The organism is Methanocellales archaeon, from assembly GCA_028715985.1.
Lineage (GTDB): Archaea > Halobacteriota > UBA148 > UBA148 > UBA148 > UBA148.
The window spans coordinates 170,440-280,952 of record JAQUQR010000001.1 but is presented as its reverse complement, the minus strand read 5'-3'; the positions used below and the strand labels follow the sequence as shown (position 1 = coordinate 280,952).

General features: G+C 42.6%; 134 protein-coding genes, 5 tRNA genes, 1 other RNA gene and 1 pseudogene (2 of these 141 only partly in view). 81 read left to right on the top strand and 60 right to left on the bottom strand.

Annotated features, from left to right (window positions below; translation table 11 throughout):
• On the top strand, positions 1 to 1,824 hold the 3' portion of the coding sequence (gyrB, locus tag PHI74_01720; GenBank protein MDD5484732.1) for a DNA topoisomerase (ATP-hydrolyzing) subunit B. The gene continues 78 nt to the left of window position 1, outside the view; the window shows 1,824 of its 1,902 coding nt (coding positions 79–1,902); its start codon lies off the left edge, out of view; its stop codon occupies positions 1,822 to 1,824.
• Entirely contained in the window at positions 1,817 to 4,201 is a 2,385-nt protein-coding gene (gyrA, locus tag PHI74_01715; protein ID MDD5484731.1) for a DNA gyrase subunit A, read from the top strand. Before gyrB ends, gyrA begins: the two co-directional genes overlap by 8 nt.
• Before the next feature lie 71 nt (positions 4,202 to 4,272).
• Here gyrA and PHI74_01710 read toward each other — a convergent pair whose 3' ends face one another.
• The gene (locus PHI74_01710) at positions 4,273 to 4,590 is read right to left on the bottom strand and encodes a hypothetical protein (GenBank protein ID MDD5484730.1); all 318 of its coding nucleotides are present in this window, start codon (positions 4,588 to 4,590) and stop codon (positions 4,273 to 4,275) included.
• A 2-nt stretch (positions 4,591 to 4,592) separates the two neighbouring features.
• Positions 4,593 to 4,775: a hypothetical protein gene (locus PHI74_01705; GenBank protein ID MDD5484729.1), complete on the bottom strand. Its 183-nt coding sequence runs from the start codon at positions 4,773 to 4,775 to the stop codon at positions 4,593 to 4,595.
• A 288-nt stretch (positions 4,776 to 5,063) separates the two neighbouring features.
• Here PHI74_01705 and PHI74_01700 point away from each other — a divergent pair, with 288 nt between their 5' ends.
• The 3 genes from PHI74_01700 to PHI74_01690 all read left to right on the top strand — a co-directional run bounded on the left by PHI74_01700 (position 5,064) and on the right by PHI74_01690 (position 6,705).
• The gene (locus PHI74_01700; GenBank protein MDD5484728.1) at positions 5,064 to 5,645 is read left to right on the top strand and encodes a winged helix-turn-helix transcriptional regulator; all 582 of its coding nucleotides are present in this window, start codon (positions 5,064 to 5,066) and stop codon (positions 5,643 to 5,645) included.
• Positions 5,646 to 5,657: 12 nt separating this feature from the next.
• The gene (locus PHI74_01695) at positions 5,658 to 6,050 is read left to right on the top strand and encodes a HEPN domain-containing protein (GenBank protein MDD5484727.1); all 393 of its coding nucleotides are present in this window, start codon (positions 5,658 to 5,660) and stop codon (positions 6,048 to 6,050) included.
• Between the two features lie 79 nt (positions 6,051 to 6,129).
• Positions 6,130 to 6,705 carry a M48 family metallopeptidase gene (locus PHI74_01690; GenBank protein MDD5484726.1) on the top strand — a complete coding sequence of 192 codons (576 nt, stop codon included), beginning with the start codon at positions 6,130 to 6,132 and terminating at the stop codon, positions 6,703 to 6,705.
• A 120-nt stretch (positions 6,706 to 6,825) separates the two neighbouring features.
• On the opposite strand, the gene PHI74_01685 is transcribed toward PHI74_01690, so the two are convergent.
• The 9 genes from PHI74_01685 to PHI74_01645 form a co-directional block, all read right to left on the bottom strand.
• Positions 6,826 to 7,131, bottom strand: coding sequence for a hypothetical protein (locus tag PHI74_01685; protein ID MDD5484725.1), 306 nt, complete (start codon positions 7,129 to 7,131; stop codon positions 6,826 to 6,828).
• 82 nt (positions 7,132 to 7,213) lie between these two features.
• The gene (locus tag PHI74_01680) at positions 7,214 to 8,098 is read right to left on the bottom strand and encodes a cation diffusion facilitator family transporter (protein MDD5484724.1); all 885 of its coding nucleotides are present in this window, start codon (positions 8,096 to 8,098) and stop codon (positions 7,214 to 7,216) included.
• Positions 8,099 to 8,560: 462 nt separating this feature from the next.
• Positions 8,561 to 8,815: a hypothetical protein gene (locus tag PHI74_01675; protein ID MDD5484723.1), complete on the bottom strand. Its 255-nt coding sequence runs from the start codon at positions 8,813 to 8,815 to the stop codon at positions 8,561 to 8,563.
• Between the two features lie 112 nt (positions 8,816 to 8,927).
• Positions 8,928 to 9,200, bottom strand: a complete 273-nt coding sequence (locus PHI74_01670) for a hypothetical protein (GenBank protein MDD5484722.1) — start codon at positions 9,198 to 9,200, stop codon at positions 8,928 to 8,930.
• 453 nt (positions 9,201 to 9,653) lie between these two features.
• The gene (locus tag PHI74_01665) at positions 9,654 to 11,018 is read right to left on the bottom strand and encodes a prephenate dehydrogenase (GenBank protein MDD5484721.1); all 1,365 of its coding nucleotides are present in this window, start codon (positions 11,016 to 11,018) and stop codon (positions 9,654 to 9,656) included.
• Positions 10,952 to 11,779, bottom strand: a complete 828-nt coding sequence (gene aroE, locus PHI74_01660) for a shikimate dehydrogenase (protein MDD5484720.1) — start codon at positions 11,777 to 11,779, stop codon at positions 10,952 to 10,954. The genes PHI74_01665 and aroE overlap by 67 nt, the downstream gene beginning before the upstream one ends.
• The gene (gene aroD / locus PHI74_01655; GenBank protein ID MDD5484719.1) at positions 11,780 to 12,463 is read right to left on the bottom strand and encodes a type I 3-dehydroquinate dehydratase; all 684 of its coding nucleotides are present in this window, start codon (positions 12,461 to 12,463) and stop codon (positions 11,780 to 11,782) included.
• 10 nt (positions 12,464 to 12,473) lie between these two features.
• Positions 12,474 to 13,613 (bottom strand): 3-dehydroquinate synthase II, encoded by a 1,140-nt coding sequence (locus PHI74_01650; GenBank protein ID MDD5484718.1) that lies wholly within the window; start codon positions 13,611 to 13,613, stop codon positions 12,474 to 12,476.
• Positions 13,610 to 14,407 carry a 2-amino-3,7-dideoxy-D-threo-hept-6-ulosonate synthase gene (locus PHI74_01645; protein ID MDD5484717.1) on the bottom strand — a complete coding sequence of 266 codons (798 nt, stop codon included), beginning with the start codon at positions 14,405 to 14,407 and terminating at the stop codon, positions 13,610 to 13,612. Before PHI74_01645 ends, PHI74_01650 begins: the two co-directional genes overlap by 4 nt.
• A gap of 295 nt (positions 14,408 to 14,702) precedes the next feature.
• On the opposite strand from PHI74_01645, the gene PHI74_01640 reads away from it, so the two are divergent.
• The 11 genes from PHI74_01640 (at position 14,703) to PHI74_01590 (ending at position 22,769) form a co-directional block, all read left to right on the top strand.
• Complete coding sequence (locus PHI74_01640; protein ID MDD5484716.1) at positions 14,703 to 15,374, top strand: methyltransferase domain-containing protein; 672 nt, start codon at positions 14,703 to 14,705, stop codon at positions 15,372 to 15,374.
• Positions 15,375 to 15,596: 222 nt separating this feature from the next.
• Positions 15,597 to 16,589, top strand: coding sequence for a DUF4870 domain-containing protein (locus PHI74_01635; GenBank protein MDD5484715.1), 993 nt, complete (start codon positions 15,597 to 15,599; stop codon positions 16,587 to 16,589).
• Positions 16,590 to 17,277: 688 nt separating this feature from the next.
• Positions 17,278 to 18,612, top strand: coding sequence for a DUF3892 domain-containing protein (locus tag PHI74_01630; protein ID MDD5484714.1), 1,335 nt, complete (start codon positions 17,278 to 17,280; stop codon positions 18,610 to 18,612).
• Positions 18,613 to 18,964: 352 nt separating this feature from the next.
• The gene (locus PHI74_01625; protein MDD5484713.1) at positions 18,965 to 19,528 is read left to right on the top strand and encodes a nucleotidyltransferase domain-containing protein; all 564 of its coding nucleotides are present in this window, start codon (positions 18,965 to 18,967) and stop codon (positions 19,526 to 19,528) included.
• Positions 19,525 to 19,941 (top strand): HEPN domain-containing protein, encoded by a 417-nt coding sequence (locus tag PHI74_01620; protein MDD5484712.1) that lies wholly within the window; start codon positions 19,525 to 19,527, stop codon positions 19,939 to 19,941. Before PHI74_01625 ends, PHI74_01620 begins: the two co-directional genes overlap by 4 nt.
• Positions 19,942 to 20,305: 364 nt before the next feature.
• Complete coding sequence (locus PHI74_01615) at positions 20,306 to 20,494, top strand: hypothetical protein (GenBank protein ID MDD5484711.1); 189 nt, start codon at positions 20,306 to 20,308, stop codon at positions 20,492 to 20,494.
• Between the two features lie 102 nt (positions 20,495 to 20,596).
• Positions 20,597 to 20,920: a hypothetical protein gene (locus PHI74_01610; GenBank protein ID MDD5484710.1), complete on the top strand. Its 324-nt coding sequence runs from the start codon at positions 20,597 to 20,599 to the stop codon at positions 20,918 to 20,920.
• Between the two features lie 6 nt (positions 20,921 to 20,926).
• On the top strand, positions 20,927 to 21,241 hold the full coding sequence (locus tag PHI74_01605) for a winged helix-turn-helix domain-containing protein (GenBank protein ID MDD5484709.1): 315 nt from the start codon (positions 20,927 to 20,929) through the stop codon (positions 21,239 to 21,241).
• Positions 21,242 to 21,250: 9 nt separating this feature from the next.
• Entirely contained in the window at positions 21,251 to 21,571 is a 321-nt protein-coding gene (locus tag PHI74_01600) for a hypothetical protein (GenBank protein ID MDD5484708.1), read from the top strand.
• Between the two features lie 9 nt (positions 21,572 to 21,580).
• Entirely contained in the window at positions 21,581 to 22,405 is an 825-nt protein-coding gene (locus PHI74_01595) for a hypothetical protein (protein MDD5484707.1), read from the top strand.
• A complete protein-coding gene (locus PHI74_01590; protein MDD5484706.1) occupies positions 22,398 to 22,769 on the top strand; it encodes a hypothetical protein in 372 nt (123 codons plus the stop codon). The genes PHI74_01595 and PHI74_01590 overlap by 8 nt, the downstream gene beginning before the upstream one ends.
• A 366-nt stretch (positions 22,770 to 23,135) precedes the next feature.
• On the opposite strand, the gene trpA is transcribed toward PHI74_01590, so the two are convergent.
• The 7 genes from trpA to PHI74_01555 are packed head-to-tail and all read right to left on the bottom strand — an operon-like array spanning position 23,136 to position 29,562.
• Positions 23,136 to 23,942, bottom strand: a complete 807-nt coding sequence (gene trpA, locus PHI74_01585) for a tryptophan synthase subunit alpha (protein MDD5484705.1) — start codon at positions 23,940 to 23,942, stop codon at positions 23,136 to 23,138.
• Entirely contained in the window at positions 23,939 to 25,129 is a 1,191-nt protein-coding gene (gene trpB, locus PHI74_01580) for a tryptophan synthase subunit beta (protein ID MDD5484704.1), read from the bottom strand. Before trpB ends, trpA begins: the two co-directional genes overlap by 4 nt.
• A complete protein-coding gene (locus PHI74_01575; protein MDD5484703.1) occupies positions 25,126 to 25,788 on the bottom strand; it encodes a phosphoribosylanthranilate isomerase in 663 nt (220 codons plus the stop codon). Before PHI74_01575 ends, trpB begins: the two co-directional genes overlap by 4 nt.
• Positions 25,782 to 26,555: an indole-3-glycerol phosphate synthase TrpC gene (trpC, locus tag PHI74_01570; protein MDD5484702.1), complete on the bottom strand. Its 774-nt coding sequence runs from the start codon at positions 26,553 to 26,555 to the stop codon at positions 25,782 to 25,784. The genes PHI74_01575 and trpC overlap by 7 nt, the downstream gene beginning before the upstream one ends.
• Entirely contained in the window at positions 26,552 to 27,601 is a 1,050-nt protein-coding gene (gene trpD / locus PHI74_01565) for an anthranilate phosphoribosyltransferase (protein MDD5484701.1), read from the bottom strand. The genes trpC and trpD overlap by 4 nt, the downstream gene beginning before the upstream one ends.
• A 6-nt stretch (positions 27,602 to 27,607) precedes the next feature.
• The gene (locus tag PHI74_01560) at positions 27,608 to 28,186 is read right to left on the bottom strand and encodes an aminodeoxychorismate/anthranilate synthase component II (protein ID MDD5484700.1); all 579 of its coding nucleotides are present in this window, start codon (positions 28,184 to 28,186) and stop codon (positions 27,608 to 27,610) included.
• Positions 28,183 to 29,562, bottom strand: coding sequence for an anthranilate synthase component I family protein (locus PHI74_01555; protein MDD5484699.1), 1,380 nt, complete (start codon positions 29,560 to 29,562; stop codon positions 28,183 to 28,185). The genes PHI74_01560 and PHI74_01555 overlap by 4 nt, the downstream gene beginning before the upstream one ends.
• A 118-nt stretch (positions 29,563 to 29,680) precedes the next feature.
• On the opposite strand from PHI74_01555, the gene pheA reads away from it, so the two are divergent.
• Positions 29,681 to 30,487: a prephenate dehydratase gene (pheA, locus tag PHI74_01550; protein MDD5484698.1), complete on the top strand. Its 807-nt coding sequence runs from the start codon at positions 29,681 to 29,683 to the stop codon at positions 30,485 to 30,487.
• A gap of 267 nt (positions 30,488 to 30,754) precedes the next feature.
• On the opposite strand, the gene yciH is transcribed toward pheA, so the two are convergent.
• Positions 30,755 to 31,063: a stress response translation initiation inhibitor YciH gene (gene yciH / locus PHI74_01545; protein MDD5484697.1), complete on the bottom strand. Its 309-nt coding sequence runs from the start codon at positions 31,061 to 31,063 to the stop codon at positions 30,755 to 30,757.
• 167 nt (positions 31,064 to 31,230) lie between these two features.
• Between yciH and PHI74_01540 the strand changes: the two genes are divergently transcribed.
• The 3 genes from PHI74_01540 (at position 31,231) to PHI74_01530 (ending at position 31,608) form a co-directional block, all read left to right on the top strand.
• Positions 31,231 to 31,304 (top strand) — tRNA-Val (locus tag PHI74_01540).
• Positions 31,305 to 31,330: 26 nt separating this feature from the next.
• Positions 31,331 to 31,431 (top strand) — tRNA-Gln (locus tag PHI74_01535).
• Positions 31,432 to 31,502: 71 nt separating this feature from the next.
• Positions 31,503 to 31,608 (top strand) — tRNA-Trp (locus PHI74_01530).
• 48 nt (positions 31,609 to 31,656) lie between these two features.
• On the opposite strand, the gene PHI74_01525 is transcribed toward PHI74_01530, so the two are convergent.
• Positions 31,657 to 33,507 carry a threonine--tRNA ligase gene (locus PHI74_01525; protein ID MDD5484696.1) on the bottom strand — a complete coding sequence of 617 codons (1,851 nt, stop codon included), beginning with the start codon at positions 33,505 to 33,507 and terminating at the stop codon, positions 31,657 to 31,659.
• Between the two features lie 444 nt (positions 33,508 to 33,951).
• On the opposite strand from PHI74_01525, the gene PHI74_01520 reads away from it, so the two are divergent.
• Positions 33,952 to 34,416 (top strand): hypothetical protein, encoded by a 465-nt coding sequence (locus tag PHI74_01520; GenBank protein MDD5484695.1) that lies wholly within the window; start codon positions 33,952 to 33,954, stop codon positions 34,414 to 34,416.
• Between the two features lie 190 nt (positions 34,417 to 34,606).
• On the opposite strand, the gene PHI74_01515 is transcribed toward PHI74_01520, so the two are convergent.
• From PHI74_01515 to PHI74_01490, 6 genes are all read right to left on the bottom strand, one after another.
• Positions 34,607 to 35,371, bottom strand: coding sequence for a TatD family hydrolase (locus PHI74_01515; GenBank protein MDD5484694.1), 765 nt, complete (start codon positions 35,369 to 35,371; stop codon positions 34,607 to 34,609).
• 38 nt (positions 35,372 to 35,409) lie between these two features.
• Positions 35,410 to 35,982, bottom strand: a complete 573-nt coding sequence (locus PHI74_01510; GenBank protein ID MDD5484693.1) for a hypothetical protein — start codon at positions 35,980 to 35,982, stop codon at positions 35,410 to 35,412.
• A gap of 528 nt (positions 35,983 to 36,510) precedes the next feature.
• Positions 36,511 to 37,728 (bottom strand): tRNA (N(6)-L-threonylcarbamoyladenosine(37)-C(2))-methylthiotransferase, encoded by a 1,218-nt coding sequence (locus PHI74_01505; GenBank protein ID MDD5484692.1) that lies wholly within the window; start codon positions 37,726 to 37,728, stop codon positions 36,511 to 36,513.
• A complete protein-coding gene (locus tag PHI74_01500) occupies positions 37,725 to 38,417 on the bottom strand; it encodes an RNA methyltransferase (GenBank protein ID MDD5484691.1) in 693 nt (230 codons plus the stop codon). The genes PHI74_01505 and PHI74_01500 overlap by 4 nt, the downstream gene beginning before the upstream one ends.
• Positions 38,407 to 38,874 (bottom strand): cyclic pyranopterin monophosphate synthase MoaC, encoded by a 468-nt coding sequence (gene moaC / locus PHI74_01495; GenBank protein ID MDD5484690.1) that lies wholly within the window; start codon positions 38,872 to 38,874, stop codon positions 38,407 to 38,409. Before moaC ends, PHI74_01500 begins: the two co-directional genes overlap by 11 nt.
• Positions 38,875 to 38,879: 5 nt before the next feature.
• Positions 38,880 to 40,322, bottom strand: a complete 1,443-nt coding sequence (locus PHI74_01490) for an NAD(P)H-hydrate dehydratase (protein MDD5484689.1) — start codon at positions 40,320 to 40,322, stop codon at positions 38,880 to 38,882.
• Positions 40,323 to 40,441: 119 nt separating this feature from the next.
• Between PHI74_01490 and PHI74_01485 the strand changes: the two genes are divergently transcribed.
• Together PHI74_01485 and PHI74_01480 are read left to right on the top strand one after the other, a co-directional pair.
• Entirely contained in the window at positions 40,442 to 40,783 is a 342-nt protein-coding gene (locus tag PHI74_01485) for a nascent polypeptide-associated complex protein (protein MDD5484688.1), read from the top strand.
• The gene (locus PHI74_01480) at positions 40,783 to 41,526 is read left to right on the top strand and encodes a methyltransferase domain-containing protein (GenBank protein MDD5484687.1); all 744 of its coding nucleotides are present in this window, start codon (positions 40,783 to 40,785) and stop codon (positions 41,524 to 41,526) included. Before PHI74_01485 ends, PHI74_01480 begins: the two co-directional genes overlap by 1 nt.
• Before the next feature lie 6 nt (positions 41,527 to 41,532).
• On the opposite strand, the gene PHI74_01475 is transcribed toward PHI74_01480, so the two are convergent.
• From PHI74_01475 to PHI74_01455, 5 genes are all read right to left on the bottom strand, one after another.
• Positions 41,533 to 42,315 (bottom strand): slipin family protein, encoded by a 783-nt coding sequence (locus PHI74_01475; protein ID MDD5484686.1) that lies wholly within the window; start codon positions 42,313 to 42,315, stop codon positions 41,533 to 41,535.
• A complete protein-coding gene (locus PHI74_01470) occupies positions 42,299 to 43,558 on the bottom strand; it encodes a nodulation protein NfeD (GenBank protein ID MDD5484685.1) in 1,260 nt (419 codons plus the stop codon). The genes PHI74_01475 and PHI74_01470 overlap by 17 nt, the downstream gene beginning before the upstream one ends.
• Positions 43,559 to 43,843: 285 nt before the next feature.
• Complete coding sequence (locus PHI74_01465; GenBank protein MDD5484684.1) at positions 43,844 to 44,191, bottom strand: DUF4389 domain-containing protein; 348 nt, start codon at positions 44,189 to 44,191, stop codon at positions 43,844 to 43,846.
• A 125-nt stretch (positions 44,192 to 44,316) separates the two neighbouring features.
• The gene (locus tag PHI74_01460; GenBank protein MDD5484683.1) at positions 44,317 to 45,198 is read right to left on the bottom strand and encodes a hypothetical protein; all 882 of its coding nucleotides are present in this window, start codon (positions 45,196 to 45,198) and stop codon (positions 44,317 to 44,319) included.
• Between the two features lie 197 nt (positions 45,199 to 45,395).
• Positions 45,396 to 46,505 (bottom strand): GTP-binding protein, encoded by a 1,110-nt coding sequence (locus PHI74_01455; GenBank protein MDD5484682.1) that lies wholly within the window; start codon positions 46,503 to 46,505, stop codon positions 45,396 to 45,398.
• Between the two features lie 145 nt (positions 46,506 to 46,650).
• Here PHI74_01455 and PHI74_01450 point away from each other — a divergent pair, with 145 nt between their 5' ends.
• Positions 46,651 to 47,097: an RDD family protein gene (locus PHI74_01450; protein ID MDD5484681.1), complete on the top strand. Its 447-nt coding sequence runs from the start codon at positions 46,651 to 46,653 to the stop codon at positions 47,095 to 47,097.
• A gap of 32 nt (positions 47,098 to 47,129) precedes the next feature.
• Positions 47,130 to 47,258 (top strand): hypothetical protein, encoded by a 129-nt coding sequence (locus PHI74_01445; protein ID MDD5484680.1) that lies wholly within the window; start codon positions 47,130 to 47,132, stop codon positions 47,256 to 47,258.
• A gap of 9 nt (positions 47,259 to 47,267) precedes the next feature.
• Here PHI74_01445 and PHI74_01440 read toward each other — a convergent pair whose 3' ends face one another.
• Together PHI74_01440 and PHI74_01435 are read right to left on the bottom strand one after the other, a co-directional pair.
• Positions 47,268 to 47,522 carry a type II toxin-antitoxin system RelE/ParE family toxin gene (locus tag PHI74_01440; GenBank protein ID MDD5484679.1) on the bottom strand — a complete coding sequence of 85 codons (255 nt, stop codon included), beginning with the start codon at positions 47,520 to 47,522 and terminating at the stop codon, positions 47,268 to 47,270.
• Complete coding sequence (locus PHI74_01435) at positions 47,519 to 47,737, bottom strand: hypothetical protein (GenBank protein MDD5484678.1); 219 nt, start codon at positions 47,735 to 47,737, stop codon at positions 47,519 to 47,521. Before PHI74_01435 ends, PHI74_01440 begins: the two co-directional genes overlap by 4 nt.
• 464 nt (positions 47,738 to 48,201) lie before the next feature.
• Between PHI74_01435 and PHI74_01430 the strand changes: the two genes are divergently transcribed.
• Entirely contained in the window at positions 48,202 to 48,786 is a 585-nt protein-coding gene (locus PHI74_01430; protein MDD5484677.1) for a hypothetical protein, read from the top strand.
• A gap of 307 nt (positions 48,787 to 49,093) precedes the next feature.
• On the opposite strand, the pseudogene PHI74_01425 reads toward PHI74_01430, so the two are convergent.
• Both PHI74_01425 and PHI74_01420 read right to left on the bottom strand, forming a co-directional pair.
• Positions 49,094 to 49,462, bottom strand: a pseudogene (locus PHI74_01425) (DDE-type integrase/transposase/recombinase).
• A 25-nt stretch (positions 49,463 to 49,487) separates the two neighbouring features.
• Positions 49,488 to 50,318 carry a transposase gene (locus PHI74_01420; GenBank protein MDD5484676.1) on the bottom strand — a complete coding sequence of 277 codons (831 nt, stop codon included), beginning with the start codon at positions 50,316 to 50,318 and terminating at the stop codon, positions 49,488 to 49,490.
• A 107-nt stretch (positions 50,319 to 50,425) separates the two neighbouring features.
• Between PHI74_01420 and PHI74_01415 the strand changes: the two genes are divergently transcribed.
• The 8 genes from PHI74_01415 (at position 50,426) to PHI74_01380 (ending at position 57,187) form a co-directional block, all read left to right on the top strand.
• The gene (locus PHI74_01415; protein MDD5484675.1) at positions 50,426 to 50,584 is read left to right on the top strand and encodes a hypothetical protein; all 159 of its coding nucleotides are present in this window, start codon (positions 50,426 to 50,428) and stop codon (positions 50,582 to 50,584) included.
• Positions 50,585 to 50,638: 54 nt separating this feature from the next.
• Positions 50,639 to 51,583, top strand: coding sequence for a hypothetical protein (locus PHI74_01410; protein MDD5484674.1), 945 nt, complete (start codon positions 50,639 to 50,641; stop codon positions 51,581 to 51,583).
• Positions 51,584 to 51,677: 94 nt separating this feature from the next.
• Entirely contained in the window at positions 51,678 to 51,959 is a 282-nt protein-coding gene (locus PHI74_01405; GenBank protein MDD5484673.1) for a hypothetical protein, read from the top strand.
• Positions 51,960 to 52,129: 170 nt separating this feature from the next.
• On the top strand, positions 52,130 to 52,567 hold the full coding sequence (locus PHI74_01400; GenBank protein MDD5484672.1) for a hypothetical protein: 438 nt from the start codon (positions 52,130 to 52,132) through the stop codon (positions 52,565 to 52,567).
• Positions 52,568 to 52,808: 241 nt separating this feature from the next.
• Positions 52,809 to 55,544 (top strand): N-6 DNA methylase, encoded by a 2,736-nt coding sequence (locus tag PHI74_01395; GenBank protein MDD5484671.1) that lies wholly within the window; start codon positions 52,809 to 52,811, stop codon positions 55,542 to 55,544.
• Between the two features lie 186 nt (positions 55,545 to 55,730).
• Positions 55,731 to 56,234, top strand: a complete 504-nt coding sequence (locus PHI74_01390) for an amino acid-binding protein (protein MDD5484670.1) — start codon at positions 55,731 to 55,733, stop codon at positions 56,232 to 56,234.
• A 25-nt stretch (positions 56,235 to 56,259) separates the two neighbouring features.
• Positions 56,260 to 56,805, top strand: a complete 546-nt coding sequence (locus PHI74_01385) for a hypothetical protein (protein MDD5484669.1) — start codon at positions 56,260 to 56,262, stop codon at positions 56,803 to 56,805.
• Complete coding sequence (locus tag PHI74_01380) at positions 56,795 to 57,187, top strand: FxsA family protein (protein ID MDD5484668.1); 393 nt, start codon at positions 56,795 to 56,797, stop codon at positions 57,185 to 57,187. The genes PHI74_01385 and PHI74_01380 overlap by 11 nt, the downstream gene beginning before the upstream one ends.
• Before the next feature lie 97 nt (positions 57,188 to 57,284).
• Here the strand turns inward: PHI74_01380 and PHI74_01375 are convergent, their stop codons facing one another.
• The gene (locus PHI74_01375; protein MDD5484667.1) at positions 57,285 to 58,532 is read right to left on the bottom strand and encodes an adenosylhomocysteinase; all 1,248 of its coding nucleotides are present in this window, start codon (positions 58,530 to 58,532) and stop codon (positions 57,285 to 57,287) included.
• 281 nt (positions 58,533 to 58,813) lie between these two features.
• On the opposite strand from PHI74_01375, the gene pyrB reads away from it, so the two are divergent.
• Genes pyrB through PHI74_01360 form a run of 3 tightly spaced genes read left to right on the top strand, consistent with a single transcriptional unit; the run spans position 58,814 to position 60,547 of the window.
• Entirely contained in the window at positions 58,814 to 59,734 is a 921-nt protein-coding gene (gene pyrB, locus PHI74_01370; protein ID MDD5484666.1) for an aspartate carbamoyltransferase, read from the top strand.
• Entirely contained in the window at positions 59,731 to 60,195 is a 465-nt protein-coding gene (gene pyrI, locus PHI74_01365; GenBank protein MDD5484665.1) for an aspartate carbamoyltransferase regulatory subunit, read from the top strand. Before pyrB ends, pyrI begins: the two co-directional genes overlap by 4 nt.
• 58 nt (positions 60,196 to 60,253) lie before the next feature.
• On the top strand, positions 60,254 to 60,547 hold the full coding sequence (locus PHI74_01360; GenBank protein ID MDD5484664.1) for a hypothetical protein: 294 nt from the start codon (positions 60,254 to 60,256) through the stop codon (positions 60,545 to 60,547).
• A 325-nt stretch (positions 60,548 to 60,872) separates the two neighbouring features.
• Here the strand turns inward: PHI74_01360 and PHI74_01355 are convergent, their stop codons facing one another.
• The 7 genes from PHI74_01355 to PHI74_01325 all read right to left on the bottom strand — a co-directional run bounded on the left by PHI74_01355 (position 60,873) and on the right by PHI74_01325 (position 67,024).
• Positions 60,873 to 61,496, bottom strand: a complete 624-nt coding sequence (locus tag PHI74_01355; GenBank protein MDD5484663.1) for an FxLYD domain-containing protein — start codon at positions 61,494 to 61,496, stop codon at positions 60,873 to 60,875.
• Between the two features lie 148 nt (positions 61,497 to 61,644).
• Positions 61,645 to 62,442, bottom strand: coding sequence for a 3-methyl-2-oxobutanoate hydroxymethyltransferase (panB, locus tag PHI74_01350; GenBank protein MDD5484662.1), 798 nt, complete (start codon positions 62,440 to 62,442; stop codon positions 61,645 to 61,647).
• Entirely contained in the window at positions 62,439 to 63,710 is a 1,272-nt protein-coding gene (locus PHI74_01345) for a hydroxymethylglutaryl-CoA reductase, degradative (GenBank protein MDD5484661.1), read from the bottom strand. Before PHI74_01345 ends, panB begins: the two co-directional genes overlap by 4 nt.
• A gap of 5 nt (positions 63,711 to 63,715) precedes the next feature.
• Complete coding sequence (locus tag PHI74_01340) at positions 63,716 to 64,108, bottom strand: Zn-ribbon domain-containing OB-fold protein (GenBank protein MDD5484660.1); 393 nt, start codon at positions 64,106 to 64,108, stop codon at positions 63,716 to 63,718.
• A gap of 4 nt (positions 64,109 to 64,112) precedes the next feature.
• Positions 64,113 to 65,282 (bottom strand): thiolase domain-containing protein, encoded by a 1,170-nt coding sequence (locus PHI74_01335; GenBank protein ID MDD5484659.1) that lies wholly within the window; start codon positions 65,280 to 65,282, stop codon positions 64,113 to 64,115.
• Positions 65,283 to 66,317 carry a hydroxymethylglutaryl-CoA synthase gene (locus PHI74_01330; protein MDD5484658.1) on the bottom strand — a complete coding sequence of 345 codons (1,035 nt, stop codon included), beginning with the start codon at positions 66,315 to 66,317 and terminating at the stop codon, positions 65,283 to 65,285. It abuts the gene before it with no gap.
• Entirely contained in the window at positions 66,314 to 67,024 is a 711-nt protein-coding gene (locus PHI74_01325) for a helix-turn-helix domain-containing protein (protein MDD5484657.1), read from the bottom strand. The genes PHI74_01330 and PHI74_01325 overlap by 4 nt, the downstream gene beginning before the upstream one ends.
• A gap of 328 nt (positions 67,025 to 67,352) precedes the next feature.
• Here PHI74_01325 and PHI74_01320 point away from each other — a divergent pair, with 328 nt between their 5' ends.
• Positions 67,353 to 68,096: a hypothetical protein gene (locus PHI74_01320; GenBank protein ID MDD5484656.1), complete on the top strand. Its 744-nt coding sequence runs from the start codon at positions 67,353 to 67,355 to the stop codon at positions 68,094 to 68,096.
• A 23-nt stretch (positions 68,097 to 68,119) separates the two neighbouring features.
• Here the strand turns inward: PHI74_01320 and PHI74_01315 are convergent.
• Positions 68,120 to 68,193 (bottom strand) — tRNA-Pro (locus tag PHI74_01315).
• Between the two features lie 7 nt (positions 68,194 to 68,200).
• Positions 68,201 to 68,446 (bottom strand): hypothetical protein, encoded by a 246-nt coding sequence (locus PHI74_01310; GenBank protein MDD5484655.1) that lies wholly within the window; start codon positions 68,444 to 68,446, stop codon positions 68,201 to 68,203.
• 115 nt (positions 68,447 to 68,561) lie between these two features.
• Here PHI74_01310 and ffs point away from each other — a divergent pair.
• Both ffs and PHI74_01300 read left to right on the top strand, forming a co-directional pair.
• An RNA gene (gene ffs / locus PHI74_01305) (signal recognition particle sRNA) lies at positions 68,562 to 68,878 on the top strand.
• A gap of 14 nt (positions 68,879 to 68,892) precedes the next feature.
• Positions 68,893 to 68,979, top strand: a tRNA-Ser gene (locus tag PHI74_01300).
• Positions 68,980 to 69,073: 94 nt separating this feature from the next.
• Here the strand turns inward: PHI74_01300 and dut are convergent.
• The 3 genes from dut to PHI74_01285 all read right to left on the bottom strand — a co-directional run bounded on the left by dut (position 69,074) and on the right by PHI74_01285 (position 70,573).
• Complete coding sequence (gene dut, locus PHI74_01295; protein ID MDD5484654.1) at positions 69,074 to 69,526, bottom strand: dUTP diphosphatase; 453 nt, start codon at positions 69,524 to 69,526, stop codon at positions 69,074 to 69,076.
• Between the two features lie 89 nt (positions 69,527 to 69,615).
• Positions 69,616 to 70,413 carry a hypothetical protein gene (locus tag PHI74_01290; protein MDD5484653.1) on the bottom strand — a complete coding sequence of 266 codons (798 nt, stop codon included), beginning with the start codon at positions 70,411 to 70,413 and terminating at the stop codon, positions 69,616 to 69,618.
• A gap of 37 nt (positions 70,414 to 70,450) precedes the next feature.
• Complete coding sequence (locus PHI74_01285; GenBank protein ID MDD5484652.1) at positions 70,451 to 70,573, bottom strand: hypothetical protein; 123 nt, start codon at positions 70,571 to 70,573, stop codon at positions 70,451 to 70,453.
• Between the two features lie 270 nt (positions 70,574 to 70,843).
• On the opposite strand from PHI74_01285, the gene PHI74_01280 reads away from it, so the two are divergent.
• From PHI74_01280 to PHI74_01270, 3 genes are all read left to right on the top strand, one after another.
• Positions 70,844 to 71,944: a uracil phosphoribosyltransferase gene (locus PHI74_01280; GenBank protein ID MDD5484651.1), complete on the top strand. Its 1,101-nt coding sequence runs from the start codon at positions 70,844 to 70,846 to the stop codon at positions 71,942 to 71,944.
• 8 nt (positions 71,945 to 71,952) lie between these two features.
• Entirely contained in the window at positions 71,953 to 72,675 is a 723-nt protein-coding gene (locus tag PHI74_01275; protein MDD5484650.1) for a DUF6293 family protein, read from the top strand.
• Positions 72,676 to 72,798: 123 nt separating this feature from the next.
• Entirely contained in the window at positions 72,799 to 73,902 is a 1,104-nt protein-coding gene (locus tag PHI74_01270; GenBank protein ID MDD5484649.1) for a hypothetical protein, read from the top strand.
• Positions 73,903 to 74,275: 373 nt separating this feature from the next.
• Here the strand turns inward: PHI74_01270 and PHI74_01265 are convergent, their stop codons facing one another.
• The 5 genes from PHI74_01265 to PHI74_01245 form a co-directional block, all read right to left on the bottom strand.
• Entirely contained in the window at positions 74,276 to 74,542 is a 267-nt protein-coding gene (locus PHI74_01265) for a zinc ribbon domain-containing protein (protein MDD5484648.1), read from the bottom strand.
• A 319-nt stretch (positions 74,543 to 74,861) separates the two neighbouring features.
• Positions 74,862 to 75,422: a M48 family metallopeptidase gene (locus PHI74_01260; GenBank protein MDD5484647.1), complete on the bottom strand. Its 561-nt coding sequence runs from the start codon at positions 75,420 to 75,422 to the stop codon at positions 74,862 to 74,864.
• A gap of 187 nt (positions 75,423 to 75,609) precedes the next feature.
• Positions 75,610 to 76,092, bottom strand: a complete 483-nt coding sequence (locus tag PHI74_01255) for a protease complex subunit PrcB family protein (protein ID MDD5484646.1) — start codon at positions 76,090 to 76,092, stop codon at positions 75,610 to 75,612.
• A gap of 8 nt (positions 76,093 to 76,100) precedes the next feature.
• Positions 76,101 to 76,619: an N-acetyltransferase gene (locus PHI74_01250; protein MDD5484645.1), complete on the bottom strand. Its 519-nt coding sequence runs from the start codon at positions 76,617 to 76,619 to the stop codon at positions 76,101 to 76,103.
• A 21-nt stretch (positions 76,620 to 76,640) separates the two neighbouring features.
• A complete protein-coding gene (locus tag PHI74_01245) occupies positions 76,641 to 76,817 on the bottom strand; it encodes a hypothetical protein (GenBank protein ID MDD5484644.1) in 177 nt (58 codons plus the stop codon).
• A 111-nt stretch (positions 76,818 to 76,928) separates the two neighbouring features.
• On the opposite strand from PHI74_01245, the gene PHI74_01240 reads away from it, so the two are divergent.
• Positions 76,929 to 79,049 carry an ATP-dependent DNA helicase gene (locus PHI74_01240; GenBank protein ID MDD5484643.1) on the top strand — a complete coding sequence of 707 codons (2,121 nt, stop codon included), beginning with the start codon at positions 76,929 to 76,931 and terminating at the stop codon, positions 79,047 to 79,049.
• A 34-nt stretch (positions 79,050 to 79,083) separates the two neighbouring features.
• Positions 79,084 to 79,587, top strand: a complete 504-nt coding sequence (gene cgi121 / locus PHI74_01235) for a KEOPS complex subunit Cgi121 (protein MDD5484642.1) — start codon at positions 79,084 to 79,086, stop codon at positions 79,585 to 79,587.
• Between the two features lie 132 nt (positions 79,588 to 79,719).
• On the opposite strand, the gene PHI74_01230 is transcribed toward cgi121, so the two are convergent.
• The 3 genes from PHI74_01230 to ilvD form a co-directional block, all read right to left on the bottom strand.
• Complete coding sequence (locus PHI74_01230; GenBank protein ID MDD5484641.1) at positions 79,720 to 81,546, bottom strand: cation:proton antiporter; 1,827 nt, start codon at positions 81,544 to 81,546, stop codon at positions 79,720 to 79,722.
• A gap of 77 nt (positions 81,547 to 81,623) precedes the next feature.
• The gene (locus tag PHI74_01225) at positions 81,624 to 82,211 is read right to left on the bottom strand and encodes a hypothetical protein (GenBank protein ID MDD5484640.1); all 588 of its coding nucleotides are present in this window, start codon (positions 82,209 to 82,211) and stop codon (positions 81,624 to 81,626) included.
• Positions 82,212 to 82,610: 399 nt separating this feature from the next.
• Positions 82,611 to 84,260 (bottom strand): dihydroxy-acid dehydratase, encoded by a 1,650-nt coding sequence (ilvD, locus tag PHI74_01220; GenBank protein MDD5484639.1) that lies wholly within the window; start codon positions 84,258 to 84,260, stop codon positions 82,611 to 82,613.
• Positions 84,261 to 84,311: 51 nt separating this feature from the next.
• Between ilvD and PHI74_01215 the strand changes: the two genes are divergently transcribed.
• From PHI74_01215 to PHI74_01200, 4 genes are all read left to right on the top strand, one after another.
• On the top strand, positions 84,312 to 84,506 hold the full coding sequence (locus tag PHI74_01215) for a hypothetical protein (GenBank protein MDD5484638.1): 195 nt from the start codon (positions 84,312 to 84,314) through the stop codon (positions 84,504 to 84,506).
• Complete coding sequence (locus PHI74_01210) at positions 84,503 to 84,898, top strand: hypothetical protein (protein MDD5484637.1); 396 nt, start codon at positions 84,503 to 84,505, stop codon at positions 84,896 to 84,898. The genes PHI74_01215 and PHI74_01210 overlap by 4 nt, the downstream gene beginning before the upstream one ends.
• A 133-nt stretch (positions 84,899 to 85,031) precedes the next feature.
• Positions 85,032 to 86,684: a thermosome subunit alpha gene (thsA, locus tag PHI74_01205; protein ID MDD5484636.1), complete on the top strand. Its 1,653-nt coding sequence runs from the start codon at positions 85,032 to 85,034 to the stop codon at positions 86,682 to 86,684.
• Between the two features lie 13 nt (positions 86,685 to 86,697).
• Positions 86,698 to 87,360 carry an endonuclease III gene (locus PHI74_01200; protein MDD5484635.1) on the top strand — a complete coding sequence of 221 codons (663 nt, stop codon included), beginning with the start codon at positions 86,698 to 86,700 and terminating at the stop codon, positions 87,358 to 87,360.
• 164 nt (positions 87,361 to 87,524) lie between these two features.
• Here the strand turns inward: PHI74_01200 and PHI74_01195 are convergent, their stop codons facing one another.
• Together PHI74_01195 and psmB are read right to left on the bottom strand one after the other, a co-directional pair.
• Positions 87,525 to 89,429 (bottom strand): beta-CASP ribonuclease aCPSF1, encoded by a 1,905-nt coding sequence (locus PHI74_01195; protein ID MDD5484634.1) that lies wholly within the window; start codon positions 89,427 to 89,429, stop codon positions 87,525 to 87,527.
• Positions 89,430 to 89,453: 24 nt separating this feature from the next.
• The gene (gene psmB / locus PHI74_01190; protein MDD5484633.1) at positions 89,454 to 90,083 is read right to left on the bottom strand and encodes an archaeal proteasome endopeptidase complex subunit beta; all 630 of its coding nucleotides are present in this window, start codon (positions 90,081 to 90,083) and stop codon (positions 89,454 to 89,456) included.
• A gap of 321 nt (positions 90,084 to 90,404) precedes the next feature.
• Between psmB and PHI74_01185 the strand changes: the two genes are divergently transcribed.
• The 3 genes from PHI74_01185 to PHI74_01175 all read left to right on the top strand — a co-directional run bounded on the left by PHI74_01185 (position 90,405) and on the right by PHI74_01175 (position 91,614).
• The gene (locus tag PHI74_01185) at positions 90,405 to 90,920 is read left to right on the top strand and encodes a Mut7-C RNAse domain-containing protein (protein ID MDD5484632.1); all 516 of its coding nucleotides are present in this window, start codon (positions 90,405 to 90,407) and stop codon (positions 90,918 to 90,920) included.
• Positions 90,921 to 91,062: 142 nt separating this feature from the next.
• A complete protein-coding gene (locus tag PHI74_01180; protein ID MDD5484631.1) occupies positions 91,063 to 91,485 on the top strand; it encodes an archease in 423 nt (140 codons plus the stop codon).
• Between the two features lie 6 nt (positions 91,486 to 91,491).
• A complete protein-coding gene (locus tag PHI74_01175) occupies positions 91,492 to 91,614 on the top strand; it encodes a hypothetical protein (GenBank protein ID MDD5484630.1) in 123 nt (40 codons plus the stop codon).
• Positions 91,615 to 91,749: 135 nt separating this feature from the next.
• On the opposite strand, the gene PHI74_01170 is transcribed toward PHI74_01175, so the two are convergent.
• The gene (locus PHI74_01170) at positions 91,750 to 92,001 is read right to left on the bottom strand and encodes a hypothetical protein (GenBank protein ID MDD5484629.1); all 252 of its coding nucleotides are present in this window, start codon (positions 91,999 to 92,001) and stop codon (positions 91,750 to 91,752) included.
• Between the two features lie 290 nt (positions 92,002 to 92,291).
• Between PHI74_01170 and PHI74_01165 the strand changes: the two genes are divergently transcribed.
• Positions 92,292 to 92,930, top strand: a complete 639-nt coding sequence (locus PHI74_01165; protein ID MDD5484628.1) for an MgtC/SapB family protein — start codon at positions 92,292 to 92,294, stop codon at positions 92,928 to 92,930.
• 159 nt (positions 92,931 to 93,089) lie between these two features.
• Complete coding sequence (gene corA / locus PHI74_01160; GenBank protein ID MDD5484627.1) at positions 93,090 to 94,031, top strand: magnesium/cobalt transporter CorA; 942 nt, start codon at positions 93,090 to 93,092, stop codon at positions 94,029 to 94,031.
• A 101-nt stretch (positions 94,032 to 94,132) separates the two neighbouring features.
• On the opposite strand, the gene PHI74_01155 is transcribed toward corA, so the two are convergent.
• Positions 94,133 to 95,578 carry an RtcB family protein gene (locus tag PHI74_01155; GenBank protein MDD5484626.1) on the bottom strand — a complete coding sequence of 482 codons (1,446 nt, stop codon included), beginning with the start codon at positions 95,576 to 95,578 and terminating at the stop codon, positions 94,133 to 94,135.
• Positions 95,579 to 95,654: 76 nt separating this feature from the next.
• Here PHI74_01155 and nrdD point away from each other — a divergent pair, with 76 nt between their 5' ends.
• The 27 genes from nrdD to secY form a co-directional block, all read left to right on the top strand.
• A complete protein-coding gene (gene nrdD, locus PHI74_01150; protein ID MDD5484625.1) occupies positions 95,655 to 97,445 on the top strand; it encodes an anaerobic ribonucleoside-triphosphate reductase in 1,791 nt (596 codons plus the stop codon).
• 137 nt (positions 97,446 to 97,582) lie between these two features.
• Positions 97,583 to 98,014 (top strand): hypothetical protein, encoded by a 432-nt coding sequence (locus PHI74_01145; protein MDD5484624.1) that lies wholly within the window; start codon positions 97,583 to 97,585, stop codon positions 98,012 to 98,014.
• 126 nt (positions 98,015 to 98,140) lie between these two features.
• Complete coding sequence (locus PHI74_01140; GenBank protein MDD5484623.1) at positions 98,141 to 98,965, top strand: putative RNA uridine N3 methyltransferase; 825 nt, start codon at positions 98,141 to 98,143, stop codon at positions 98,963 to 98,965.
• Position 98,966: 1 nt separating this feature from the next.
• The gene (locus PHI74_01135; protein MDD5484622.1) at positions 98,967 to 99,980 is read left to right on the top strand and encodes a 50S ribosomal protein L3; all 1,014 of its coding nucleotides are present in this window, start codon (positions 98,967 to 98,969) and stop codon (positions 99,978 to 99,980) included.
• A 4-nt stretch (positions 99,981 to 99,984) separates the two neighbouring features.
• Positions 99,985 to 100,740 (top strand): 50S ribosomal protein L4, encoded by a 756-nt coding sequence (gene rpl4p / locus PHI74_01130; GenBank protein MDD5484621.1) that lies wholly within the window; start codon positions 99,985 to 99,987, stop codon positions 100,738 to 100,740.
• On the top strand, positions 100,737 to 100,979 hold the full coding sequence (locus PHI74_01125) for a 50S ribosomal protein L23 (protein MDD5484620.1): 243 nt from the start codon (positions 100,737 to 100,739) through the stop codon (positions 100,977 to 100,979). Before rpl4p ends, PHI74_01125 begins: the two co-directional genes overlap by 4 nt.
• Positions 100,980 to 100,991: 12 nt before the next feature.
• On the top strand, positions 100,992 to 101,705 hold the full coding sequence (locus tag PHI74_01120; GenBank protein ID MDD5484619.1) for a 50S ribosomal protein L2: 714 nt from the start codon (positions 100,992 to 100,994) through the stop codon (positions 101,703 to 101,705).
• A gap of 15 nt (positions 101,706 to 101,720) precedes the next feature.
• Positions 101,721 to 102,131, top strand: a complete 411-nt coding sequence (locus PHI74_01115; protein ID MDD5484618.1) for a 30S ribosomal protein S19 — start codon at positions 101,721 to 101,723, stop codon at positions 102,129 to 102,131.
• A 4-nt stretch (positions 102,132 to 102,135) separates the two neighbouring features.
• Complete coding sequence (locus tag PHI74_01110; GenBank protein ID MDD5484617.1) at positions 102,136 to 102,597, top strand: 50S ribosomal protein L22; 462 nt, start codon at positions 102,136 to 102,138, stop codon at positions 102,595 to 102,597.
• The gene (locus PHI74_01105; protein ID MDD5484616.1) at positions 102,597 to 103,403 is read left to right on the top strand and encodes a 30S ribosomal protein S3; all 807 of its coding nucleotides are present in this window, start codon (positions 102,597 to 102,599) and stop codon (positions 103,401 to 103,403) included. The genes PHI74_01110 and PHI74_01105 overlap by 1 nt, the downstream gene beginning before the upstream one ends.
• Complete coding sequence (rpmC, locus tag PHI74_01100) at positions 103,403 to 103,606, top strand: 50S ribosomal protein L29 (GenBank protein ID MDD5484615.1); 204 nt, start codon at positions 103,403 to 103,405, stop codon at positions 103,604 to 103,606. The genes PHI74_01105 and rpmC overlap by 1 nt, the downstream gene beginning before the upstream one ends.
• Complete coding sequence (locus PHI74_01095; GenBank protein ID MDD5484614.1) at positions 103,607 to 103,882, top strand: ribonuclease P protein component 1; 276 nt, start codon at positions 103,607 to 103,609, stop codon at positions 103,880 to 103,882.
• Positions 103,876 to 104,196 (top strand): 30S ribosomal protein S17, encoded by a 321-nt coding sequence (locus tag PHI74_01090; GenBank protein ID MDD5484613.1) that lies wholly within the window; start codon positions 103,876 to 103,878, stop codon positions 104,194 to 104,196. The genes PHI74_01095 and PHI74_01090 overlap by 7 nt, the downstream gene beginning before the upstream one ends.
• A 1-nt stretch (position 104,197) precedes the next feature.
• Positions 104,198 to 104,596, top strand: coding sequence for a 50S ribosomal protein L14 (locus PHI74_01085; GenBank protein ID MDD5484612.1), 399 nt, complete (start codon positions 104,198 to 104,200; stop codon positions 104,594 to 104,596).
• Positions 104,597 to 104,615: 19 nt separating this feature from the next.
• A complete protein-coding gene (rplX, locus tag PHI74_01080) occupies positions 104,616 to 104,969 on the top strand; it encodes a 50S ribosomal protein L24 (protein MDD5484611.1) in 354 nt (117 codons plus the stop codon).
• 4 nt (positions 104,970 to 104,973) lie between these two features.
• Positions 104,974 to 105,669, top strand: a complete 696-nt coding sequence (locus tag PHI74_01075; protein ID MDD5484610.1) for a 30S ribosomal protein S4e — start codon at positions 104,974 to 104,976, stop codon at positions 105,667 to 105,669.
• Positions 105,666 to 106,169, top strand: a complete 504-nt coding sequence (locus tag PHI74_01070; protein MDD5484609.1) for a 50S ribosomal protein L5 — start codon at positions 105,666 to 105,668, stop codon at positions 106,167 to 106,169. The genes PHI74_01075 and PHI74_01070 overlap by 4 nt, the downstream gene beginning before the upstream one ends.
• Positions 106,166 to 106,306, top strand: coding sequence for a 30S ribosomal protein S14 (locus tag PHI74_01065; GenBank protein MDD5484608.1), 141 nt, complete (start codon positions 106,166 to 106,168; stop codon positions 106,304 to 106,306). Before PHI74_01070 ends, PHI74_01065 begins: the two co-directional genes overlap by 4 nt.
• A gap of 9 nt (positions 106,307 to 106,315) precedes the next feature.
• Complete coding sequence (locus PHI74_01060; GenBank protein ID MDD5484607.1) at positions 106,316 to 106,696, top strand: 30S ribosomal protein S8; 381 nt, start codon at positions 106,316 to 106,318, stop codon at positions 106,694 to 106,696.
• 6 nt (positions 106,697 to 106,702) lie between these two features.
• Positions 106,703 to 107,242 (top strand): 50S ribosomal protein L6, encoded by a 540-nt coding sequence (locus PHI74_01055; protein MDD5484606.1) that lies wholly within the window; start codon positions 106,703 to 106,705, stop codon positions 107,240 to 107,242.
• Positions 107,230 to 107,811 carry a 50S ribosomal protein L32e gene (locus PHI74_01050; GenBank protein MDD5484605.1) on the top strand — a complete coding sequence of 194 codons (582 nt, stop codon included), beginning with the start codon at positions 107,230 to 107,232 and terminating at the stop codon, positions 107,809 to 107,811. The genes PHI74_01055 and PHI74_01050 overlap by 13 nt, the downstream gene beginning before the upstream one ends.
• Position 107,812: 1 nt before the next feature.
• The gene (locus PHI74_01045) at positions 107,813 to 108,253 is read left to right on the top strand and encodes a 50S ribosomal protein L19e (protein ID MDD5484604.1); all 441 of its coding nucleotides are present in this window, start codon (positions 107,813 to 107,815) and stop codon (positions 108,251 to 108,253) included.
• A gap of 2 nt (positions 108,254 to 108,255) precedes the next feature.
• Positions 108,256 to 108,720 carry a 50S ribosomal protein L18 gene (locus tag PHI74_01040; GenBank protein ID MDD5484603.1) on the top strand — a complete coding sequence of 155 codons (465 nt, stop codon included), beginning with the start codon at positions 108,256 to 108,258 and terminating at the stop codon, positions 108,718 to 108,720.
• Entirely contained in the window at positions 108,721 to 109,338 is a 618-nt protein-coding gene (locus PHI74_01035; GenBank protein MDD5484602.1) for a 30S ribosomal protein S5, read from the top strand.
• 1 nt (position 109,339) lies between these two features.
• Complete coding sequence (locus tag PHI74_01030) at positions 109,340 to 109,804, top strand: 50S ribosomal protein L30 (protein ID MDD5484601.1); 465 nt, start codon at positions 109,340 to 109,342, stop codon at positions 109,802 to 109,804.
• Positions 109,805 to 109,809: 5 nt separating this feature from the next.
• The gene (locus tag PHI74_01025; protein ID MDD5484600.1) at positions 109,810 to 110,172 is read left to right on the top strand and encodes an uL15 family ribosomal protein; all 363 of its coding nucleotides are present in this window, start codon (positions 109,810 to 109,812) and stop codon (positions 110,170 to 110,172) included.
• Positions 110,160 to 110,513, top strand: the 5' portion of a protein-coding gene (gene secY, locus PHI74_01020; GenBank protein MDD5484599.1) for a preprotein translocase subunit SecY. Its footprint extends 1,146 nt past the window's final position; 354 of the gene's 1,500 nt are visible here — the first part of the coding sequence; its start codon is at positions 110,160 to 110,162; its stop codon lies beyond the right edge, outside the window. The genes PHI74_01025 and secY overlap by 13 nt, the downstream gene beginning before the upstream one ends.

Below are 110,513 nucleotides of genomic sequence, written 5' to 3'. Positions count from 1 at the left end.
GCCATGTATATCGGTGACACCGGTTTGGATGGCTTACATCGCCTGATGTATGAAGTAGTAGACAACAGCATAGACGAGGCTCTTGCAGGTTTTTGTTACAATATAGAGGTCATCATTCATAAGGATAATAGCGCCACAGTGGATGATGATGGTAGGGGCATACCGGTGGGTTTGGTTGAGAGATATGATAAGTCCGCAGTAGAGGTCGTCATGACCATGCTACACTCAGGGGGCAAGTTTGACAATAAGGGTTACAAGATCTCTGGCGGCTTGCATGGCGTTGGCGTTTCGGTCGTCAACGCCCTATCAGAGTGGCTAGAGGTAGAAGCCAGAAGAGACGGCAAGATATATTATCAGCGGTATGACCGGGGTTCTCCGGTCTCTGAGCTAAAAGTCATCGGCGAGGCAAAGAATAGTGGCACGAAGGTCACGTTTAAGCCTGATAAGCAAATCTTTGAAATCACCGATTTCAGCTTCGAGAAATTATCTACCAGACTGCGTGAGCTGGCTTTTTTGAACAGGGGCGTCAAAATATCGATAGTAGACGAGAGATCCGGCAAGAGCAATGTATTCCAGTATGAGGGTGGCATCAGCTCTTTCGTGCAACATTTGAATGAGAACAAGAACGTGCTGCACGAGGTGCCGATATATTTTGAAAGGATGAGGGAGGGGGTGCAACTCGAGGTTGCGATGCAGTACAATGATGGCTATGTGGAGAACATATTCAGTTTTGTGAACAACATTAACACCCATGAGGGTGGCACACACCTGAGCGGTTTTAAGAGTGCGATGACAAAGACCCTAAACGACTATGCCAGGAAGAACGATTTCTTAAAGGAGTTGAAGGGCGGCTTGGGCGGTGAGGATGCCAGGGAAGGGCTGACTGCGATCATCAGCATTAAGATACAGAACCCACAGTTTGAAGGGCAGACGAAAGCAAAGCTGGGAAACAGTGAGATAAGGGGCATAGTAGAGTCCATAGTTACCGAAGAACTTAGTTATTTTCTTGAGGAGAATCCCAAGATAACAGAGAGCATCATAAGGAAATCGATCATGGCAGCCAGAGCGAGAGAGGCTGCCCGCAAAGCAAGAGAGTTAACCAGGAGGAAGAACACCCTGGAAAGCAGTTCTCTGCCGGGCAAGCTGGCTGACTGCTCTGAGAAAGACCCCTCCAAATGCGAACTGTTCATCGTAGAGGGTGACTCTGCTGGCGGATCCGCCAAGCAAGGTCGAGACAGGATTTTCCAAGCGATACTCCCCATCAGAGGCAAGATATTGAACGTTGAGAAGACCAGAATAAACAAGGTCCTGGGGAGCAGAGAGATCAGAGACCTCATCACTGCCATAGGAACTGGCATAGACGAGGACTTTGATATTTCGAAAGCGAGGTATCACAAAATCGTCATAATGACCGATGCCGATGTGGATGGTTCGCATATTAGGACGTTATTGCTAACGCTCTTCTATCGGTATATGAAGCCCCTGATTACAACCGGATATGTCTACATAGCGCAGCCACCGCTGTATAAAGTGCAGAAGGGAAAAGAAGTTCGTTATGCATATGATGAAGATACATTCCAAAGTCTGATGAAGGAGTTAGAGCCTACTGCAAGCGTTCAGCGTTACAAGGGCTTGGGTGAGATGAACTCCGACCAGCTATGGGAGACGACGATGAATCCCAGCACGAGGATCATGCTAAAGGTGACTTTAGAGGACTCTGTGGAGGCTGACCGAATCTTCACGATATTGATGGGCGACTTGGTTGAGCCCAGACGAGAGTTTATAGAGACCCATGCGAAAGAAGTGAGGGTCTTAGATGTCTGAACTACCGGTTAACATTGAAGAGGAAATGAAGAGCTCGTACATAGACTATGCGATGAGCGTCATAGTTGGAAGAGCCCTCCCAGACATCAGGGATGGGCTGAAGCCCGTCCACCGAAGAATCCTCTATGCCATGCATGAGCTTGGGACGAGTTCTGACAAGCCCTACAAGAAATCCGCACGAATAGTGGGGGAAGTATTGGGAAAGTTCCATCCCCATGGCGACGTTGCAGTCTATGATTCCATGGTCAGAATGGCCCAAGATTTTTCTTCCAGGTATACGCTTATCGATGGGCAGGGAAACTTCGGCTCGGTGGATGGCGATCCTGCGGCAGCAATGCGTTATACCGAGGTGCGTCTCTCCAAGATGGCAGAGGAAGTGCTAGCAGACATCCATAAGGACACCGTGGACTTCATGCCCAACTTCGATGGGTCCCTGGAGGAGCCCTCGATATTGCCAGCGAAGATACCTGTATTATTGATCAATGGCTCGGCTGGCATAGCGGTGGGGATGGCCACGAACATGCCACCCCATAACCTGAGTGAAGTCATCGACGGCATCATCCTCACCATCGACAATCCAGATGTTTCTCCAAAGGATATGATGCAGGTCATCAAAGGACCAGACTTTCCGACCGGTGCCTACATCGTAGGAAGAGGAGGGATTAAAAGCGCCTATGACACTGGCAGGGGCATCATAAAGCTCAGAGCTAAGGCAGATATAAAAGAGGACAGGATACTCATCACCGAGATTCCATTTCAGGTGAACAAGGCCAAGCTAATAGAGACCATTGCAGACCTCGTCAGGGAGAACAAGGTAACCGACATCGCAGATCTGAGAGATGAGAGCGATAGAGCGGGGATGTGCATCGCGATAGAGCTAAAACCAAGAGCTAATGCCGAGCTTATATTGAATCAACTGTACAAGCACACCCAGCTGGAAACCACGTTTGGGGTCATCAATTTGGTGCTTGTGAATGGTCATCCAGAGGTGCTGGGAATCAAAGACCTGATCTTGCAGTACATCGAGCATAGGAAGCAGGTGGTCACCCGAAGATCCGCCTATGAGCTTGATAAGGCAGAAAAAAGGGCACACATCCTTGAAGGGTTGAAGGTTGCCCTAGAACAAATCGACGCCATCGTCAAGATCATCAAGCAATCTCAGACGAGAGAGGAGGCCAGTGAAATGATGGCAGACCGCTTCGCTTTGAGTGAGGAACAGGTTAAAGCAATCCTGGATATGAGGCTGCATCGCCTCATAGCCCTCGAAAGGAGAAAACTGGATGAGGAGTATGCACAGCTTGAGAGGGACATCAAACGATTAAGGGAGATCCTGGGCAGCGAGCGTGAGATCTTGGGCATCATCAAAGCTGAGCTGACCGAGATCAAAGAGAAATATGGTGATGCACGTAGGACGATGATAACCTGTGATGAACCCGAATTAGAAATGGAGGACCTGATACCTGAGGAAACGGTAGTGGTTACCCTTACCAATGGCGGCTATATCAAAAGGATTCCTGTGGAGACGTATCGCAGCCAGAGGAGAGGAGGTCGTGGAATAAAGGGCATGGAAACCAAGGATGAGGACTTTGTTGAAGACTTGTTTGTCGCCTCCACCCATGATTATTTACTTTTCTTCACTGACCAAGGCAGAATGCACCGTCTAAAAACCTATGAGATACCTCTGGCGAGTAGACAGTCCAAGGGTAAGGCAATAATCAATCTGTTGAACCTTGATAAGGATGAGAACGTCACTGCCATGATTCCGATCAAGGAATTTGATGATGGGCATTTTTTAGTGATGGCAACTAAAAAGGGCATTATCAAGAAGACTGAATTGGCACAATTCTGCTCTGCCTACAAATGTCTGAGGGCCATAACGCTTAAGGACGATGTACTTGTGGCTGTAAGGCTGACCGATGGTGAACAAGAGATCATCCTTGCCACAAAGCACGGAAAGGCCATCCGGTTCAGCGAGAAAGATGTGAGATCGATGGGACGCACCGCCATGGGTGTGTGGGGCATAAGAACGCAAGAGGGCGATGAGGTCATTGCGATGGATACTCTTATAAAGAATGCTACGTTGCTGACGATCACAGAGAACGGATACGGCAAAAGAACGTCCATAGAAGAATACCGCAAGCAGAGAAGAGGCGGCAAAGGCATCATCAACATTAACACGAGCAGGAGAAACGGCTCTGCTGTCGACATGCTGGAGGTCCTAGATGGTGATGAGGTCATGATCACGACATCTGGCGGCATCGTCATCAGAGAGCCCGTCAAGGATATAAGGGTTCAAGGCAGAAGCACGCAGGGTGTGAGATTGATGCGCCTCGACGAAGGCGACAAAGTGGTTGCAGTAGCGAAAGTCGTGGAATAGGTTTTTTAGAGATCTTGGTTTATTTCCATTTTCCTTTTATGTTATGTTTAGTTTTGCACTTTCAATAGCAATTATGAAAACAATCGTAAAAGAAATATTGCAAGTCCCAGTAGGAAAAGTGCTATGCCTGCGATCAATAGCATTTTTCTTTGCTTTTTTTCATCTTCTGTGAGGGGCCTTATTTTCCCCTCTTTTTTATATTTGGATTCAATTGAAGAGCCGATTGCCAGCCCAAAAGCAACACCCACTGCAGGCCCTATCGCAATTAATCCCGGGTTTCCAGAGACAATGCTGATGGGAACCCCAAATACTGAAAAGATGACAATGCCTATTGCCATCCACTTTCCTACAAAATGGCCTTCGGGATATCTCGTATTGTTTTCAGCCATGACTAGACACCCAGGTATTTAAGCAAGGCATAGACCAGAAAAGCCGGCCAAACGATTGCTTTCAAAAGTCCGAGCACGCCCATCCAAAATGTCGTTGCCTGCCCGATAAAATACACTGCCGCACCGATAAAACCCAAGCCATAGATGGCACCCGAAGGGCCACCTTCGTGAATTTCTTTTGCCATGATACATCACCCATAAAACATTAAACAAAATGATTTATATAAATTTTACCAAGTATTTTTGCGCGAAAAAAATTTAACGAGGACTCCTTAGAGCGTTGTCCGTTTATAATTATCATAATAGATTGGAGATACCTAAATTATAGATAAGACCATAAACTTGGGCTGGAGCGCGAACGGCGCTGGAAAGGATCAAGAAGGGCTTGATGGACGACTTGTTGACCAGGAGGATGCGGGTTAAGGAGAGTTAATATATAGGCTGGTTCAAATATGATACATGTGGAACATGAATTGACCAATAGGATCGTTTTGGAGTTGCTCAGGGGTGGATGCCATAGTAGGGAGCTTGCGAGAAGACTTGACGCCAGCCATGCTACCGTAAACCGCAGGCTACAAAAACTCCTGGAAGACAATGTCGTAGACTACACGCAGGACGGCAAAAATAAGACCTACCGCCTCAAAGACACCTTAGAGACAAAAAACGCTGCAGTCATGGCGGAGCACTACAAATTGGGAGAAACCCTCGCCACATACCCGCATTTGAGGGGCATAATGCAGGAAATCCAGAAAAACCCAGACATAAAACTGGCAGTGCTCTACGGAAGCCACGCGAAAAACACGGCAACCCCTGAAAGCGACATAGATGTCTACATTGAAACGCAAGACCCTGAACTGAAAAAACAACTCGAGCAAATAAATACCCGCCTGAGCGTGAAAATCGGAGGATGGAACGCCCAAAACCCCCTCATACAGGAGATAATGAAAAACCACGTCCTGATCAAGGGAGTCGAGGAGTACTATGAAAAAACAAGATTCTTCAATAAACTGGCCAAGGAAGGGAAACTCCGCTTGGATGAGCAAGCGATGCCATAAAAAAACGCATACATCGATAAAAGCCGAAGCTACCTCTCATCAGCCAAACTACTTCTTGAACACGACAAACTCGAGGAATCCGTAAGCATGAGCTACTACAGCATGTATTATGCTGCCCTAGCACTTCTGCACAGGACAGGCGTAAAAAGCGAAAACCACACTGCAACAATAGTCCTTCTCAAAGAACTCTATGGAATCGACAACACGCCCTTAATGGACGCCAAAAAAGAACGCGTAGACAAGCAATATTATGTCGATTTTACGATCACCAGAAACGAAACCCAAGCACTGATACACAAAGCCGAAACATTCAACGCAACCCTACTGGACTGCAACGAGAAACTCACCAACCAGCAAATAAAAAAATACCGCGGAATTTTGAGAGGGAACTACGAAGATATGTAAGAAGATTTGTGAAAAAACAAACTAAGGATAGAGGATTTAGACGCGATATACTACGACCTTATAGAGAAGATTAAAAATTATGGCCAAAAAGCATAGCCTAAATGATACAAAAATTGAATACACTGTAGCCAGGAGAAGGGTAAAGTATCCTCGACTGGAATTCAAGACAGGTAGATTGCTCCTTGTTTTACCCGAACACCAAAAAAACCCTGCTGAAATTATTGAAAAACACAAAGACTGGATTCATGAAAAAAACCGGATAATTCAGGCTGCACTCAGGGATTCAAAAAAGAAAAATCTCGTGGAGAGATCAGAGGATAAATTCAAACAACTTGTGAACTCGATAGCGAGTAACTATTCTGAAGAAGGCGATTTTCATATAAATCACATATATTTCCGAAAAATGAATTCAAATTGGGGAAGCTGTAGTAGTAAGAAAAATATGACATTCAACACACTAATGAGATACCTCCCCCAAAAAATGATCGACTACATCGTCTATCATGAACTAATACACTTAAAAGAAAAAAGGCACAATGAACACTTCTGGAAAACAATTTCCAAGAAATTTCCCGATTACGAAAAGAAAGAAAAGGAATTGTTGACCTATTGGTTTCAAATACAAGAAATAATTTCTTCTGAAATTACAGCATAAATCCAATTAAAAGCACTTTTTCGTTCGAATCTCTGGTGTTTTCAAATAATACCCCCAAAATCAATTAATCGACCTTGAACTCTATTTATCCGCTGTTATACAATACACCTCAAACAAAAATCAATCAGAAATCTGCTTAAATTCCTTATATGCCAAAAATCCCAAGATTAAATCATAGGAAACTGCCCCAAAGGCATACGCTCCAGTTGTAAATATCGCTGATGCAAGTATATCAATTATTACAATGACTCCTGCCAATATTGAGCCACTTTTTTGCTTCAAAACCACACCTACCACAGCAGCAAGGTATAAAGCAGCGAATGAAAGGGAAATCAAATTGTTAAAAGATAGAATTACCTGGACGATAAGTCTAATAACAAGCATTATTAATAATATAATTGTAATTGCATTAAATTTTTGTTCCATTTTCCGTGTGACTAATCGTAATTTAGGTTATTTAAATAATTTTCTAATAAAAGTTGCGTTGGAAGCCCTGCCTTAAAAGTAATCAATGATCGTGCTTATTGTCGCCATCAACACAAGTCTCACATTCAGATTGTATCGTAGTATGGGTTATGTTATATTTTGATTTAACCATCTCATTTATGTTAGAAACTATCTTGTTCATGGATTTTATGTTGTCTGCATCTATCAAGACATGAGAACTAAGCGCGTATACATCTGAGGATATGCTCCAAACATGCAGGTCGTGAATTTCTTTAACACCATTTATTTTTTGGATGTCTCTCGACAATTTCTCTAAGTCAATGTTCTTGGGCGTTGCTTCCATGAGTATATGGGCAGATTCCCTTATCAATCGCAGAGAGCCTGTTAAAATAAATAACCCTATTACTGCACTTATTATGGGATCAAAAACATAATTGCCTGTAATGACAATCAATATGCTTGCAATGACAACACCTACCGATGACAGAGTATCGCTCAATACATGAAGATACGCTCCCCTTACATTCAGATTTTGTTTTTCATAGCCCTGCATTTTTACTACAACATATAAATTAGCTAAAAACCCAACAGCCGAAATTATAAGCATTTCAGGCCCTCTTATCGGCTGAGGAGACAAAAATCGAATATAAGATTCATAAAAAATATAGAGGGTAACAAAAAGGAGCATAGCACCGTTTATAGTTGCTATCAGGATTTCTGCCCTATAAAATCCAAATGTAAATTTTTTGGTCGCGACCTTTTGCGAAAGCCGTATTGAAAAATAAGCCAATAGAAGGGCCAGTAAATCAAGGAGAACGTGCCCGGCATCACTTAACAATGCCAAGCTGTTTGTAAATACACCTCCCGCTACCTCCATCAACAAAATAAATAAAGATAGCAAGATGAAAATCCTGAATCTCTTTTGTAATACATCTCTTTGAATCATATTTATTTTATTTTAGTTGTATTAACATTGATAAATGTTTTTTGTATCGTATCGAAAGTGAGTAGCAGGACCTCAGTTCGTTTTTCGCAGCGAATAGCAACTAACATATCGCATTAACCGCAGAGCGTAGCGGGGCATATTTGGACGCAACGGGGTGCAACTGAGATTAATGCGCGTTATATCCTCCGAAGGACAAAAATTTAGTGCAACTTTCCTTTTGAGTTCTAGCTGACTTTACTTCTTTGTTCTTCCCTAGCAAAGGCCTGACATAACACGGCCCGCATTTTTTTCAGCCTACCTCGTTAGGGTATTTTGTCTTTGCTCGCGACAATAGCTTTGCAAGCATATATGGGCGCGCCCATGGCATGAGTCGGCACATGCCAAGTTGCGACGGCATGTCCGGCTGCGCGAGCCGCGAATCTTGCTGCGTCCGATTTAGATTCGCGTGCAGCCGCATGCGAGTCAAGCGAGAGTTTCCGCACCCCAGCTCCCGCTTTCCCTGCGCCCAAGCCCTGATCGCTTGTATCGCTTTACGCGGGCGATCATCATCTGGACGTTCTTTTTCAAAAATAGGGAGGACTTTTTGCCACCATGATCGCGAACTTTCTGTGATAGCGTGAGTTGCGCGCCAGATAGTCCTTTGGTTTTGATTTTCCTTTCTTTTTCACGGATGCGTCGTGATTGATACTCATACTGAGTTTTCGAATACAAACCCATTAATAAACGTTTCTGGTGAATTCCACTTAAAGGAGACCGAATTGAACATAAAGTATCGGCTTATGAGAAGTTTCTGAGCGAAGCGACCGACAGTATGATGCAGGAGCCTTTTTCATTTTGGCATTCTAAAAGATGTAGCGATCAATCCTATACCAATTATTCCTATAATTGTGGCAATGCCTGAGTTCCGTTCTCCAAAGACATTTCCATGAAACATTATTCCAGCCCCAATTAGCGCAATACAAATTCCCGCTATAAATTGAACATTATTTAGGTTTTTCCATGGATTATCTTTTAAATGTCTCTTTTTACCTATCACAAAATAGACTACAATCAAAAGTATTAACAAGGCTAATATTAAAATTATAATATATGGGGGATTCATGATATTAGATTAGTTATAAAGTATTTAATTCTTTTGTATAAAAAGGCTCCGAGTAAGATTGTACATAACTATTATCAAACGCACTTTTTATTCGTTTAACCCTGAGTTAATTCATTACTTGATTGTCAAAGACGCACCAAGCGAAATTTAAGCATAGCCTATTTTAATTGAATCTGGCGCCCACTATCCCTTTAATTAGCCTTTTATTTATTCTATTCCCCTAACTTCTTCTTACTTTGGGTAGGACAGTACACCCAGAACAACAATGAATATCGATATTAAGCCAGCTCCCAAAAGAGGTTCCCGGAATATTTATTCACTTCCCAACAACATCCCAAGCCCGATGCCGCCAATGATACCTGCTGCCGATATTATTCGGTCTACTTTATCCATATTTTTTCCCCTGAGGCTTTGTTAGTGGAAAATAATTTGATACGACTGATAGATAACTAACTATCGTATCTCCCCACCAATTCCCTTTAACAATTCTTCCACCTTATGTTGAACCTCATTGGGGTCTTTGTCCCCCCTTATCGTTATTCGGTAGGTAAGGCTGACATGACCTTTTTTAATCCCATAGGTGTCGATTTGATCCACTGAAATGACGCCGTCCACGCCACCCAGGATTCCAGCGATGATATCTGGCTTTACGCTCTCCGACAAAGCCACAGATATGTCCCTCCTATGGTGCACCAAGTTATCCATCTTCCACTGGAGAAGCTCATCTGCACTAAGCAGACTGACGTTCTCTATCTTCAGCTCCGTCCTTTTTCCCCCCTTCTCCAGCAAAACCTCCTGATGTGTAACTTTCCTAACGATACCAACATGCACAACACCGGAATATATGTGCCTGAGCCCCCTTTCCTCTCCGATGGAGTTGGCCAGTGTCTCAAGCTCTGTTATTTTTGCGTTAACGAGCTTGTCAGACCTCCTTAAGGCGGACTCGGTGTCGCCAAAGTGACTTGCGGCGTTCCTCATCAATCTGACAAATTTTTCAGTTTCTCCAAACTCAGCGCTCTTCGACAGCTCTAAACACTGCGTAATGAAGGCATCATGCACTTTTTTCACATCTGGACTTGCCTGGATCATGGCATATAGGTGGGGATTTTGAGCCAGAATCCTACCCACGAAGTCGACCATTACTTCGTACACAGGACTCATAAATCGCCTTGATTTGTTGAGATCGAACTCAAGGGCATCCATCGTAGCACCGACAGCTATGTATGCAAAATGGGTTAATCCCTGGACAACTGCCATCATCTGGTCATGCTCCTCAGCAGAAAGAAATTCCACATGTGCGCCCTCATCCTCAAAAAGGGCGACGATCTTCGGGAGCCAATTCTCGCACCGCCCTTCCACCGCCACCAGAATCACGGTCTGACCTAAGGGTTCTGACATCGTGGGACCGAACATTGGATGCGTGCCTATTATCTCAACGCCTTTTGGCGCCTTTCTCATCGCTTTCATAGGACCTTTCTTGACCGATGTGACGTCCATGAGCAAGCTGCCGGGACGCATGTGGGGTGCTACTTTACTTATCACCTCTTCGGTGACATTTATCGGTACGGAGATCAGCACGATGTCAAAATCGACAACTGCTTTTGGTACGTCTTCGTCTTTTACAAAACCGATACCAAGCTCACTAGCCACTTCTTGGGCCTGAGGATCGATGTCCGCTATGCTGACTGCATAGTCCTGTCTCTTGAGAGTTCGTGCAAACCACTGCCCCATGTTTCCCGCCCCGCCGATGATCAACGCTTTAGAGCACATCTCACAGCATCCCCCATCACATCTATTGGCGCATTCCTGGACGTCCATATCTTGAACGATTCCGCCCCTTGGTGCACAAGCATGTCGACCCCATCTATAGTAATTGCACCTGCCTTTTTGGCTTCCCTCAGCAATCTGGTCTTGATGGGATTGTACACAACGTCAAATACGACCAAACCAGAGTGCATCTGGTCTGCAGTCACCAGCGTTTCATCGGTGCGAGGAGGCATCCCGACCGAAGTTGAGTTGACCAATATGTCAACTTTTTTTAGGAGTGATGGAAGGGTCTCCAGACCAATGCCGATTGCATCGCCTTCGCCTATAGCTCTGATCTCTTGTGCGAGCCTAACTGCCCTGGATACAGTTCGATTGGCGATGGCCAGTGTTGCCCCATCCTGTGCGAACTGAAATGCAATGGCCCTAGCTGCACCGCCAGAGCCAAGGATTAAAACGCCCTTATCCGCTACATCGATGTTGCGCTTCCCCAGAGCACGTTTTGCGCCGATACCATCGGTATTGTAGCCAAGTATTCCATCCTTAAAATCAAGGGTGTTAACTGCACCTATTTTTTTGGCAATAGGATCAGCATCCACCACATCCAATGCCCTTTCCTTAAGAGGTATTGTTACGTTCAGTCCACCAAAACCAAGCGCTTTTGCTCCCAAGATCGCACTGGCCGCATTTTCCGAGCTAACTCTAAAGGCATGGTATACCCCGTTTATTCCCAATTTTTGAAAGGCTGCATTATGCATAATTGGCGATAGACTGTGCTCGATTGGGTCTCCGATCACCCCATATATCTTTTTCATCTACCCCACCAAGATATTAAGCACATTTCTTAGCTCCCCTACAGATAATTGTCCTGGTGCTTTTGCCTCGCCGACGACATGACCATAGGTCAACGAAGAGCCGTATAGCGGTGCTATCACTCTTGAATGTTTTCCAAGAGAGCCCATCGCTATAGTGCAAAAGGGCTTTTGCGCCTGAAGCGTGACTTCCAGCAAGGAGATGACATCACTGAGAGAGTTAGCCATGACAGCAAGCTTCGGAATATCGCCTATTTGACGAGCCTCCTTCAATATTCTCAACATTTTTTCTTTAGGAGGCGTTCCAGAGAAATCATGATAGGAGATGATTGCAACCTTCTCTCTCTTTCTCGCTCCTTCTACCACAACATCCTTCTCTGCTGACCTAAGCTCGATGTCCACTGCATCAGCATATTCCATAATGGACATCAGCATTGAAATCCTTTGAACTTCGGAACCGACAAAAGACCCGCCCTCACTCTTCGGGCGATCGGTCGCGATGATCGGTAGAGATGTGGCATCAGTGACGTCTTCAAAGAACCCTATCACATCCTCATTCTTGCGGAGTAAATCCATTCGGATCTCAAGTAAGTCTGCCCCGGCTTTTTCAGCCGTCTCGACTTCATCGATGCTATTGATCACCCCGACTATTTTTGGCGTATCAAGTTCGACATCACCTATGCGCATAGATGTACTCCTATCTCTCAATGATTGTCTCTTCGATCTTCATTCCAAAGTGTCTACCGCCTTCCTCATAATGAACCAGGACTTCGTCACCCTCTTTCAGCTCTGTGACAGCTCTGGGAGTTCCGTCTTGGGTCACCAGCTTGATGGTCTCTGCATTCTGAAGAGTGGTCTTGATGTTATCACCCTTAACCTGTGCTTCAACGAGCATTAGAGGCCTACGCTCGATCTTTATCCGCCCTATCGTCGCTTTTCTCGACAGTCCTTGGCGATCTACGATAGTTACGTCATCCCCGCTCTGCAGTTCAGACAGATATTTTGTCTTGCCGCTCACATACACGTAGGCATGAACTGCACCGGCATTTACGCGGAAAGGACGTGGCGAAACATACGGGCTTTCCTCGGTTTCTCCATGAACCAAGAACAAGCCATTGGACTGTGAGCCTATCAGCATGCCTTCACCCTTGCTCAAAAGCGAGCATGTGTCTACACATACACGATCGCCCATTCCAACCGCTTTAACCCTTGTGATCTTTGCGGGTGTTAGGGATATGGGCTCCACCCCTGCAATCTCAGCGATCTGAACGGTTCGCTTGATCTCAGACAGATCTTTTGTTTCCAATAATACCCCATCTGATCCATGCTCAAGCGTTTCAAGGGCAACCTTCGCCTCTGAAGAGCTGTTTACGCCCGCAATGATCCCTACATCGTGCTTTTGTAGCGCTGCGATCAGGTTCTCCAGGGGAATGACCTTCCAATCAGTTCCGATGACGATCAGGTGATCGCATACCTTCCCCAACTCGGCTGCAAATTTCTCGTATTCTTTTCCCTTTATCAAGACGTAGGCAGCTGTCTCCCTTCCTTTCGCCTTCAGCTGGGAAAGCAGGCTTAGATCCCTTGAGTCGCTAAGATTTCTTGGTAACGAAATAGTGGCATCACACTCGCTGTTTTTCCCCACCACCAGAATATCCGCATCGCTTTCTCCGTCCTGAAAAAATGCAGCTATGTTAATATCCCCGAACTCCCTTACCTTCGGAACATCGCCTTCGTCGACGAGTACGGTATCCACTCCGCACTCCAAACCAGAGGTAACCTTTTTCTTGCGAACTTCCCAAGAGCCTTGATCTACCTTGATCCAGATGCTTTTTTTCATTCCAGAATCTCCAATGCTTCTTTGACGGAAATATTTTTGTGTACGATACCTGCCACTGCCCTCGTCATTTTTGTTGGGTTCCTATGCTGAAATATGTTTCTCCCTATCGATACTCCTCTCCCACCAGCCTCCATCGCCTCTTTTATCATTTCCAGAACCTCTTTGTCGGTCTCCATCTTAGGTCCTCCTGCTATAACCACGGGTACAGGCGTCCCTTCTACCACCTCTCTAAAAGATTCTGGTGTGCCCGTGTAATTAGTCTTGATGATGTCAGCACATAGTTCGGCTCCCACCCTAGCGACATGCTTCACGAACTTCACATCATGCTCATCTGTGACCTTTCTACCTCTGGGGTACATCATTGCCAGCAAGGGCATCCCCCATTCCTCACAAATCTGTGCGGTCTCACCCAGCTCGCGGAGCATTTCCGGCTCGTTCTCAGCCCCTATGTTTACGTGTACCGATACGGCATCTGCCCCAAGCTTGATCGCTTCATCCACGGTTGTAACCCTCACCTTGTTGAGCGGGTCCGGACCCAAGGACGTGCTTGCCGATAAATGGACTATCAAGCCGACATCTCTTCCGTATCCTCTGTGCCCTGCCCTAACGCTTCCTTTATGGAGCAGCACTGCATCCGCTCCTCCTTCTGCAACGGAATCTATGGCTCTCTTCATGTCAATAAGCCCCTCTATGGGACCTGAAGAAACCCCATGGTCCATCGGCACGATCACGGTATTACCGCTTTTTCTGTCTATGATTCTCTCCATGCGCACGCTTTTGCCTATGTCACTCATTTTCTCACCCATGTGTTAGTATGTGACATAGTAACACACTTATGGAACTTAAATATGTCGGTATGGAGCCATAGATGCCAATATAAAAATTAGATTAGAAATTTATCAACAACAGAAAAACATTCCAACATACCTGTTAATACTTTATTCTCGACATAGTTCTCAACCTAGACAAATCTTCACCTCGAATGACAATCAGAGAGCAGGCATATTAGTAGAATCCCGCTGTAACTTTCAATTAAATATATCTATTTATTAAGTTAATTAGGCATTTGTTAAGTGGTATAGAAAAAATATGCCTCTGATAGAATTCATAAGGGACCTACAGAAAATACCTGAAGGGATTCCAGCCCCAGGTGCCATAATTTACAACGCTTCAGTTTCTAGGCTTCTTAAAAAGCCGCAAAAGAAGCTAGCACAGATTATTACTGAACAGATCAAAAATGGCACTATTGTGGACGTTGGCTCGGGAACAGGTTATTTAGCCATCGAGATTGCAAAAGCAGAGCCAAGATCAAACGTGTGCGGCATTGATGTAAGCAAGAAAATGGTGGAAATTGCGAGAAGAAACGCCGAAGGTTTAGCAAATGTCAGATTTGAACATGGAAATGCTACGGACCTCCCCTTTGCAGACAATTCGGTTGACTTCATTGTCAGTACAGGCTCTTTGCACCACTGGAAGCGTCCGGTAAAAATCTTTGATGAATGTTTCCGTGTACTAAAAGAGGGCAAAGAAGGATGGATATTTGACGGGTGGTCGGACTTCCCCAAAAACCAAGCTAACAGCCTGATCAGTGAATATGGGTTTCTGCCCTATAAGGTTTTGAGCATCGCTTTAAAGTTTCATGGTTTTAGCAGGGAGGAATATCGGACTAAAATCAAGAGCGTTCTAGACCAAACCAAATTCAAGAATTCTTATAAAATGGAGCAGAACGACATGTGGATGAAGATCACAGTCAAAAAGTAAACTTTTTTTTATTTATTTGTCCTTAAAATAACATCATGGTATAAAAAGAATAAAAAACGATTTAACATATGCGCCCAATGTCTCCGCCGTAAGTCTCCACCTCAAAGCCATAGCTATAACCAATGCAGACGATGCTTGCATCTAACACTGGTTAGCGAAAATCAAAATATTTATAATCATTTTAGATAAGTTTAAAAATCAGATAAAAAAAGGATGATTACTATGGAGTTATCACCCGAGGAAAAGAATAGGATCTATGAGGAGGAGAAAGCAAGGATGGAGACAAGGGAGCGAATAAAGCGAGAGAGGCAAAAAATATCCGACACAACAAGCACAGGGCTATTGCCAAATGTTGCTGGAGCATTATGCTACATCGGAGGGTGGATAAGCGGCATTATATTTTTTATTTTAGAAGAGAGAAATAGCTGGGTTCGTTTTCATGCTGCCCAGTCCATAGTAGTCTTCGGCACCATCACCTTTCTGGGGACTGTTTTCGGACTAATACCAGTAGTTGGTAGCGCATTCTCCTCGATCATATTTATTCTCGGGTTCATACTATGGATAATCCTTATGAGCAAAGCCTATGGTGGAGAGCGGTACAAGCTACCCTTTGCCGGCGATATTGCAGAAAAAATGGTTGAATCGATAGGAGCAATGGATACATATCAGAAAACGGAGCCAATTACCGATGCAGATTTGGAGAAACCCATTAGAACTAAGGGGGAGATCATAAGTAAGCGGGATGCCAGAATAACTGCTTCTGCCTTTGCCATAGCTTGCAGTTTTGTTTTGCTAATATTCTTCAATTTCTTCAATGATTATGTTGCGTATTATCATTTGGAAACGGTCAGAGGTATTACAACCTGGATAAGACTGCCCTTATTTACATCGGACATTAGTTTATGGTTGCCGATTCTTAATACGACCCTAGTAATCACCATAGTAAGCCATATCGTCCTGATCGTACTGGACAGATACATATTGCGCGAGGTCCTCCAGATCGTAATGGATGCCTTTGGATTGGCCACAGTTGCAACTCTCTTATCCGTATTTCCCTTTGACTTTAACGTAATACCCAACACAATAATAGCTGATTCTGCGCATTTCGGCGTCACCATAGCCTTGATCTTCATTTCCCTTGGAGTGGGAATCGGGATATTGGTCAGGTCAATAAAATTGATTGTCAATATGGCAAGAGGAATTACGGATTATTAGGAATCTACTTGATTAAACCTCGTTTTAGTAGACTTTTTTTGCAACTAGGCGTACAAATAACGGATCAAGCCCCTTTTTCTCTGCTCAAAAGAGAAGGCCCCTCAATCAATCAAATCCCGATCACCAGCGATAGATAGATACATACCGCACAAAAAGGCTGAGATCGCCGTTCGTTCGATTCCGATTCTTCCACCTGGCTAACGAAATTAACCCCCTCCCACCTACAACCATTCAGCTAGTCTCTGTACTTCCTCCTTTGAGTTAATCCCGGGCGATAAGAGAAGATTAAGGGTAAATGTGCCAAATGACATCTCAGAATTCGAGATTATAGGGTGTTAGGGGGGGCCATATTATTTCATATGAGGTTTTTATACTGCACGAAACAGCACCTTGTTGCAGAATCGCTTTGACATGGTGCCCCTTTTACTGTAAAATTTTGTGTATATGGGAATAAATAGCAAAACTTTAAACATACCAAGCAATAATATAAAAGTAACTGTTAGGCAGACCGCTGCGCGGATCACATAACATGCCTTGGAAGTCTATACTCTTGGTAAGGCTCCGCTTACGCTCCACCTAACCAGGAGTTGAAGTGGAATCCCGGGTACAGACAAGTTCACCCTGGTGTCTCTGCCTAACTCTCAGTGGTATTAGGGGTAATCTGGTATACTTAAAGGAGGTAAAGGATATGACTCTTAGAATAACAGCCAGAAAAACAAAAAAAAAGAAATACGGATATGAAGAAGAACCATATGACGTGTCAAATATTTATTATAAGTTAAGTGATGGAAGGATTGTCACGAGAAAAATGGCTGCAGAACTGGTTAAAAGTAATGAGTTGAGAGGCTATCATATATACGAAAGAGATGATGTGGAATATATAAGAGACAATCCGGGTAAAGAGGAAAGTGATAATATAAACAGTCAACCGCTAATACCATGGCCCTGTGATCTATTGTTCCCTGAGGACATATCTGCATATGTGATCATTCATGAGGACGGATCTGGTGCCATCGGGTCCCGGGAATTTGGCGAGTTCCGTATCTCTCATGATTACTTAAATCGATACATGGATGAAGGCGGTTCCGCTGAGCTAGGACTTCCCGTTTCTGAACAGCAGGCGGCCCTCAACGACCCCAGCATCAGATTCCAGGGTTTTGAGAAAGCTATTATGTTCACCAACGATGCAGGTGCAATTGAAGTGTTTGCAGGCACCACGCTCCAAGACTATATTCGTGCAAGTTGCTATTCCTTGACACGCCCGCGACATGCTGGCCCCGATGATGTACTCGCAGCCCAACAGGGACTGGGCCTTCCCCGTGCAGCAATGCAGCCAACGCCCCACGGTCATATCCGCGTCATGGGAAGCGGGGCTATGTATTTCCCCGAAAGAGGCGTTTCTGCATTCTATGCCAACGACCGCTGTCCAATGGTAGACGGACGTATGGTGTTGAAAACAGACCAGGGCTCTTGTGAGGAGATGATAGCAGCGCTTGCGAGTGATCCGTATCTTCCTAATTTCCGGAAGAATACTGCGGCGCGGGCATTGAGATTCGCTGTTGGCCAGCCATGCGGCGATACTGCCAGAGACCTTATCGGTACGATCTCAAGAGAGTACTGTTCCGAGTTCGTTCGGGAAGTCTATTGTAGAGCCGGGATGGATTATTTGCGGCTCAACGGAGACCCGAAAAAGGGACACGGAATTTACCTCTGGTCGGTAACCTATGCCAATCAGTTAATGTGGATCTTCCAACACGAAGCAGAGTTCGTGGGGAGAGACAGTATCAACCAGCTCACTGCGGAGCCGGGAGACTGCCTGTATATGGACAACGGCGGTCACTCAGCACTGGCCATTGCCACCTCTCTTGATGGACAGCATCTGTGGAAAGTAGGGGGCAATGAGGATGCTGACGACTGCATCGTGTTTGGACTAAGAACTTATTTTGATATGACCGATCCGGCTCATCCTGTGCTCAATGAAAGGATTTCGGGCATTGGTCGCATCCGCTCCAGCATGTTCTGATAGTTTAGAAAAGAGGAGTAAAGAGAGGAGTAAACAGTGTGGAGCGTAGCCGACACACAATTCATGGTTGAATGAAGCACGGATTGTTATTTTAGGGTTTGAATGGAGATATTTTTGCAAATGGATAGGGTGCGCTGGGTAGAAAGCAAAAAGAAATAGGCAAGAAGATTACGAAGTGTAGCTTTTACCTAACCAATCGTTGCACAGAGAACGGATCGAGCCCCATTTACTTCGATTTCAATACTTTTTTGCTGGACTTGTTGCAACTCACGATTATGAGCCTATCCGTTGAAATTTCACATGAAAGTTTTATATATTGAACCCTCGTTTATTACATTGAACGGTGGTTCAGTTGATTGAACTGTTTGAAAAATATGTGGACTGGAGAATACTCGCATTTTTCCTGAGAAATCCTGCCACGACAGTGCATGTCAAAGAGCTGGCAAGAAAACTCCAGGTCAGCCCAGGAAGCGTGAGCAAAGCAGTAAAAAGATTTGCCATGGACAACCTTCTGCTCAGAGAGGATTGGGGACTAGCTCACCTGTACAAGCTAAACAATGAGTCCACCGTCGCAAAATCCTTGAAAAAGGCATACGGCTTCATGAGAATACAAGAACTGAAAATTGCTGACAAATTTCTTGAAGCGGATGAAAACATGATATCACTGGCCCTCTATGGCAGCTATGCCACAGGGGACTACGATGAAAAAAGCGATATTGACCTGATATGCATAACTCCCAGTGACAGAAACGTTTTTACCTCACTCGTAAATGATTTAGAAAGAGATTTGGGAGTTGAAATGAGCCTAGAGGTGTTTAATTTATCTCAATGGAGATCGCTGGCAAGAAAAAATGACGTTTTTTACAGAAGAGTTGTAGAGAATCATGTGCTCTTGCATGGAAGCGGATTAAAATGAATTTGGATGACTGTTTCAGCCAAGGATTGCTCAGAAAGATAAATCCAGACATGGAAAATGCACGCAGGTCCATAGAAATCTCAAAAGAATATTTGGAAAAGGCGATGAAGAATGAGGGAATCGAGTGCTATGATGTGGCCGTGATACTATGCTACACCTCAATGTTCCATGCCGCCCGTTCGATATTGTTCAGGGATGGTATCAAGGAGCGCAGCCATGTTTGCATACCTCTCTACATCCAGAGCAGATATCCGGAATTGGAAAGATATGCGAACATACTGGATTCCTACAGAGAATTCAGGCATAGAATAATGTACAGATTGGGCATATCCATCGATAAAAATGATGCAGATGAAGCGATAAAGTCTGCCGAGGAATTCTTATCCCAAACCAAGGAATTGATCGGCATCTGAATTGCTCACCATCCCAAAGATAACTCGCGACCTGCACTTCACGACTCCCTTTGGATGAGACCTGCCTTCAAGGGCGGACAAAATCTCCGAAAGAGATCGCTCACAGGGGTGAAGGGGACAGAGTCCCTTCAGCGGGAATTAAGGTATTTTAATGGGAATTGGAATTATTCTTCAGCAAAATCCTTTAAATTCATACCATCACTTACTGATCAATGTCCCCCAATTACTCAATGCACGACGATATAGTCCTGCTTGATTTGTTTTACTAAGAAACTAGGCAGGATGGATAAGGTCAGTCGCCCTCATGAAGGGAAAGATTAAGTCAATTAATGCTACATTGATTAATGTCAATTGAGTGAACAAGATGGATAAAGAGCAACAAGACCAAATAATAGGGAAAATCCAGAATTTGGCTAAAAAATATTATGGTTTCAATAAGTATAGAAGCAGAAAGTATGGTGAATTATTTGAGGATGAATATAATCAGAGGAATTTTAAATGGTTTTTCCAATACTGCCATAGCAGTACCAAACTAGACGCTTTGCAAAATTAAAATTATATTTTACGTTATTTTTTATACTCTTAGTTTATGATATATAAATTGACGAAAAATATTTAAATATGATGACATCGTAATGTATATAGATGGTTTAATATGTATAATAAGGAATTAATTATAGAAGAAGTCCGTGAAGAGTTATCTAAAATCAGACAGCTATTGGAGTTTATTGCTAGAGGAAACTTGAAAGAAGAATTAGAAAAGATAGCTACGACACCGGAACGAAAGAGGATTTGGACACTATGTGACGGATCTTTAAATACACAAACCCTCGCAGAAAAAACTGGAGTGGCTCAAAGAACCGTTCAAATCTTTATAAAGGAGTTAGGTGGCGTAGATTTAATTGAAATTGAGAAAAGAGGTTATCCAAAACGCAGATTCAATTATGTACCATCTGAGTGGAATTTAGAAAAGGGGTGATTAAAAATGCCTGATGAAATTCAAAAAGAAATATTGGACCGATTAGAGAGTTTGAATTTAAATTTGGGATTATATCTAAATCTATTCAAGTTGGTCAATGCGGATAAAATAGCAGAGATGAAACAAAATATGCTTAAACCAGAATTAAGAAGACAAATATACGACTTATGTGATGAGCCTAAGAGTGCTAAAGAAATCGCTAAAGAACTAAATATAAGACCTCAAAATGTTAGATACCACTTAAACGAATTAACATTGATAGGACTACTTTTTTATAAACAAGATGGAAGAGAGAGACGTTATTTCAAGACATTAGAATAGGGTGATAAGATGGATAATGAAAATATTGAAATCTTAAAAGAGATATCCTATAAATTAGATCAACTGATTGTTTTGTTTAGATTAGGAAGTAGAGATGAAATAGAAAGATTTAAAAAAGATTTAAAGAAAGATAAGGTTTTTCTAAAGATTTTAGACTATGCTGATGGTTCTTTGAGCTATTCAGAGCTAACAAAGAAAGTCGCAGATGAAACGGGCTTTGCTGAAATTACAGTCAAGCAAAAACTTTCCACTCTAAAAGATATGGGTGTATTAATCTCAAAAAGAAAAGGCAGAGAATCGTATTATGAAAATACAGGGCTATTTGATTAGAGGCTAAATATGGCACGACCTGCAAAAAAACCTGAAGAAAGGGAACTAAATGCCGTTTATAATGCTATTGAGGATTATATTTTTGAATGCCATAAACTTTGCTCAATTAAGGAGATTTCTGAACGGAGCAAATTAAATAAAGATAGATGTAAAAAGGTTTTAAACAGTCTAGTAAAGGACAAGAGAGTATATGAGATATATAAGTCTACCAATGCTGTTGTATATATTCCAACATATATGGTAGATGAAATTCTAAGGACTCAAAATAAACCGAGATGGGTTGAAAACTATCTATTCGATGAAAAGAAAAATAATCTTGAAAAAATTGAAAGATTCAAAGAAGAAATTAAGCCATGCGAAATGTTTGAAAGCTTACTTTATGCTACGAGCACCCCATTAGAGGATGCAGTTACTTTCGCGTTGGATTGGTTGGAATTTAACGATGTGAAGCATCTTAAAGAAGATCCTGATAATCATGATATCGAATTTAAGTATAGTGGCAAACTGTATTTGGTTGAGGTAAAAGGAAAAGGTAAAGAAGGTGATAAAGAGGACATTCAACAATTAGAGGGGTGGGTTAAAAAGAAAATAGTTAATGAAGATATGAAAATAGATGAATTAGAAGGTTTGTTTGTTATTAATCACTATAGAAAAATTGATCCGAAAGAAAGAGATGATCCTTTAACCCCTCATGCAAAGCAGTTTCTTAAGTTACATAATTTTAAATTTATAACTACTCCTTACCTGTTCAACTCAATCAAAAAAATTCGGAACTCAGAAATGACAAAAGAAGAAGTACAAGAAGATATTTCAAAAGGTGAAAAATATGAATGATGAAAAACTCGACAGAATAATCGAACTTTTAGAAGAGATCTTGAAATGGACAAGGTTTGAGGGGATGCAAGAAGTTAAAAATGTCCTTAAGATAGAATTAGACGATGATACTAAGAAAATCATTTATGAACTAAGTGATGGAGAAAGTAGTCCTAAAATAGCTGGAATGGCCAAAACCGCACCACAAACTGTTAGGAGATATTGGTATAAATGGTCCAGAATGGGGTTGATGGAAATTCATCCTAGCCATAAGAAGAGATTTCGTAAGGTCTTTTCATTAGAAGATTGTGGGATGGAGGTACCCGAGACCAATAAAGAAAAAATAATCGTGTTAGATGAGAATGATGAGAGACAAAAGAGCTAAAAATATATGACAAGAGCAGGTAATATTGAGCACAAAGAAGATATAAAATTCCCCCCTAAAACCAATCCATAACCACCAAATCTGGTGATAAAACTCCGAAAACCCTCATAAAATGTAATCAAAATGGAGCCACAATTCAAAGACAATAAGATCATACCGAAAGAGAGAATCTGGATGTCATATCCCGCCTCTGGCGAGATTAGTCGGATCTCCATTAGGAGATCGGACGTTTGATTAAACTTTGGTTTAAAGTTTATTTTTCAAATTTCAATCCCACTATGGTCTGATTTTAATGTTGCTAGTCATTGTGCGCCCAAACTCGATTTCAATCCTTGTTTTGCTCTAGACTTTTGCAACTTAACCCTCTTAAATATGTGTTGCCTCTTTGAGTTGCGAGACAAATTCCCTAATCTCTCTCAACATTTTTTCTTCATCATCCTTGTTCTGGGCTATGATATTCACCAGGGCGCTTCCGACAATGGCACCGTCAGCACCTGCTCGGATGACGTCCTGCACGTGAGCAGGAGAAGAAAGGCCGAAACCAACAGCTATGGGTATCTTTTTTTCTGCAGCCCTTCTAACCTTGCAGACCATATCTTTCACCGCTACAGAGAGTTCTTTTCTGGCTCCAGTGACCCCCAGCAAACTAACCAAATAGATGAAGCCATGGGCAGCGCTTGCTATAACCCCCCTCCTCCCCTCCGTAGACGTCGGAGCTATGAGCGGGATGAAGTCCACCTCGTTCTTATTCGCCTCGATTATCGCCTGTCTGGCCTCTTCTATGGGCAAATCCGGGATTATTATGCCGTTTATTCCGCTCTCTGCACAATCCCTCATGAAACGACCGATCCCCTTGTGGAGAACGAGGTTGTAGTAGGTAAGGCAAATGAGAGGTATGTCCGTATCCTCTCTGATCTCCTTGATAATATTGAAATATAAATCCGGGTTCATGCCAGCGTTGAGCGCTCTCTCAGATGCAGCCTGTATCGTAGGACCATCCGCAATCGGATCCGAAAAGGGCAGGCCCAATTCTATCATGTCAGCCCCGCCCTTCTCCAGCGCGTTAACTATTTTTTTAGTTAGGTATAAAGAGGGGTCTCCTGCCATCACGTAAACGATTAGAGCGCCCTCTCGATTTTCCGAGAGCTCCTGGAATTTGTCAGCAATCCTCATATGTTTATACCTGCCTTTTCTGCGACGATCATGACGTCTTTGTCCCCTCTGCCTGAAAGGTTTATCACGATTATCTGACTCTTCCCCATTTTTTCTGCTTCCGCTAGCTTGCAGGCATAGGCAACGGCATGCGCGCTCTCTAGGGCTGGCATTATTCCCTCCGTCTCGGTCAGAAGTTTAAAGGCAGCCAGCGCTTCATCATCTGTAATACAATCGTACTTGACCCTTTTCTTGATTTTGAGAAATGAATGCTCTGGACCCACGCCCGGGTAATCCAATCCGGCGGAAATGCTGTGAGTCGTTGATATTTGCCCATACTCGTCCTGCAAAACATAGCTAAGGGCTCCATGGAGCACGCCCTCGCCCCCTGCAATCAAGGGAGATGCATGCCTTCCTGTCTCAATGCCCTCCCCGCCGGCTTCAATGCCATACATGGCCACATCCTCATCAAGAAAATCGTAGAACATCCCAATGGCGTTGCTTCCCCCACCGACACAGGCGATCACTGCATCCGGCAGTATCCCCTCCTTTTCGAGTATTTGCCCCTTGGTTTCCTTGCCTATGATCCTCTGAAAGTCCCTCACCATCATCGGGTAGGGGTGCGGTCCTACGACTGAGCCCAGCAGGTAATAGGTCGTCTCGACATTCGTGACCCAGTCTCTCAAAGCCTCATTGACTGCATCTTTAAGGGTCTTACTTCCGCTCTTGACGGGATGGACTTTTGCGCCAAGCAACTTCATCCTAAACACGTTCAACCTTTGCCTTTCCATGTCTTCCACGCCCATGTATACCTCGGGCTTCAGGCCAAGTGCAACAGCGGCAATGGCAGTTGCGACTCCATGTTGGCCTGCTCCGGTTTCCGCAATTACCCTCTCCTTCTTCATTCGCTTAGCCAAAAGTGCTTGTCCCAGGGTGTTATTTAACTTGTGCGCACCACCGTGTAAGAGATCCTCTCTTTTCAGATAGATCTTCACGCCCAGCTTCCCTGAGAGTTGCCTGGCGAAAAAAAGAGGTGTAGGCCTGCCAGCGAAATCCCTGAGATATACCTCAAGCTCTCTTTTAAACTCGGGGTCATCTCTAAACTTGGCATATGCACTATCGAGTTCCTCCAGCGCTGACATCAGGACCTCGGGGACGAACTGGCCCCCATATCTTTCGAACTTGCCTTCCTTAGGATAATTATTCACGTACAACTTTTGGCCTCCTTAGCAGATTTTATGAAGGATTTTACCTGGGACGGGTCTTTCTTTCCTGGGTAGAGTTCAACCCCACTTGCAACGTCGACTGCATAGGGCTGGACAACTTGGACTGCTATCGATACGTTCTCGGGCGTAAGTCCTCCCGCGAGTATGAGCGGCAACCCTATTTTATCTTTTATCCCCCTGCTGACCACCCAATCGTGCGTCATACCGGTCCCACCCTCCCTGAAGGTGACAGTATCCAGCAGCACGAAGTCTGCGATTTTTTCCAAATCCTCTAAATAGCCCGCCTCTGGGCATTTCACATTGCCCTCTAAGTCTATGTGAACGGTCTTGATGACTTTCGTTCCCTTGGGGATGGAGGACTTTACTTCACGAACAAAACTGTTCGGCTCATATCCATGAAGTTGAACCGCATAGGGCCTGAGATCTCTTACAACCCTGAGGACTTCACCAGCAGACCTCGGCATGATGACGGCAACCACGCTTTCCATACCCTTGGAGATCTCGATCGCCTTCTCCAATGAAACCTTTCTCTGAGTGTCGACGGGAACGTCTATGATTAGGCCAATCATGTCAGCCCCACTTTCAACCGCCATGACAGCATCTTCGGCGCTCGTGATCCCGCATATCTTCACTTTCACCATATTTCAACCGCCTGCACGAATTTTTGAAGCATCTCTCCTGGTACCTTGGAACGCATCAGGACGGTACCGATGAGAACCGCATTTGCGCCTGCTCCCATCAAAAACCTTATGTCCTCTGCGGTCCTGATGCCGGATTCGCTTATCAAGATCGTATCGCTTGGCACATATCCTGCCAACCGTTTCGTGACGCCAAGATCAATTTTTAGCGTGTGAAGGTCTCGATTGTTTACTCCGATAATCTTTGCCCCTGCATCTACCGCGAGCTTGACATCCTGAGCACTGCGACACTCAACGATCGCCTCCAATCCAAGGTCCTTGGTTAGAGCTAAGAAATCTGATAGTTTATCGCCGGCGCAGGAGGAGATCAGGAGTATGGAATCAGCACCATATGCAGCACTCTCATGGATTTGGTATTCATCGACGATGAAATCCTTTCTGAGAACTGGCAGGTCGACCTCTGATTTCACTTCAACCAAGCTATCGAGACTCCCCCCGAAATATTTCGGCTCCGTCAGAACTGATATCGCAACAGCTCCGCCGGCCTCATAATCTTTAGCCAGTGCTCTCACATCAAGAGGCTTTCTCAGAAGACCCTCAGATGGAGACCTGGGTTTTATCTCTGCTATGATCGGGATGAATCTGGAACGGAGGATGGCTTCAGAAAGACTGCGCATCCCGCTCTTCCTGGCAGGCAGATCGTTCACCGGAACTTCCCGTTTTCTAACCTCAACCTCCTTTCTAACGTCAGATATTATCTCGTCGATCAAAGTTTCGCCTCCAGACCTTCGAGCTTGGAGGGGTCGCCTTCAGTAGCCCTGACCAATTTCCTGAGGATATCATAGGCTCTCCCGCCGTCCATAGCCTCCCTCGCAATCTCAACGCCCTCCTCAAAGCCCTCAGCTTCGCCTCCGACCAAGATCGCAGCGGCAGCGTTCATCAAGACAACGTCCCTTCTCGGACCGTCGCCCCCATTGAGCAACCTGATCATCAATAATACGTTATCTTCTATGCCATGTCCCAGGATTTCCTCATAATCAGCACGCTCGAATCCGATATCCTCAGGCTTCAGGATGTACGTGTTTACATTGCCATCGCACAACTCAGACATCCTCGTCTCGCCCACATTGGAAATCTCATCCAGTCCGTCAAGACCGTGAACGACCATTGCATGCTTCGTGCCCAGCCCTTTCAAGACGTTGGCGAGGATTTCCGTCATCGAAGGGTCATAGACTCCCAGGACTTGCGCCCCAGCCCCGGCAGGATTAGTCAGCGGACCAAGTACGTTGAAGACTGTTCTGATTCCAATCTCTTTTCGCACAGGGGTTGCATATTTCATTGCGCCATGAAACACCGGGGCAAACATGAAACCAAACCCTATGCGCTCAATGCATTTCTCAACATTTTTAGGCTCCAGTCCTATATTCACGCCACACATTTCCAACACATCAGCACTTCCGCACTTGCTGGTCACAGACCTGTTGCCATGTTTTGCTATGGGTATTCCCGCTCCGGCAGCCACTAGAGCTGAAGCGGTGCTTATGTTGAAAGTCTTTATTTTATCTCCGCCCGTTCCGCAGGTATCCACGAGAATTCCCTTGACTTTGGGCTCTATCCTCGAGCAAAATTCTCTCATGACTCGTGCAAAAGCCGTTATCTCTTCAACCCTTTCCCCTTTTAGCCTCAGACCTGTCAAAAAAGCCGCTATCTGAGCATTGGTAGCCCTCCCGGACATTATCTCTTCCATTGTCTTTCTGGCTTCTTCTTCGCTAAGGTCCTCACGCCCGATAACCTTTGAAATAGCCCTCTCGATCATGTATGTTCACATCTCCAAGAAGTTTCTGATGATTTTCTTGCCGTCATCGGTTAAAATCGACTCTGGATGGAATTGAACGCCTTCTATTGGATAATCTTGATGGCGAATGCCCATGATCTCCTCCTGATTCGTCTTGGCGGAAATTTTTAGGCAAGTGGGAAAGTTTTCATGTGAGACTATCAAGGAGTGATATCTCGTAGCACAGATGGGGTTTTTGATGTTTTGAAAAACCCCTTCTCCATCGTGATGGACCTCGGATGTTTTTCCATGCATTATCCTCTTAGCATGTACCACCTTCGCCCCAAAAACGTACCCGATGGCTTGATGGCCAAGACAGACACCCAAAACGGGAGTGCTGCCTCCAAGTTTTTTGATGACTTGCAGAGAGACACCGGAATTTTCTGGCCTTCCAGGACCGGGAGATATCACTACCTTGTCTGGGTTTATTTGTTCTACTTGTTCAATATCAACATCGTTCCTCAGGACAGAGATTCTCGCTCCAAGCTCTCCAACATATTGCACTAAATTATAGACGAAGGAGTCATAGTTGTCAATAACAAGGACTTTCTGTTTGTCGAGGGTCATTGGTTCTCCTCCACCGATTTAACCAAGGATCCCAGCTTATGCTTCGTCTCGTAAAACTCCCTCTCCGGATCCGATTCTGCAACGATGCCTGCACCAGCCTGAAAGTGGGCTTTCTTTCCAAGCGCAAACATGGTTCTGATCGTTATTGCAAAATCCATGTTCCCTGAGAAATCGAAATAGCCTACAGCGCCCGCATATGGGCCTCTCTTGCTCTTCTCCAATTCTTCGATTATCTCCATGGCTCTGATCTTCGGCGCACCGGAGACAGTTCCCGCTGGGAATGTGGCACGAAGGGCATCAAAAGCACTCTTGTCTTTTTTTAGCCTAGCCGTGATGTTTGAAACGATGTGCTGGACATGCGAGTATTTTTCCACGCTGCAGAGATCATTGACCTTGACACTTCCGTACTCGGCAACTCTCCCGAGATCATTTCTTCCCAAGTCGACCAGCATTATATGTTCTGCTCTTTCCTTGGCATCCAGCAACATGTTCAATTTCAATTTTTCATCTTCCTCCACATCCACGCCCCTTGGGCGTGTTCCAGCTAGCGGCCTGAGCATTAGCTCTTCATCCCTGAGTCTGACCAACATCTCTGGCGAGGACCCGGCAACCTTAGCATCACCAAAATCCAGATAGAACATGTACGGAGATGGATTGATCTCACGCAGAATCCTGTAGGAATGCAGGAGATCGCCCTCATACGTTCCCGTCAATCTTCTTGAAAGGACGACCTGGAATATGTCTCCGTCCTCGATGTACTCCTTCGCCTTTACCACATTATTTTCAAACTTATCCCTCCTAATATTACTTTTAGTGGAAGACAGGGAAAGTTCCCCTATCCCTATATCAGCCCCCTTTTTAACCATTTGTTCGATCTTTTCTGCCTCACGAGCATAGGAGATGAGGAAAGCATCCCTTTTGACGTGATCAAAACACAAAATATGAGCTGGGATGATAAAATGGGCATCTGGGTAATTCAGGTCATCTCCAAGCAAATCAGGAATTTTCTCAAAAAACCTCACAATATCGTATGAGAAGAAGCCGACCATGCCACCGGAGAACGGCAATATGTCTATTCTCCCGCATCTAAAGCGCTTGAAAATCCTCTCCAGTTCTTTATAGGGATTATCTACTTTGGAGCTTTCACCATTTACCTCTATTGTTTTGCCCTTTGACCTAAATTCAAAGATTGGATCGAAGCCAATGAAAGAGTACCTTGCAGTCCTCGCCCCCCCTTCAACTGACTCTAAAAGGAAGCTCTTACCGCCGGAGAACTCCCTTATCGCGGAGTAAACTTTTAAGGGATCGAAATGGACATCTATGCGCCTGACACTATTTGTCAGTACCTTTTCTTCAAAGTCCAAGTAATCCACCATAGCCATAAACAATCTTTAAAGTACTATATAATACTTTTGTGTATAGATATGTACATTAATAACTCTCAAATAAGGGATTGCGTTTATTTATATAGATATTCATATCGTAAAAACAATCATGATCCTCGGACTGCTGGGACCGGAAGGAACATTTTCAGAAAAAGCTGCAAACAAGTGGGACCCTACGGCAGAGCTGCGATACTTTGAGAGTGTTTCCGATGTTGTAAAGGCTGTAGTCGATGAAGATGTGGATTACGGAGTGGTTCCCATAGAAAATTCTCTCGAAGGGTCAATTGGTATGAACCTCGATGCACTACTTGAACAGGATGTTAAGATTGCCGGCGAAGTGGTCGTTCCAATTCGACATTGTCTATTGGCAAAGGGGGATATCTCGGATATCAGAGCCATCCTTTCACATCCCCAGGCATTGGCGCAGTGCAGGCATTCCATCAAAAATCGCTTTGGGGATATTGAAATGATAGAGATGACGAGCACCGCACTTGCCGCCAAACGGGCGTCTGAGTCCAAAGAAACGGCAGCCATCGCCTCGGAGAAATCTGCGACCAAGTATGGTCTGAATATACTCTTGCGAGATTTACAAAACCAAAAGGAGAATTACACACGATTCGTCGTAATCGGAAAGATAACTCCAGAGCCAACCTCCCAGGACAAAACTTCCGTAGTCGTTTATCTGCAAGAAGACCGACCTGGAGCACTATATAAGATGTTAGGCGAGTTTGCCTCCAGAAACATCAACCTGACAAAGATCGAGTCCAGGCCAACGAAGAAAGCACTTGGCGATTATTTATTCTATATTGACCTAGAGGGGCATATTAGAGATGAAAAAGTCCATGAGGCTTTGAAAGCTATCGAGAGGAAAGCAGGCATGCTCAGAGTATTGGGATCATATCCAAAAGCCGAGTAAAAACGAAAAAAGTTCTTAGTGGCAATGATAGTGGGTGGTGCTTACTATTATTCTTCACAGCACCCAAGGGTGATGCACTGAACATGTTTTGAGGATGGGGACCCAAGTACAAAATGCAACGATGTCACGTTTTAGCTTTTTACCCTATTTTAACCGGGGCAAAAGGGTGATCTGAGTAACAATAGAATGCAACGTAAGCTAGATAAGGTGTACTTGACCATCACAGTAATCTGAGATTTTAAAAGGAGGATAGCAGAACTTTTCGGATCATGACCTTATCTGTTCGGCGTTGAAACCCCTTTCTATGAGTATATTTCTCACCCTATCTTTGTGATTTCCCTGGAGCTCTATTTGCCCTTGTTTAGTCGTTCCACCGCATGCAAGCTTCGACTTTAAATGACTAGAAAGTTCATCAATGTCAATGTCATGAGGGTCCAGGCCCTCGATAATTGTGACTTCCTTCCCATACCTTCGCTTATTCACCTTTATCGCTATTCTCTGTTGCTCTTTTGCCACTTCCTCGCAGATACAAAGCTCGCTTGGTAAGCCGCAAACAGCACACATTTCTGAACTCATTTTTTGGTGAAAACCTCCGAAGTGATTATGCTCCTTACTAGCATATAGAAAGAACAGTTAGTTAAGCCTTACGATAGACTAATATGTTACTAACGACAGGATACTATGAAAAAAGGAATACCAAGGTTTCTTAGAAAGAAATTCTAAGGATAAATGAATCCTCCTTCGGGCCCGTGGTCTAGTTGGTTATGACGTCGCCTTTACACGGCGAAGATCATGCGTTCGAATCGCATCGGGCCCATGCAAACTTTTTTAAGGTTTGCTGACAGTCCCGTAGGGTAGTGGTCAATCCTGTAGGCCTTTGGGGCCATTCGCAATAAAAAAGTCGAAGAAAGCCTGCGACGACGGTTCGAATCCGTCCGGGACTATCTGAAAGGGCTCTGCTCCTTTCGAAATTCCAAGAAAGACGATGAGGAGAGATGCGCAGTCACTCCTTGATGGGGCTGTGGCTTAGTCTGGTAGAGCAGCGGGCTCCAGATCAACTAAAAAAGGTTGATAAAAAGGGGGATACCCGCCGATCGTGGGTTCAAATCCTACCGGCCCCATTTATAAAGCATAGAACGCGTTTTCACAAATTTTAAAATTTAAACAAACTAGACAAACCTCGGCCTAGCAGACAATCTCATTGGCAATGGAAGTGATCCTTTGGATAGCCCGCCAATCTGTTCTTCTATCAATGCAATCAGCTCAGATGGGCTCAACTCTTTTTTAAAGTCAGCCCTGGCAGTCACGCTCAATGTTCCCTTTGCAACCTCCTCATCGCCTATGACTACGACATAGGGGATCCACTCTTTTCCAGCATCACGGATCTTCTTTCCCAATGTTTCGTCTCGATCGTCCAAATCGACCCGGATGTTTTCTTTCTCTAGGAGTTTCGCAACGTCTTCTGCCCTCGCCATATGTCTGTCAGCTATTGGTACTATTCGAACCTGTGTCGGCGACAGCCAGATGGGCAACGTCGGCAATTTCCCTAACTGGGCATCCATGTGTGCCTTCTCCAATAATGCATAAATGCATCTCTCTATGGCTCCGCTCGGAGAGCAATGAAGGATGACTGGCCTGCTCTCCAAATTGTCTGCACCGGTATAAGAAATATCATAGCGCTCTGCATTCTCCACATCTATTTGCACCGTGGATAACGCGCCTGCCTTATCTAACGCATCTACGAAGTTGAACTCGAACTTGAGTACAAAATAGAAGAAGCGCTGATCCCACATCTCGATCAATACGGGCTTATTTACGATCCTGACCAAGCTGAGGATAAACTCCCTGTTGTCATCATAAAATGCCTTTGTGAATCTAATGCCGACCTCATAATCGCTGGTGCTTAGCCCTATGTCTCCTAGGACGTCCATGCTCATTCTGTACTGCTTTTTGAACTCGTCCATGGCTTGGGCCATGTTCATGCATATGGTGTGTAGGTCCGGCATGGTGAAGGCACGAAGGCGACGCAGGCCAACAAGTTCGCCCCTTTGTTCTTTCCTGAAGCTGTATTTTGTCAGCTCAAACATCTTCAGTGGCAAATTTTTGTATGAAATCGTCATATCGCTATTCATCAAAAACTGACCGAAGCAAGCTGCAAACCTTAAGAACAATTGCCTTTTATCAGAGTCCAACGAATATTGGCGTGCTGGGAACCGCTCCAAATAATTTTTCAGGGTGGGATGCTCCACGTCATACATGATCGGAGTCTCCACCTCCATGGCACCATAGTCCAGCAATTTTGTGGTTACGTAAGCTTCCAATAATTTTTTCATGAGACGCCCCTTCGGATAAAAACGCATGTTGCCCGGATCAGAAGCGGGTTCATAGTCTGCTAACTCAAAACGGCGCATCAATTCCACATGGGGAGGGGTTTTGTCCACTGCTCTGACTTTCGAGATCTCGTAATTTACAAACTTTTCCAACTTTTTATGTTTAGAGAAATCAAATTTATCCGGAGTGATGAGTTCGCCCTCGGGTGTCAGGACATACCAATAGGATTTTGCCTTCTCGGCTTTCAAAGCTTTGGTTTCCTTCTCAGTGGCAGGTCGAATGGTTCTGGAAAGCTCAGAAAGAGGATGTCCCTTACAACTGATTTTGAAGGACTTATACCAACCAAACGGAGCGCGCGCGACCTCCAAGTAAGATTTTAACTTCTCCTCTGTTCTCTGAAGAACCTCAACTGCAACCTTTGGTGATGATAGGTCAGAACTCAGATGTGCGTAGGGGTACACCAGAACACGCTCGGCTTTTACTTGGTTGGCAACTTTCTTGATTTCCTCCGCAGCCTGGTTCGCCACATCTAGGGGGTCGGTCTCGTCCACTTTCTCTACAGCGATGAATGCTACCAGAACTTCCTCCATACGCCCTTTTTTGCGTTCATCCTCGATCTTCTCTGCCACAGGAGTATCTTTTTGGACCTCATATTCGATGTAATCTGAATGGATGAGCAATAGTTGCATCTTTTCACCTATACCCCTATTATACGCAATCAACGTTAAATATTGAGGTGAGCTCAAATATTTTTGGTTAAAGCAAGGTTGATATCAATCAATGCAATAAAAAATATTTCTACTGACTTTATTCTTGATTAGTACTTTATTTGTTCATCAAACATCCCCCGAAATATTCCATTAGCTGGATGGCGAAGTGGATAAAAGGAAGAGGTAATAATCTATTGAGGGATAAATTTCAACATCTTAAAAGGTGATGATCGGGTCACTTATGGGCTCCAAGTTGTTATCATGGTTCGGTGGGACATGGATGGGAGGTAATGGAGAGGTATATATCGAAACAGAAGGATTATAACTATGAGAGAGATGAAGCTATACTGTAGTGGTAGCAAATGAAGAAAAAGAAAAAACGTTCAAAAACAGTTACTAAAACATCGTCATACATGGAGGGTGATGAAGATGTGTAAGAAGTGGTTTAAGGAGCACTTTGAGGAAATTCCATCCTGGGTGATGAATATAATTTTGATTGGTGCTATTTTTTGTATCCTTGTGTTGAGATTTTTTAATAAGTTCCTGGGAAACGATACTCAACTTCTCCAAATACTGGCCATACTCTTTGGTACTTTGGTAGTGGGAAATTCAATCACTAATCTAAGAAGTAAAACAGTCCAAAACGAGCTCATTCGCTCAAATATCGACATTATTAATTACTGTATCACTAACAAGAAGCTCATAATCGAGACTTATAACGCTGCAAATAGTAAAAATTTAGACAATACGCAAACAGATAATGCTAAAAAGGAAGCGGATAACGCCTTGCAATGTTATAACGAATATTGTAAGGAGCTAAGAAAAATTTGTGACGGGGATATTGTAGATAAGGCCTTCAAAAAAGCCTTAGGAGAGCTTAAAAAATAGATTTGTCCAGACAAAAACGAATAATATAGTGTCTTATAAAAAAAATCGAAAAGTTTTTAAAATAATTCTTCATATTCTAGAAATGGATGCCTCGGAATTTATTCCGGTGTCGTTGACTTTAGAGGTTGTTGATATTGATGTATATGTTGAGTAAAGACGAGAAGAGACGAGAAGAGAGAAAACAAGAGAGTTAAACCTCTCCGATCCATTTTAAATAACTTGTTTTGACGGCATCTGCTACTTCTCTTGGGGAGATTTCCTTTAAACTGGCTATCCTCTCTATTAGCATAGGCATGTCCTTGGGCGACATCCCATAGACAGGTGCATCGCTTTCAGTCAGGATACACTCAATGGGGGTTGTTTTAATCAGCTTATCATATCTATTCGACTTTAAGCATGCTGGGGTAAATCCAATATAACAACCAAGATCAACAGCTTCTTGGAGTTGTTTTTTGCTACCGCAAAACCAGTGAAGGAGGGGTTTAACTCTATAATTTTTTAATATTTCCAGAACTTGGGGCTGTGCTTTTCTGGAATGGATGTTTACTGGCAGATTTTTTGCTTCCGCGATTTCGAGGAACTGGCCAAATATTTTTTCTTGCAAGTCTTTATATTGCCTAAAATCAGGGCTTAAATCAAGACCTATTTCCCCCAGCCCTTCTACTTTATTTCCATTGACAAGATCCAGGACTCGTTTCACATATGGAAGATTGTCAGGTGTTATACTATCAGGATGGTAACCTAGAAATTGTTTGGCTAGAGTCAAACCCCCGGACCTTAATGCCGAGGTCCTGTCATAGGACTTTATGTCAGTGGAGACCGCCACTATATTGATGCATAAACTCCTGCATTCTTGCAGAACGGACTCTTCTAGAAGATCAACATGGCAGTGGCAGTCATAATACTTGATCACATTATTGCTCTCTTCAACTCGTTGAATATTAGGTATCCTCATGAATAAATCTATTTTGTGAGTGCTTTTTTTTTATGTAATTAACCATATTCTTCTATTTGGAGCTCCCATGCAAAACTCGATTCCATATTCAAGTAGAAGGTATCATGACCTGTGTGGACGTATGTGGTACCGCTGTATATCTTATTATTAGCGGCAATGGCATGGGGTACCGTCGTTATATTGTCTATATGAGATACGTATCTTCCTGCCTCGATGTACTGGCCTTCTGGATATATGGTAAAATAGAAACGTCCATATGCTGGGCACAAGGGATCTATTGTAAAACTCCAACGAATTCGCCATTCGTCCTCGTTAATCATAAATGATTCTGTTCTAAGGTTCCCTTTTCCTGAGATGGTGGTAACATTATGCCAGGATTTTTGTGTGGATGTGGGCGTAGAAGTTGGTGTTGGTGAGGGAGTAGGTGCAGGTGTTGGTGTTGGCGTTGGGACTGGTGTTTGTCTTGGTGTTGGAGTTGGTGTGGTCGCTGGTATTGGTCTTGGTGCTAGGGTGGGGGTTTGGGTTGGCGTGACTGTCTCCTCTTGAACACATCCTGAAAACGTTGTAGTTAGTAAGCTAAACACTAAAATCAAGACAATTTTTCGTTTCATGCTTTTGTCCCCACTGAGCTAAAACATGCATCTCTTCAAATATTAAAGTTAACGTCTAATTGGTTCTGTTTTCATCCTTACAACCTTCTGATGATATTTACAAATCAACACCATACTTCCTGAAATTGGGAGACAAATGCAAGGAGGAGTAGAAGACATTGTAGCTGAAAAGCTCATCTTTCCACGCTTCCAGAAGTTGTTTTTGAAGTTCATACAATAAATAAAGGATTCAAGACTAAATGCGATAGCTTGGATGTGAATCGGTCTTGAGAGCTGTTGCGTTATCCAACGTTATCTGAACTTCAGAAAGGGCTGGGCATATACATATATCTGACCTCATCCTTAATCGAAGAACACAAAGCCTACAGAAAAGATGGATTTGAACTCTAGGTATTCTACCTGACAAGACATTCATTCAACTGCTGAGAAGTGATTTCCGTTTCGTCAGATTTAGCGATCACCAACGCTTAAAAGGAATTTCACAAAGAAAAAGCGAGAGAGTACAAAAAGATTGGGTAGGGCTAAATATTAAGTATACCTTAACAATTCCCCTATCAGATAGTTTGTTCTCGCACCCACTATCCTAACAGGATGTTTTTCGCCAAGCATCAAGTTCTCTTGGATTACTATGTTTCTATAGGAGGAGTCTCGCGCTATCACCGAGCCATCCTTTCCTTTTTCAGTCACAATTACTTCTGTAAGCAAGCCAACAAGCGACCTGTGAAGTTCATATGCGATCTTATGATGGGCTTTTGTGAGTACTCTTGATCTCTCCTTTTTGGTCCTCTCAAGTGTATCAGGCAGACTTGCTGCAGGCGTATTTGGCCTAGGGGAGAATCTGGTAATGTTTACTTTTGTGGGTTTGGTTTCTTCCAGCAATAACACAGTTCTTCCAAAGTCCTCTGCACTTTCGCCTGGATAGCCCACGATGAAGTCAGTGGAAAGTGTAATACCTGGAAACCGCTCACGGAATGTATCCACTATTTTAACATAATCAGAAACCGAGTAGCCCCTGTTCATGCTTTTCAATATACGATCTGAGCCAGATTGGACGGGCAGATGCAGGAACTTAAATACCTTGGGATCGTCAAATGAATCCACGAGGTCATCGAGGATTTTTGTCGTAGTAAGGGGATTCATCATTCCCACTCGGATATAAAAGTCGCCATCTATTCCCGTGATATGATTCAACAAATCTGGTAAGCCAACCCCGATATCCAGTCCGTAGGCAGCAGTATCTTGTGAGGTAATCAGTATCTCTTTCGCTCCCGCTTCCACCAATCCTTTTACCGAGTTGACGATCGTCTTTGGAGGATAGCTCTTTAGGTCACCCCTTGCCTGTTTCACGATGCAATATGAACAGTGCCCAACACAGCCCTCTGAGATAGAAACAAGGGCTGTCACATCTCCCGGGCAAATTTCGTTTTTTGCTGGAGACTGCTCCCCCAATATACTTGCCAGAGAGGGTATGGACCTGGGGGTGATCGTTTTCCAACCTGAAACGAGATCGGGCTGAGCTGCGGGCAAACAACCTGCAACGATCGTTTTTTCTTTTTTTAGCTCCCTAAGACGCTTGATCATTCTGCGCTCTGTCCTATCTGTAACTGTACACGTATTCACGACTATTATATCTGAGCTCTCAATGCTATCGGCTATCTCGTAGTTGTTTTGAAGCAGGAGGGTTTTAATACGCTGGGAATCGCTTTTATTGGCTGTACATCCGTATGTCTCAATATATGCCTTCATCTATTGATCCGCCATTCAATTTTCCGCAATATGCCTCTAAGGGTTTGTACCTCCCTTCCCGTCAGTATCGCCCTCCCAAGGATACGACGTAGCATCAATAGCGTCTTAGCACACTTATGCTCAGGATAGCCCACTTGCTCCAAGACAGATCCACAATGCGCATATAACCTCTCCAAGTCATCGTGCTTGGCCAAGTTGATTTTTCCCGGGGGAATGCCGCTCAATTCGTAAAGTATCACGGCTACAGCATGGGACAAATTCATAACCGGGTATTCATCGCTGGTGGGGATTTTTAGGATCATATCACATTGCTTGAGTTCCTCGTTGCTCAATCCTGCATCCTCTCTACCAAAAACCAGAGATATAACTCCCACCTTCTTATCCAACTTCTCTTTTAACTCCGCTGGAGCGTAAAACGGCATCCTGATGTGCTCATCATCCGACGTTCCAGCAGTTCCAGTCGTACCCACTATTAGATCCGAAGTTGCGACAGCTTCTTCAAATGAGCAAGCGATTTTGCAGTTATCCAGGATATCGATGGCGTGGGATGCCATGGCCCGGGAGAGATCGCCCAATTCGGATGGATTGACCAACACCAGGTCTGTGAAGCCGAAATTTTTCATCACTCTCGCGACTGAGCCAACGTTGCCTTCATATTTTGGTTCGACGAGCACTACATCATATCTCATTCTTTGCCTTTTTTATCACAGAAATGTCCTCGATAATCGTAAACGGATAATTCCCAGTTTCATCCTTTTCTGCTGACTTTACCATATCCCAGATCGTGAGCAGTGCAACGCTGACCCCGTGGAGTGCCTCCATTTCCACACCGGTCTTTCCTACGGATTTCACTCCCACGGTAGCTTGGATATAGGGATCCTCTATCTCAAAGTCTACATCTATGCTTGTTATAGGGATTTGATGACACATCGGGATGATCTCAGGTGTTCGCTTGACAGCCTGTATCGTTGCAATTCTGGCAGTGGCTAGAACGTTTCCCTTTTCAACTACGCCATCTTTTATAGCCTGGATTGTAGAGGTACGGAGTTTGATCTTACCAGTCGCAATTGCATATCTGGCAACTACCTTCTTATCACTTATATCCACCATCTTTACCTTTTCACCCTTAACGTGTGTAAATTCCATATGTATCAATCCCCCATTGCCTTTGGGATATTTTCTATTACATCCGTCGCCAATAGCCCAAATCCGTACTTCTCAAATGCAATGTCTCCTGCCCTGCCATTTATGAAAGCTCCTGCGACAGCCGCTTCCAATGCATTATTTTTAGCATATATTGCTCCCACGAGGCCTGCCAGCACATCACCCGTTCCACCGACGGTCATACCCGCATTACCGGTTCTGTTCATTTTCAGAGAGGTTCCATCCGATATTAGGTCTGTTTTCCCTTTTAACAGTACTACGACTTTTTTTTCCTGAGCAAATTTCTTGACCAGATCAGATTTCTTCCTGCCCTTTAGGTTCTCTGCCCTGCACAATGATTTGAACTCCCCTGCATGGGGGGTTATAATACCCCCTTTCAATGGAAACTCTAATGCACTCAAAGCATCTGCATCGACCACAATCTTTTTACACAAAGGGATGACAGCTCTGATCGCCCCTTGTGTCAACTCGCTCCTGCCCAATCCCATTCCAATCACCACAACGTCATGCCTTAATATCAATTCGTTTATGATCGGTACATCCCCAAGGACTAGGACGTCGGACGTAAGGGGCGAGACGATTAGGTTTGGCGAGAAGGATGCGATGATGTCTGCAACACTAAGAGGTGCGGCAACTGTTACAATATCTGCTCCCGTTCGAAGCGCTGCTAATGCAGCCAATGCAGGAGCACCACTGTATACGCCACCACCTATGACCAATATGCGCCCATTATCTCCTTTATGACTGTGGGCATCTCTCGTTTTAAGCAGTCGAAGGTCTCCGGGTCCTGCAAACAATTCCGCATCTTTTGGAATGCCGATGTCTACAACCTTCACATTTGGAGCGTTTAATAGCCCCCTCTTCATCTTATGGAAGGTAAGGATTACATCCGGATGAACCATTTTCTCGCCCATGCCAGTATCTGGGTCCATTCCACTTGGCACATCCACCGAAATCACAAAAGCGCTGGAAGAATTGATTAAATCGATCGTGGTAGACTCCAGCTCTCTAATTTTTCCATGAACACCTGTGCCAAATATTGCATCGATGATAACGTCCGAATTCACTATGCAAGCATCATCAATATCGTCTGGGCTGCGTGTCTCCCTTAGAGCTATTCCAGTGTTTTGTAGTTTGTCCCAATGTATCTTTGCCTCTTTGGACTTTATCTCTCCAGCACGGCCAAGCAGGATCACATGGACGTTAAATCCCTCAAGATAGCGGGCAGCGACAAGTGCGTCCCCTCCATTGTTACCCCTTCCAGCAAATATCGTAACATTGCCCTTGGTAAGTCGCTCCCTTACCGTAGATGCGATTGCTCTGCCTGCATTTTCCATTAGCTCTAAACGCGAAATGCCAAGATAAGCCGCATTAAGGTCTATTGCATTCATCTGCCGTGATGTGATTGCTTCGATCATAGACATAGACATTACATTACAATCTCCCATCTGGAAACCCTATAAGGTTTATGTTTTGTTTTTACATAACATATACCATACCATATATACCATGCATATGTAAGCGATATAGAAATAAAAAAGGTGATATCATGTTTCCAGGAATGAGAGGGATGAACCCGCAAAAATTGAAACAAATGATGAAACAAATGGGGATCGACATAAAGGAAATTGAGGGCGTAGAAGAGGTCATCATTCGAACTGCGGATAGTGAAATTGTTTTCCGTGATGCAGATGTCACGATCATGGACGCCAGGGGGGTAAAAACCTACCAAATAGCTGGGACACCAGAAGAGCATCCTCGCGAGGAAATACCTGAGGCTGATGTTCAGCTTGTGATCGAGCAGACGGGCGTCAGTGAGACGGAAGCCAAAGCTGCGTTAAAAGAGGTCAAAGGAGATCTGGCAGAAGCGATAATGAACTTAAAAAAGTGATGGCTGTGTTAACTGGAGATATAGTATTACTCAAAGGTAAAAAGCGGGAGTTTTTAGTAGAAGTTTCAGAGGGGGAATTGCACACGGACCTTGGCATCGTTCGGCTGAAAGAGCTGATGGGAAGGGGATATGGGGATTCCGTCGTTACACATTTAGGTCATGGTTTCGTGATCCAAAAGCCTAGGACTATAGACTTTTTCAGACATTGCAAGCGCGTAGGGGCACCGATGATACCAAAAGATATCGGAATCATCATCGCTTACACGGGTCTTAGCAAAGAGGATGAGGTGCTCGATGCAGGGACCGGCTCCGGTATACTCGCCATCTATCTGGGCAGCATCGCAAGCAAGGTGATTACCTATGAGAAGAACGCTGAGTTTGTCAAAATCGCCAGAAAAAACATCTGTGCTACTGGACTAAAAAACGTCGAAGTGAGACATGGAGACATCCTATCGGAAGCCCCACACCTAAAGGAAAAGTTCGATGTCATTACATTGGATATGATGGATGCATCTCAGGTGGTACCCTTTACAAAAAATATGTTGAAGCCAAGTGGCTTCTTGGTAACATACTCTCCTTTCTTTGAACAAAGCAAAGACATAAGAGAGGCGATGGGAAAAGACTTCTCAGAGGTCCGAACCCTCGAATGCATGGAGAGAGAGATAAACTTCGCAAAAGGACGAACTCGGCCGAGCACACGCGCAGTTGGACACACCGGATTTATCACGATAGCGAGATTGTAATTGAGTTCATTTTTCTTTTTTATTTTTAGGCCCCAGGGCCTTCATGAGCTCTATTGGCAATGGGATAACAACTGTGGTCGCCTTTTCTGATGTGGCATCTGCTATAGTCTGCAAAGTTCGGATGAACAAGCCCCCTTCTTGTTCACTCAGAATTTTAGCTGCTTCTGCCACTTTTTGGGCAGCCTGCATCTCTCCTTCGGCATGGGTTACCCTCGCCCTTCTGTTTCGCTCTGCCTCTGCCTGAGATGCCATCGCTCTTCTCATTTCTTGGGGCAACTCTACATCTTTTATCTCGACAGCGGTGACCTTGATTCCCCATGGATCCGTCGCCTCATCGACGATGGTCTGTAATCGCTTGTTTAGCTTCTCCCTCTCTGATAGTAATTCATCCAGCTCAGTTTGACCTATCACGCCTCTCAACGTTGTCACCGCCATCTGGGAGGTCGCATAATGATAGCTCTCCACTTCTGTTACAGCCTTCTCTGGGTCCATTATCCTGTAATATACAACCGCATTTACCCTTGTTGTGACGTTGTCCTTTGTGATCACTTCCTGAGGTGGAACATCGAAAGTTACCGTTCTTAGGTCTGTCCTAACCATCGCCTCAAATATGGGTATGACGAAAAACAGCCCAGGACCTCTTGCACCCACGAGTCTGCCCAGCCTGAATATTACCCCCCTCTCATATTCTTTCACGATCTTGATAGCTGAGGACAAAAACAACAGCAATAAAAGTACGATACCATATGTTACTACTTCGAGCCCAGGCATTTCAATCACTTTCACCATTGACTTTTCTCAATATTAAAGTTAATCCCCTGCGATCTACGATTTTCGCTTTTTCCCCGCTCTTTATCCCATCCTTGGATTCCGCTCTCCATATCTCTCCCTTTATCTTAACGAGGCCTACGGGGTCTATATCAGAATATGCCTCACATGTCAACCCGATCAGTCCTTCTGAGCCAGTGGTAGGCTTCATTCTCCTCGTTTTTATCACCGCACCAACTCCAAATATGAAAAACGCTGCAGAGGCACTGGCCATGCCAATCACTACCAATCGGAACGTTCTGAACCATACTTCTGAAAGTAAAGGCTCTTGTGGTAGCATTAGCGCCCCCAGTACGAGGCAAACGACGCCGCCAAAAGTCAAGATACCATAAGTGGGCGTGAGCATCTCTGCGATGAATAGTGTAACTGCAGCGATGATTAGGATTATGCCAAATACACCTACTTCAAATGTTCCAAGACCATACAATGCCAAGATGAGGCAGATGGCACCTATTGTCTCTGGCACATATGTTCCAGGCGACATGAAACCAAACATAATTCCATATATTCCCACTAGAAGTAATATGAAGGCTATTTGGGGATTGCTGAGCAGATCGATGATACCGTCACGTAGCTCCCCTTCCTGAGTATATATTTCAGCACCCGTCATGTTCATTTGATCAAGTAGGTCAGGAACGTCTTCCGCAATTATGTCCACAATGCCTTTTTCCAGCGCTTCATTAGAAGTTATAGCCAAATTCTCAGTGACGAATCTCTCCGCGATATCAACCGGTCTACCATTTTCTTCAGCTATGCCCTTCATATAGGCTGTCAGAAAATTTATCGTTTTATTATCGGCAGGCTTGGTCTCTCCCATTGGATCTGATGTCACAGGCATGCAAGCACCACACGTAGTTCCAGGCGACATCACTGCCACATCCCCTGAAAGCAGGATATAGGTCCCTGCCGATGCAGCGATAGCACCCTCGGGCGATACATAGGTTATAACCTGGATGGGGGAGTTGTCTATGGACTTCACTATATCCATCGTCGCATCTACCAGCCCACCAGGTGTATCGAGCTTGATCAAAATCGCAGATGCGCCAATACGCGATGCATCCTTTATCCCGTTCTCCACACGAAGAGCGGTGCCTGCGGTTACCATACCCTCGATCTCAATGACATATACCTTCTCAGTAGCTGCACCCGCAATGCTTGACGTCAAAAGCAGCATCAGAAAGATTAGCAAAAACCACTTTTTCATGGTGCCTCAAAACATATCATATGGTTACCAGACAGGTTAAGGTTTTCCCATTCATTACTTGCTTGTATCAAAAATCCAGAACAAATGCTTAATTTTGACTTATCTTAGATGGAATCGATTTGTGAATTTTATAACGCGCCAGATTAAAAGCGTTAACACAACATACATAAAATGATCGGAAATCATCTGATGTGAAACCGTCCCACAGCATATCCACTAACCTTACTTTTTATCGCCAATGTTATTCCTTTTGTCCAATTTCACTCAATGGCTATCTATAGCTATTTATTGTTCGGTGTGTTCTTTGGAGAGGTTCATATATTCTCTTTCGTATATCTCACTCTTCTTTGGCATTATCCCTGGTCGCTTGTCAGTCATCCAGTAAAAATAGCCTATCACATGCACAACATATTCAAGGTAGCCTTTAATGAAGAGGGCTAATCCCTCGCTTCTGCGACCGAGTATCAATATCACAAACCACTGGATAGCCAGGCATATCTCAGCGATAAATCCGTACACCACTAATACGATGTAAATAGCAATCGAATAAACGATCCTAATGAAAAGCTCTAATCGACTTGCATCGCGCTCGTAAACAAATAGCTGTTTCAATTCACCAGATTCTCCAACCATGATCCGTCACCTCCTTTAATTTTATTTGCTCATCCATATGCACGCAGATGCAACCGCTTCACCACCAAATAAAATTTGGGGGCATCCCACGAACCTTTGGATGAGATCTTCATACATTAGGGTATCTAAGTCTGCTTAACTAATTCATCTGATCCGATACTTATTGAAGTATTAAGGTATAATCTGCTCCACCATATGACTGCCAAGGGGGAAATTATGATAACTGATATAGCCGTGCCGATTATCCATCCAACGTAGGGTATAGAATTAACAAAAGTTGAAACTGCCGTTATCGCAAACACGATAAGCCAGATCAAAAAGACATCAACTTTGTTGTCCATAAAAAACCTAAAACCTTTTTTCACGCCTTCTACTGCTCTAAGGTCTTCTATAACAATGGCATACCGTGATGGGGCAAAAATTATACTAATAATCATAACATAAATACCCATAGCCAAAAATCCCAATCCAAATAGTGTCACTAACGGTAAAACCTCAGCCAGGGGTAGGTTTATTCCAGATATAATCACATCCCAAAAAGATAAAACACCAGGAATAATGAAAATAACACCTGCAAAAGCTATCAAACCAATGATTAGGTTAGCAAAGAAAATATCTATGAATTTTCTGCTTCCGTAATCTTTCATGTCCGATAGATTCGTTTGACCACTTTTTATAGCCTCTTTAGCCATGCCAATTGCGCCTGCGGTGAAAAACGAACTCACCAGTAACCCTAAGATTATGGTAATGATAATAGCAGCTATAATTATGCTCAGGCTTCGAAGTATTTGAGGTAGAAGCTGTGAAATAAGATGGGGTGATATTTCATCAGGCGGATTGGTGAGATACGGAACAAATGACGGAATCGTCGCTAAGATAGCGCTGCCTAAGATTATAAGTGCCAATGCAGAGGATATTACCAAATCAAACACAAATGGAAGACAGATGTTCAAATTCTTCTGCCATTTGTCAAATCCGTCACTTATTATGCTGCCAGTATCTTCCACCATTGTTATGCAGTTATACATTTCTCATCATAAATATACTTTGGTCATCTAAAATCCAGCCCCAATCCCACATATTAGATTTGAAAAAAGAGGGCAACCAAACGTATTTAAAGATGCAATATAGCAAAACTGTGCCTTATAAAATGAACTTTAATTCCATTATTTTATCCCTACATTCCTGAATGCTTGCTCAAAAATTATTTCCATATGATTATTGTCAAAACGTCCTCATCTTTTAATGTATGGTCTAATCCAACCTTTTGACCAGCATGTTTTGCAGAAGAGCCCCAAATCAACGCATATCTAAATTTCTCCCGAAAATCGCGATGAAGCTTTTTACAAGCATCCTCTACTAGGTCATCTTCTTTCAATATCAAAGGTTTATCATAATCGGCTTCCCCCCCACTAGGTTTCAAATATATCCTGACTATTTTCAGTCGAGAAAAGATGGCTTCTCTAAGTTCATCCAAGCCATCACCATTTTTAGCAGATATTGTTAATACGTCCAGACCTTTCGCCCTTATTTTTTTTATATTTTCATCCAAAATTTCCTTGATTACAAGGTCTTTTTTATTTATAACGACCACGGCTTGCATATATGCTCTGTTTTTAGAAAAGGAATCGATTAATTGGTCCTCAGAAATGTCCTCACGTATAATGATGTCTGCACTCGTCACAAACTCGGAGGCAATCGATTTTATAGTATCTTCATTTAGATGTGTAAGGGCAGTCGTAGAATTTACTTTAATTCCGCCACTATCTTTTCTTGTAGTAAAAACACCTGGGCTATTTTGATTTAACCGCAAACCAGCATCATATAATTCTTTCTCAATTATTTCAAGATGTCCTAAGTACCGCACATCGACCATTAACAATAACAAATCAACATTTCGAATAGCAGACAAAACTTCTTTTCCCCGACCCTTACCTTTTGATGCACCTGTAATAAGACCCGGTAAATCCAAAAACTGAATATCTGCCCCTTTATATTTCATTACACCAGGAATTGCTTCCAATGTGGTGAAATCGTAATCGCCTATTTTACTAGAAGCCCCGGTTAATTGATTTAAAAGAGTGCTTTTGCCGGTGTTTGGAAAACCTACGAGGCCCACGACAGCATCACCAGATTTCTTAATCGAAAACCCTTTGCCTTTAGGGCCTTTGCTTTGTCTTTTCTCTGCTTCTTCTTTAAGTCTTGCAATTTTAGACTTGAGCTTACCGATATGGTGTTCAGTAGCCTTATTCTTCTGTGTCTTGAAAATTTCGTCTTCTAAAGCTTTGATCTTTTGCTCTATCTTGGAATCCATGACCATATCATTATCCAATGCGAATATACATACGTTTACAGTATAAAAACAAGTAGCATACATATATATAACCATTTAACAGACTTTGGTGATTATTTAAATAAAAAGAGTGAAAAGTAAGTTATCTGTAGAAAAAGGTGAGGAAATGGAGACGATACATTTGGCTAAGTGGGGAAGCAGATTCTGGGCGTGGGTTATTGATATACTGTTGGTGAGCGCTTTTTCAAACATCGTTACAACTTCTTTAGGATTTCCTTGGGACTTTGACCCTATCAACATGAAAAGTTTCGGAGTTAGCAGTGTATTGATTTTTGCCTATTGGACTTTGTTTGAAGGATATAAGGGCCAATCTGTGGGAAAAATGGCATTGAACCTAAAAGTTACAGATCGGAAAGGGGAGAAGATAGGTTTCGGAGTTGCCGCATTAGAAAGTTTTGGCAAGGCCTTTATTCTGCCATTGGATTGTCTTATCGGCTGGTTGGCAATGCCCAATAGCAAACTACGTCTCTTTAATAGGATGTCCAACACCATCGTTATCAGAACAAAATATGAAGAGCCCGAAGGGGTAAAGTACGTCAAAGAAAAGGAGTAGTTTTGGTTTAGTGGGACGTTCGATGTGTTGTATTGTATAGTACAACGTTTCTCGGATATGCTACGTTGCCGATCACGATAGAGCGGGGCATCCCGAAGGGAGATGGAGGGATATCAGCGTGTTATCCGAGTGTGTTAGCACCAGAATTCGAGAGAGTTTGATTTGGGCGCCTATCTGCCATATATGTTCTTCCTGTGCCCCACTTTTAAAACCAGAATCTGGAGTTCTTTATTATCGATATCCATTATGATCCTATAATTTCCCACACGCAACTTGTACCCCGGATCTCCAACGAGTTTAGTCACGTATTTCTCAGGCCTTATTCTAATCCTTTCTAGGGCCGCAATTATTCTCTCTTGAGCATTTCTTTCCATTTTTTGGAGCTGCTCAAGCGCCTTGTCTGAGAAAATGATACCATAGATCATAATCCCAGCTCTTTCTTGACTTCCCTCAATGTACAGGACTTGCCTGCCTTGATCTCAGCCCTAGCCTGTTCTATCTCCATTTTTGTCTGTTCGCTTAGCTCTTGAGAATCTTCCAGCAGACCCCAGATTACTTCCTCATAGGTTTCTTTGTCAAAAAATTTCATTTTAATAAGTTCTTTTTGCAGGTCTTCACTTATTTGAATGGAAGTTGTCATGACACAACACCATAGCGCATAATAGTTCACTATAGTATAAATAATTTTCTTCAGTTCACGCCCAAATCAACGTATGCGATTTAACGAAGTCGATGAAGCCGATTTGAGTGGAGCGATGTACAACCGAGTAGAACCGTTAAATCGCTGTTATGCTCTCTGACCGAAGGGAAGACGAAATTTTAGTGCAACGATGCTAAAGGCAAAAAATGTAAAGTTAAAGCGGACTTTGATACCCTTAACCACCCCCTAAATAGCAGATTGTCGCCTAAATAAAAAGGAAAAACTTCGTATATCCAACCACAAAAAAGAAAACCAAATTTTCTACTGAAAGTTCTGTCTAACATAGGATAAACGATTACGCTTTAGTTTATCCAAATTTTTTCCAAGACGAAAAGTTGTGGTTGTTTAAAACGTAGTCTTTTTAAATAACAGAAAGTAACTAATAGTTATTATGGCAAATTATTATGGCAATCATAATCACAAAAAATGGAAAAGAAGCAAAAAAGATAGAGAAATCTGACTTTGAAAAAGAAGATTATTTACAAAAGTTTATTTACGAAAATCCTGAAAGCATACCGTTATACGACATTAAAGAAAATATTCAACTTTTAGTTTTATGCAGAGAGTTTTCAACAAATAGTGGTCCTGTAGACGCATTAGGTATTGATAGTGAAGGGAACATTTATTTAGTTGAAATAAAATTATATAAAAATCCAGATAAGCGATTAGTGGTTGCACAAGTTTTGGATTACGGAGCTTCATTATGGAAAAATTACAACTTTGAAGATTTTATTAGTCAGATTAATTCTTTTCTTAATAAAAAACTTAATATCAATTTAAATCGAAGAATAGAAGAATTCTTCGGTTTAGATGAAGAAGAGGTAAATGGTATAATAGAAGGTATCTCTCTAAATTTAAAAAAAGGAAATTTTAAGTTTGTTGTTCTAATGGATAAACTACATCAGCAATTGAAAGATTTGATTATTTATTTAAATCAAAATAGGGTACCGTTGAATCCTTCGGTTGGTGTTCAAAAATCTCAGTGTTGACTGTCGATTGGTGAATCTGTCGGTTGGTAAAACAAAAAGTAAAAATTAACGAAGTTCTTCCTTCATCTTCTGAGTATTTTTATACACTAATCTACTGGCAACTTTTCTAGAGTCGGGGTCATGTAAATATTCTATATGCCTACTACATCGCCACAGAGTTTCACCTGTTTTCACATCAATCACTTTTGCTAAGAAGGCTAATCTATTACACTTACTACAACGACCAAAAAATTCATCCCTCGGGTTATCTTCAACTTTATATCGTATCCCCCTATCAAAAAGGGTTGGTTTTTATCCATTAATAATATTACTGAGCACCGTTTCTAACACGGTGCTCAACCGCCATCTCTATCAATCCTTTCCACTTATTCTGTCCTAAATCCAAGTCAATCCCAGCTCTCAATGCTGGTGTATCTCCGTCTAGTGCTTCATGGGGTCTGATGAAGTTGTAGTAGTGCTTGAAACCGTTCATCAAAACCTGTGCGGATTCAGCGTTTTCCAGTCCCCTCATTATCCTTTCCCTTTCCCTTACCGTAGAGTGAAATCTTTCGACCTTGTTGTTTATCCTTTTATCTCTCAGACTGGCACAACGGACATGTTTAGTCTCTCTTTTGCGAGTATAGAATTCTTTTTTAAACGCTCTTTGATATGCTTGAAACCCATCGGTTACAACGAATTCAGGCTTTTTATTGGCTTATCTTTTAGCTCCTTTGAAAAAGCTTACTAGCCTCTTTGATATTCCGCTTCTTAGTGATTAAGTTAGTAAGCAAAAACCGTGTTTCAGAATCCATGACATTCCAGAGCCAATTCCACTTATAACCGTCTTGTTTTCGCACACCGTCTTTGACTTTGATTTGCATTTCATCCGTATGCCAGACATTTGATACCTCTGGCTTGAGGGTTGAAACGTAGTCCTCAATGATGTCCGTGTATTTCTTCAGCCATTTGCTTATAGTGCTGTGGTCAGTATCTATCCCTTTGAACTGCTTAAGATGATCTGCTATCTTACGGGTCGAAGTCCCCTTAAAAAATAAGTCCAAAGATAAGGTGATTATCTCAGGGCTGAACTTCATGTTATTGAAGCCTGTGTATCCATCCTCAAAGCTGAAAGTCCTACCGCAAACATGGCACAGGTAGCGAGTTTTATGTCCCATCTTGGTTTTGCGTGTGCCATACTTAATCAAATTAGCTGAATGGCAATATACACAGGTGTTAGGCATCTCAAGGACTTCTGGAATCTCTAGGCTCTTCATCATCTCGCTGTCTGGGTGATACATCGTTTCTCTTAATTCTAGCCAGAATTGAATTGCATATATGTGTTTACATGTGACCCTTCGATAGAAGTGGTCTGGACATGAGCATGTCCAACCATCAATCGAATTCATGACAGTGTAAATCTCCTCATTGGTGCGAGAGGGCACGTTAAAAACGCCTTCACTCAATACCGTTGGCTCAAAGCCATTTTCTACCATGTTTTGACCCCTTAGCAGTCGGTGGTCTTGGATTTGTGTATCCATCGTTTTTGTATCCATTTTTATTCACCTCTTATTACTTACTTTGCTAAGTATACTTAGATAAGTAATGGTATATAAACCTTTCTTAGAAAACCTTATATCATATAAGTTTACTTACATAAGTAATGGTGGCAGAAATAGAGATTACAGTAAAGGGTTATAGATGTGAGCGTTGTGGGCATGAGTGGATACCTCGTAAGAAACCAAGGCAATGCCCTAAGTGTAAATCAGCCTATTGGGATGTGCCAAAGAGAGAAATAATTTTTATTAACTCCAAATCTTGAAGAAAAAGATATAATATACACTAGACTATAGTGGTATAATAAGGATAAGTGAATATGCCAACTCAAAAGAAAACAATAAAAATTGAAATAAAAACAAAAGATGATAAGAAAGTCCCTGTGACTTTGGCAGTAGATGTTTTTCAAAGAATTCAAAATATCCTCTATAGTGTCAGCGATCATCTAAAGGGTAATCCATTCAGACCTAAAGGAGATTTTCCGTCCGATGTAAAAGAGGAATGTAGTTTAGTATTTTCAAATATAGCATTGGGAAGTATGTCTGCAGAATTGCAATTATCTAAATCCCAAATGGGTTTATTAGGCTTGGATACTTGTGGCGAAAAAGCACTCGAAAAAACAAATGAAATAATAGAAACAATATCTATTGAAGATGAACCTGAGGAGGACTTATTAAAAATCATTGACAGTCCTAAAAGATTGAATAGAATAGTTAGAGAATTGGATCAAATTTGGCCTGAAGAGACTGCAAAATATAACATCTCATTTGCATATAAACAAAGAAAACGTGACTTTCATCCAAACAGAAAACCAATAATTAAATTCTTATTATCTCATCCGATAGAAGAATATGAAAAAGAAATGCAAGGACGAATAATTGAGTTTAGAGTTGATCACAAACGTCAATTTGAGATAGATACACCAGAAGATATAATTAAAGGAAAATACTCACCAGAGATTGAAGATTATGTAATCCAGCATATTGGGGGTTTAGTTCAAGTGAGAGGTTTAATGTCGGTTGTAAATAAACAACATATTTTTGAAATTAAAGATGAAAACGCAATTGAAGAAATAAACGCAATTCCAATTCCGAATTTTTTATTGGATAATAAATTAGTAGAGTTCAAACAACCACTATCTATTAAAATTGAATTTGAGAGTGAGCAATATATCCTATCAAACGATGAATTAAAACTTTTAGTTATTGCTAAGAACATTAAAGATGGTCTAAACGAGATTAAGGAAGAACTGAAAGATATATAGAACGACTATGTTTTTGCTAGAGAAGAAGAATTAAGTGATGACGCTATAAACTTTGGAAAATATCTATTATCTTTAATTAAGTAGGGGGGATTAATTGACATCTTACAAACCACATGAGATTGAAAAAGCATTAAATAAAAAGGGATTTAAGGAGAACGGGTCACATCATAAAAAATATACTTTATATGTAGGTAGAAAGAGAACATCGATATACACATTTATTTCACATGGGTCCAAAACAGAGTACAATGACAGTCTTTTAAGTAAAATGAAAAACCATTTATGCCTATCAAAACAAGAATTAGAGCTACTTATTGATTGCCCTTTAGACAAAGATGGATATACAAAACTTTTAGCTGAAAAAGGCAGAATATAATTTTTTATAAGAAATTTTTTATCAAGAAAATTACTATTCTTCATCAACCGCAATTTTCACCAACCGTAATTTCAACGGTGAAAAATTGAAACCAACCGAAGGATTCACCAGTACCGAAATTGAAAAATTTTAAATACATCAATCTCCATACAAAAATGAGGTGTTTGACAATGGAGGCAGAGAAAAAAGATATCCCAGAAGAAGGTGAAGCCCCAGAAGAGCTTTACTATTCTGGTGATGAGTATTACTGGCTGAAAGTGGAGGATGGAAACCTGAGAATGGGTTTTACTCCCGTGGGTGCAGAAGTTCATGGAATAAGAACCATAACAATTAAACCCATAGGGACTTACCTTGTCAAAGGGGCCTCTTTTGCCGGATATATGGGGACTCTTGCAGGTGGTTTATTTATGCCTATCTCAGGAACAATAACTGATTTCAATCGTGATCTAAAAAGTAAGCCTCAATTAATCAATAGTGACCCTGAAAATAGTGGGTGGCTCATCAAAATTCAACCTTCAAAGTTTGAGGAGGAAGTTGAAGAGTTAATAAAAGTCACCCCAGAGAAACCTTCTGAAAACGAAACTGAGGAAGAAGAACCAGAAAACTAAATGCGGTGAATTTCGGACGGTTTTAGCCCTATCAACCGAAGATTTCGGGGTCTTAATCTGATAGAAAACTTCGGTTGTTTCTATTTAAATCTGGGGGTCTATTGTCTAATCTATTCTATTATCTACGATTCCCTGCCCCTATATCATTTGTTTTTGGGAATTAGGGCGATATTTTTGGCAATGTATATTTAAGGGGTTGAAGATAGTAGATAAAAACATAAAATCTCAAAGAGAGAAATAAATGCCCTACACAAAAGAGCAATCAAAGAAAGAAATCAGTAAGTTAATTGAAAAATACGAGAGGATTAACGCAGAAGGAAAGATAAAGCAATACAACGAAGAGATGACTAAAAAAGATTTCATTCTTCCTCTTTTTGAAGCATTAGGTTGGGATGTTTACAACAAAAAAGCCGATGAGGTAACTGCCGAAGAAAAGGCATCTAAGGGACGGGTTGATTATGCTTTTAGAATCAACGGAATGCCTAAGTTATTCGTGGAAGCCAAATCATTAAAGGTCGATTTAGACCTGCCAAAGTGGGCAAATCAAGCAATTAACTACGCATGGTATAAAACCGTCTTTTGGGCTGTTCTCACGGATTTTGAGGGGATTAAGGTATTTAACGCCGAGGTTAAAAGTACGTATCCATTACAATGCATGCTTTTCTCGCTGAGTTATCGGCAATATCTAGAGCGGTTCGATCAGTTATGGCTGTTGTCCAGAGAAAGTTTAGAGCAGGGGCTGCTGGACAAAGAGGCTGAAAAGTGGGGTAAAAAACTGAGGAAAGTCCCTGTTGACAAACAGCTTTTGGACGACTTCACCAGATGGAGAGAGTTGCTTTCCAAAGACATCTTAAAACTGAATCCAGATAAACACCTTACAGAAGAAGACCTTGACGAGTCGGTGCAAAGAATTCTGGACAGGTTGATATTCATCAGAAGTTGTGAAGATCGGGAACTTGAACCGAAGGTCTTGATGTCAGATTTGCGAGAATGGGCGGACAAGGGGAAAGGTGCATTAGTCAAAAGAGTTCGGGAGCGTTTTGTATATTTCAATGATACATACGATAGCGAATTATTCAGAAAGCATTTATGCGATGATTTGGAGATAAACGACGAAGTTTTAAGCGATATCATCTATGGCTTACACAAAACCAAAGATATGGGCATTCCTTATGATTTTTCTGCAATTGACGCTGACGTTCTGGGTACTATCTACGAGCAATATTTGGGGCACTTGTTAAAGAAGACCCCAAAGAGGGCAAAATTAGAGGCGAAAAAAGCGCACAGAAAAGAGCAGGGCATTTATTATACGCCTACTTACATCGTTGACTACATCGTTAGAAACACACTAGGCGAGCTATTAAAAGATAAAAAGCTGGATGTCGAGAACATCAAGATTCTCGATCCTGCTTGTGGTAGCGGCTCTTTTCTGATTAAATCCTTTGATGTCTTAAACGAATACTGGTCAAAGAAAAATAAATATGATCAAACGGAGCTGGACACCGAAACAGGTGCACCATTCACTAGAAAAGTCAAAATTCTGAAAAACAACATTTTTGGCGTTGACTTAGACCCAAAGGCTGTGGAGATTGCGCGCCTAAATCTTTTGCTGAAGATTGCAGAGAAAAAACAGAGATTGCCCTTATTACAGGAAAGCATCAAATGCGGTAATTCCCTAATCGATGACCCAGATGTAGCAGGAGATAGAGCCTTCAAATGGGAAGAGGAATTTTCAGAAATAATGGAAGAGGGTGGATTTGATGTTGTGATTGGGAATCCACCTTATATTGATTCAGAAGAAATGACAAGAACCCAACCAGAACTAAGAGAAGCATATAGTAAAATTTATTCCACTTCTAAAGGAAATTGGGACATCTTTTGCATCTTTATAGAAAAAGGGCTGAAGTTATTAAAAAATGGTGGTTTCTTTGGAATGATTGTTCCAAATAAACTATTATCGGCCGATTACGCAATAGAAATTAGAAAACTTCTACAAAAATACAAAATTATAGCAATAAGAGACTACTCAACAATTTCAGTCTTTCAAGCGAGTGTTTATCCAATAGTCATTATAATACAAAAAGAAACTCCAAGGAAAAATAAATTTTCTGCTGAGTTAATGGGGGTTGACAACGATAGCACAAAAACAATTTTCAGCAAGAAAATAGAACAAGAATATTTAAAGAAAACACCACAAAATACATGGGCATATATTTTTGAAGAATCTGGCGAGAAGATCATCGACAAAATTTTATCCAATTCATCATTTTTAAGTGAATTGGCAGATGTATCTGGTGCTGCGACGGTGTCAGAAGCGTATGAACTAAAAGAATTAATCGAAGAATTATCAAATCAAAAAATATATTTCAAGTTTATTAATACTGGGACTATTGATAGATACTCTTCCTTATGGGACTTCCGCAAAACAGGATATATTAAAGCTTCTTATAAAAGACCAATTATTCTAAAGGAAAATTTAAAGAAATTCTCAAATAAGCGGTACGAAGAAGCTTTGCAAAGTAAAATAATTATCGCCGGTATGGTTAAAAGATTAGAATGTTTTTTGGACTTTGGTAATTATCTGGCTGGGAAATCTACTACGATCGTAACATCAAATAAGATTGATCTCAAGTTGATTTTAGCAACTTTAAATAGCAAATTGATGACTTTTGTTTACGCAAATTTATTCAAATCATTATCTTTAAGTGGGGGCTACATGAGGGTGGGCCCTCCACAAATCAGGAGTTTACCAATCAAACAAATTCCAGAATCTCAAAAATCGTCATTCATTAAACTCGTTGATGAGATGCTCTCACTCAACAAACGCCTCAATGAACTCAAAGATAAACGAACGGATGAGAAATACAAAATCGAAGAAGAGATAAGGAAAACAGACGCCGAGATTGACAAATTGGTTTATGAATTATATGGGTTAACGGATGAGGAGATTACGGTTGTTGAAGAGACATCTACGTAAAACGTTCAATCAGCAAATCCAAATATCTGCGAAAGGCATAGATAGGATTAAAGGTTCTCCTTGTTAGGTTGTATCTTAACTCGTTCGTGTCCGCCAGAGATTGAAACTCGGAACTACGGTTTTCAACTGAAACGTTTATTTATGCCCAATAAGTTAACAGTGTCTATAGAACTTGGGGTTTTTATCATGTGGACGGAAATCATAAAAAAGTTCAGCCATTTCCCGGCGCAGGAAAAAGTAATTCGTCTTCTTCTTGAGAGGGGTTTCCAGATCAATTCAGAGGGGAAGGTTGTCTCCGGCACCATAGAAATACCTCATACGCAAATAGCAAAGGAGATTGGTGTAGATCGAAGGGTCATCAATGCAACTACTAGGGCCATCCTGGAGGACGACAAACTCAGCAGGGTCTTTCAGAACCTCCATTCAATAACTTTTCTGAAGGAAGTTGCACCCTTACTTGGCCTTAGTGTCATGATCATAATCCCGCAAGATGCCCAGCAAACAGGTATACTTGGCGATGTTGCATCTCTGATAGCAGAGCAGGGGATCAGCATTCGACAGGCTGTAACAGACGATCCCTATTTCACGGAAGATCCCAAACTAACGATCATAACCAATGAAAAGGCTTCTGGCGACCTTATAAATGCAATGATGAAATTACCTTCGGTTAAAAGCGTTACTGTTTATTGAAAATAATTCGGAGAGGATTTGGAATATGGCGAATGCCAGTATGCATATAATACTTCCAATGCTAATGTTATTAATCTTTTATGATGATATCCGATCTATCTTAATGCTGCTGCCGGTCTCGGTATTTCCAGACTTAGACTACTTTTTAGTGCACAGAGGGACACTTCACAACATCTTCATTCCTGTGTGCTTGCTTATGATTTATCTCAAAACCAAATCCCAAAAAATAGCAATCGCTATCGTATATCTTGGCAGCCACCTTTTCTTGGACATCTTCGATATGGGGATCATACCTTTTTATCCATTATCCATCCGAAATTTTATGATTGATGCCGAGTTTGGGCTGGAGATCGTGAAAACGACGACGATAGATCCAATAACAGGGGCAGAGGTAACGGAAACAACGGCTACCACGATTCACGAAATCGCACCAGCTACCATAGATTATTTATTACCTCTTAAAGAATATGTTCAGTTTAGCAACAGCGTCGAGTTTGGAGTTTTCATGTTGGGCATAGCTGTTTTAGTTTACAAGTTTTATAGTAAAAGATGTGTTGAAAATGTTGGGTAAACTGATATTAATCTTCATTCTGACACCGATTACGGAACTATTTCTACTTATCGAAATTAGCCAGAGAATCGGGACATTGAACGTAATTGGGCTCGTCATGTTCACTGGTATCGTAGGCGCATTTCTGGCTAAATGGCAAGGTTTATCGGTTCTTAGAAAGGTGAAAACAGATCTGAGGGCTGGCATCCTGCCGACAAATCAAATGTTTGACGGGGTGCTAATACTAGCAGGTGGAATTCTGCTCATCACGCCTGGAGTATTGACAGACGCACTGGGTTTTATTTTACTTATTCCCCACACTAGAACTTGGACAAAAGAGCGGTTGAAAAAATGGCTTAGAGATAAAATGGACCCAGGCGAGATACGGCTCCACTTTACATGAATATGCTTAACTTATCTGTGATAGCCTCCGACCTTCCTGTTGGATTTTTTTGCCTTAGAAGAATAATTTAATGCTAGATTAGTTAAGTGCCCTTTAGTTAAGTGCCCTGTTTCCATCCACTGACATACTCTTTTTGCTCAGCACTCATTTGATCGATATCGATTTGCATCGACTTTAGTTTCAATCTGGCAACCAACTCATCTATCTCCTGGGGCACATCATAAACTTGGCTTTTCATTCCATGAGAATGCTCTACAATATATCGAACGCAAAGTGCTTGTAACGAAAAGCTCATGTCCATGACCTCTATGGGATGTCCATCGCCACTAGCGAGATTTACTAATCTCCCTTTTGAGAGCAAATAGATTTTCTTGTCTCCAAGATCATATTCATCTATATTTGCCCGAACTTCTCTGATGCTTTTTGCGATCTCATTTATGTGATCTACATTGATCTCCAGGTTGAAATGACCTGAATTGGCTAAAATGGCGCCATCCTTCATAGATCTAAAATGTTCTTTGGTGATGACATCCTTGTTCCCTGTCGTGGTGATGAACAAGTCTCCAATACTTGCGGCTTTATCCATTGGCATTACTCTGTATCCATCCATCTGGGCTTCTAATGCCCGTACGGGATCGACCTCTGTTATTAGGACATTTGCACCATGACCTTTAGCCCTCATGGCAACGCCTCTACCACACCAACCATAGCCTGCTATGACGACATTTTTACCAGCGATTAGCAGATTCGTGGTACGGATGATGCCATCCAGGGTGGATTGTCCGGTGCCATAACGATTGTCAAATAAAAATTTCGCCCTAGCATCGTTTATAGCGATTACTGGAAACTCCAGTTTGCCATCGGCTTGCATTGCTCTTAGACGATGGACTCCTGTGGTCGTCTCCTCGCATGCTCCGATGATGTGGGGCAGTAGCTCGCGGCGATCGGTATGAAGTTTGAAAATGAGATCTGCCCCATCGTCGATTGTGATATCTGGATTGTGATCAAGCACTTTATCTATTGCCTCATAATACTCCTTTGTAGGGCAATCATGCTTTGCATAGCATTCGACATTTTTTTGCTGATTTAACGCAAGAGCTACATCATCTTGGGTGCTTAGTGGATTGCAGCCTGTAATAGCGACTTCTGCACCGCCCAAAACTAACGTCTCGACTAGGACAGCTGTTTTAGCCTCGACATGGAGTGCCATTCCGATTATATGCCCTCTAAGGGGCTTTTCCCTCTCGAATTGACCTCGTATGTACTCTAAAACGGGCATATGCTTTCTTGCCCATTCGATCTTCAATTTACCCTTTTCGGTTTCGTTCAATGTCTTTATCCCCATTGAGTGAGGAGTAATATAATGTATCGGCATATAAATCATGAGGATTGTACCGTAAATCCGCTTAAAATAAATTGAGTTTAGCACCGGATGGGCAATTCTGGCTAGGCCTCTATTACCGTTTATTTTTTAGTAGGAAGTTTTGTAGATGTATCCTCAAAAAGACCGGTGAACCCTAAGTGTGATACCCCTCTTTTATTTTAGTCATTCCTGTTAAATTGTCTCTATTTCTCTCTCAACTTCCAATAAATAATTTTAAGGCGTCCTTAAACATAATTAATTCGATGTTTGCCAAAAAACACATCATTTCGATGAGGGATTTCTCCCGAGCGGAAATCGATCATATCCTTCAAAGGGCTGAAGCGCTTGAGACATTTGCTTCGGAAAGGAGCTCGGACATATTAGCTGGTAAGATTTTGGCGATGTTGTTCTATGAGCCCTCTACCCGCACCAGACTTTCTTTTGAGACCGCTATGAAGCGACTGGGCGGGGAGACCATCAACATGGTCTCTACCGAGGCCAGTTCGGCGGCAAAAGGTGAGATGCTGGCAGATACTATCCGGGTAGTCGGGGAATACGCGGATGTCATAGTTCTACGTCATCCAAAAGAAGGCTCTACAAGGATGTCAGCAGAGATGTCAGACGTTCCCATCATAAATGCTGGCGATGGTGCAGGTCATCATCCAACCCAGACATTGCTCGATCTCTACACTATCAAACGAGAGAGCCATCTTCGCAACCTGAACATAGCGCTAATTGGCGATCTTAAATACGGTCGGACCGTTCACTCACTCGTTTATGCCCTGTCTTTATATGGTGCTAAAATATCTTTGGTTTCACCGGAACAGCTGTGCATACCAGGTGACATCAAAGAGGATCTGACCAAAAGCGGAATAGATGTCTATGAAACCACCAAATTGGAAGAGGTTATGGAGGATGCTGACGTCGTCTATGTCACGCGTATACAAAAGGAAAGGTTCCCAGACCTGAGCGAGTACCAAAAGGTTGCAGGAAGCTATCGAATTTCTTTAAAATCCCTGAAAAATTGCAAAGAAGATATGATAATCATGCACCCTCTCCCACGAGTGGACGAGATAGACACGGAGGTGGATTCTACGAAGCATGCTAAATATTTCAAGCAAGCTTTTTATGGCGTTCCAGTCAGGATGGCAGTTTTGTCCTTGGTGCTGGGGTGTGATGTATGAAAAGAGAGCTGCGCGTCCATCCTATCCGAAACGGTACCGTAATAGATCACATCGCACCTGGCCAAGCATTAAACGTGCTTAAGATACTTGGCATCGTCGGTACCTCCGATGCCGTAGTCAGCGCAGTTATGAATGTGCAGTCCAAGAAGATGCCTACAAAAGACATCGTAAAAGTTGAGGATCGAGAGCTAAAGCCGCATGAAGTGGACAAGATTGCTCTGATTGCGCCTTTAGCCACCATCAATATCATACGCGACTATAAGGTATCCAAAAAAGACAAGGTAATTTTGCCAGATGCTGTCGCTGGTGTCGTGAGGTGTGCTAACCCGAATTGCATCTCGAACACACACGAGCCGGTAATATCCAAGTTCACCATTGACAAGTCTCAGAGTCAAATAAGGCTGAGGTGCGTCTATTGTGAGAGAACGATCTCTGAGGACATCGCAGAGCATCTTTTGTGATGAATGACTTTTGGTTTCACCTAATCTGATATGGGCGCATACATCGTGATTGTCGGTCTTGGGCGTTCTTAGATTGCTCAAGGCAATTGTACTTAAAAGAGCACTTAAAATAGTTGCCAAACCAATAAAAACCAAAATCAAAACAAAAAACATATTAATAAAGTCTCGTAGGAAAGTCCAACCCTTTTCTACTATTACAGCATCGATAATCGGAATATTTGCACAATTTGTAACCATCCAGGTCATTGCCCCAGCAGCTGCGGCCGAAAGAACACCAGAAAGAAACACCCCAAACCCTATTGCCACTGCTATAGCCCCAAAAACAATTACCTCGAATCCAGCAAGTAAATGACTCCCAAGCCATTCCAATGTGCCCGTAAGTGGATCTGTAAACCAACCAGGAAGATCAACGGCATTAACAAAAGACAAAGGCATTAAGGTTAAAATTAAACCCAAAACAATTGTTAAAACTAAATTTTTTTTGTTTTTAAAGATTGTTTCGTTTATTTTATTCATATAAATTAATTATAAAACAATCAAACTTTTATTAAAGGCAATATTATTTAATACAGATAGATTAAAGATCTTTAAAAGGGTTCAGTTTTCTTTTATTATAACACAAAAATTTTTAAAAAAACACAATAAAAAAAAGGAGGTAAAAAGAATCATTCTTCTTTTTAACTCCGGTACTCAATTTCGTAGATTTCGTATCTTGTGGCATTAATGCCAAGCAAAGTACGAAACTCTCTAGTCTCCCCAGGATCAATGTCATTAATATAGGCCTTTCTAGTATCTACGCTTTTCCCCTCGGCATCATAGAACTTTACCGTTATAACGGCTGTTTTTATTTTTTCTGATCCTACACTTTGAACTTCTCCTTTTACCACACCATTAGGTGAAATCGTGGAATTCAATACTTTTAATTCCATGCCTTTTACTTCTGGTTTTTCCGTCGGAGCCGGACCATTAACTGGAGTTGTTGGTGTTGTAATTTGAGATTCTAGTTCAGAAATCTTTTCATCTTTATCGGCTACTTGTTGTTGTAGACTTTCTACTTGTTTTTGGAGAGCGCTGACTTGCCGCAGAAGTTCATTAACTTGCTTTTCTTTGTCATCTACCTGAGATTGTAAGGTCTGTAATTGTTTTGTTGTTTCTGGGGAAACCGTTGTTTCTGGAGGTGTTTCTGGAACAGCTTCTGTGGTTTGGTCTACCAATCCACCAATTGCATAGCCTACTACTAATCCCACTGTTAACATTGTTATTAGCAGGACTGCCACTTTCTTTTCCATTTTTCTTACCATTTAATAATTTATATCCTATCTTAAAGACTTTGTCTGCGCCAGCTCAACGAATTTTCCATAATAAAAAGATGACCTGATTATTGATCTGATTACCCCTGCTCTAGGGATGATCAGTTAGATTTTAATCATAGCTATACTGATCAGTGGTTCAATCATAACTATACTGATCTGTGGGAAACGCTCCCTCCTCCACCTCTTCTTTATATTTTCTGGATGCCTCTAAAATAACGGTTCTCAAATTTGCATATCTCTTCACGAATCTTGGAGCGAAGTCATAAAACCCCAGGAGATCGTGGGTTACCAAGACCTGTCCGTCACAGTGAGGCCCTGCGCCAATGCCAATGGTGGGCACCTTTAGTTCCTCAGTGATATTTTTTGCCAGGTTTGAGGGCATTCCTTCCAGTATGATTGAAAAGGCTCCTGCCCTTTCAACAGCTTTTGCATCATCCAGTATCTTTTTTGCAGCTTCGGGGGTCTTGCCCTGAACTTTATATCCACCCATCTGATGCAGGGATTGAGGCGTCAAGCCAATGTGCCCCATGACAGGGATGCCTGCTTCGGTCAGCGCTCTTATTTTGTCCTCGAATGCAGAGCCGCCCTCTAATTTAACGGCTTCAGCACCCGCTTGAATCAATCTGCCGGAATTTCTCAAAGCCTCTTCTGCGCTGAAGTATGACAGGAAGGGCAGATCGCCAACAACCAAAGCATTCTTTACGCCCCTGGAAACCGCTTTTGTGTGATGGATGATATCTTCCATCGTCACGGGAATGGTGCTCTCATAGCCCAATATCACGTTCCCCAGGGAGTCTCCCACCAACAAGATATCGATTCCGGCTTCATCCAATATCTGCGCTAGTGGATAATCATAGGCAGTAAGCATGGTAATTTTTTTTCCGGATCCTTTCATCTCCATCAGTCTTGGCACCAAGATTTTATCTATTTTCATTCCTTACCCTCTGACAGCTCTTCTAGAAGCTCTTTGGCCCTGTCCAATCTTATTTGTCCTTCTCTAACCAGAGCGCTTGCGACCTTATCCACCATATCGCCGGTTGAGCCTGCCATGACTGCAATGTTTTTTGCATGCAGAGACATGTGACCTCTCTGTATCCCTTCTGTCGCTAAAGCGCGTAGAGCAGCAAGATTTTGTGCCAAGCCCACCGATGCCATGACCTCTGCCAGCTCCGAGGCGGTTTTAACCCCGAGAATCCTCAAGTTAGCAATAGCTACTGGATGCACCTTGGTTGCGCCGCCAACTAGGCCAACTGCAAGTGGCAATTCTATCGTCCCAACCAGATCTCCATCTTCATTTTTTTCATATGTTGTCAGGGGACCATATTTGCCAGAGAGAGATGCATATGCGTGCGCGCCCGCTTCTAAGGCTCTGGCATCATTGCCAGTCGCTAAGGCTACTGCAGTAACGCCATTCATTATGCCCTTATTGTGGGTTGCGCATCGATACGGATCTGCAGCGGCAAAATAATAGGCCTGGAGGATAGCATCAACGGCATCATCTCCCCCTAGTGCCTTTTTGGAAAAAACTGCTTTTGACCTTGCCAATCGCTGGTCTGCCAGGTTGGACACTATCCGGAGATACGCCCTGCCGGATGTCAGTCGCTCAAGGAGGGGTGCCACCGCCTCGCACATCGTATTGACCGTATTGGCCCCCATGGCATCTCTGCAATCCACAAGCAAATGAGTGATTACCATTTTGCCTGTAGAAGTTTCAATGATCCTTACCTCGATGTCTTTGGCTCCGCCGCCAAGTTTGAATAGGATGGGATTTTGCTCGTTCGCTATATCCAAGATTTTTTTTCTTGCACCCAAGATGGAATTTTTTGCCCCCTCTAGGTCCTCGCAAATCAGTTGAATCTGTCCGATCATTATCTGCTCTGTGGTGTTGGCTGTAAACCCTCCCTTATCCCTCGCCATTTTGGCACCATTGCTGGCAGCCGCGATGACAGAGGGCTCTTCTATCGCCATTGGTATGAGGCGGTCTTTTCCATTGATGACGAAGTTTGTAGCAATCCCCAAAGGAAGTTCCATGACTCCAATTACGTTCTCGATCATTTTATCTGCTTGATCGATACTCAGTGCACCACTTTTCCTGATATTTTCAACCGATTCTTCATCCAAGTCGGCGAATTCCTTCACCTTTTCTAACCTTTCCTGGGGACTGAGTTTATATAAACCGGAAATCCTTGACGTTTTTTTCATTCAAATTACCTCTTTGGCATGAACTTTGTGCCGTAGCAAATAACTCCATCTGGACCTTCCTCAGCTATTTTTCTAAAAATGGATTGCACCTTCATGCCGATTTCGATCTCATCAGGGTCACAGACTATCTGAGCTGTCATGCATGGCCCCTCATCCAACCGGATTATCGCAAGCACATAAGGGGTTTGTCTATCAAAACCTTCTGAAGCAGAATGGATTATGGTATAAGTGACGACTTCGCCGATGCCTTCGAACTTGTGCGTCTTTATCTTACCCGCCCTTCTACAAGCCGGACACGTTGTACGTGGCGGAAAGTAGCATTTCTCGCATGTCAAGCACTTGGTTCCTATCAAGTTATACCTTGCAAGTATCTTTCTCCAAAATCGTGGGACTGCCATATGATCACCTGTTTATGCTCAGTATATGCACCACTGCTGTTCCACCGGTTCCACCAACGTTGTGCGTTAGACCCACCTCTGCGCCACTAACTTGCCGCTTGCCAGCCTCTCCTCTTAACTGAAGGACTACCTCAACTGCTTGTTTTATGCCTGTCGCTCCAACCGGGTGTCCGCATGCCTTTAAGCCTCCAGAGGGGTTCACCGGAATTTTTCCATCCAAAGCTGTCAAGCCATCTTCGGTGGCAGGTCCACCATTGCCTTTTGGAACGAAGCCAAGGTCCTCTATCGCGCAAATTTCAGCTATCGTGAAACAATCATGCACTTCTGCCAAGTCTATATCGCTCGGCCTGATGGATGCTATTTTATATGCTTTTTTGGCCGCATATACTGTTGCATCTAACGTAGTAATGTCTCGTCGATCATGGAGGGATATGGTATCAGTCGCCTGTGTTGATGCCTTTATGTACACCGGAGAATCGGTGTACTTTTTTGCAATCTCAGCTGGTGCAAGCACTACAGCTGCTGCACCGTCTGTTATGGGCGAGCAATCCAGAATTCTAAGAGGGTCTGCGACAAGAGAAGAGCCCATGACATCCTCAACCGATATTTCTCCACGATATTGCGCTTTTGGATTCATCGTCGCGTTAAGGTGGTTTTTCACCGCCACCATGGCAAGTTGCTCTCTCGTCGTGCTGTATTTGTGCATGTGCATTCTCGCCATCATTGCATATAAGCCCGGAAAAGTCGCGCCCATAAGCACTTCCCATTCTCTGTCAGCAGCCGAAGCGAGCGCATCTATTGCCCCTCCTGTCCCCACATCAGTCATCTTTTCCGCGCCCCCTGCCACTACGATATCATGGTATCCAGAAGCGACCGCAAGCACTCCCTGCGATAATGCAACTCCGCCCGAGGCGCAGGCCGCCTCTAAGCGAATGGAGGGCATATGTAGCGAGGCCAGTCCTGAGTAGTCCGCTATTAGGGCACCTATGTGCTCCTGGTCGACGAATTTGCCTGCGCTCATGTTTCCCACAAAAAGGGCATCGATTTCCTCTCCCTCGACGGATGCATCCTCCAGTGCGCTCAGCCCTGCTTCGACGAAGATATCCCGAAAGGATCGATCCCACATCTCACCGAAATTTGTGCATCCCACCCCAATGATCGCAACCTCTCTCACCTACATCACACCTTTGTGCTTTGCATATAGTGCATAGTCTAAGTATAGTGCACCCTTCAATAATTCCTGGACGGTTGGCGCTTTATCTCTCATTTCTTCTATCCCCTCAGTGATAACCATGCTAAATGAATCGCTACCTGCTCCAGATCCAAATGATGTCATGAGTATTCTGGAGCCCGGCTCCGCCTTATCGAAAACAGCTGCAAGACCGATCAAGGACGAAGCAGAGTAGGTGTTGCCTAACGTTGGCACTACTAAGCCCGGTTGAATCTGCTCTTTGGTGAATCCAAGTTTTTTTGCTACGCGAAGAGGGAATTTTCCGTTAGGTTGATGAAATACCACAAAGTCGTAGTCGCCCGGCTTCACATCGATCTTTTCCATTAACCCCTTTGTCGCGGAAACGATGTGCCTAAAATACGCTGGCTCGCCAGTAAATCTGCCGCCATGTAGTGGATAGCTCATCCCCTCACGGCGCCAGAAGTCCGGTGTGTCAGTCGTAAAAGAAAAAGTGTCTTCTATTTCAGCTATGAGGTTCTTTTTTCCGATGATATACGCAGCACCTCCTGCTGCTGTCGTATATTCAAGAGCGTCCCCGGGCGCAGCCTGTGAGACATCTGACCCAATTGCCATGCCATACTCGATAAACCCGGCAGCAACTTCACCCATACAAGCTTGGATCGCAGCAGTGCCAGCTTTGCAAGCGAACTCGAAATCCGCCACGGTTAAATAAGGTGTCGCTCCAATCGCCTCTGCAACTATGGTCGCGGTTGGCTTAACAGCATAAGGGTGACTCTCTGATCCCACATAGATCGCCCCCACTTTTTTAGGATTTATGCTGTTGCGACGAATGGCGTTTCTAGCTGCCTCGACTGCGATTGTCGCAGTGTCCTCATCCATATCAGGCACTGATTTTTCACATACCCCTAACCCTCTTTTGATGTTTTCGGGATCATCACCCCACACTCTCGCAATTTCCTCTACCTTGATCCTGTAACGAGGGATATATACCCCATAACTTGTGATTCCGATACTCATTTTCCACTCCTCAAAACTTCGATAAGTTGTTGTATGGGGAGTGTGGTACTCATTAATGGGATTTGCTCTATTTCTGCTATCTTTCTCGCCGTCATATCTATCTCTGATCTGCTAAGTCCTTGGAGTACGACAGCCCCGGGTTTTAGGTTAGCTACCCTGATAGCCACCATCGGAGATTTACCGGTAGATAGCTTGGTGAAAATCAGTGCTCTCTCTGTAGACCACCCATAAAGTCTGTAGAATTCATTTGAGGATAATTCCAGAATCGCTTTTATGCTGTCTATGACGGTATAGCCGTTGATCACCTTGTTGAAATTTCCAACTATCTTCTCGGCCTGGATGAGTTCTGCGAAATTCTCAAGTAGAAGCGGCGTCGAATATTCATACATGTCATAAATTGCATTGGCATCGAATCCACTACGCAAGATATTCCCATAGGAGCTAAGTTTTTTACCTCCTTTTTTCAAGTCTAATTCTAGTAATGCATCTACTATTCTGCCAACGATCAAGGTACCAGGGGACTTCCTCCTTCCAGACTCATAGTCACTGATGACAGAGGGAGATATCTCTAGATATTTTGAGAGATCTATCTGTGAAATTTCAAAGTTTTTTCGCCACTTTTTAAGGGTTTCACCGGGGTCCTCGGATAGTGTGATTTCCCCTGCCATTTTCTCTGCCAATCTCCTACGGATGTCTTTAGCACTCATTTGATAAGGAAAAAACCTAAAAGGTTATAAATCTAACGAATACGGAATCGACATTAGACGTATTTTTAGGAGACTTCTGAGATTTGAACTCCAGTAAAGGATGAGATTAACTATGCAAAATTCAAGAATCGCAAACTTCGCAAGGTTGAAGACTAATTGCCTTTTGCAACCAAGATTCAGGTTCTCTTTTATTTTGATGAATATCTCTATGGCCATTGTTCTTCAGGCATCTAAGAATTTATGTACTATAAATCTAATACCAGTATAGGAAAAATAATTAATAAAATGAAAGCTTAATACAATAATTTAGAAGAGGCGATAAAAGTCCATGGAGTACTGTATAAATTATATAGAATCTTTACAAAGCATCATAGAACTATGTGATAGATTGAAGGAGGATACGGTAAAAAATTATTACACTAACGATTATTATAAAACCCATCCGGGTTTCTGTTATTATCCTCACTATAGGAAAAGATTTGATTTGTTGAGAGGAGTAGTGGAAATATGCGATATGATTGGAGTTAAACATTTAGAGGAAAACAAAAACACCCTAAGAGGACGCATTCAAAGGTTGAATGACCCGGCGCATCTTTCTGAGAGAAGTAAGTTTGAAGAGAATATAAGTTTCGTAAAAAATATTTTTCAGGTTGCAGAGAAAGAGATAAGTGAAAGGCTTTCCGTTCTAAGCCCTACTGAAACCAAAAGATTGGATGAGGCAATCCATTGCTATTTAGAAGGATGCAATAACTCGACAGTAGCGATGGCGGTCTGTGCAATAGAATACAGGCTCTTAGCCCTTATGAGATCCAAAGGAGCGCAGCTCGATGAAATGACATTGGGGCAGTTGATGAGAGAATATCTGGATAATAAAGAGAAATATGGGAATATCATTCCGAAAAGGCATGAGCCGCTTTTAGAATTATGCAACACCTACGGGATATTTTCCGTAAACCCGAAAAAAGAGATCATAACCAGGCCCACCACAATCACAGTATTAAGCTCAACGCTCGGTTTTCTGTTGGATCCGGAACTTCCCAAAGAGTCTGTAGGATGTTATTATCCTGGATGAAATGAGTTAGAAGCTTTTCTGGATGGGGCTGCGGAGATTTGAACTCCAGTCACGAGACCCCCAGTCTCATAGGATAACCAGACTACCCTACAGCCCCAAGTCAGTCACAAACTTTTAATCCTGTTTTCCACTTCAGCACCAACTTCTGTTAGGGTGTATTTTTGGTTTTTGCCATCAGCCTTGACCAGCCCTCTTTCTTCTAAGTCCTTTAGGGTCTTCGCAGCCAATCTTTCAGGGGTATGTGTTATCCTGGCAACTTTGTCAACTTCAAGTTCCCCTTTTCCCAAGACCTGTATGATTTGCACTCTCTTCATGTTCCCAGTCACGTACCCAACCAATTCTTCAATCATCCTTTCACCTATTCGCATACAGCATGATAAGTTTATTGCTCTGGAATGGAACACTTTCGAGACTTTTCAAAATCTTGGTGCGATAGGTTTATTAGTTTCAGATTCGATATCGAATTGGTGGGCTAGCCTGGGTGGCTCGGCGTCACTTGTAACTCGAAAACGTCGATAGGCGAGAGGCGAAGCTTGGCGGGAGAAGTTTTAACTTCAATTAAATCTAAGAACTTTACTGTGAAGCCTCGTCCTACGGGGTTGGCATTTGGTGTGAGGGCTGGCTGGAGAGCTTGTCTTCATATCTTAACCATGGGCACCGGTCCAGGTCCGGAAGGGAGCAGACCCACCGTGGAATACTGGCGCTCGCGGGGTTGCGGGGTGGAGACGGGTTTTTGGATCACTGGTTGGAGGGAGAGCTGCGACCGAAAAGCATGCCCACTATCTACCTGCAGAAAGTCGGGATAGCCAAGTCTGGTCTAAGGCGCTGGTTTGCTAAACCAGTGTCCCTTTGGGACACGAGGGTTCAAATCCCTCTCCCGGCGTATAACTAAAGGTTTAAGTGCCTCTAAATATATATTAATTAGATATTGTAAAAAAAACGATATTGACGTCCATAATTACGAAAAAAGCTTTGATCTAAACTACGTCGGTAGACCCGAACCCTCTAGTACCCCGCTCTGACTCAGACAATTCCTCTACTTCTTTGAAGTTGGCATGGATAACAGGAGCAACCACTAGCTGGGCGATTTTCTGACCCTTTTTGATTTGATATTTTTCTGAGCTTAGATTTATCAATATGACTTTGATCTCTCCTCTATAGCCAGAATCAATAGTTCCAGGAGTGTTCAGCACAGTTATCCCGCTCTCAAGAGATAGTCCGCTCCTTGGCCGAATTTGCAACTCGAAGCCAGAAAGCACTTCAGCACAGAGACCTGTAGGAATTGCCTTTCTTTCGAACGGTTGCAACGTACAATCAGCTACCGCGTAGATATCTGTTCCCGAGTCACTCAAATATTCGTATCGAGGGATCTGGGCGGCAGGGTCCAATCGTTTGATCTTGATTACAAAGCGAGCTTTTTCTTTTGACATATTAATATTCCTTTAGTTTTGATAGATAAAGTACTACAGCCATTACGGCGCAATAAGTAACGATCATCCGTGAATTAATAAGGTCTCTACTATCTCCTCCTAATGTTAACAATGAGAGAGACCAAGGAAACAATAGCTGTGATCTGAACAACGAAAACCCTCGAATCATAACTACTATTGTAAAATAATTCTTTGATCGTGTCCCAATATATCGGGAGGGCAACTAGGCCGGCTATAGCTATGTAAATCGTCCATACTACTATGCTGCTTATTACTTCTCTCCATCCTTTGCTCCTTGCTGACTCCAATACCTTTAAGATCATAGGCCTGTTTGCCTCTCTCACCTTACTCTCAAATTTAGCAAGTATCTTTTTGTCATCCAGCAGAGTACTTACCTTGCGGATATATGCTTCTGTTTGATTATTTAACTGAGAACAAAGTATGTCTCTTCGAAACTCCGGCTTCAAATGGGGAGTCTTTGTGGGAGTTGAAACCTTGAAAAAAACGAGGGTAACAAATGGGTCCATCGTTTTGATTGGAATTTCTTTGTCTAAATTGTTTCTCACTGTGATCAAAAGTGGCCCGTACCATCCGGGATCTAAAGTAGTGGAGATGTGAGATAGACCCTTTGAGACAAGGGAGACTTTGGAATGGAATGTGCCACCTATTCTATTTGAAACCCACAGAGATTCTTTGCTCATTATTTGAACGGTACTTTTAGGTGGTAATAAATAGACTCCTTCTTTTGGTTCTAACAAGCCATGCTCCAATGAAAATAAAAAGTCTCCAACTCTGAAGTCGTAGCCTACAGGAGTCAGAGATCTACCTGAAAATGGCTCTATGACAATATCTTTTCCTAAAGCCTTTTTTATGTCAACATCAGTCATGAGTACCATTGCTATTGGTGCCCCCTTATACAGCCTACTACTTCATGAAAGGCGGACGGCGGATAACTCCATCCGAACTCAAATTCGTATATACACCTATATTGACATTAGGTCGGACCTCAAGGTCGTATATCTCTTCTTGTGTCACATTTTTTATCATTTTTCTGCATCACCTCTCATTGACATTAAATCCAGTGGACATTTAATAGTGTTCAAATCTTTGTTGCTTACATAGGCATAGGTCTCAGTGATATTAGTATTTTTTGTATTACAATAATTATAGAATATTTCATAGTCTACTTGTCGCCTTTTTCATCATGCCTTCAGACCCTATTACTACCATAAAATAAAACTTTACCCTTTACTTATATTTTTTACCAATAGAAAGATTTATAGGTAAATAGATTAATAACCTTACATAGATTAAAAAATGTTTGCCCATAGAAAATTACTAAACCCAGTAGCTGATGAAGAATATACTAATATTCAAAAAACAATCAGCAAAGACGTAGCATACAAAGCAGCAGAAGTACTTGGAGAATATACTGCCACAGATATGCTTGATTTTGCCACTTTAAGTAAGCCCGATATTAGTAGAATTTATGTTAAATATCGTGATGGGTTACCCATGGCATCCGGTATGAAAAAAATGTTGCCGAATGCAGATGTGATTTATGTAACCTCTGAAAGGACAGGCAATAACAACAATAATGTCGAAATTTCGCTGTTAGATACAGAATCAATAGAAGGAACAAATTTTGATGAGAGCAGTATTATGTGGCTTGCAGATCCCATAAACGCTCGTGGAAATACTGCGATAAAAACAATGAGATACCTACGCAACTATTTTCCTTTTGATTTAGTATTATTCTCACATATTGTAGCCAACACCATAGGAGTGAAAACAGTTCAAACACAAGTAACAGATTTTAATATCGATGGTTACATGAATTATACATTTTTATCTAAGAAAATAAATCAAGCTACTGGATTTCTAAAGGATGCTTTAGAGGTAATCCCTGATTTTGGAGATAAGGTTTTTGGAACAGTTGGCGCTGACTATCCTGTTTATCAGATGCAGAAAGATATACGGCGTTTATTAAAGACAAAAGCAGGAGATATTGAAGTTTTAAAAGGCGTCATAATATACTTGCTTCAAAGACGCGAAAATGAGGATTATAAAGTTGATAGACGAGTTGTGTGGGCTACTAGATTATGGATAAAAGAAGCAATTATTTGGTACAAAAAATTACGAGACTTGCAGATTAATATAGATATTGAACAACATTTTGATTTTATTATAGACGATTTAGTAAATAGAGGTTTTTTAGGCTATAAAAAATATCCATACAAAGATACCTATGCTTACCACTATTATGTGACAGAAGAAGGAGTAAACATATCTTCAGCATCCTATCTTCCAATTTTAGATGAACTAAAGATACTAAGAATCATAAACAAAGATTTTGATTATTTAGTCCACATCCCTGCGAATGAGATTCGTAAACAAGTCCATAAATATGGTTCATAGGTGTGAAAATGTTACAAAGAATTACACATGTCGTACCTATCGGTTTTGAAGAAGATAGGGCAGTTTATGGCTTTATAAATTTGAGTGCAAATAGAATCTATTTATTGATAGATGAGAAAGAAGGGGCATGGGGAATAGAAGCACGAAAGCATGCCGATGCAGTAAAAGAAAGATTGAATAAAATGGCATTTGATAAAAATAACATAATTAGTGTATTTTTTGATCCAACGGAATTTGAATCGTCTAAGAATGCCGTACTTGATATTTTAGAAAAGGAAAAGGATGCATCGAAAGTTTATTTAAATATATCGACTTCTACTAAGTTATGCGCTGTAGCCTTTACGTTAGCTGCAATTGATTATGATAATGCGTTGTTATATTATGTTGTACCAGAAAAATATAATCTCCCTTCTGGAGGTTCTCCATTCTCTTCTGGTGCAACTAGAGTTGAGGTTTTCTCACCGAAAGTGGACATAAAGTTTAGTGAATGGGAGAAAGAAATTTTAAACGCTCTTGCAGTGAATAAGGTGTCTAGTTTGGGTGAATTGAATAAAATACTTGTGCCAGATGATATGAGCAAAGCTGTGTGTGCCAAGCTTAGCTATTATGTGAGAAAGCTTCAAGAAAAAAGATATGTTGATTTTAAAAAGGGTAAGTCAATTATATTAACTGAACGTGGAAGGGGTTTGGTAAAACCGATTAAAGATGATGCGGAGGTTATATCGGGTTAATTTATTAGAGAAATATCATGACTAAGAACAAAAATAACACCAATTTGGAGAAATATGAGAATAGAGTTCCGATATAAGTAGTTAGCCGAAATTCATTATTAAAATTAAAAATATATAGGTAAAATGAATCCATCAGAGTTTTATACAAAACTATATTCCAAAATCAGTGAACTAGGTATTTCATCTCCAGTTGACATGGATTTTGAAAGTCGCATGAAATATCTAAAGTGGTTGAATAGACATTTGGATAAAGAAAGCAGAGGGGAATGTGAACGTATCATCTTTCAACATTATATGGATAACTGGCATCGTTTAAGAGACTTTTATAAAGATGCCAAAGGTTTTCGTTGTCATTACGATATTTTTGAGATGGGTTTTCAGAAAGAACGGATTGATTTAGATGCAATTAATATTTTTGCAAAGAAGGCTGCCTCCTATTCTTCAGTAATTCTTCTATCTTCGAATCGCTTCACTTTTAATTTGGATAATGAAAAGGCTATTTTGGGTGGTCCCATTTGGGAGATCTTGTTTTGTCTTTCACCACTACTACTAAGCAATAGTGCGTTATACTTGCCCTCAACAATTCGAACTGCGACGTATAATTCATCTTTCACACGAGAAACTGGTTTGCCAGATACTCCCTACCAAGAATATGTAATCCCCAAGCTTGGGGAATCATACTTAGGGGATGTCTATGTAAAATATAACTCACACAGCTCAAGCAAATTATGGAAACATCTTCTCTCAGATAAAAGAGTTGGTTGGCAATATGGAATACCTACTCTATTTGTTCCGACACTTCACGGGCTAACTTTAGATGATGTTGTCAAAATTAGAGAAAATGAAAAGGAATCTTTTGGGAGATATCAACTAGCAATAACCCAATTTGTAAGAAAGTTAACTGGCCATAAGGATGATTTGTCTCTTTCAGAAGTTGTCGAAGAAGTAAGTAACGAATCTGTACGTCTTTATGCACAACTCAAAGATATTAAAAAAGAGTTGAAATTTAAAGGATTATCAATAACACTAGGTGGAGTTGTATGCTTTCTTATGATTGCTTATCCCGAACCAATCACGAAAATGGTCGCATCAATAGTAGGGGCTAAATCAGTTCTTGATGGAATTTCCTTTATTACTGAGTATTCTGCATCAAAGAATATGCTCGAAGATTATGCATTCGCAATGAAGCTTGCATGTAGAAGTAAGGATTTTGAGAATATTAGATAGTTTATGCATTTCTACATATTTTGTCTGGCATGCCGCACATATAAATAATCAAGTATCAAGATAAGGGCTTATATTTATATAATAAAAAAAGATTTAGATTTGGTGATGGTGTGGATGAGTACAAGTCTCGTGCGATTCCAATCACATAAGGGTGTTCTTTAATTGGGAACTGTGGTAAGAAAAATCTCACCTAAAATCGCATATAGTTTAATTAAACTATAAATGTCCTGATGATGCGATATAGTAATATCGCATTCACCTATTAATAAGCAAATTCAAAAATTGCATACATGAATAAGTCGAGTAACTCAAGGCCATAAAATACTCAGCACTTTAACCTGTCAGCTATAGAACTCTCCCGGCGTACAATTGATTATTTTTTCCATCTTTTAAGTTTTGGAATGATGTCATTTGCCATTTCCTTTGCCTGCTCTTCTGGCATCCCCATCTTTTTAGCAATCTCTATGTTCTTTTCAATTTTCTGCTTCATTGTAATGCCTTCATCGGTATACTTTCCTTTTTTGTAACAGAATCGGCAATATTCCTTGTTTTTACTGCCGTCTGAATTTGTTCCGAAGTCTTCTTCATTTGTCATCGGCATCCCGCAACTCTGGCAAATTAAATCTTTTGAATTTTTCATTTTTAAACTGCCCTCTTTTTCGTTTCTTTAAGTTTGATTTAATGGATTTTGGGGGTGAGTTTTGTAATATTATTATGTCAAATCTCTTGGCTTATTTCCCCGCTTCCTTTTATACTTAGTTCCGTCCATTTTTAATTATTGTAATCAACTATCTATAGTGTTTTGGTGGCGTCTAAAACCTATTTTGATCCCATGATTTTAACGAGAATGACAAGCAGGGGGTTGTATTTGACGTGATAGCTGAGGGAACTTATTAGTCTCTCAACGTTCCCATATCCCACTTAGGGCAAGCGGCGGAATACTCCAATAAGTAAATTTTTCAATCCTGAGAAGCACCTTCTTTCACCAGCAGCCAGTACACAAATAGATTCATTTCCATCTCCTCATAAGCAGGGTACTTGTCGGATACAATTCTCCAGAAATGTTTACCATGATTCATTTCTTTGCGGTGTGTAATTTCGTGGAAGACCACATATTCTATTAAATTTTCAGGTAACCGCTTCATTAGGGTGTTGAACGTGAGATTTCCATCTGTGCCACAACTAGCCCACTTCCCATCCATCTTCTTAAAATATATTTTATAGAAATGGACACCGAGGTCCACGGAATATTTCTCTGCGAGTTGCCAAACAAGCTGTCTAAATTGTGGCTGGGCCCTATTTTCTAAATTCATCTTTTTGGCCATTTCTAAAGCGCATTGGATGTTTGAATGGACTCGTTCTATCCAGGAGTTATATTTCTGTATGACCTCGTCTGGCTTGCCTCCCTTTGGCAAAACGATTGTCATTTGACCCGAATTGAATTCGAGAGAGGGATTCTTAATCCTGCGAAACTCTACTCTATAATCACAGTCTGGATTGATGTGGATATATTGAGACATATGATCGCAACATCAGCATGTAAATATATAGGGGTTATAAGTCTTATTATTGGAGTATTTTTCAGATAATCAATTTTCGAAACTATCTTCTCAGAAGAAGTCTTTTAAATATGCATATCAACTTTTTCTATCGATGCATAAATAAGCCAGTGAATCAATTCGGAGAAGTCAGCCTATAAAAATAATTCTATCTTATGAATATAACGTCTTTATCAACTCTTTTGGTTTTGACAATATGGTAAGGTTGCGTGAATGCCTGGGTTACCACGGAATCTGGTGAAGGTGATGTCTCTTTAACAAATACCTCTATAGAACTCTCTTTTTCAACGATTTGTGTGATTTCGATGGCATATCCCCCGGTAGGGTGACTACCTTGAAAGACGGCAATGACCATTTCATCCTCGAAGTTGACGTTAGGAAGGGGTGGTGTAAGCGAAACTCTGGAGTGCACTTTGCCCCATAAAGTTCCCCATTCGGATAGGTCTCTTATCACATAGTCCTTTCTTTCATCATGGTCACTGGAACTCCCTTTTGAGATGGTTTCAAAAGTCAATTCTTGACCTGAAAGTTGCGTAACACAACCACTTACCAGTAACATTGAGATTAATACTAATGGTATGATGACTCTTTTCATATTCCGCTCTCTTTCAAACTTTATTCCAGACTTCATCTGCGTTTTTATTCAGCTTCCATAAATTCATCTGGATATTTAACTGTTCCTGCCTTGCCTTCAAATGCTCTTTCAGTTAATTCAATTGCCATAAACGCTTCGTCAGGAGCCTCAAAAGGACATTTTATGTTCCACTTTGAAGCCCTTTGAAATCCAAATTTTGGATAATACTCTTTATGCCCCAGAACAATTATAGAGTCAAATCCCAGTTCTTTCGCTTTTTCTATGCCTTTTTTAATCAGGTTACTTCCGATTCCTTTTTTCTGAAACTCAGGGCTAACCGCCATGGGAGCTAGGGCAAGAGAGTCAAAGACAGAATCGCCAAAGATATTTATTCTTGAAAATAGGATATGTCCCATAATTTCATCCTCAATCTCAGCCACAAGTGAGAGTTCAGGGATAAAGTTTTTACCTTTTCTTATTTTCTCGATCAGTTTACTTTCATTTTCTTGTTGAAAAGCCAAACAGTTTACTTCGTAGACCTTTTTATAATCCTTTTCCTCCCCTTTTCTTATTGTTAGATTCATATTCTGTTCATCACATTTCTTTTACAAATGTTTAATGATCGATAATATGAACCATATGACAATCGCTACAATCAAGACGATCGCTAAAAATCTGATGAGGATGAATAGGACTATTCCGATGAATTTTACAATAACAAATAGGATTAATAAGGCTAGTATTAGGGTTGCTACTTTTGCTATGGGTTTTTCGAAATCCATTAATATACCTTGCCATACTTGGTTTTATTATATTTATTTATAAACATTACGATATATAACTCTCTTTCAGAGAGAAATACTTTTCTCGGATTCGATCCTTAATTTATTTCAATGAAAATTAGCGAGCTGTATGATCAGTTACCCCAGAGCTTAATCCGATTTTACGTAGATGCGGGATTCGATGAGCTGTATCCTCCCCAAGCGGATGCCATTCTACACGGCATACTGGATGGGAAGAACATGGTTGCAGCCATTCCTACCGCATCAGGCAAGACGCTCTTGGCAGAATTTGCCATGCTGAAATCAGTGCTGAGTGGGGGCAAGGCACTCTACATCGTACCGCTTAGGGCACTTGCCTCAGAAAAATTCGACAGGTTCTCTGAATTCAAAAAGCTGGGAATCAAGGTGGGCATATCAACAGGTGATTTCGATCAAAAAGATGAGTGGCTTGGCACATATGACATCATCGTAGCCACGTCTGAGAAGGCGGACTCGCTGCTCAGGAATGAGGTAGGTTGGATGCCCCATCTCACGGTCATCGTTGCCGACGAGATCCATCTCATCAACTCCGCTGATAGGGGGCCCACGCTGGAAATCACGTTGACGAAACTGATGAAGTTGAATCCAGGATCACAAATCCTCGCTCTGAGTGCCACCATAGGGAATGCAGACGAGTTGGCAGGATGGCTAAACGCAGAGCTTGTCCAAAGCGACTGGCGTCCTGTAGAATTAAGAGAAGGCGTCCTTTTTGGGCGAGCCATCAAATTTGTAAATGCAAAAAAAGAGATCACTTCGAAGAACAAAGATGAGGCCATTGCACTTTCGATGGATACCATAAGTGAGGGTGGACAATGCCTCATCTTCACCAACACACGCCGAAACTCTGAGAGCATGGCCAAAAGTGTGGGCAGAGCCATTAAAGATATGATCGATTCTGATGATCTGAATGAGCTGATGAATTTAGCAGGAGAGATTCGGGAGGTCGGTGAGACCGACCTAGGCGAAAAACTCGCTTCCTGTGTCGAAAAAGGAGCGGCCTTTCATCATGCCGGATTGCATAGCGAGCATCGACGCATTATAGAGAGTGGGTTTCGATCCAACTTGGTAAAGGCAATAGCTTGCACCCCTACGCTGGCTTCAGGCCTCAACTTACCGGCCAGACGGGTGATAATCAGGAATTACAAACGGTATGATCTCAACTTTGGATCGACGCCAATACCCGTCCTGGAGATAAAGCAAATGTGTGGCAGAGCAGGCCGTCCGGGCTTAGATCCCTATGGCGAATCGGTCCTCATCGCAAGAAATCTTGATGAGTTGAACGAGCTGATGGAAAATTATGTGCTTGCCTATCCAGAGAGAATTTGGTCAAAGCTCGGCACCGAGAATGCCCTTCGCACACACATATTGTCGACCATTGCAACTGGATTTGCCCTATCGCGAAGTGAACTATTCGATTTTATAGAAGCAACGTTCTATGGCTCACAACAGGAAAGATGGAGCATAGAGCATGTGATCGATGCTGTGCTGAAATTTTTGGAAAGTGAGGGCATGTCTACAGAATCCGACGGGGAACTGCATGCCACTCCACTGGGAAAACTGGTCTCGAAACTGTACATAGACCCTTTGTCCGCTTCGATCATTATCAATGCACTGAGGTCGATACAAGACCCGACTTTGCTTACACTGCTCCATCTGGTTTGCAGAACGCCAGATATGAGAAAACTCTACCTGCGAAGTAAGGACTACATAGGGGTACAGAATTTTGCAGAAGAGCACAATGGCGAGTTCTGTTATGTAAATGGTGACGAGTGGTTTCTTGCCGAGGTTAAAACCGCAATGATGTTCTTGGATTGGATCGACGAGGTAGAGGAAAATGACATTGCCACAAGATTCGGCATAGGTCCCGGAGACATTCGTACGTTAACGGAGACGGCGGAATGGCTCGTGCATAGCACAGCAGAGCTGTCTGCTTTTCTAAAGCTTCCTTTTACAAAAGATGCGAGGAACTTGGTGATGCGGATCAAATATGGCATCAATCAGGATCTTCTTAAACTGGTCACTCTAAGGGGTGTGGGTCGGGTCAGAGCCCGCAGATTGTACGATGCAGGCTTCACTGACCTAGATAAACTCAAAAATGCCGATCCCAAGAAGATTGGTGAGCTGGTCGGAAATAAAATCGCAATAAACATTCTGGAGCAACTGGGTGTCAGCGCGGATGAAAAGCTAGAATAGGGCAGAATAAACAAAACAAAAGAAAAGGTAAAGCATGAATACCGAAATCATCGGCGGCATTGTCGATATTGACGATGTTGAAGCTTTCATCAAAATGTTAAATGAAGTGGCAAAAAAGCATCGTGTAATCGTCCAAGCGATTGATGCAAACCAGATTGCCAGTAGGGATCATATTCTCTTCGCGGTCGAGAAGGCAAGTAGGGCCATGCGCGAGGGAAGAAATATCGCAAAGGATTTAGGTCTTGAGATTTTGTTGTATGCTTCCGGAAAGCGCCAGATTGAACAGGCGATGTCAATGGGCGTTCACTCAGGTAAAAACTACGTTGCTATCGTTATAATAGGCGATGATACGACAGGTGCAAGCTCTGAGCTGAAAACAGTCCTCCATGAGGCACCGGTGCTTGACTACACAGAATGCAAGAAGAGAAAGCTTGTCAAGACATTCGATATCACCGAAGCCGAGATTAATGCCGTGGGCGATGATAAAATCCCAGAGCTTGTTTTAGAGAGGGTGGCATTGTTGGATATCATGAAATAGGATAAAGGACTAAACTAAAGAATCATTCGATGTTGCTCTCTCACCCAACCCAAATGAAATATATCTACGCGCTCTACACCTGCATTTTCCCATACTATAGATATGTAAATCCTTTTTAAATTAAATGCAAGCTCAATCGAAAAGCTTTACAGCCTCTCTCACAGCTTTTTCCCCTCCGAGTATTGTGACTGAATCTCCCATTTGAACTATCGCATCTCCATGGGGCACAAAATAACCTTCCTTCCCTTTGATCAATACTATCAAGGACTCCTTTGGCAGCTTTAGTTCAGAAATCTTCTTTCCAGCCATCTTTGGATTTGACACGACGACTTCTATAATATCCCCGCCTCGGCCTATTTCCATTAAAGAGAATAGTTCGGGGCGTTTAATCATATCCTCAAGGGTCACAGCTGTTGAGAGAATCGGGCTCATAGCGTTAATGCCTAAATCCTCAAAAGCTTGGAGGTTTTCTGGGTTGTTTACCCGTGCAACCAGATTTTCAAGTCCGAATCTGCTTTTTGAAACTTGGCATACGAGCAGATTGGTGTCATCTTTGTCAGTAGCAGCAACTAGGAACTTCGCTCGCTCTATTCCAGCCTTTTTTAGGATGTCGGCATCACCCCCATCACCGACGATGGCCTTGATTCCGAGTTGCATTGCCCTTTTGCAGTTCGACTCCCTGGTATCGATTAAGGTAACGTCCTCTCCTCTTTTTTCAAGGCGCTCGGCCAGTAATCGTCCCACTCCGCCTGCGCCAACAATTAATATTCCCATGGGTATCACCTCCAATTTTTTAGCCAAATATCTAGCATATGTGCCCTGTATAAGAATTGTTAGAACGATGGTGATAAAAACCAATCCCATGAGTGCTTCACTACCGCTTACCCCTAATTTTCCAAGCTTTATGGCAAAGTACATCGCCATGGAAGCCGGAACAACGCCCCTAGGGCCGATGCCAGATACAAAGATTTTTTCATTTCGAGTTAAAGTAGAGCCTTGTGTAGAGACGAAAACTACAGCAGGCCTGATTATAAGCATCAAAGAGAGAGCGGTTAGCACTCCCCCCAAACCAATGCTAACTATGCTCTTAAAACTCAGCATTGCAGCAAGTAGTATGAATATGACCGATAACACGATGAGGGCCAGATCCCCTTTGAACTCCTTGATCGATTCTTTGTGCGGTATCTCTGAGTTTCCAATGGTGATCGCAGCTACTGCTACCGCCAGGATTCCACACTCAGATATCGTTAGCTCTGCTACCGCAAATGTCACGAGAGCCATGGTAATCGTGAAAATGTGGGCATATCTCTTAGTAACAAGCCTTTTAAGGGTAAACGCTGTGATTGCACCGCATATCATCCCAGTTAATATTCCAACTCCAGCTCTCGAGCCGAACCAGAAAAGAACCTGCTCAAGTGGTGCATTTGGGGATATGATGACCATGAACACTACAGCAGCAAGTATAACACTTATCGGATCGTTTAAAACCCCTTCTGCCTCTAAAAGTGTGCTAACTCGTCTCCGTACTTTAACTTGTTTCATCAGGGGAGATATGACTGTCGGTCCAGTTGCCGCTATGATCGCCCCAAACAGTAGTGCCATTTGCCATGAGATTGCAACGAGGGAATAGGCAGCAATCGCGCTGAATATGAAGGTGATGAACACTCCCAGAGTAATTAATCTCATGATGCTCTTGGAAACAACCTTTAGATAGTGCAAATCAAGGTTGATGCCACCCTCAAACACCACTATTATGACAGAAAGGGTGACTATCACTTCCAGCCCAACTCCAAACTGGTTAGGATACAGGATGCCAGCAATTTCAGGCCCCAGTATTATACCGGCAGTTAGGAGAAACACGATACTCGGGACTCTCGATTTTTCTGAAAAGACTTGAGCCACAACTCCTGCTGCTAAAACAAGAATTAAAGTCAGAAGAAGTTGTGTTGCCTGCTCCAAATCAATTCTCCCCTTTTCCTGATATCCTTTAGTTTAGGCATCAGGCATCATAAAGATGCACTAAATGCGTAAATTAATCACGAAAGAAAAGAATGAATGATTTCGTAGATGGGTTTCTGCACTATTTTCGTTTTTAATACCGTTCTTTCCTTGATCACATCATGATATTTAGTTACCATTCTTTCTTTAGGTACATCACGATATTCAATCACCTCTTTTGTTGCTCGATGCACTACATAAGTAGAAGAGTTGTAATCGCCCTGAAATGTGCAAAGGAATTCGTGCCTATCCCCGCCTTTTAAAAATACTGCATCAGTTGTGCACTCGTATGACCCTGTTGATGTTGCCGCATATAATGTTACCCAAAAATCCCCTCCTACATTGTCCGTATTTTTAACTATCACTGAAACATCGCATCCAGAGAGCCAATTACGGGAAATAACATCATCACGAGTGTAAAAGGCACGATGAATAAGGTCAAAGTGTATATGATCTACTATGGTATAATTTAACGGTACGTATGCTGTATAGGGCTCTTTTACGTAATATGTCTCGATAGCATCATAGGGCTCTTTTTCGGTGTACTTTTCAGTAGCCCCATAGTTTTCTTGAACGTTTACTGGCAGCATAAGGGCTATTCCGATTATCAGAAGTGCTACTGCCATACAGCCCACTTTCCGTTTCGTATTATTCGCCTCTTTCTGTTTTTCAGATAATTTTGGTGTTTTTACTATATAGCCTTGCTTTGATAAGACCTCTTTTACATTTATGATTCCTTTTTTTATCCATCTTTCTTATGACGAGTTTTTGAGATTAACTTCTCTCACCAAAACAAAACGAAGGAGCTAGAGGGTTGTTTCACTTGGTTTAGACTCTAATTGCTGGACCCAAATACTTAAAAACTTTTTCGACACACTTTTTTCAATTTCCTGCAGTTTTCTGGGATGCATAAAGAAAAGACATATGCTAAAGGAGTACTTAAAGACAAATACTGAATAACAAATTGAGTATTTTTTGATCGATAAAATTCTGCCGAGGGCTGTTATCTGACCATAAATTGAGTATTATCTTAAAATCCCACCTTCATCCGCAGATGAAACATGCTTTACATATCTGGCAAGATAGCCACTCAGTTTTTGTTTTGGCTGAGACCACTTTTTTCTACGCTGCTCTAACTCACCCTCACTAAGCTCAGCTTCAATCAGTCTAGCAGGGAGGTTTATTGAGATGATATCCTCGTTTTTAATAAAGGCTATAGGCCCACCTTCAAATGCCTCTGGGGACATATGGCCAATGCAAGGTCCACGCGTACCTCCGGAGAATCTTCCATCTGTTATCAGTGCAACGGAATCTGATAAGCCCATGCCTGCTATGGCTGATGTGGGCACCAGCATCTCTGGCATTCCAGGTCCTCCTTTTGGCCCTTCGTATCTAATAACTACGATATCTCCTTTTTTTATGCATCCATTGAGAATTGCGGCAACCGCATCCTCCTCCTTATCAAAAACACGAGCAGGTCCCCTATGAACTAACATGTTTTCGTTAACAGCCGTACGTTTGACAATGGCCCCCTTGGGTGCGATATTTCCCTTGAGGATTACCATTCCACCTTCTGAATGAACATGTCTGTTAAGCGGTCTGATGACCTCGTTATTGGCAACATTAACGTTCTTCAGATTCTCGCCCACCGTTTTATCCGATACTGTCAGCGCTTTTCTGAATAATTTCCCTTCTAGCCGCTTCATGACTGCAGGGATGCCACCGGCTTTATCAAGGTCCTCCATGGTAAACGGTCCACCCGGCCTCATATTGCATAAATGGGGGGTGACTTTGCTCAGTTCATCGAAGATATCCAGCCCGAGATCAATGCCTGCTTCATGTGCGATTGCAGGTAAATGAAGTGCGGTATTGGTAGACCCCCCAAGAGCCAAATCCACCATGATTGCATTGTGAAAAGCATCTTCTGTCATGATGTCAAGGGGCTGGATGCCTCTTTCGATCAGTTGCATCACTTGTTTCCCGGTCTCAAAAGCCAAGTCCATTTTTTTATCATCAACTGCGTGCGCTGTTGCACAGCCGGGAAGCGACATGCCCAACGCTTCTGTCACGCAAGCCATGGTGTTGGCGGTGAACATGCCAGCACAGCTACCTGCACCAGGACATGCAACCTTCTCAAGCGATCCCAGTTCCTCTGGCGTCATCATGCCTGCTGCGGCCTTGCTGACTGCCTCAAAAACCGTTATAACATCTGCATTCTCTCCCTGAAATTTGCCTGGTTTCATCGGACCCCCTGTAAGGACGATCGACGGAATGTTCACTCTTGCTGCTGCCATCAGGTGGCCCGGTACGATTTTATCACAGCTCGGAATTAGAACCATGCCATCTAACGCATGTGCTTGCACCCATAGCTCTATGGAATCTGCGATTATCTCTCGGCTGGGGAGCGAATAATGCATGCCATCATGGCCCATGGCCAATCCATCGCAGATTGCTATCGTATCCATCTCAAACGGCACCCCTCCTTTACTGCATATGCCTTTTTTTACCTCTTCAGCCAGCCTACGAAGATGGATATGGCCGGGAACAATTTCGTTATAACTGTTTATGACCGCAACAAAGGGCTTTTCAAAATCCTCGCTTGTCAAGCCACAAGCATGAAGCAGGGCCCGGTGTGGAGCCCTCTCAAGACCTTTTTTGATGGAATCGCTCCTCAAATTAAATTCCCCCACCTAATAGAAGGCTAGGCTTTGAAAAAGGTTTCTATCGTGGGAGTAAGTGAAGATGAAACGATTGGGATATTCCTTGAAGAACGGTTTGTGAATTACAATTTCATAAGACCGCATCAAGCCCTAAATGATGAAACATCAGCAGAAACTTGTGGAATTGAGATCGAGGGGAAAAACAAATGGATAACATTAATACAGAATGCATCAAAGAGAAATAATGTGGATATCTCATGATTAGTTTTGAGGTTATCGCACTTGTTATATATGTAGTCGGATTCATTCCCCTATACATAGACCTGATTCTCAGAAGAAGGGAGAGTCGCATCAGCTTTGTTCTTCAAAGATTGAAGGAACCCATAAAGAAACCCGTTGAAAGTAATTGGGGTATAAGAATTTTACATCCAAATAAACATATAGAAAGATGCATGGTATTTTATGATGATGACCCACTTCCTTGGTGGGATAAGGAAGAGTGCTATTACGAGAGGATGATTGTTCCAAACGGTGCAGGGATCGTTCGCATACCGAGAGATATTGAAAAAGAAAATGTGGAGATACGAATCAAAGATGGTAAGCAGAACTTGAAAAAGAGGAAGTTCAAAGAAATTCCTATTGTTCATAGGTAATAGAATCTATGACCCGACGGTTAGCAGGGAGAGCGATGACCCGAAGACTTACCAGAACCCCTAACTGTAAATTTTATATAGAACTACTAACAATCAATTCGGTGTTATAAATCAAAATAAAGAGGTATTATAAATGGCAGGACAACTGGGTGGAACGCCCATAATGGTATTAGCAGATTCATCCGAAGTAACGAAAGGAAGAGAAGCGCAGAACAGGAACATCACTGCTGCTAAAGCGATTGCTTCCATGATCCGCACGACCCTTGGTCCCAGGGGAATGGACAAGATGCTCGTGTTTCCGAATGATGACGCCCTGATCACCAATGATGGTGCAGCGGTCTTGAGAAGGATAGAGCTTCAGCATCCTGCTGCGAAGATTATCGTAGAGGTGGCTAAGACCCAAGATAATGAAGTCGGGGATGGTACCACCGCCGCTGTAGTTATCGCAGGAGAATTGTTGAAGCAGGCTGAAGAGCTGATAGAACTGGAGGTGCATCCGACGATCATAACATCTGGTTACCAACTGGCTTCAGAAAAGGCAAAAGAAATCTTGGGCTCTATTGCGACAACTTTGGCTCCCGAGGACGAGAGTACTCTTAAAAAGATAGCGATAACCGCGATGAACGGAAAGGATGCAGTAAGGGATAGCTTAGCTGAGCTGGCAGTGAAGGCTGTATTATTGGTTGCTCAAAAAGTTGAGGGCAAATATGTTGTGAGTGCGAAGGATATCTCTATCGAGAAGAGAACGGGGAGCCATACCGCCAATTCAGAGCTGATAAAGGGAATTATAATTGAGAAAGGAAGAATGCACTCAAATATGCCAAAGAAGGTGGAAAATGCAAAGATTGCCCTGATCAACGCTTCACTTGAGGTAAAGCCCACTAAGGCCGATGTTGGGATATCAATAAAATCGCCGGATCAACTCCACGGTTTTCTTGCAGGAGAAGAAAAACTGCTGAAAGGTATGGCTGATAAGATCGCCAACAGTGGAGCAAACGTGTTATTCTGTCAAAAGGGCATCGATGAAATAGTGCAACATTATTTATCCAAGGCTGGAATAATGGCGGTCAAACGAGTCAGGAAGACCTATCTGCAAAAATTGGCAAGGGCAACCGGTGCTAAAATAGTTAACAAAGTCCATGACATTACGGCGAGCGATCTGGGCAAAGCAGGATTAGTCGAGGAGAGGGATGATTTCCCTGGTCAGAAGATGATTTTTGTAAAAGAGTGTGAGAATCCAAAAGCGGTATCCTTGTTACTAAGGGGTGGAACCCAGCAAGTTGTTGATGAACTTGAGAGGACTTTGCAAGATGCACTAAGGGTTGTAAGGGTAGCAATAGAAGAGGGAAAGATTATCTCTGGTGGAGGATCTTCAGAAGTAGAATTGGCACTTAGGCTAAGAGAATACAGTGCATCCTTAAGTGGAAAAGAACAGCTGGCTGTTGCCAAGTTTGCAAATGCCTTGGAATCCATTCCAAGAACGCTCGCAGAGAATGCCGGGCTGGATCCGATAGACATGCTCGTTGCGCTGCGAGCTCAGCATGAGAAGGGCAAAAAGACTGCAGGGCTGGACGTTTATAAGGGAAAAGTCATCGACATGATGGAAGCGGGTGTGGTCGAACCCCTGAGGGTAAGAACCCAAGCCATTTCCTCTGCAACGGAGGCAGCGGTCATGATTCTAAGGATAGATGATGTGATCGCAGCTGACAGGATGGATCTGGAGACCCCTCTAGGGGCAGAGGGGGCACAAGGGATGCCACCTGGTGGAGTGCCACCAATGATGTGATCACTTACGCTACATGACCAAAGCGGAAAAAGTTGTAGACCGGCTGATCGAGATCTACGGACAACTTACCTGGAAGGAGGATAATGCTTTTCACGTTTTGGTCAGGACGATTCTATCACAGAACACAAATGATCGCAATATGAAAATTGCCTCAAGGAATCTCTTCTCAAGATTTAAGACTCCAGAGGAGATTTCTAAAGCTGACGCAGGCAAACTTGCAGCTTTATTAAGACCGGGTGGTTTGCATAATATCAAGGCTAAACGAATCATAGACATATCAAAGTTGATCGCCGAAAAATATGGTGACCTAAATAAGGTAGTGCAAAAAAATGTCGATGTCGCTCGTGCGGACCTGTTGAGCATCAAGGGCATAGGTCCAAAGACCGCTGATTGCGTGCTTCTCTTCTCAGGTGCACATAATGTCCTGCCAGTGGACACTCATGTGTTTCGAGTAGCCCATAGGCTTGGTCTAGTTCCAAAAAATGCAGATCATGAAGCGGTTAAGGCCGCCTTAGAAAGCCAGATTTCCCCAAGGAAATTGGGCTCAGCGCACAGTGCGCTAATAGCATTTGGCAGGGAATATTGTAGATCGAGACATCCTATATGTGGCGAATGTCCGTTGGTCGACTTGTGTGAGTTCAAGAATTTGCCATCAAAACAATCTAATGAAAAATAATGTAATGAGTAGGGGCCCCCACTTAAACTCCATTTTCTCTTTAGATGGTTTCTGCGTGATACCACTCAATGCCAATAAGCAATGAATGTTTACAAAAAATATTTTAGATGCCGCAAGCGCTTGAAAAGAGTTCTAGAATATTGTGATCTGTTACTATTTATTGCTTAGACGAACCGCATCGTTTCCAAGTTCATTGGTGCCCTTGTCTCTATTCCATATCTTTTATGTATGGCGCTTGCTAGCTCTATGCAATTGTTCGCATCGCCATGATTAGTCAATATTCTTTCCGGACGTGGAACCATTCTTCTGATATATTCCATTAGCTGTCTTCTATCCGAATGGCCGGAAAATCCGTCCACGGTCGCCACTTCCAACTTGATCTGAATGGTTTCAGTCTTTCCTTCTATCGAAAATGGGACTTCATCCCACCCCTTCTGGACTCTTCTTCCTAACGTACCCTCTGCCTGATAGCCCACAAATACGAGCGTGTTTAGCTCATCAGGGCCTAATGCCTTAAGGTATTCCATGACAGGTCCTCCATTTAGCATGCCTGATGTAGCAAGTATTACTGAGGGTCCACCCTCAATGATCTCTTGGCGCTTTGCAGGCTCCACTTGGATAAAGCAATCCGATAAGAATGGGTTCAATCCCCTATGAAATATTAATTCCTGTAGGTCATTATTTAGATACTCTGGATAGGTCGTGTGAATAGCCGTGGCCTCCCAGATCATGCCATCTAAGTAAACCGGAACTTCATCGATGAGGCCGGTTCGGATGGCTTCCTCCAGCACTATCATGACTTCCTGGCTTCTGCCCACAGCGAAGGCTGGTATTATCACTTTGCCTTTCCTGGCAATGGTTCTTTTTATTATGGAGTGTAACTCCCGTTCTGCATCTCTACGAGAGGGTTGATTATCCTGAGACCCCCCATAAGTAGCCTCCATTATCAACGTTTCCAATCTCGGGAAGTCGTTCACAGCGGGATCGAATAGCCTGGTTGGCTCGTACTTGAAGTCGCCCGTAAAAGCAATATTGTATAGGCCTTCACCGATGTGGAAGTGTACTATCGATGACCCAAGTATATGACCAGCGTTGTGAAGTGTCAACCTTACATCAGGTGCTATGTCAGTGACATCCCCATAGTTCAGCGCTATGGTATGTTTCAATCCTTCCCTGATCATCGATGACTCGTAAGGCGTTTTCTTTCCTTCCCTAGAAGAAACTTCGATATAATCCAAGTGTAGCAATGACATTAGGTCTCTAGTAGGGGCTGTCAGATAGACGGGGCCTTCATAGCCATATTTAAAAAGCAGTGGAACCAAGCCAGCATGATCCAGATGGGCATGCGTTATCACAACGGCATCTATCTGATCGATTGGGCACGCCTCTGGCACGTATAGATAAGGGGTTCCATCATTCTCAGACCCAACATTGATGCCACAATCTATCAACACCCTTGTCTCTGGTGTGGATAATATGAACGAACTTCTGCCGACCTCCCTACATCCACCTAAGGTGGTAACACGTATCCACGAATCTTTAGACGATAGGTCTCGATGGATTTTCTTACCAATTTGCCTTAGAAAGACCTTTCTAGCATCCCTTTCAGAACGTAGATACTGGCGAATGTTTTTGATGATGGAAGACTCAATTGGCGGTGCCCTTACTACCTTAGGAGTCCAACCAATGTGTTTGGTGATTTCCCGAAGCATAGATCCATGTCTACCGATCACCAAGCCTAGTTTTTCTGCCTCGATGATCACCTCACCTACACTTGCATCAAAATATTGATTGATAATTCCAGCTTCCAAGGGAATGATCTCTCGAATCTTTTTAATGGCATCTTCTTCTGAGGCTAAAACGCTGGGATCCGGTCTTACGACAACTCGCTTACGCAGGTCTTTTGCGAGCACCCGAAGGATGTCGCCACTATCTGCAATTTTTCGGGGCTCTTTTGTATATAAGACAAGTTCAGGTCCCTCGAATTCCATGTTAGATATGGTTATATTCTCAGGAAGCGTCTCTTGGACTCTTACTTTAAGTTCATTGAGAACTTCTTCTACTGACATTTAATTTTCCTTCAAAAGAACAGGCTATTTTAGTTCTTTTATTATGTTAGAGATATCTGCCTCATCCACGGTTTCATACCCCTTTGATGTGATCTTCACCACATCTATACCGTCACCAGAAGCTGAGTCTCGCTTCATAGACGTATGTAAGGCACGTATTGCAAGGGTAACACCCTCATCTATTGGCATATTATCCATATATCTGTCCTCTAAGACACCGTATGCAATCGGTGAGCCGGATCCTGTTGCAACAGCCTTTTTTTCTGTGAGCTGACCGCCAAACGCATCTAATGAATATAGATTGGGGCCTTTTTTATCCACGCCACCTATGATTAGTTGTACGTAGTATGGAAAATACCTATTACCACTTAGTATATTGGATAGCAGCGTTACTATAGCACCTATGGTCATCGGCTCCTGTCTCCGTATTTTATAGAGCTTGGACTCCACCGCAATAGTTCTTGCTAGGGTTTGTGCATCTCCAACCATGCCTGCGGTGGTCATGCCCACTCGATCGTCGATCTGATATATTTTTTTGGCATCCTTGCTTGCGATGAAATTACCCATAGTTGCCCGTCTTTCAGTAGCTAAAACAACGCCATCATCACAAACTAGTCCAACCGTTGTAGTACCTTTGTATTGTTCAACGCTCATATCTATTCACCTGACTAAAATTAACAAAATCAGTTTTCTGAAATCACATTTATTTACCTTCGTATTTAACACTATCGCCTCACTCATCTCTTACAATCGTCAGTTTGGTCTCGTACATATAACATCCTTTTTCACTTTTAAGAAATTTTTTCTACTTGATAGTATTTTTGAGACTCTGATGATACTTTTACTAGAGGAACCGTTGGCATTAAGATGACGACAATTTTATGTGCCTTTAATGAAACCATGTTATGAGCTAGTGGCTCTGGAAATCAGAAGGGAAAGTCAAAAAGATGGGATGAAACAACCCAAGAACGAAAGATGAAATTCATAGTAGATCAAATGTTGGGTAGATTAACTACATGGCTCCGCCTACTGGGATATGATACCGTCAGCGCGAGCGATTTTGCCTTAGAGAGCAAAGAGGATGAGTTTTTAATTCAGTTTGCAGGGCATAAAAGGATATTGGTCACAAGAGACAAAACACTGGGATCGATGGCAGAAAGGGCTGGTGTCCAAGTTTGTTTGATCAGCTCCGATTCAATCATGGAACAATTGGAAGAGATGTCATCTAACTATGATATCGACCTGGAACCAAAGATGACCAGATGCACGATATGCAATGCACTTACCAGAAAAATTCGGTCCAACGAATTAGGCATGCTGAAGAAGGAGGATTACATTCCAGAGGATTTGGTTGAAGATGGAATTGATTTTTGGATCTGCGACAGCTGTGGAAAAGTTTATTGGGAAGGTAGTCACTGGAACGACATTCATAAAAGACTTGAGAAGTTACGAGAAAGGGCAGCTTCAAAGGTATCCCTCACAAAAAATTAAGGAGATGCACTTATCTCTAGATTATCTAAATCTCACTCTCTTTAGGAGATTTGATCTTAAACAATTTCTGAAAATAGTTCATATCCAAAGATTTTTAGGATAGGGCACGGCCATTAATAAACATAAATGGTGAGATATCAGCATGAAAAAATTTGAGTTTCTGGGATTTGCTACAGCAGACATATGTTTCAAAGCCTATGGAAGAACTTTAGAGGAGGTTTTTGCCAATGCTGCCCTGGCGATGTTTGAAGTCATAATCGATACTGAGAACGTCAAGTCAATAGTGGTGAAAGAGATAAAGGTTCAGGGCGAGGATTTAAAATCATTGATGTTCGAGTGGCTTAACGAATTGCTATTCTACGTCGATGCTGAGGGTCTCGCTTTCTCCAGATTTGACGTTCGGATAGATGAAAATCAGATGAGGCTTAGCGCAAAAGTTTCAGGTGAGCCCATCGATCCGGCTAAGCATATAACGAAGACAGATGTAAAGGCTTGCACGTATCACAGCATGGAAATCAAGCAGATCGATGGGATGTGGATCGCTCAAGTACTCCTTGATATATGAGAGCTTATGAAGAAAGAATGCCCAAATTGCGGTGCTGACCTGGAATTCATCCTCGACGAGTTTGTTTGCCCTGAGTGCGAGTATCATGAGTTAAGGTCAAAGAAAGAGGTTAAAGGCTCTTTTAGGTGAGGATTTCTGGTTTATGAGGTTAGATATGGTATAAACTAATCTGTTCCTATAGTAATGTAACATATAACGAGATACTGAATCCTATAAAAAGAGCCGTCTTGATGTTGGTGATTTACAACTTTTAATCGATGTGATTTAATTTGTATAACCATACTTTCTCAAAATTTCTGGCTCAGTTACTTTTTCAGTGTATCCACAGTATGCAGCATCAGGACACACCCACCACAGTACACCGTTTTTGTCTTGAAGGACCATGTAGTTGTTCTTACATTTTGGACAGAGTTTAGTTTCTGTAAATTCTTTAGTTGTAGTTTTTGATGTCGGCGTTGGCTCTGCTGCAGGTCTTGGTGTAGGTGTTGTGGCTGGTGTAGTCTCTGGAGAAGACATACATCCAGAAATCCCCATAGTTGCTACTGCACCGGCAATAGCAAGAGATTTGAGGAACTTTCGTCACCCTATTTTTATGGGCTCTTCCATGGAATAATTCTCCTTATTTATACTTCTTTTTATCTATTAATCTAGCTAATAAATCTTTTCCTTTAATGAGCTTTGCACCTAAAGTAGGGAGGAATCCCGACTTTAGGGTCAGACTCCCGACTTTAAGGTCAAAACCGACTTTAGGTGCAAACCTCCTTTTTTAAATAACTTTAAATAGTTCTACAGAAAGGGGAATCACCATGAAAACTTCCATAATAATCTTAAGACTAACTATCACCTTCATAATGGCATTAATATTTGGTCTAGAAAGGCAGAGGTCCCATAAACCAATCGGATTTGGCACTTTCATTTTTGTATCTGCGGGCTCTTGTGCTTTAGCAATAATAGCAATGGATGTAGACTCTACTAATCCATTTCCTTTACTTGGAGCCATCGTAACAGGTATTGGATTCTTAGGTGCTGGTGCATTAATAAGAACTACCGATAAAATTTTTGGATTCACAACAGCAGCCAGTATTTGGTTATTTGCAATTTTAGGTCTCATTATTGGCCTTGGGCAGTATCGGATTGGGTTTAATCTCTATATGATAATCTGGGTGGTCATCCTATTTGACCAAATTCTTGCTAAAAAAGGGATAGGCTCCTACCAACAAAAAATAGTTGTGTGTACGAATAAAATAATTGACGAAAAAGAGATAATCGCAGTTTTAAAAGAAAACGGAGTGAAAAAATATAAGTTGATAACTTTAGAAATAAATAAGGAAAAGGGGGAGCTTTCCTCAACATTCTTAATAGAGGGACCAAAGGAACGTATCAAAAAAATCCATAAGACCCTGTTAAACGTCGAATGGTTTGAGTCTTGCCAGATTGGATCTTAACTATTTTTTATGAATGATCTGGTCACTCAAAAACCTTAATCAAAGAAAGGTTTAACGTTCCAAAAATATATTTTAAAATAGCCATTCCTTGGATGATTCTTCAGCCCTACTCACATAAAAAAAGATTTATATATAATATACAAACAATAACTTTACTTGATGATAGAGATATTTTTTTATGAAAACGGTGTACAAAAAGCTAAAATTTCAGATTTAAAAAATATCAAAAATAAACAATTATGGATCGATATTACGGATATTTCTGAAGAAGAGAAAGAGCTAATACAAAAAACATTTGAGCTTCATCCATTGACTGCTGAAGACCTTTTTAACTCAAATATTAGGGTGAAAGTTGAAGATTTTCCACATTATTTATTTTGCGTGTTCTATGGAATAGCAAGCCTAGAATCCATTGAAATGGTTGAATTGGATTATATAATAGGAGATAACTTTCTAATAACCAATCATAAAAAGGATATTGAATCCTATAATAAATTAAAAAATGATAAAGAGAGGTTAAGCGAACTATTCGAAAAAGGAAATGTTTTTCTTTTCCATAAGCTCTTGGATAATGAAGTTGATAATTATTTTCCCGCATTGGAAAAGATTGACGACTTAATTGAAACCATTGAAGAAGAGATAGCAAAAAAGCCAAAACCCGAATTGTTAAGCAGTACCCTCAAGTTAAAAAGGCAGATAGTAGAAATAAAAAAGATCACATTACCACAGAGGGAGAAAATATCATTTCTTGCTAAAAATGACTACAAGTTCATACCCCAAAATGCCATTCCTTATTTCAGAGACATTTACGATCATTCAATAAAAGTTTCAGATTCCATTGACAATTATAGGGAAGCTGTAGGCAATACTTTTGACGCATATATGTCAGCTGTTTCCAATAGCATGAATGAAGTAATGAAAGTATTGAGTATTATTGCTACAATTGCTTTGCCCTTAACCGTAATTTCAGGAATTTATGGAACTAATTTTACAAATCTGCCAGGTTCAAGTTTTATATACGGTTTTTGGATAATGATTTTTATTATGATTTTGTTGAGTGCATCTATGGTTCTTTACTTTAAAAAGAGAAAATGGTTTTGATTTAAAATTTAGGGAATCAATCATCTAAAATTACTTTATAAACTAAAAATTAGAAAAGAAACCTATCAAACAGGAAAACCTACTGAAAAATAAAAGAAGGATCATCCCTTCATCACACCCATTGGCACTAATTTGGCAACCGTCTTGCTTATGCCAGCTACTTCACAAACCCTAACGACCTCATTGATGTCTTTATATACGTCGGGCGCTTCTTCTGCTAAAATCTTCAAGCTGGCGGACCGTACGAATATGTTCCTGCTTTCCAAATTCGCCTTTATGTCTTCTCCCCTGAATTTTTTCACCGCACTATGTCTCGACATGATACGCCCTGCTCCATGGCAGACGGAAGAAAAGGTCTCCTTTTCAGCCAGTTTTGTCCCTACTAAAACGTAGCTAGCAGAGCCCATGTCTCCTGGAACCAGCACGGGCTGGCCCACATCGCGATAATCCTTTGGTATGTCTGCTGCACCAGGACCTAGACACCGAGTTGCCCCCTTCCTGTGCACGACGACTTCGGTCTGCTCGCCATCTATCACATGTTTCTCTAATTTACCGATGTTATGTGCGACGTCGTATATGATGTTAAGATCAAGCTCGTCCGGTGATATGCCCAGAACCTTAGCTATGCCTTCCCTCACCCAGTGAGTTATCATCTGTCGATTACACCAGGCAAAATTCGCTGCACAACTCATAGCTGCAAAATAATCATCAAATTCATTGGTTCCAGCAGGGGCATACACCAATTCGCGATCAGGTAGCTTTGATATTTCATTTCTAAACTTCATCTCCAATATCCGAAGATAATCGGTGCAAACTTGATGTCCAAAACCCCTGGATCCAGTATGAATCATCACACAAACCTGATCTTCGTGAGAGATGCCAAAGGCCTTTGCAATATCCGGCTGGTATATTTTATCCACCCTCTGGACCTCCAAAAAATGATTTCCCGCTCCCAAGGAGCCAAGCTGGGGCTCACCCCTTTGAATAGCCTTGGATGATGCCTTCTCTGATTTAGCTGAGTCCATACAACCCTTTTCTTCCAAATGCTCTAGGTCCCTCTCAGTCCCATAGCCCTCTTCCACTGCCCACCCAGCGCCCATCTCAATCGCTTCGCAAATCTCTCGCGTCGAAAATTTGACCTTTCCACCCTTGCCAACGCCTGAGGGCACATTATTGAATATCTCCGCTATTAAAGACTTCATCACCGGTTTCAATGCATCAGATGTTAAATCTGTTCTTAGCAGGCGAACGCCACAGTTGATGTCAAAGCCAATTCCACCTGGAGAAAGGCCCCCGCTTTGGGCATCCAAGGCGGCAACACCTCCTATGGGGAAACCATAACCGAAATGCATATCCGGCAGTGCAATAGAATGCTTGTATATTCCCGGTAGGCAGGCAACATTTGCAGCCTGCACTACTGCACCCTCCTCGACATGCGCTAACAATTTATCTGATAAGAAAATCCATGCTGGTACATTCATTCCTTTAACGGTGCCCTGAGGCAATTCCCACAGACAATCTCCAAGCTTTTCCAAATTCTCTTTCAAGCTAATCGCCTTTGTTTCAACTATACTCCTAAAGCAGTCAATCTTTATTTATGTTTAGGTCAAGAGATATAAACTAATGCCCAAGATGTCAGATGAGACGGATCAACTGGATAAAGGTCTAATGGGATTGGTGGACGACGTTCTTGAGCGTAGCAGTTGGTTGCTGAAGGAAAACTCAAACACCAGGATCAGCCCATCCCTGATAGACTTGTATGTGACCTCGCAAGTGAAAAAAGCATATGCATTGAAGAGGCTTTATTCCAAGCAAGTTTCGCAAGCTCACAGGGGCGGCTATATCCATATCCACGATCTGCATAGTCCTCTTGTTCCATACTGTGCCGGGCACGATGCCCGCATATTCCTGCTAGATGGACTACGATTCCCAGACGCTAGGAGTCATCCAGCCAAAAAATTTGATACAGCCGTATACCACACCATGGCGTACCTGTTTCATTCTCAGCAGTTTTTTGCAGGAGCCCAAGCCATAGATATCTTCAATTGGTTGCTTGCACCCCACCTTTCCCATGATCATCTGGATTACAAGCAGGTGAAGCAGACCTTACAAGGCTTCATATTTCAGATGAACCAGTCTAACCGCATTGGATCCCAAAGTGCTTTTACAAATCTTGGGCTTCGCGTCAGATGTCCACCCTACCTTGAGTGGGAGAAGGCAATATGGGCTGGTCATAGGTTGGAGGATACGTATGCAGACTTTGAGGACGAGGCACGCATGATATACCAAGCAATAATGGAAGTGCTTAGCGAGGGAGACGCAGATGGCGCTCCCTTTACCTTCCCATTAGTGACCACAGCTATCACCTCAGACCTGGATAGAAATGATCCGCTATGGACAGCTACGATGAAGGCCACAGCCAGCACAGGTGCACCCTATTTTTTAAACCTAACAACAGATTATCTTAAAGAAAATTTTGTTCAGGCCATGTGTTGCAGGCTTCTCGTCACTCACTCCGGAGGCGTATGGTCGGCAGGAGGGATGGGTACGGGCTCAAACAAGGTGATCACATTGAATCTTCCGCGAATTGCCCTCGAAAGCAAGGATGAGTCTGGTTTTTTTGAGTTACTAGAGGATAAAATGGAGATCGCTAGAGTGGGATTAATTCAGAGCAATAGGATCATAAAGAGGTCATTGGACGAGTGGCAGATCCTGCCGTGGCTGAAGATGGTGACTAAAGAAGGGCAGCCGTACTATGATTTTGAGCAAAGAAGACTGACATTTGGGATGGTCGGGCTGAATGAATGTCTGCTGAATCTGATCCATGAGCCCATCATATCAAAGGATGGCTACAAGTTTGGGCTGAGGATGATTAAACACATGCATGAGCAGATCAAAAACTATTCTGAAAAAGATGGCGTGACATATACCTTTGAGCAAACGCCTGCCGAATCGGCTGCGCATCGACTTGCTATGATCGATAGGTCCAAGTTTCCCAAGGCAAACGTCCAAGGGACTGGCGATGGAGCGTATTACACTAACAGCACACATGTCCCCTATTCTTCAGACGTCTCTCTAATTGACAAGGTATCCATAGAGGCGGAGTTTCACCCATATTTTACTGGTGGAACCATGTGCCATATTTGGATGGGTGAAAGTCATCCAGATCCAACTGGCCTAAATGAGATCGTCAAAAAATTATCAGAAACAAAGTTAGCTTATTTCTGTTTCTCGCCGGATTTCAGCGTGTGTGAGAATAACCACGTGTCCAGAGGCAAAAAAGAGCGTTGCCAAACATGTGGTGGGAGTATAGTGACACACATATCCAGAGTTACGGGATACTTCGGGCGCACAGCCCAGTGGAACCCCGGCAAGCAAGAGGAATATAGAAGTCGACATAGGTATTCGTTATGAGCCTTCCTCCTAAAGTGCCAAAATTGTCTGACTTTAGGAGCGAAGTCCTGCTCTTCATTTAATTTATATAGTAATCTCTCTATTCTCTATTAGAATAGAAAAATCTGCATTAAAAAGAAAAACTAAAAAGGTTAAACATGCCTGATGAAGAGACCTCTTACGAAGTTTTGGCTAAAAATAGAGCGATTAAGATTACTTTTGGCAATATTAAAATGTTGGCTGTAAATCTTCCTGGTACGCAAGTTTTAGGACTTGATGCAATTTTAAAAACAATTCCTGTTGAACTTGAAATTGCAGGAAAAAAAGGCATAGAAAACAATTGGATAGTTCTTATGAAAGATTCTAAAGGCATAACTAAACCATATGATGTTTGGGCGAAAGACGTTGCGACGGTTATTTCTGAGGCAAGTGAAAATGATGTTTCGAATTTAAGTATTGCAGTATCGCCCCCAGATTATGAAACGCTAATGGTTGATAGTGAAGCAGATTTAAAAAAAGCGTACGCTGATAATTGGTCTGAGCCATATCAATATAAGAATGGCAAATGGATTCTTAGAAGGCTTAAGTAAGATTGACTTAACGATTTAACGGTACCATCAATTTAGACTTTATATGCAAGATGGATTTTATATGCAAAGCTTTCGTTATGAAAACCTTTAAATAAAAGACAGCATTATATACTCGGAAATGCATGGATGACAGCAATGCAGTGCTATCTGTCAATACTGATACCCTCCTCTCTGACATCTGAGAGTAGGGATCCACGAATCAAGATATACAAGGTAGGACAAATCGCAAGATCGGCCTCGATATTCCGGGTGGGCAAGATCATAATCTACAAAGATCCGGAGTACGACGACAGCAAATTCATCGACCTGGTGCTTAGGTATGCAGAAACACCACAGTACATGCGTAAGCAGTTGTTTCCGTTGAGCGAGGAGCTAAGATATGTGGGTGTCATCCCACCACTGCGAACTCCACACCATCCATTGCTAACTCCTAAGACAGGAGAATTTCGAGAAGGAATCGTAACCAAAGTTGGACCTGGCGAAAACGCTTGGGTTGATATCGGGATAAAAAGCCCAGTCCCTTTAAGCACAGATAAAATCTTGCAGAAGGGGGAGCGTGTAACCGTCAAAATATTTTCGCGAAGGCCATTGCAGGTTAAATTAGCAGATAAGGATCAAATCCCACTATATTGGGGGTATCAAACCCACATCTCAGGGACATTAGGTGAAACGCTGAAAGCACAGTCCAAGGTTATTGCGACGTCCAAATGTGGCGAAGTCGTGGACGTAAAAATGCTGTCCAAGCTGAGAGAGGCGATGAAAGGGGAAATCTCGATTGCGTTTGGCTCCCCAAATAGAGGACTTGATACCATCCTGGAGGAAGAGGGCTTACTCCTATCTGATCTCGCTGACCACATAATAAACACGATCCCAAATCAAGGGACCGATACTGTCAGAACAGAAGAGGCAATATTAGCAACTCTTGCAATATTAAATATTATCAGGAGGTAAAATGTCAAAAAGACACCGTCCGAGAAGAGGGTCTTTAGCGTTCAGCCCAAGAAAGCGGGCAAGGTCAGCTGTGGCTAGATTTAGATCTTGGTCAAAAGTAGACGGAGAGCCAAAAATACAAGGTTTTGCTGGCTATAAGGCAGGAATGACCCATGTGCTAATGGTAGATGATAGAGCGAATAGCTCGACAGAGGGCATGGAGATATCAATCCCAGTCACAATCCTTGAAACGCCTTCCATGAAGATAGCAGCGATCAGGGCTTACAATCACACGCCTTATGGCACGAAGTCCATAACAGAGGTATGGGCAAATGAACTTGACCCTGATTTCAGCAGGTCTTCACCAACACCAAAAAATTATGACACCGTTACGGCGTTGAAGAAGATGGAGGAGTTAATCCCCCAAGGCATCGTAGATGACATTTTTGTACTGACTTACACGCTTCCTGCCAAGATAACCAGCATACCAAAGAAAAAGCCAGATGTAATGGAAACCAGAATCGGTGGAGGAGATATTTCCGCTAGGTTTGAGTATGCGAAGAAAATTCTCGGGAAGGAAATAAATATATCAGATGTCTTCAAGGACGGTGAGTTGGTCGACGTTGCTGCTATCACAAAAGGAAAGGGGACACAAGGTCCTGTAAAAAGATGGGGAGTTCAAGTTCAAAAACGCAAGCATTCTAGGACTGGTAAAAAAAGACATATTGGTACTCTTGGACCATGGCACCCAGCTAGAATAAGATGGCAGGTGCCTCAGTTAGGGCAGACGGGTTATCATCAGCGCACCGAGTTCAATAAACAAATTCTGAGAATAGGTTCTGATTCGGAAGATGTAAATCCTAAAGGTGGGTTTTTAAACTACGGCATAGTGGGTAACCGATTCGTAATGCTCAAAGGAACTATTCCAGGGCCAGCAAAGCGTTTAATTCGCATGCGTCCTGCAATCAGACCGCCTGCGGTGCCTAGGGGCGCTCCAGAAATCAGTTATGTGAGCAGGGAATCTAAGCAGGGATGATACAATGAAAGCACAAGTCATAGACATAACAGGAAATGTCAAAGGCAAGATAGAACTGCCAAAAATCTTTGATGAGGCGTATAGGCCCGATCTCATCAAAAGGGCGGTCATTGCAGCACAGGCCAACCGGTTGCAGCCTTATGGCCCTGACATATATGCCGGCATGAGGACATCGGCTGAGGGATGGGGCGTTGGCAGAGGCGTCGCCAGGGCACCAAGAATCAAGGATGGCAATAGAGTTGCCATAGTTCCTTTCGCTGTGGGCGGAAGAAGAGCTCACCCCCCTAAGGTTCAGAAGAATCTTTCTGAAAAGATAAACAAAAAAGAGCGAAGAAAAGCCATCAGGTCTGCGATAGCTGCTACTGCTAACCCCCATGTAGTCAAGAGTAGGGGGCACAAGTTTGATTCTGAACTGCCGATAGTCATCGAGGATTCTCTGGAGGGGTTGACCAAAGCGTCTGAGATGAAAGAATTTTTACAAACCATTAATCTGTGGGAGGATGTTCTTAGGGCAAAAAATAAAAAGATTAGAGCGGGCAAAGGCAAGATGAGGGGCAGAAAGTATAAACGAAAGAAGAGCATCCTAATTGTAATTTCGGAGGACAAGGGCATAGTTCGAGCAGCGCGCAATCTACCTGGCATGGATGCTGTCCCTGTAAATGCATTAAACGCGGAATTACTTGCGCCTGGTGCGCATGCAGGTCGCCTGACGATCTGGACTGAGTCCTCCCTATCAAAGCTAGAAGAGGTGTTTAGATGATCAGACACCCCTATGTAACTGAAAAAGCATCCTTAGGAATTGATGCTGGGAACAAGCTTCAATTTATAATAGATATGAGGTCAACGAAAGATCAAATCAGAAAGGAGATCGAGGAAAAATATGGGGTAACAGTGATAGATGTTAAAACGATGATTACTAAAAAAGGGAAAAAGGCCATTGTCACTCTATCGCCGGATGATTCTGCGGAAGAAATTGCAACGAGGTTGGGGGTCTTTTAAAGGTGAAAAAACATGGGGAAGCAAGTAATATCTCAGAATAGGGGGAAAGGGACTCCCACATATAGGGCTCCGTCTCACAAATACAAGGCAGACCTCCAGCATGTAAAAACAGATGAAGGAGAAACTGTGAAGGGCACAATTGTTGGCATAGAGCATGACCCTGCTAGGAGCGCCCCCATAGCTAGAGTCAGGCTCGATAATGATACGGAGCGATTCCTCCTCATACCCGAGGGTGTGGCTGTAGGCGATGACATTGCATGTGGTATATCCGCAGAGATAAAACAAGGCAACACATTGCCTCTGGCAGAAATTCCTGAGGGGGTTCCGATATGTAATATAGAGAGTCAACCAGGAAATGGTGGCTCTTTCGCAAGATCATCAGGAGTATATGGCATTCTGGTGGCCCATGATGTCCATCAGACAGTCGTGCAATTACCAAGTGGAGAAATAAAGTGGCTAAATCCAAGATGTAAGGCAACTATCGGCGTCGTCGCCGGCGGTGGAAGAGTCGATAAGCCGTTCGTCAAAGCGGGCAAAAAGTACCATAAAATGAAGGCACGGGCGGGAAAGTATCCACGAGTAAGGGGTGTTGCAATGAACGTTATTGACCACCCGTTTGGGGGAGGGGGGAGCCAACATCCAGGAAGGCCAAAGACTGTGGGCAGGGGGGCCCCACCAGGGATGAAAGTAGGGTCTATCGCAGCTAGGAGAACAGGAAAACGATAGGGGGATTATGATAGCATGGCCAAGGATAAGGAAGCAAGAATACCGAGAAGAAAAGAAGAATTCAAATATCGCGGTTATGGAATTGATGAATTAAAAAAGATGAATTTGGAGCAGATAGCTGAGTTGCTCCCAGCAAGACAGCGACGTGTCCTCAAGAGAGGTCTCCCAGAAACCCATAAGAAATTATTGCAGCGAATCCAGAAAGGAAAAGTGATAAGAACCCATTTAAGAGACATGATCATATTGCCAGAGATGGTCGGTTTACCCTTTGAGATACACGATGGTAAAAACTTCAATCGTGTGGAGATTTTACCAGAGATGATTGGGCATTATCTGGGAGAGTTCGCCCTAACACGTAAGAAGGTTACGCATGGAAGCGCTGGCATCGGTGCGACAAGGTCCAGTAGATATGTGCCGCTGAAGTGATTAAATGGCAAAAATAAATTATTCCCTAGGTATAAAGTCGGATACGACGGCAAAGGCCATGTGTTACGAGGTTAAAATCTCGCCAAAACATGCGAGGGAGATTTGCCGCGAGCTAAAGGCTATGCGTATCTCCCAAGCGAGGGAATATCTAGAGGATGTAATTGCATTAAAGAGGCCCGTTCCGTTCAAGCGGCATAATAGAAACGTAGGCCATAGAAGGGGATTACATAAATGGGATGCAGGACGGTATCCCCAAAAAGCCGCCTTTGAAATCCTAAGACTCGTCAAGAATGCTCAGAGCAATGCCGAATACAAAGGTCTTGATCCGGAACACATGCAAATCCTGCACATATCTGCCAAAAGAGGGCGAGTCATCGAGGGTTTTTTTCCACGGGCGATGGGTCGGACTACGCCAAAGCATGGTGAAACTGTGAATATCGAAATAATCTTAGAAGAGGTGCACTAATGGCTATTGAAAAGAAGTTCGTTCAAGAGGGTTTAAAAAAAGCCATGATGAACGAATGTTTCACGAAAAGACTGACCAGATCTAGTTATGGTGGAATGAACATAATCAGGACTCCGATGGGGACACAGATCACCATCTATGCCGAAAAGCCGGGAATGATCATCGGAAGATCGGGGAAAACCATACGCAAGCTTACGGAGGACCTAAATACCCAGTTCAATTTGGACAACCCACAAATCGATGTACAAGAGGTTGAAAAGCCAGAGTTAAATGCACAAATGATGGCAACAGGTCTTGCTAGTGCATTAGAAAGAGGATGGTATTTCCGAAAAGCAGGTAGAGCCACGTTGCAAAGAATCATGAATGCAGGTGCACTGGGATGCGAGATTAGAATAACTGGAAAACTCACCGGCCCTAGAAAAAGAGTGGAAAAATTTCTGGCAGGATACATAAAGCACGCTGGAGAGTCAGTTGAACAGATAGTTGATGAGGGCTATGCGATTGCAATAAAGAAACTTGGCGTTATCGGGATCAAGGTTAGGATAGTACCCCCCGGCGTAGAGTTGCCAGATGACTTCAACGTGATCGATAGGGAGAAGACCATAGAAGAGGCTCCAAAAAAGATGGACAAGGATACAGAAGGAGTTGAAAAGCTCGCCAAAGTCACAGATATGCCTGAGAAGGAGAGTTCAGAAGTAAAAGAGTCAGAAGGTGAAAATAAAGGAGTTAAAGAAGAGCATAAAAAGCCTAAAACAAAACCCCAAAAAAAGGCATCTAAAAAATCCAAAGTCAAAGGTGACAAGTGATGGCGATATTAAGGCCTGATGAGATCAGAGAAATGACACCCGAAGAAAAAAGAGAGCAGTTGGTTAAGCTTACGGACGAGCTCATTCGAGAGAGAGCCATCGCCTCTGCAGGTGGAGCGCCAGATAATCCCGGCAGAATTCGAGAGATAAGGCGCACAATAGCCAGAATTAAGACTATACAACGAGAGCAGGAGGAAGCATAAATGGACATTTCTCCAAATAACCTAATCTTTCATGAGTTGATCGGACTTTTCGCAGAAGTCAGCGCCAGCACGAACTCCAGCCTAGTGGGGATAAAGGGGAAAGTCGTGGATGAGACGAGAAACCTTCTTGTGATAGAAAATAAAAAAATCCCGAAGTCATGCTCGACATTCGTCTTTTCTATTCCGAATAACAAGGTCAAAGTCGATGGTAAACTCCTAGTTTCAAGGCCAGAAGATAGAATAAAAAGAAGATTAAGAGGGGGCAAACGATGGTAAGAGATATTGGACTGAATGTAACCATACCCGAAAAAGAATGTGATGATCCGAATTGCCCATTCCATGGCATTCTTCCCGTTAGAGGGCAACTTTTAGAGGGGAGAGTGGTCAGTTCTAAGATAAAAAAGACGGCCGTTGTACAGCGAGAATATACCAGAAAATCTTCGAAATACTTGCGACAAGAGAGTAGGCGGTCAAAGATCAATGCACATAACCCCCCTTGCATAGCTGCTAAGGAGGGCGATGTGGTGAAGATAGCTGAGTGTCGCCCATTGAGCAAGACAAAGAGCTTTGTGATAATTCAGGTGATGTAATATGAAGGCAATGAAAGCTAGTATCCCCCGCTCCATTCAAACCGGAACTTCACTAAAGTGTGTTGACAACACAGGTGCAAAGGTTCTCCAAGTCATCTCAGTCATTGGTTATAGAGGCGTCAAGAGACGATATCCAAAGGCTGGTCTCGGAGAAATGGTCGTCGTTTCAGTTAAGAAGGGCACTCCTGAGCTGAGAAAACAAATACTTCGTGCAGTGATCGTCAGGCAGAAGAAGGAATTTAGACGTCCAAATGGCCTGAGAGTTAAATTCGATGAAAATGCGGCCGTGCTTACAGACGAAAAAGGGGAGCTAAAAGGCACAGATATTAAAGGGCCTGTAGCCAAAGAGGTAGCCGAACGCTTCTCGAAGATTGCATCAACTGCAACTATGATAATATGATAGGATATGGTGTATCAAAATGCTCAAATCTAAACAGCCAAGGAAGCAACGCCGCGAAAGGATGAGTGCACCTTTACACCAGCGACAAAAATTCTTAAGAGCACCACTTGATGAGGAGGAAAGGAAAAAATACTCCAAACGTAACGCAAGAGTTATAAAAGGCGATGTCGTGAGAGTGGTGCGAGGGGACCATGCTGGCACAGAGGGCAAAGTCCAGAACGTGGACCTAAAGCGCGGCATTGTAACCATCGATGGCGTTACTCTAAAAAAAGCAGATGGATCCGAGATCGCAAAACCGATCTACCCCTCCAAGGTCGTTATTACGAAATTAAACCTGAAAGATGAGCTCCGAAAGGACCTCCTTAAGAGGTGAACAAATGCATCAAAAAAGATTACCAGCACCTACTTCCTGGCCAATAACCAGAAAAACACACGTATGGGTTACTAGACCGAGTTCTGGTCCTCACTCAAAGGAACAATGCATTCCTTTGATCATAGCATTGAGAGATATGTTGGGGCTTGGTCAAAATACCAGAGAGATCAAACATATCTTAAATGAGGGAGGGATCCTTGTCGATGGTGTGATTAGAAAGGATCGTCGGTTTCCAATAGGCATCTTCAGCATAGTCTCCATCCCATCTATAAAGAAATATTACAGGGTATTACTTGATCCTAAAAGACGCTTCATTCTCCACCCAATTAAACGTTCAGACATCAAACTATGCAAGATTAAAAACAAAACAACTGTAAAAGGAGGGGCAGTTCAACTTAACCTGCATGATGGCTCAAATATTATCGCTTCAAACGACTATAAGACTGGTGACTCTATCCTGCTAAAAGTGCCTCAGCGGGAAATAACAAAACATCTTGAGTGTAAACCGGGAAATCTTGTCATGGTTATCGGCGGCAAACATTCGGGAGAGATTGGCTCCATCAAAGAGAGAAAAGAAGTTAGGAGCTCCAAACCAAATATGGTGACCGTTAAAGGCGAAAAAGAATTTGAGGTTGTAGAAGATTATGTTTTCGTCGTCGGTATCGACAAGCCAGAGATCGACTTAGAGGTGGTTAAATGAATCCCATGCGGTGCATAAAAATCGATAAAGTCACGGTCAATATGTGTTTAGGTGAGGGTGGTCAAAGATTGCTGAACGCCGAGAAAATAATGGAGGAGATAACTGGTCAAAAACCAGTTCGAACCACCGCAAGTAATGCAAAAACATTTGGGATAAAAAAGGGCGAGCCAATTGGTTGCAAGGTAACGCTCAGGAAGAAAAAGGCTGAAGATTTTTTGAAAAAGGCATTTGAGATAAAGGATAATAAAATTTACCTGCAACAGTTTGATGATATGGGTAACTTTTCATTTGGCATCGAGGAGCATACGGATTTTCCCGGTATGGAGTATGACCCTGATATCGGCATATTTGGTATGGATATCAACGTTGTTTTACAGCGACCAGGCTACAGGATAAGTAGAAGACGGATTCAAAGAAGAAAAATTCCAAGGAGCCATAGATTGACCAAAGAGGAAGTGATCACGTTTGTCAAGGAAGAGTTCGGTGTGGGGGTAATATGAAAAAATTCGGGCGCGGTGCAAATTCCTGTAAGAGGTGTGGCAGAAAACAGGGATTGGTCAGAAAATACAACATTTACCTATGTAGACAATGCTTCAGAGAGATTGCACCAGATATGGGGTTCAAAAAATATAGTTGAGGTAGTTATATGGCGTTAGATTCCCTTGCTAGTGCGTTATCAACGATCAAGAATGCTGAAAATATCGGAAAACAAGAGTGTGTACTGAAAGCGTCAAAGCTCATTGGCAGTGTGCTCAAGGTCATGCAAGACCAGGGATACATCAGAAGTTTTGAGTTCATCGATGATGAAGGATTATTTAAAGTACAATTACATGGCAAAATCAACAAATGTGGGGTTATAAAGCCGCGATTTTCTGTCCGAAAGACGGATTTCGAAAAATGGGAAAAACAATTCCTGCCTGCCAGAGACTTTGGTACCCTAATTCTTACGACTTCTGAAGGTGTAATCCCCCATTATAAAGCCAAGGAAAAAGGTATCGGTGGAGCACTGCTCGCATATGTGTGGTGATGTAGGATGACAGAGGAAAAAATTGACATTTCAATCCCAGACGACACAAAAATAAGCATTGAAGAGTGCAGGGTGAAGGTATCGGGTCCCAAGGGCGAGTTGCAACGCGAGTTTGTGTATCCTGGAGTTACGATCACAAAAAAGGATTCAAAAGTCGTCGTAGATACCACAGTTGTCGGCAGAGCCCAAAACGCAATTGTAGGTACATTTGTCTCGCACATCAAAAACATGATTATGGGTGTAACGAAGGGATTCGAATATAAATTAAAGATAGTATATGCCCACTTTCCAATCCAAGTTAAAGTCGAAGGAAACACGCTTTCAATTGGCAACTTTTTAGGTGAAAGAAAGCCAAGAAAAGCAAAGATTATCCCCAACGTGGAGGTACATGTCGACAATGATGAGATTTTTGTAAGAGGCATAGACAAGGAATTGGTGGCTCAAACTGCTGCGAACATAGAGCAGGCAACCCGCATCAAAAAGCGTGATTCCAGAGTCTTCCAAGACGGCATCTACATGGTGGGGTGGTCGCAATGGACGAAATGATAGGGGAGCTTCCCAAGATAAAAGGACTTGGCAAGGCTAAAGCTATGGCGCTCTATCAATCCGGATTTAAGTCCGTTGATGACATTCGAAGAGCTTCGATAGAGGATCTCACTGCTGTAAAAGGCATTAGCCTATCGCTGGCAGAGAGCATAAAAAGGGCAGTTGGAGCCAAAAAAAGTCTCTCAGACGAAAAAGAGCATCTCCTCAAGGTCAGAAAGCGACAGAAAGGTAAAAAACCATCTTTTAGACGCCACGACTCGCATAAGAAAAAGAAGATTGATGAAAGTTGGAGACGCCCCATAGGTATGCATAACAAGTTGCGTAAAAGAATTGCTGCAAAAGGTGCAATGGTCCAAATAGGGTATGGCAGTCCTAAAGAAGTGAGAGGATTACATCCATCTGGCTATGAAGAGGTCTTGGTGCATCGTCCAAAAGACGTTGAAAATATTAACGAAACAAACCAAGCGATTCGAATCGGTAGCAGTGTTGGGAAAAAGAAACGACTGGACATAGAGGAAAAAGCGGAAGAATTCGGCATCAAAGTGTTAAATCCGATTGCGAGGGAGTGAGATGGACCTGTCTAATCAAAGGAGAATGGCTGCTGATATTCTTGGTGTTGGCATTGGGAAAGTGTGGATGGATGCTGAAAAAGCGGAGGATATATCTACAGCGATCACGAGAGAGGATATTCGGAAACTGATCGCCACAGGAATCATTAAACGAAAACTTCAGAAGGGCATAAGCCGTGGCAGAACACGTACAAAAGATAAAAAGAGAGCATATGGACATCAAAAAGGACACGGCAGTCGTCGGGGTGCAAAGGGAGCCAGGATGCCGGGGAAAGAGAGATGGATGAACAAGATTAGGGCTCTTCGAAAGAGGCTTAAAACACTCAGAGAAGAGGGCACAATAGATGCAAGTATGTACAGAAAACTATATGGTAGGGCCACAAGTGGGGAGTTTCGGGATGTCTCTCACCTAGATGCCCATCTGAAAACCAAAAGGAGTTAGGCATGACAAAATTTAGGAGAAGAAAGGAAGGAAAGACGAATTTTAGGCAGAGGCTTAAATTGTTGTTATCACAAAAACCACGGGTTGTGGTGCGAAAGAGCCTAAAGCATATAGTCGTGCAACTAGTTTATCCAGGCGAGCAGGGGGATGTCACACGATTGTCTGTAATTTCCTCTGAGCTAAAAAAGTTTGGGCTTAATAGAACCGGAAACACATCTGCTGCATACTTAACTGGGTTGTTATTCGGCCTTAGAGCAAAAAAGATAGCAAAGGAGGCCGTGCTGGATATTGGACTACAGACGTCATCTCCGGGCTCAAAAATTTATGCTACGCTAAAGGGCATTACCGATGCAGGCATGAGCATCCCGCATGATCCGGTCATGTTTCCGCCTGAGGAACGAATCAAGAACATTACCGTATCCTTTGATGCTATCAAAGAAAAAATGCTGAGCACTCAAGGTGAGTAGATGTCTACAGAAATAGATGAGGAGATATGGATCCCTAAGACCCGTCTGGGAAGGTTAGTCCTAGAAGGTAAAATAAAGTCTATTAATGGAGCAATTGAATCGGGTCTTCCTATCAAGGAGCATCAGATAGTGGATGCCCTTCTGCCAGACTTAATGGATGAGGTCCTAGATGTTAACATGGTACAGCGAATGACCGATTCTGGGCGCAGAGTCAAATTCAGAGTGACCGTCGTCGTAGGTAATTGTGACGGCTATGTTGGACTTGGTCAGGGCAGGGATGTACAAGTTGGGTCTGCTATCCTCAAAGCGATCAACGCTGCCAAGCGAAATCTGATACAGATTCAGAGGGGCTGCGGTTCCTGGGAGTGCGGTTGTGGTATGCCACATACCGTCCCATTAGAGGTCAAAGGGAAGGTTGGTAGTGCTACCGTCGTGCTTAAACCAGCACCTAGAGGACTCGGAATTGCATCGGGAGAATCCATCAAGAAGGTATTGGAGTTGGCTGGTATCAAAGATGTTTGGACTTTTACTAGAGGGGAAACTAGAACCACGCTAAATTTTGCAAAAGCCACGTATGAAGCTTTAAAACAAACTACGACCATAAGGGGGCTTAAGTGATATGTATGCGGTGATCATGTTAAGGGGAAGCATCAATCTTAAACCAGACATAAAAGATACGCTGCACATGTTACATTTGAACAGGGTAAATCACTGCGTTTTCTTAGATGAAAATCCAAACAATGAAGGGATGATCCAAAAAGTGAAGGATTACGTTGCTTGGGGTAATGTCAGCAAAGAATCGTTTGCATTGATCTTACGGACGAGAGGCGAACTCATAGATGGAACTCCACTTACAGACAAGTATATAAAAGAAAACACGAGCTACAGCTCAATAAAAAGCTTGGCAAAAGCACTCTATGAAAGAGAGGTGTCACTAAGAGATGCTCTTCCCATGCTCACGCCAGTGTTTCGACTGCACCCCCCACGAGGGGGGCACAGGGGGATTAAAAAAAGTTTTCAGCAAGGAGGAGCGCTTGGATTTTATGGTGAGAAAATCAATGACCTCCTCAAACAAATGAGGTGAGACCTATGCGCGACAAAACAAAGAAATTTCGTGGTAAAAAAACATTTGGCATGGGGCATAACAGAAAAGGCTCTAAACCCAGAGTGTACAGAGAGCCCCCACATGGATTCAAACGCCCCCCTAAGGTTATTGAAGAAAAAAGGACCATTAACATAGGTGAACTCGACCAGATCTCGGATTATTTAATTGACGAGGGGATTGCAAAAGAAGAGCAGGGATTAATCTATGTAGATTTGGCAGATATGGGAGTGGCTAAAGTATTGGGCAGTGGCCAAGTAACGAAAAAATTCGTTCTTAATGCCAGCGAATTTTCTGAAACTGCGAAAGTTAAATTGGAGAAGACGGGTGGTAAGGTTTGGGCGAGATAGGCATTAAGGATCGCTTGGAACCATTTTTCAACAGGTTGCCTGCTGTAAAAAGACCTGTAGGTCACGTTCATCTCAAAAACAAGTTATTATGGACTCTTGGCATCCTCATACTGTATCTAGCGCTTTCAAATGTACCCCTATTCGGTCTACATCCAGATTCAAGGGACCTATTTGAGATGTATCGAACCATCATGGCCGGGGAATCAGGCTCACTGATACTGCTGGGGATAGGCCCGATAGTAACTGCTTCCATCATATTGCAACTTTTCGTCGGTGCAGATATAATCAAGCTGGACCTGTCTGATCCAAGAGATCAAGCGATATTCCAAGGCATGCAAAAG

What these genes read in the sequence shown, in the direction of transcription:
- gyrA (MDD5484731.1), top strand. Translation starts at nt 1,817, where the DNA reads ATGTCTGAACTACCGGTTAACATTGAAGAGGAAATGAAGAGCTCGTAC.
- PHI74_01710 (MDD5484730.1), bottom strand. Translation starts at nt 4,590, where the DNA reads ATGGCTGAAAACAATACGAGATATCCCGAAGGCCATTTTGTAGGAAAG.
- PHI74_01705 (MDD5484729.1), bottom strand. Translation starts at nt 4,775, where the DNA reads ATGGCAAAAGAAATTCACGAAGGTGGCCCTTCGGGTGCCATCTATGGC.
- PHI74_01690 (MDD5484726.1), top strand. Translation starts at nt 6,130, where the DNA reads ATGGCCAAAAAGCATAGCCTAAATGATACAAAAATTGAATACACTGTA.
- PHI74_01685 (MDD5484725.1), bottom strand. Translation starts at nt 7,131, where the DNA reads ATGGAACAAAAATTTAATGCAATTACAATTATATTATTAATAATGCTT.
- PHI74_01680 (MDD5484724.1), bottom strand. Translation starts at nt 8,098, where the DNA reads ATGATTCAAAGAGATGTATTACAAAAGAGATTCAGGATTTTCATCTTG.
- PHI74_01675 (MDD5484723.1), bottom strand. Translation starts at nt 8,815, where the DNA reads ATGGGTTTGTATTCGAAAACTCAGTATGAGTATCAATCACGACGCATC.
- PHI74_01670 (MDD5484722.1), bottom strand. Translation starts at nt 9,200, where the DNA reads ATGAATCCCCCATATATTATAATTTTAATATTAGCCTTGTTAATACTT.
- PHI74_01665 (MDD5484721.1), bottom strand. Translation starts at nt 11,018, where the DNA reads ATGGACGTCCAGGAATGCGCCAATAGATGTGATGGGGGATGCTGTGAG.
- aroE (MDD5484720.1), bottom strand. Translation starts at nt 11,779, where the DNA reads ATGAAAAAGATATATGGGGTGATCGGAGACCCAATCGAGCACAGTCTA.
- aroD (MDD5484719.1), bottom strand. Translation starts at nt 12,463, where the DNA reads ATGCGCATAGGTGATGTCGAACTTGATACGCCAAAAATAGTCGGGGTG.
- PHI74_01650 (MDD5484718.1), bottom strand. Translation starts at nt 13,613, where the DNA reads ATGAAAAAAAGCATCTGGATCAAGGTAGATCAAGGCTCTTGGGAAGTT.
- PHI74_01645 (MDD5484717.1), bottom strand. Translation starts at nt 14,407, where the DNA reads ATGAGTGACATAGGCAAAAGCGTGCGCATGGAGAGAATCATAGACAGA.
- PHI74_01640 (MDD5484716.1), top strand. Translation starts at nt 14,703, where the DNA reads ATGCCTCTGATAGAATTCATAAGGGACCTACAGAAAATACCTGAAGGG.
- PHI74_01635 (MDD5484715.1), top strand. Translation starts at nt 15,597, where the DNA reads ATGGAGTTATCACCCGAGGAAAAGAATAGGATCTATGAGGAGGAGAAA.
- PHI74_01630 (MDD5484714.1), top strand. Translation starts at nt 17,278, where the DNA reads ATGACTCTTAGAATAACAGCCAGAAAAACAAAAAAAAAGAAATACGGA.
- PHI74_01620 (MDD5484712.1), top strand. Translation starts at nt 19,525, where the DNA reads ATGAATTTGGATGACTGTTTCAGCCAAGGATTGCTCAGAAAGATAAAT.
- PHI74_01615 (MDD5484711.1), top strand. Translation starts at nt 20,306, where the DNA reads ATGGATAAAGAGCAACAAGACCAAATAATAGGGAAAATCCAGAATTTG.
- PHI74_01610 (MDD5484710.1), top strand. Translation starts at nt 20,597, where the DNA reads ATGTATAATAAGGAATTAATTATAGAAGAAGTCCGTGAAGAGTTATCT.
- PHI74_01605 (MDD5484709.1), top strand. Translation starts at nt 20,927, where the DNA reads ATGCCTGATGAAATTCAAAAAGAAATATTGGACCGATTAGAGAGTTTG.
- PHI74_01600 (MDD5484708.1), top strand. Translation starts at nt 21,251, where the DNA reads ATGGATAATGAAAATATTGAAATCTTAAAAGAGATATCCTATAAATTA.
- PHI74_01595 (MDD5484707.1), top strand. Translation starts at nt 21,581, where the DNA reads ATGGCACGACCTGCAAAAAAACCTGAAGAAAGGGAACTAAATGCCGTT.
- PHI74_01590 (MDD5484706.1), top strand. Translation starts at nt 22,398, where the DNA reads ATGAATGATGAAAAACTCGACAGAATAATCGAACTTTTAGAAGAGATC.
- trpA (MDD5484705.1), bottom strand. Translation starts at nt 23,942, where the DNA reads ATGAGGATTGCTGACAAATTCCAGGAGCTCTCGGAAAATCGAGAGGGC.
- PHI74_01575 (MDD5484703.1), bottom strand. Translation starts at nt 25,788, where the DNA reads ATGGTGAAAGTGAAGATATGCGGGATCACGAGCGCCGAAGATGCTGTC.
- trpD (MDD5484701.1), bottom strand. Translation starts at nt 27,601, where the DNA reads ATGATCGAGAGGGCTATTTCAAAGGTTATCGGGCGTGAGGACCTTAGC.
- PHI74_01560 (MDD5484700.1), bottom strand. Translation starts at nt 28,186, where the DNA reads ATGACCCTCGACAAACAGAAAGTCCTTGTTATTGACAACTATGACTCC.
- PHI74_01555 (MDD5484699.1), bottom strand. Translation starts at nt 29,562, where the DNA reads ATGGTGGATTACTTGGACTTTGAAGAAAAGGTACTGACAAATAGTGTC.
- pheA (MDD5484698.1), top strand. Translation starts at nt 29,681, where the DNA reads ATGATCCTCGGACTGCTGGGACCGGAAGGAACATTTTCAGAAAAAGCT.
- yciH (MDD5484697.1), bottom strand. Translation starts at nt 31,063, where the DNA reads ATGAGTTCAGAAATGTGTGCTGTTTGCGGCTTACCAAGCGAGCTTTGT.
- PHI74_01525 (MDD5484696.1), bottom strand. Translation starts at nt 33,507, where the DNA reads ATGCAACTATTGCTCATCCATTCAGATTACATCGAATATGAGGTCCAA.
- PHI74_01520 (MDD5484695.1), top strand. Translation starts at nt 33,952, where the DNA reads ATGAAGATGTGTAAGAAGTGGTTTAAGGAGCACTTTGAGGAAATTCCA.
- PHI74_01515 (MDD5484694.1), bottom strand. Translation starts at nt 35,371, where the DNA reads ATGAGGATACCTAATATTCAACGAGTTGAAGAGAGCAATAATGTGATC.
- PHI74_01510 (MDD5484693.1), bottom strand. Translation starts at nt 35,982, where the DNA reads ATGAAACGAAAAATTGTCTTGATTTTAGTGTTTAGCTTACTAACTACA.
- PHI74_01505 (MDD5484692.1), bottom strand. Translation starts at nt 37,728, where the DNA reads ATGAAGGCATATATTGAGACATACGGATGTACAGCCAATAAAAGCGAT.
- PHI74_01500 (MDD5484691.1), bottom strand. Translation starts at nt 38,417, where the DNA reads ATGAGATATGATGTAGTGCTCGTCGAACCAAAATATGAAGGCAACGTT.
- moaC (MDD5484690.1), bottom strand. Translation starts at nt 38,874, where the DNA reads ATGGAATTTACACACGTTAAGGGTGAAAAGGTAAAGATGGTGGATATA.
- PHI74_01490 (MDD5484689.1), bottom strand. Translation starts at nt 40,322, where the DNA reads ATGTCTATGTCTATGATCGAAGCAATCACATCACGGCAGATGAATGCA.
- PHI74_01485 (MDD5484688.1), top strand. Translation starts at nt 40,442, where the DNA reads ATGTTTCCAGGAATGAGAGGGATGAACCCGCAAAAATTGAAACAAATG.
- PHI74_01480 (MDD5484687.1), top strand. Translation starts at nt 40,783, where the DNA reads ATGGCTGTGTTAACTGGAGATATAGTATTACTCAAAGGTAAAAAGCGG.
- PHI74_01475 (MDD5484686.1), bottom strand. Translation starts at nt 42,315, where the DNA reads ATGGTGAAAGTGATTGAAATGCCTGGGCTCGAAGTAGTAACATATGGT.
- PHI74_01470 (MDD5484685.1), bottom strand. Translation starts at nt 43,558, where the DNA reads ATGAAAAAGTGGTTTTTGCTAATCTTTCTGATGCTGCTTTTGACGTCA.
- PHI74_01465 (MDD5484684.1), bottom strand. Translation starts at nt 44,191, where the DNA reads ATGGTTGGAGAATCTGGTGAATTGAAACAGCTATTTGTTTACGAGCGC.
- PHI74_01455 (MDD5484682.1), bottom strand. Translation starts at nt 46,505, where the DNA reads ATGGATTCCAAGATAGAGCAAAAGATCAAAGCTTTAGAAGACGAAATT.
- PHI74_01450 (MDD5484681.1), top strand. Translation starts at nt 46,651, where the DNA reads ATGGAGACGATACATTTGGCTAAGTGGGGAAGCAGATTCTGGGCGTGG.
- PHI74_01440 (MDD5484679.1), bottom strand. Translation starts at nt 47,522, where the DNA reads ATGATCTATGGTATCATTTTCTCAGACAAGGCGCTTGAGCAGCTCCAA.
- PHI74_01435 (MDD5484678.1), bottom strand. Translation starts at nt 47,737, where the DNA reads ATGACAACTTCCATTCAAATAAGTGAAGACCTGCAAAAAGAACTTATT.
- PHI74_01430 (MDD5484677.1), top strand. Translation starts at nt 48,202, where the DNA reads ATGGCAATCATAATCACAAAAAATGGAAAAGAAGCAAAAAAGATAGAG.
- PHI74_01420 (MDD5484676.1), bottom strand. Translation starts at nt 50,318, where the DNA reads ATGGATACAAAAACGATGGATACACAAATCCAAGACCACCGACTGCTA.
- PHI74_01415 (MDD5484675.1), top strand. Translation starts at nt 50,426, where the DNA reads ATGGTGGCAGAAATAGAGATTACAGTAAAGGGTTATAGATGTGAGCGT.
- PHI74_01410 (MDD5484674.1), top strand. Translation starts at nt 50,639, where the DNA reads ATGCCAACTCAAAAGAAAACAATAAAAATTGAAATAAAAACAAAAGAT.
- PHI74_01400 (MDD5484672.1), top strand. Translation starts at nt 52,130, where the DNA reads ATGGAGGCAGAGAAAAAAGATATCCCAGAAGAAGGTGAAGCCCCAGAA.
- PHI74_01395 (MDD5484671.1), top strand. Translation starts at nt 52,809, where the DNA reads ATGCCCTACACAAAAGAGCAATCAAAGAAAGAAATCAGTAAGTTAATT.
- PHI74_01390 (MDD5484670.1), top strand. Translation starts at nt 55,731, where the DNA reads ATGTGGACGGAAATCATAAAAAAGTTCAGCCATTTCCCGGCGCAGGAA.
- PHI74_01385 (MDD5484669.1), top strand. Translation starts at nt 56,260, where the DNA reads ATGGCGAATGCCAGTATGCATATAATACTTCCAATGCTAATGTTATTA.
- PHI74_01380 (MDD5484668.1), top strand. Translation starts at nt 56,795, where the DNA reads ATGTTGGGTAAACTGATATTAATCTTCATTCTGACACCGATTACGGAA.
- PHI74_01375 (MDD5484667.1), bottom strand. Translation starts at nt 58,532, where the DNA reads ATGGGGATAAAGACATTGAACGAAACCGAAAAGGGTAAATTGAAGATC.
- pyrB (MDD5484666.1), top strand. Translation starts at nt 58,814, where the DNA reads ATGTTTGCCAAAAAACACATCATTTCGATGAGGGATTTCTCCCGAGCG.
- pyrI (MDD5484665.1), top strand. Translation starts at nt 59,731, where the DNA reads ATGAAAAGAGAGCTGCGCGTCCATCCTATCCGAAACGGTACCGTAATA.
- PHI74_01355 (MDD5484663.1), bottom strand. Translation starts at nt 61,496, where the DNA reads ATGGTAAGAAAAATGGAAAAGAAAGTGGCAGTCCTGCTAATAACAATG.
- panB (MDD5484662.1), bottom strand. Translation starts at nt 62,442, where the DNA reads ATGAAAATAGATAAAATCTTGGTGCCAAGACTGATGGAGATGAAAGGA.
- PHI74_01345 (MDD5484661.1), bottom strand. Translation starts at nt 63,710, where the DNA reads ATGAAAAAAACGTCAAGGATTTCCGGTTTATATAAACTCAGTCCCCAG.
- PHI74_01340 (MDD5484660.1), bottom strand. Translation starts at nt 64,108, where the DNA reads ATGGCAGTCCCACGATTTTGGAGAAAGATACTTGCAAGGTATAACTTG.
- PHI74_01330 (MDD5484658.1), bottom strand. Translation starts at nt 66,317, where the DNA reads ATGAGTATCGGAATCACAAGTTATGGGGTATATATCCCTCGTTACAGG.
- PHI74_01325 (MDD5484657.1), bottom strand. Translation starts at nt 67,024, where the DNA reads ATGAGTGCTAAAGACATCCGTAGGAGATTGGCAGAGAAAATGGCAGGG.
- PHI74_01320 (MDD5484656.1), top strand. Translation starts at nt 67,353, where the DNA reads ATGGAGTACTGTATAAATTATATAGAATCTTTACAAAGCATCATAGAA.
- PHI74_01310 (MDD5484655.1), bottom strand. Translation starts at nt 68,446, where the DNA reads ATGATTGAAGAATTGGTTGGGTACGTGACTGGGAACATGAAGAGAGTG.
- dut (MDD5484654.1), bottom strand. Translation starts at nt 69,526, where the DNA reads ATGTCAAAAGAAAAAGCTCGCTTTGTAATCAAGATCAAACGATTGGAC.
- PHI74_01290 (MDD5484653.1), bottom strand. Translation starts at nt 70,413, where the DNA reads ATGACTGATGTTGACATAAAAAAGGCTTTAGGAAAAGATATTGTCATA.
- PHI74_01285 (MDD5484652.1), bottom strand. Translation starts at nt 70,573, where the DNA reads ATGATAAAAAATGTGACACAAGAAGAGATATACGACCTTGAGGTCCGA.
- PHI74_01280 (MDD5484651.1), top strand. Translation starts at nt 70,844, where the DNA reads ATGTTTGCCCATAGAAAATTACTAAACCCAGTAGCTGATGAAGAATAT.
- PHI74_01275 (MDD5484650.1), top strand. Translation starts at nt 71,953, where the DNA reads ATGTTACAAAGAATTACACATGTCGTACCTATCGGTTTTGAAGAAGAT.
- PHI74_01270 (MDD5484649.1), top strand. Translation starts at nt 72,799, where the DNA reads ATGAATCCATCAGAGTTTTATACAAAACTATATTCCAAAATCAGTGAA.
- PHI74_01265 (MDD5484648.1), bottom strand. Translation starts at nt 74,542, where the DNA reads ATGAAAAATTCAAAAGATTTAATTTGCCAGAGTTGCGGGATGCCGATG.
- PHI74_01260 (MDD5484647.1), bottom strand. Translation starts at nt 75,422, where the DNA reads ATGTCTCAATATATCCACATCAATCCAGACTGTGATTATAGAGTAGAG.
- PHI74_01255 (MDD5484646.1), bottom strand. Translation starts at nt 76,092, where the DNA reads ATGAAGTCTGGAATAAAGTTTGAAAGAGAGCGGAATATGAAAAGAGTC.
- PHI74_01250 (MDD5484645.1), bottom strand. Translation starts at nt 76,619, where the DNA reads ATGAATCTAACAATAAGAAAAGGGGAGGAAAAGGATTATAAAAAGGTC.
- PHI74_01245 (MDD5484644.1), bottom strand. Translation starts at nt 76,817, where the DNA reads ATGGATTTCGAAAAACCCATAGCAAAAGTAGCAACCCTAATACTAGCC.
- PHI74_01240 (MDD5484643.1), top strand. Translation starts at nt 76,929, where the DNA reads ATGAAAATTAGCGAGCTGTATGATCAGTTACCCCAGAGCTTAATCCGA.
- cgi121 (MDD5484642.1), top strand. Translation starts at nt 79,084, where the DNA reads ATGAATACCGAAATCATCGGCGGCATTGTCGATATTGACGATGTTGAA.
- PHI74_01225 (MDD5484640.1), bottom strand. Translation starts at nt 82,211, where the DNA reads ATGGCAGTAGCACTTCTGATAATCGGAATAGCCCTTATGCTGCCAGTA.
- PHI74_01210 (MDD5484637.1), top strand. Translation starts at nt 84,503, where the DNA reads ATGATTAGTTTTGAGGTTATCGCACTTGTTATATATGTAGTCGGATTC.
- thsA (MDD5484636.1), top strand. Translation starts at nt 85,032, where the DNA reads ATGGCAGGACAACTGGGTGGAACGCCCATAATGGTATTAGCAGATTCA.
- PHI74_01200 (MDD5484635.1), top strand. Translation starts at nt 86,698, where the DNA reads ATGACCAAAGCGGAAAAAGTTGTAGACCGGCTGATCGAGATCTACGGA.
- PHI74_01195 (MDD5484634.1), bottom strand. Translation starts at nt 89,429, where the DNA reads ATGTCAGTAGAAGAAGTTCTCAATGAACTTAAAGTAAGAGTCCAAGAG.
- psmB (MDD5484633.1), bottom strand. Translation starts at nt 90,083, where the DNA reads ATGAGCGTTGAACAATACAAAGGTACTACAACGGTTGGACTAGTTTGT.
- PHI74_01185 (MDD5484632.1), top strand. Translation starts at nt 90,405, where the DNA reads ATGAAATTCATAGTAGATCAAATGTTGGGTAGATTAACTACATGGCTC.
- PHI74_01180 (MDD5484631.1), top strand. Translation starts at nt 91,063, where the DNA reads ATGAAAAAATTTGAGTTTCTGGGATTTGCTACAGCAGACATATGTTTC.
- PHI74_01175 (MDD5484630.1), top strand. Translation starts at nt 91,492, where the DNA reads ATGAAGAAAGAATGCCCAAATTGCGGTGCTGACCTGGAATTCATCCTC.
- PHI74_01170 (MDD5484629.1), bottom strand. Translation starts at nt 92,001, where the DNA reads ATGTCTTCTCCAGAGACTACACCAGCCACAACACCTACACCAAGACCT.
- PHI74_01165 (MDD5484628.1), top strand. Translation starts at nt 92,292, where the DNA reads ATGAAAACTTCCATAATAATCTTAAGACTAACTATCACCTTCATAATG.
- corA (MDD5484627.1), top strand. Translation starts at nt 93,090, where the DNA reads ATGATAGAGATATTTTTTTATGAAAACGGTGTACAAAAAGCTAAAATT.
- nrdD (MDD5484625.1), top strand. Translation starts at nt 95,655, where the DNA reads ATGCCCAAGATGTCAGATGAGACGGATCAACTGGATAAAGGTCTAATG.
- PHI74_01145 (MDD5484624.1), top strand. Translation starts at nt 97,583, where the DNA reads ATGCCTGATGAAGAGACCTCTTACGAAGTTTTGGCTAAAAATAGAGCG.
- PHI74_01140 (MDD5484623.1), top strand. Translation starts at nt 98,141, where the DNA reads ATGACAGCAATGCAGTGCTATCTGTCAATACTGATACCCTCCTCTCTG.
- PHI74_01135 (MDD5484622.1), top strand. Translation starts at nt 98,967, where the DNA reads ATGTCAAAAAGACACCGTCCGAGAAGAGGGTCTTTAGCGTTCAGCCCA.
- rpl4p (MDD5484621.1), top strand. Translation starts at nt 99,985, where the DNA reads ATGAAAGCACAAGTCATAGACATAACAGGAAATGTCAAAGGCAAGATA.
- PHI74_01125 (MDD5484620.1), top strand. Translation starts at nt 100,737, where the DNA reads ATGATCAGACACCCCTATGTAACTGAAAAAGCATCCTTAGGAATTGAT.
- PHI74_01120 (MDD5484619.1), top strand. Translation starts at nt 100,992, where the DNA reads ATGGGGAAGCAAGTAATATCTCAGAATAGGGGGAAAGGGACTCCCACA.
- PHI74_01115 (MDD5484618.1), top strand. Translation starts at nt 101,721, where the DNA reads ATGGCCAAGGATAAGGAAGCAAGAATACCGAGAAGAAAAGAAGAATTC.
- PHI74_01110 (MDD5484617.1), top strand. Translation starts at nt 102,136, where the DNA reads ATGGCAAAAATAAATTATTCCCTAGGTATAAAGTCGGATACGACGGCA.
- PHI74_01105 (MDD5484616.1), top strand. Translation starts at nt 102,597, where the DNA reads ATGGCTATTGAAAAGAAGTTCGTTCAAGAGGGTTTAAAAAAAGCCATG.
- rpmC (MDD5484615.1), top strand. Translation starts at nt 103,403, where the DNA reads ATGGCGATATTAAGGCCTGATGAGATCAGAGAAATGACACCCGAAGAA.
- PHI74_01095 (MDD5484614.1), top strand. Translation starts at nt 103,607, where the DNA reads ATGGACATTTCTCCAAATAACCTAATCTTTCATGAGTTGATCGGACTT.
- PHI74_01090 (MDD5484613.1), top strand. Translation starts at nt 103,876, where the DNA reads ATGGTAAGAGATATTGGACTGAATGTAACCATACCCGAAAAAGAATGT.
- PHI74_01085 (MDD5484612.1), top strand. Translation starts at nt 104,198, where the DNA reads ATGAAGGCAATGAAAGCTAGTATCCCCCGCTCCATTCAAACCGGAACT.
- rplX (MDD5484611.1), top strand. Translation starts at nt 104,616, where the DNA reads ATGCTCAAATCTAAACAGCCAAGGAAGCAACGCCGCGAAAGGATGAGT.
- PHI74_01075 (MDD5484610.1), top strand. Translation starts at nt 104,974, where the DNA reads ATGCATCAAAAAAGATTACCAGCACCTACTTCCTGGCCAATAACCAGA.
- PHI74_01070 (MDD5484609.1), top strand. Translation starts at nt 105,666, where the DNA reads ATGAATCCCATGCGGTGCATAAAAATCGATAAAGTCACGGTCAATATG.
- PHI74_01065 (MDD5484608.1), top strand. Translation starts at nt 106,166, where the DNA reads ATGAAAAAATTCGGGCGCGGTGCAAATTCCTGTAAGAGGTGTGGCAGA.
- PHI74_01060 (MDD5484607.1), top strand. Translation starts at nt 106,316, where the DNA reads ATGGCGTTAGATTCCCTTGCTAGTGCGTTATCAACGATCAAGAATGCT.
- PHI74_01055 (MDD5484606.1), top strand. Translation starts at nt 106,703, where the DNA reads ATGACAGAGGAAAAAATTGACATTTCAATCCCAGACGACACAAAAATA.
- PHI74_01050 (MDD5484605.1), top strand. Translation starts at nt 107,230, where the DNA reads ATGGACGAAATGATAGGGGAGCTTCCCAAGATAAAAGGACTTGGCAAG.
- PHI74_01045 (MDD5484604.1), top strand. Translation starts at nt 107,813, where the DNA reads ATGGACCTGTCTAATCAAAGGAGAATGGCTGCTGATATTCTTGGTGTT.
- PHI74_01040 (MDD5484603.1), top strand. Translation starts at nt 108,256, where the DNA reads ATGACAAAATTTAGGAGAAGAAAGGAAGGAAAGACGAATTTTAGGCAG.
- PHI74_01035 (MDD5484602.1), top strand. Translation starts at nt 108,721, where the DNA reads ATGTCTACAGAAATAGATGAGGAGATATGGATCCCTAAGACCCGTCTG.
- PHI74_01030 (MDD5484601.1), top strand. Translation starts at nt 109,340, where the DNA reads ATGTATGCGGTGATCATGTTAAGGGGAAGCATCAATCTTAAACCAGAC.
- PHI74_01025 (MDD5484600.1), top strand. Translation starts at nt 109,810, where the DNA reads ATGCGCGACAAAACAAAGAAATTTCGTGGTAAAAAAACATTTGGCATG.